The following is a 113,166-nucleotide window of genomic DNA, read 5'->3' on the forward strand; positions in this document are numbered from 1 at the left end:
ATCACGGTGAACACCGACCAGGACGGCGGGGGCACGCCGCGCGCCCTCACCGACGCCGACGTCGCCGCGCTCGACGACCGCACCGACGCCCCGGACGTCGCCTCGGCGACACCGGTCGCGGGCGGCCCGGTCGTCGTGCAGCGCGACGGCAGCGAGCGGTTCCGCGGCACGGCCACCGGCACCACCGCGGACTACCTCGACGTCACCGGCCGGGACCTCGTCGTCGGCCGGATGTTCGACGACGCCGAGGTCCGGTCCAAGGCCAAGGTCGCGGTGCTCGCCCCCGGGCCGGTGCAGGAGCTGTTCGGCGGGGACGCCGGGGCCGCGCTGGGCTCGGAGCTGCGGATCGGGCGGAGCTCGTTCCGGGTGATCGGCGTCGTGGAGGCCACCGGGGACGACCAGACGGTGATCATGCCGCTGGACACCGCCCGCGGGTTCGTCCTCGGCGGCGGCGAGGACATCGGCACCGTGCTGGTGCAGGCCACGTCCTCGGCCACCGTCCCGGCGGCGCTGGACCAGGTCACGGCGCTGCTCGACGACCGGCGCGACGTCCGCGACCCCACGGACCGCGACTACTCCGCCACCGCCCAGCAGAACCTCCTCGACCAGGTCAACCAGACGCTCGGCTTCCTCACGCTGTTCACCGTGGCCGTCGCCGCGATCTCGCTGATCGTCGGCGGGGTCGGCGTCGCGAACATCATGCTGGTCACGGTCACCGAACGGACCCGCGAGATCGGGATCCGCAAGGCCATCGGCGCGCCCCGGCGGGCCGTGCTGCAGCAGTTCCTGCTGGAGTCGACGATCCTCGCCGGGCTGGGCGGGCTCGCCGGCATCCTGCTCGGCGTCGGGCTGTCCACACTGGCCGCCGCCACCCTGCCGCAGGTGGTCCCCGACTTCCCGCCGCCCGTGGTGGACCCCGCCTCGGTCGTCGTCTCCTTCGTGATCAGCCTCCTCATCGGCCTCGTCGCCGGCGGGTACCCGGCCAACCGCGCCGCGCGGCTGCGCCCGATCGAGGCGCTCCGGTTCCAGTGACACCTCCACCCACGACCGACGACAGGGGGCCCCGCATGCCGGTTCCGGCATCCCGGCAGACGACTCGACGACGACCCGGCCGGCGCTGGGCGGCACTGCTGCCGCTGCTCGCCGTCGCGTCGTGCACCGCGGGCCAGACACCGCCGCCGGTGGTCGATGTCGACCGCGGCGAGGTCGTGTCGAGTGTCGCGGCGACCGGCTCACTGGTGTCGATCACGGAGCAGAACCTCGGGTTCGCCGAGGGCGGCCGGCTGTCCGAGGTCCTGGTCGAGGTGGGCCAGCGGGTCGAGCCCGGGCAGATCCTCGCCCGGCTCGACGACTTCGCCCTCTCCCAGGCCCTGGAGCAGAGCCGGGCCCAGCTCGCCCAGCAGCAGGCGGCGCTCGACAAGATCCGCAACAGCAACTCGGTGGAGGCCGCGGCCGCGAACCTCGACCAGGCACGGGCCGTCCTCGACGCGACCCGGGGTCAGGTGGACGCGACGAACCGGGCGGGCGAGGTCGCCGTCGAGCGGGCGCGGGTCCAGCTCGACTTCGACAGGAAGAGCCTCGAGCGCGCGGAGGAGCAGCTCCGGGAGGCCGAGGCGGCCTGCGGCAGCGGTGGCGGCTCGACCTCCACCTCGCCGTCGGCCTCGACCTCGCCGTCCGGGTCCCCGGAGGCAGGCTCCAGCGGCCTCGGCCGGCTCCTCGGCGGCGGCGCCGAAGGCGGTGCCGACTCCGCCGCCGACGGCGGTACCGGCAGCACCGGTACGACGCCTGGCGGGTCCACCGGCGGGCTGATGGCCGACCCGGCCTGCCAGAACGTCGCGACGGCCGAGAGCGCCGTCCAGCAGGCCAAGGGCGTGGTGATCACGTCGAAGACGAACCTGGCGACGGCCGAGCAGCAGGCCAGGACCGAGCAGGCCGCGGGCCGGGTCTCCATCGAGCAGGCCCGCACCAGCGTGGTCACCGCGGAGAACGACCTCGGCCTCGCGGGGACGGACCGGCCGGCCGACACCAGCGCCCAGGAGGCGATGGTCCGCGACGCCGAGGCCGCCGTCGCCCTGGCCCAGAACGACCTGGACGCCGCCGCACTCCGCGCCCCGACCGCCGGGGTGGTCTCCGAGGTCAACGGCGCCACCGGCGAGTTCCTCCCGGCCGCGTCCGGGACGACCGCCCTCGCCCCGGGCAGCTCGGCCCGGATCCCCGACGCCGCCGCGAGCGGCGCGTCGGGTGCGGGCGGCGGGGACGCCGCGGGCGCCGCCGGGGCCGGCGGCGGACCGTTCATCGTCCTCAACGACGTCGCGTCGTTCCAGCTCGTCGTGCCCTTCGAGGAGTCCGACGCCGCGCGCATCCAGCCCAACCAGGAGGTCGACGTGACCGTCGACGCGGTCCCCGGCCTGACCACGCCGGCCACCGTGCTGGCGATCGCGCCGACCGGTCGCGACGTCTCCGGCATCGTCAACTACTACGCCTCGATCGTCCTCCGGGAGGGCGACCCGCAGCTCCGCGACGGACAGACCGCCGAGGCCGCCGTCCGGGTCGAGGCGGCCGACGGGGTGCTGCGCGTCCCGTCGTCCACGGTCCGGACGGAGAACGGGCAGCGGATCGTCGACGTCCTCGGCGAGGACGGCGAGGCCGCCCCGGTGCCCTTCGTCCCGGGCATGGTCGGGGACGAGTTCACCGAGGTCCGCTCCGGGCTCGACGAGGGCCAGTCGGTGCTGCTGCCGCAGGGTCAGGTCGCCGCTGCGCCGGGTGGGCCGCCGCAGAACTGAGGTTCGCCGTGCACCCACGGCCCGGACGGCTCGTGCCTGCTCCGGGCCGTGGGTGACCCTCGTGGCTCGACAGGCTCCAGCCGGTCACCGGTCACGGACAGCGGCGACGGCCTCGATCTCGACGAGCTGGTCGTCGTAGCCCAGCACGGTCACCCCGAGCAGCGTGCTGGGCGCGTCGTGCTCGCCGAAGGCATCCCGCACGACCTCCCACGCCGCGACCAGGTCGGCCTGCCTGGTCGATGCGACCAGCACCCGGGTGCTGACGACGTCGCTCAGCGACGCCCCGCTCTCCTCCAGTGCCGTCGTCAGGTTCTCGACGGCCTGGGCCGCCTGACCCGCGTAGTCACCGACCGCGACGGTCGCACCGTCCGCGTCGAGCGGGCAGCTGCCCGCCAGGAAGATCAGTCGCGTGCCGGCGGGCACCGTCGCGGCGTAGGCGTACTCGGCGACGTCGGAGAGTCGCGAGGAACGGATCAGGGTCACGGCCGTGGTCATCACCGCCGACGTTAGCCGGACGCTCCTCCCGGCGGGATCAGATTTCCGGGGTCCGGAGCGGGTCGTCCTGCGGCGCGGGCTCCTGCACGAGCGTCATCGACACGAGCTCGGTGAACCCGACCCGCTTCGCGAAACGCACCGAGCGACGCTTGTACACCGTGAAGCCGAGCTTCGTGTACAGCCCGAGGGCGGCGACGTTCGTGTCCTTGATGTCCTCGAGCACGTACTCGCGGTATCCCGGCAGCGCGAGCAGGTGACGCAGCAGCGCGGTGCCGACTCCCCGCCCCTGATGCTCCGGTTCGGTGGCGACGAACCCGATCTCGGCGAGCCCCGGCCGTGCACCCTCCGAGGGAGGCATGAACCACCTCCGGATCACAACGTAACCGAGCAGCCCGCGGACCAGCCCGAGGTGACGCCTGATCTCCCGGAACCGCGGCGCGAACAGCGTCTGCTCCGCCTCGGTGAGCGACGCCAGGCCGGCGGGCTCCCCGTCCACGAGGGCGACGTGGAACCGTTCGAGCAGCAGCATGTGCTCGAACGCGTCGGCCAGTCTCCCGGGGTCGCGGGAGAAGGCGACGAAGTCGTCGGCGAAGCTCCGTACGTACACCTCGGTGATGCGGCGCCGGTACTCCTCGCCGAGGACGTCTCCGCGCTCGACCACGACACTGGACTCGATCATTCCCGGCTGCTCCGCTCGTCAGGCACTCTGCCGGTGAACACTAGCCAGCGGCCCGGCCCGCACCGGGACACCGGACGGACGCCGCACCATGTGTCCCGGATGTGCCCCCTGACGACGACGGCGGCGACGAGGCGCCGGAGACTCCCAGGTAACCTCCACGTACGCCCTCGTAGCTCAGGGGATAGAGCACCGCTCTCCTAAAGCGGGTGTCGCAGGTTCGAATCCTGCCGGGGGCACGCAGGTCAGAGGCACATCGACGATCCTCCGACCGAAACGCGTGGAGCCATAAGTGGTGCGGGTTGCCGCTGCGCTCGCACTACCGCTCCCGTCAGCCTCCGTCCCGGAGAGTCGCCACCGGTGACGCGTCACCGTCCCGCACAACGGCACCGACCAGGGCCGCCGACCCGGTGGGTCGACGGTCCCGTCGGAGGGGCGGATCGGATCAGGCGTCGACCGGGCTGCGCCGCGCGGTGAGGTGCTCGGTGAAGAACGGGACCGCCTCGGCGACGGCGCGGTCCACGTACTGCGGGACGTCGTAGAAGTCCATGTGGGTGCCGCCCTCGACGACCACCAGCTTCTTCGGGCTGCGGACCTTGCCGTGCAGCTTCGTCGTGTGCCACAACGACCCGGCCTCGCTGCCCGCGACCGAGAGCACCGGCTGGGTGAGCAGGTCCTCCACGAGGTGGAAGGCGTCGAACGCGAAGATCTTCGCGATGCTGCGGGTGAAGACCTTCTTGTTCTGCGCGTTGGGGTGCTGCGCGCGCGGGGTGCGGTAGTACTCGCTGGCCTCGACCATGTCCCGCGGGGTGGAGTCGTCGATCTGGTCCTGCTCGGGGACGTAGGGGATGTAGGCGAGCTCGCCGCCCTGCGCCTCGGCGGTACGCTGCTGCGCCGCAGCCTCCAGGGTCGGCACCGCGGCGGTGACCGGGTCGGCGCCGAACCAGCCCTGCCGGTAGCCGTCGCCGATGTTCAGCGCCGACACCGTGGTGACGGCCTTGATCCGGTGGTCGGTCATCGTCGCGGTGACCGCGTACGCTCCGCCGGCGCAGATGCCCAGTGCGCCGACCCGCTCGGCGTCGACGTGGTCCAGCGACTGCAGGTGGTCGACCGCCGCGCGGACGTCCTCCACCCGTGCCGACGGGTCCTCCAGGAAGTGCGGCTCACCGCCGGACTCGCCCTGGAACGAGGCGTCGAAGGCGAGCGCGACGAAGCCCTGCTCGGCGAGCTTGCCCGCGTACAGTCCGGCCGCCTGCTCCTTGACCCCGCCGCCGGGGTGCACCACGACGACCGCCGGGTGGGTGGTGGAGGTGTCGAGCCCGTCGGGCAGGTACAGGGCGCCCGCCATCATGATGTCGCCGTTCGGGAAGGTGGTCCGCTCCATGATCGGCTCCTCGAGGTCGGTCGGCCCCGGGACGGTCCCGGGGCGGCTGAGAACGACTGTGCCGCCGTCACCACGCGGGCGGCAGGGCCGGTCCATCGGGGGGACCGGCAGTACCTCCCACGTCCGCGCCGTCGCCCTACCCTCGACGTGGTGGACACGAAACGGGCGATCAAGGACTTCCTGACGACGCGGCGCGCCCGGATCAGCCCCCAGCACGTCGGGCTCCCGGCCGGTGGCCGGCGCCGCGTGCCAGGCCTCCGCCGCGAGGAGGTCGCGCTGCTGGCCGGGGTCAGCGCGGAGTACTACGTGCAGATCGAGCGCGGCCACGTCGCCGGGGTCTCCACCGAGGTCCTCGGTGCGGTGGCCCGGGCGCTGGAGCTCGACGACGTCGAGACCGCCCACCTGGGCGACCTGGTCCGGGCGGCGACGACCCGGCGTCCCCGCCGGCAGGCCCGTGCCCGCCCGCCGCAGGTCCCCGAGTACCTCGACGCGCTGATGTCGGCGCTGGTCGGTGCGCCCGCGATCGTCCAGAACGGACGGCTGGACGTGATCGGGACCAACGATCTCGGTCGCGCGCTCTACGCCCCGGTCCTCGACTCCGGGTCCCCGCCCAACACGGCCCGGTTCCTGTTCCTCGACGAACGAGCCGCGGAGATGTTCCCCCAGTGGGACCGCGCAGCCGACGACGCGGTCGCGCTGCTGCAGGTCGAGGCCGCCCGCAGCCCCGACTCGCCCGGCATCACCGAGCTGGTCGGTTCCCTCGCCACCCGCAGCGAGGAGTTCCGCGCCCGATGGGCCCGCCACGACGTGCGCGCCCACCACCGCGGGACCAAGCGCTTCCGGCACCCCGTCGTCGGCGAGCTGGACCTGAGGTTCGAGGGGCTGGCCGTCGCCGGGTCGCCCGGGCTCACCCTGATCGGCTACACCGCCGAGCCCGCCACGACCTCCGCGGAGAACCTGCGGCTGCTCGCGAGCTGGGTCGGTGCCGGAGAGCCTGGGCCCGACCCGGACCCGGCCCTGACCGGCCGGGTCGCCCCGGACTCCGGGACCGGGTGATCAGGTCGGTGCCGCCCGGGGTGGGCCGCCGGCCGGTAGCCCCTGCCCCTGATCGCTATGACGGCGCTATCGTGACGCTATGAGTCAGGAGATCCGGCAGTCGGAGTTGCGCAACGACAACGCGTCGGTCATGCGCCGGGTCGCCGAGGGCGAGTCTTTCGTGGTGACCGTGAACGGCCGTCCGGTAGCCGATGTGGTCCCGCACCAGCGGGGCACGGGCAAGCGCCGGTTCGTCCCGGTGTCCGAGCTCGTCGATGCGTTCGCGACGGAGCCGGCTCCCGACCCGGCGGCGTGGCAGACCGACGTGGACGCCGCTGACGAGCTCTTCGGCGACGACGACATCGCCGACCCGTTCGACGGCGACCGGCGTTGACGCGGAGCGAGCCGCGCCGAGCCCTCCTCGACACCTCCGTGGTGATCGACTTCCCCGCTGCTCGGGTTCTCGAGGTCGCCGACGAGGTCGCGGTCTCGGCAGTCACGATGGGCGAGCTGCACTACGGGGTGACCGCCACGGCCGATCCTCTGGTCCAGATGCGCCGACGCCGTCGCGTGCAGGCAGTTCTGGACAGGTTCGAGGTCCTGCCTTTCGACCTGGTCGCTGCCGAGTACTACGGAGCGTTGGCCACCCTGGTGCGCCAGGTCGGGCGGAATCCCCGACCACGACGGATGGACCTGCAGATCGCCGCCACCGCGGCGCGTCACGACGTCGCGCTGTTGACCCGCAACGCCGCTGATTTCGCCGGCCTCGGGTCGGCGCTGACCGTGATCGACCTGCTGGACGAGCAGTAGAGGGGATACCTGCCCGGGGAGCACTCCCCCGGCGGCCCCGTCATGTCCCGTCGGGGTCAGCGCCAGGGTCGTCCGTCACCAGCCCGCCCACCCGGAACCGACCTCCCCGAGGGAGCCGGTCTCCCGCGCGCGGATGATGCCGGCGACGGTCCGGGTGACCGGAGTATCGACGCCGTACCTGGCGCCCTGCACGACGACCTGCCCGACGATGGCGTCGACCTCACCCCGCCGCCCGAGGAGATGGTCGAGCAGCATCGACGGCTTGGCGTCCGGGATCGTCGAGCCGAGAGCGCGGACGTGCTCGATCGGGTCGCCGACGTCGAGCGCGATCCCGGCGGCGTCGGCGACCGCGACGGCCTCGCGGGCACAGGCCTCGGCCACGGCCCAGGCCGACGGGTCGTCCATGACCTGACCGATGGTGAGCCCGGTCGCACAGGTGGTGCCGGAGAACGCGACGTTCATGATGAACTTCTCCCAGACCATCCGGTCGGTGTCCTCGAAGAGCTTCACCGCGAACCCGGAGCTGGTCCACACCTCGGCGGAGGCTTCCAGCGCGTCCCTAGGGAGGTCGTCGAACGCGCCGAACCGGATCATCTCCATGCCGTTGTGGTGCGCGACGCCGGGCTCCGGGACCGACGCCCCGAACCCGCCGACCACGCCGATCGCCAGGCGATGCCCGCCGAGGACCGCCGCGACGCGCTCGGGCGAGCCGAGTCCGTTCTGGATCGACTGGACGACCGTGCTGCCGTCGACCAGCGGGCGGCACGACTCGGCCGCGGCGTCGACGTCGAACGCCTTCGTCGCGATGACGACGAGCTCGCAGACCCCGATCCCGTCGGTGGTCGTGCCCATGGACGCGAGCCGGACGGTGTGGTCACCGCTGGCTCCGGTGACCCGCAGCCCACCGGCGACGACGGCCTCGACGTGGTCCTCCCAGAGGCAGACGCCGTGGACCTCGTGCCCGGCACGCTGCATCAGACCGGCGTAGACCGATCCCATGGCGCCACATCCGACGACGGCGACCTTGGCCATGTGTTTCCTTCCGGTGGGATCGTGCGCGGCGGGTGTCGATCTCACCACGCGTCCGGCTCGAACTCGGCCGTCATGTCCCGCCACCCGACGGGCTCGGCGCAGTGGGCGCAGGTCGGTCTCGGCTCCGCGGCGGGTACTGCTTCAGACCGGCACCGGCCCGTGCGGGTGCCGGTCGTCGACGACGATCGGGTGCGAGTGCACCCAGCCCCGCCCGGTCCACCGCGCCAGGGCGACGTGGGCGTGGTCGGCGCCGTCGTGGCGGTGGCGGATCAGGTCGGCGCCGGTCCTCGGCCACAGCGTCACCGCCGCGACGGTCCCGGCGACCGCCGCCACTGCGAGCACGACCCAGGTACCGGTGAAACCGGCGACGACGGTGAGCCAGCCGGCCAACGGGTAGGTGACCAGCCAGCAGGCGTGGGAGAGGGAGAACTGCGCGCTGAACAACGCGGGCCGCTGCGCCGGACCGGACGACACCCGCAGCAGGCGACCGGTGTTGACCATGATCAGTCCCGGTCCGACGCCGACGAGCGCCCAGGCCACCACCGCCGCGGGCCACGACGGGTGCAGCCCGACCAGCACCGTCGCGGCCGCGGCGGCGAGCGAGACCACCGCGCCGGAGAGCATGACCGTGCGGGTCGACGCGCGCCGCGCCGCCCAGGGCGAGAGGACGGCCGCGAGCGCGGTCCCCGCCCCGCACACCGCCAGGAGCAGGCCCACCTCGGGATCGGACCCGCCCAGGAGATCGCGGACGACGTTGACCGTGGTGACCAGAGAGACGACGCCGACCGTGGCGACCACCGCGTTCAGCGCGAGCAGCCCGCGCAGCTGCGGAACCGCCCGGAACAGCCGTACCCCGAGGAGCACCCGGGTGCCGAAGCCGCCCTCCGCGCGCGCGGTGACCGCCGGCACGGCCGTCCCGGCGACGAGCGCGGCCGAGACCAGGAACCCGGCCGCCGTCCCGACGAACAGCGACGAGTAGCTGAGCACCGCCAGCGCCGCCGCGGCCAGGAGCGGGCTCCCGACCGTCTCCAGGCTGCTCGCCAGCTGCGACGCCGACAGGGCCCGCGTGTAGTCCTTCTCACCGGTGACGACATCCGGAAGGACCGACTGGAAGACGGGCGTGAAGGTCGCCGAGGCCGTCTGCAGGGCCCCGATCAGGACGAACACCTGCCAGACCTCGGTGACCCACGGCAGGAGCAGGACGACGCCGGCGCGCACGAGGTCCGCGCCGACCATCAGCCGTCGCCGGGGAACCCGGTCGGCGACCGCACCGACCACGGGGCCGACGACCACGTAGGCGACCATCTTGACCGCCAGTGCCGCCCCCAGCACCAGCGCAGCCCGGTCGGCGGCCAGGTCGTAGGCGAGCAGGCCCAGCGCGACCGTGGCGAGGCCGGTGCCGGTGAGGGCGACGACCTGCGCCACGAACAGGTTCCGGAACCGGGTGTCCGCGAACAGCGATCGCATCACGTCCCTTTCGGCTCGATTCCGCGAACCGTACGGACAGAACGGGATCGCCCCAACGGATCACCTGCCAGGAATCTGCACCAAGGAATTGTTCTCTTGTGGCACCCGGTTCCGAGTAGACCCGGCTCGACACGGAAACCCCAGGTGGGGCCGATCGGCGAGATCAGGACCGGTCAGCGCCCCGACGCAGCCGAAGCCCGGAATCCCCGGAACGAATGACCGGGATCACGGCGACGATCCCGGCGAGAGCGCGGCGATCCCGGCGAGCACGAGGTCGATCCCGGCGAGGAACTGCTCCCGGTCGTCGTGCTCCCGCATCCGGTCCGCCACGGCACGGACGAACGGGTACTCGACGGGATCGAGCTCCTCCCACGCCCGTGCGGCGACGCCGAGCATTGCGCTGCGGTCCGCGTCCGGCCCGGCCACACGGGCGTTCGCGGCATTCTGCGCCGCGGCGCCGAGGATGTGGTGCACGAGCGCGGTGGTCGCCGTGAACCACGCGTCCTCGGGCACCTCCAGCGCGCGGACCCGCTGCCCGACGCTCTCCAGGATCCGCGTCGTCACCGGCCCCCACGGTGCACGGGAGAGCTGCGACGACAGCTGCGCGCCGAGCCACGGGTGGTCGTCGATCGCGTCGAACAGGCCGAGCGCGACGGCGCGGACCCCGTCCCGTGGCGTGACGTCCCGGCCCGGGTCGACGGCCAGCGCGCCGGCGACGACATCGTCGGTCGCCGCGGCGAGCAGCTCGTCCTTGTTCGCCACGTGCCAGTAGATCGCGCCGGGGCCGGTGGCCAGGCGCTCGGTGAGCGCCCGGAACGTGAGCCCGTTCTCGCCGGACGCGTCGAGCACCTCGACGGCGGTCCCGACGATGCGCTCGCGGGAGAGCGCATCCCTGCGACGCGTCCGAGGTGTCATGCCGCCATCTTGACAGGTCTGGAACGTTGTTCCAAACTCTCCCTTGGAACAACATTCCAATCGTCGGAAGGAGCCGTCGTGAACTCCCCTGTCACGATCATCGGTGCCGGGCTCGGCGGCCTCACCCTGGCCCGCGTCCTGCACGTCCACGGGATCCCCGTCACGGTCCACGAGGCGGAGGCCTCCCCCACGGCCCGCACACAGGGCGGGATGCTCGACATCCACGACGAGACCGGCCGGCCCGCGCTCGAGGCGGCGGGTCTGGGCGAGCAGTTCCGCGCCCTCGTCCTGGCGGGCGGGGAGGCGACGCGGGTCGTCGCCCCGGACGGGACCGTCCTGTTCGACGAGCCCGACGACGGCTCCGGAGGGCGGCCCGAGGTGCAGCGCGGCGAGCTGCGCCGGATGCTGCTCGACTCCCTCCCGGACGGCACCGTCCGGTGGGGACACAAGGTCACCGGCGTCCGGGCGCTCGGCGGGGGCCGGCACGAGGTGACCTTCGCCGACGGCGACACCGCCGTCACGACGCTGCTCATCGGAGCGGACGGGGCGTGGTCCCGGGTCCGCGCGCTGCTGTCCGGCGCACGGCCCGAGTACGTCGGCACGTCGTTCGTCGAGACCTACCTCCACGACGGCGACACCCGCCACCCGGCCACCGCCCGGGCCGTCGGCAGCGGGGCACTGTTCGCGCTGACCCCGGGCGCGGGCATCGTCGCCCACCGCGAGCGCGGCGGGACCCTGCACTCCTACGTGGCGCTGACCAGGCCGCAGGAGTGGTTCGCCCCGATCGGCACCGGCAACACCGCCACCGCGACCGCGCTCGTCGCCGCGGAGTTCGACGGCTGGGCGCCCGAGCTCACCGCGCTGATCACCGACAGCGACACCGCTCCCGTCGTACGACCGATCACGACCCTGCCCGCGTCGGGGTACCGGTGGGACCGGGTGCCGGGGGTGACCCTGCTCGGCGACGCCGCCCACCTCATGGCGCCGTCCGGCGACGGCGCCAACCTGGCCATGCTCGACGGCGCCGAGCTGGGCCGGGCGATCGCCGCCCACCCCGGCGACGTCGAGGCCGCGCTCACCGCGTACGAGCAGGCCCTGTTCCCCGCAGCGCCGAGGCCGCGGCGGAGGGGGCCGTCGTCTTCGACGCCTGCTACGGCGCCGACGCACCGCACAGCCTCCTCGACTTCTTCGCCGAGGTGGGTCCGGACCGATGAGAGCCGCCCCTCCCCAACCTTGACGATTCCGGCCCGCGGAGGGACGGCGGACGATCGGCCGCTTCCACGGCCACGTCCAGGGGAGGACGCGATGTCAGGAACGACGGAGACGACGACCACCGGGTCCGACGCCCCGGAGGCGGCCGAGGCGGTGGCCGAACGCGTCCTCGCCGCGACGCTCGGCGCGTTCGACGTGCTCGCGTGCTACCTCGGCGACCGGCTGGGCTGGTACCGGGTCCTCGCCGAGGCGGGCCCGCTCTCCCCCGGCGAGCTCGCCGACCGGAGCGGGACCGACCCGCGCTACGCCCGCGAATGGCTGGAGCAGCAGGCCGCGTCGGGGTTTCTGACCGTCGTCGGAGACGGCGCAGACAGCACCGTCGTCGGAGACGGAGACGGCGCAGACAGCACCGAGCCGCGCCGGTTCGGGCTCGGACCGGGCGTCGCCGAGGTCATGACGGCCACCGACAGCGTCAACTTCCTGGCCCCGCTGACCCGGTTCGTCGGCGCGGCGGCCGTCCAGCTGCCGGCGCTCGGCGCGGCCTACCGCTCCGGCGGCGGGGTGAGCTGGGCGCAGTTCGGACCGGACGCGCGCACGGGGCAGGCCGACATGAACCGGCCCTGGTACGAGCACCGGCTCGCCGATGCGCTCGCCGGCGTCCCCGACCTGCACCGACACCTCGACCGGCCCGGCGCCGCGATCGCGGACCTCGGCTGCGGCGAGGGCTGGTCCACGATCGCGCTGGCCAGGGCCTACCCGGGTGCCACGGTCCACGGCGTCGACCCGGACCCGCCGTCGACGGCCGCCGCGGCAGGCCACGCCGTGGCGGCCGGGCAGACCGAGCGGGTCACGTTCCGCACCGGCGACGCGGCGACCGCCCTCCCGGAGGCCGCGTACGACGCGGTGTTCGCGTTCGAGTGCCTGCACGACCTGCCCCATCCGGTGGAGTTCCTGACCTCGGCCCGTCGCGCGCTGCGTCCCGGCGGCGTCGTGGTCGTGATGGACGAGGCGGCCGAGGACACCTTCCGCGCGCCGGCCGGGGACGTCGAACGCCTGCTCTACGGTTTCAGCACGATGCTGTGCCTGCCCGACGCGATGTCGCACGAGCCGTCCGCGGCGACCGGCACCGTCATCCGCGAGTCGACGGTGCGGGACTACGCCGCCCGGGCCGGGCTCACCGACGTCGAGGTCCTGCCGATCGAGGACTTCGGGTTCTGGCGCTTCTACCGGATGCGCCCCCGCTGACGGGGGCCTCGCTAGGGTCCAGCCATGGACGTCCGGCAGGTGCGGTACTTCCTCGCCGTCGTCGAGACCGGGACCGTGCACGCGGCCGCCGCCCGGCTGCACGTCGCGCAGCCGTCGGTGTCGCAGGCGCTGCGCCGGCTGGAGCGGGAGCTCGGCAGCGACCTGTTCCTCCGGACCGGACGCCGGCTGGTCCTCACCGCGGCCGGCCGCGCGCTCGTCGAGCCCGCCCGCGACCTCGTCCGGGCACTCGACGTCGCCCGGGCGACGGTCGCGTCGGTCGAGGGCCTGCACGGGGGACGGCTCGCCGTCACGTCGATGCCGTCCCAGGCGGTGCACCCGCTCCCGACGATGATCGCCGGGTTCCGCCGGGCCCATCCCGGTGTGTCGGTCGGCGTCGCCACCGCGCCCGGACCGGACGAGGTGTGCGACGCGGTCCGCACCGGAGCGGCCGAGGTCGGGCTCCTCGCGACGGCGAACGGCCCGGTGCTCGAACCGGACCTCCGGGTCGAGCCGCTGTTCGTGCAGGGCTACGTCGTCGTCGCCCGTGACGCGGCCGACCTCCCGGCCGGCGACGGTCCGGTCGAGCTGGACGCCCTGCGCGGCCTGGACCTCGTCGTCGGTCAGCACGGCACAGGGATGCGCCGGGTGGCGGAGGCGATCCTGTCCTCGACCGACTGCCGGATCGCGGTCCAGGTGGAGCAGCGCGAGGCGTTGCTGCCGCTCGTGCTCGCCGGGATGGGGGTCGCGGTCGTCGCGGACTCGTGGCGCGGGCTCGCGGAGGAGGCCGGCCTCGTCGTCCGCCCGGCCGCCACGGGCGAGAGCCTGCACGGGGCGCTGGTGCTGCCGCGGACGTCGGCGAGCCCGGCCGCGGCCGCGTTCACCCGGCTCGCGACCCGGTGAGAGGTACGCCCGGCTACGGCCGCGAGCCTCTCGACACCCCCCGCGACGTGCGGTACAAGTACTTTCTCGGCATCGCCCTGGACCTCGGTGATCCGCACGTCGTGTGTGATCGAGGGTCGGGGAGGGCTCGGCGATGCACTACGGAGAAGCGCTCGGGACGCGGAGCGTCAGCTTCGTCGGGTCGTTCATCGACGGTCCCGGTGACTGGTTGATCGTCCTCCGGGGCGCGATCGACGAGGCGGTCCTCGACCGGATCGACACGCACATCGCGGACTTCCTCGCCGGCACGAGACAGGTCCTCACGATCGACGCCTCGTCGGTCGCCCGGTACGACGACCGGTTGCCGGCCCTCCTGGGCCGCACCCAGCACCGGCTCGGCACCCGGCGGCGGCTGCTGCGGGTCCGCGGCCTGCACCCGGTCCGCCAGGTCACCCGGGTCCCCGACGGCGACGCGGTCCCGGACCGGAGCCCGGCGTCTGCCGGCGGTGCCGTCGTCACGCCGCTGCAGCGGGGCCACCGGCGTCGTCGCGGCGTCGCTGCCGCCGACGGGTGAGTGCGGTGTCCCGGACCCGCACGGCCCGCCCGGCGGGCGACGAGTCGCACGTGAACGCGCGGCTGGCGGCCGAGTTCGCCGCCGACCTGGACCACCGCACCGTCGTCGCCGTGGTCCGGACCTGCCGGCGGCGGCTGGCCGGTGTACCGCCCGGATCGCTGCCCGAGCTGCTGGAGCGGCTGGCCCGCGAGGAGCTCCACGACGTCGTGGGGGCGGACCGGCACCCCGCCCGGTGACGTCGGTGTCAGTCCTGCGGGTCCGGGCCGAAGTCGTCGGGGGTGGCGGTGTCGAGGAACCGCCGGAGCTCCTCCTCGATCTCCGCGTCCGCGCCGGCGCGCCCGGCACCCTCGATGGTGACGGTCTCGGCCGCGACCCCCGCCGCCACGAGGACGTCCTCGTCGACCTGGATGCCGGCACCCGCCCACAGGGCGAGCACGACGGCGTCGCTGGTCCGGGAGTCGACGGTCGTGCCGTCGTCGAGCATCAGCTCGGCGTGGAAGATCCCCTCGGCGAGCGTGTGCACGCGTACCTGCACCAGCTGCCGTCCGAAGGTCGTCAGCAGCTCACCGATCAGCCGATGGGTGTCGGGACGGACACCGTGCACCCGTTCCAGCGCCACGACCAGCGCGGTCGCCTCCGGCCCGCCCACCGACACCGGGACGACGCGACCCGCCCCGCCGATCTCCTCCAGCAGCAGGACCGGGGTGTCCGGCCCGACGTCGATGCCCACCGCACGAACCCGTACCTGCGCCATGACCGCTCCCGTCCTCGGCGTCGGCACACCTACCCGGACCGGTCGTCCCCGCACACCGACCGCTCCGTGGGAGGAGGAGCTGTGAACGTACTCGCCGATCCCGGTCCGGACGAGGCCCCGACCCCCATACCGACGAGACGACCGCCTGCCGGTGGGCCGTCCGGACGCCTACCCGTCGGCGTCGGCCGCACCCGGGTCGAGACCGAGATGACGCAGGTACCGCCGCGCCGAGCGGACGACGGCGTCGTGCGCGTCGCCCTGGACGACGTGTCCCCACCAGGCGCCGTAGAGCGCGCCGTAGCGGAGCCGGCCGAGCTCGGCGACGGCCCGGCGGACCGTGTCCGGATGCTCCGGGATCAGGTTCGGGTAGCTGTACATGAAACCGACCCAGCGCCGGTCCGGGACGACGGTCACGATGTCGCCGGCGCAGACCGCACCGCGCCCGTCGGTGCCGTCGGCCCAGTGCAGTACCGATCCCCCGGCGAAGTGCACGCCCAGGTGCACCAGGGTGCGGCCGGGCAGGATCTCGCGTCCGGCGCCGTCCCACGCCTCGACGTCGACACCGCGCGGGACCCAGTCGAGGTCGGCGGCGTGCACGTACACGGGCACGTCCCCGAACTCGCTGCTCCAGGCAGCGACCGTCGAGTAGTAGTGCGGGTGCGAGACGGCGATCGCGTCGATGCCGCCCAGCTCGTGCACCCGTTGCACCGTCGCGTCGTCGAGCAGGGCGGTGCAGTCCCACAGGACGTTGCCGCCGGGCCCGGGCACCAGCAGTGCCCGCTGCCCGATCCCGACGGACGGCGTCGTGCCGACCCCCCACAGGCCCGGGACCTCCTCGCGGACCTCGCCGCGGACGCCCTCGGCGTGCAGGCCGGCGGGCGTCGTCCAGTGCTGGCCGGACCAGTCGACGTACTCGCGCTCGTCCTCGCAGACGGGGCACGGGCCGGACCCGGCCCCGAGCGGGTACTGGACGCCGCACCGGCGGCAGAGCGGTCCGTCCTGCAGGTGCATCGGGCCTCCGATCGTCGCCACCCGTCCGGCTCCCCGGGGTCCGCCGTGGGGAAACGTCCTGTCCGATCAGCGCCGCGCGACCAGCACCCAGTCCTCGTCCGACGGCGGCGCGAACTCCCCGCCGGATCGCGGCGCGTCCCGGTACTCCCCGGTCCTCGGGTCGAACCACTGCGCCCGGGCCGTCCCGTCGAGGGCCCCGGGCCGGAGCGCGACCGACCGGCCCGACGGGGTGTAGACCAGCAGGTAGGACCCGTCGGCGGCGCGGTTGGCCACGATCCGGTCGGCCCCCGATCCGGTGTCCGACGCGAGCACCGACGGCGCCGGCTCGCCCTGCGTGAACGGCAACGACGTCATCAGGTCGCGCAGGTGCACCATCTGCCGCCCGGCCGGGAGCTCGAGTGCGTCGGTCCAGCTCCCGCGCGCACCGAGCTCGCCGCTGCCGCCGTCGCTGAACTGCCAGACCGCGTGCGCGCCGTAGGTGTGGCCTGCGGCGCCGCCGAGCACGGCCCAGTACGCGTCGCGGCGCACGTCCTGAGCGGTCGAGAAGCCCTGGTCCGGCTCCCAGCAGTACGGGTGGTCCTCGTAGATCGGCTCGCCGTCGACGAACGGCCGGGCAGGGGTGGCGGCGTAGGTGGACTCGACCAGCTCCCGCCGGACGTCGTAGCGCAGGCAGTGCCCGCCCTGGATCATGTGGAAGTCCAGCCAGGGGGCACCGGCGAACCACTGGGCGGAGCTCTGGTCGCCCTGCGGGTGGTACGTCGTCAGCTGGGTCCCACCGCCGGCGTCGAGGCCCTCCGCGAGCGCGGCCCAGAGCTCCTCCTCGCCGTCGGCGGGATGGTCCCCGCCGAGGGTCCAGGTCACGTTGTCCCGGTCCCCGTAGCGCTCGCCGAGGAACCGGCCGTAGGCACCGGCGTTGCCCTCGTCGACCACCGAGCCGGTCTGGTCGTCGCCCCACACCGGGTGGATCGCGAGGTACAGGCCGCGCTCGGCGGCGGCGTCGATCACGGCGTCGACGCGGTCCCAGAACTCGTCGTGCTCACCGACGCTGCTCACGTCGCCGTTCACCGGCCTCGTCGCCCCGGCCTGCGGGAAGATCGCCACGGTCTGGATCACCGTGTAGCCCTGGGCGGCGCGGGTGTCGAGGTAGCGGAGGGTCTCCTCCCGGTCCGCCTTCCCGAGCAGCGCCCACGCGGTGTCGCCCAGCCAGAAGAACGGCCGGCCGCCCGCGGAGAACCACCGGCCGTCGGTCTCCAGCCGCGGCGTCCCGGCGTCCGCGGCCGGGACGGGCGGTGGCCCGGCCGGCCCCTCGGACCGGTCCGGGCCGCGTGACGGCAGCGACGAGGTGACCCCGGCGGCGGCGAGCACACCGACCGACAGCGCGACACCGAGCGCCACCGAAGTCCGCCGGGTGCGGCTCGGTGTCGGGCGTGGCATGGGGCCTCCGGACCGCAGCGGGACCCGCAGGTCCGTCGATGATCGACCGCGAACCTACCGGCGGAGGGGGCGGTTCCACCGGAACGACCCGTCGACGGCCGAGTGATGTCTCCGTGCAACGCCGACCCCGTAGGCTGCGCCATCGTGATGACCCGATGAGCGGCCTGTTCGCCCTGCTCGACGACGTGGCGGCACTGGTGCGGCTGACCGCGTCGTCCCTCGACGACGTCGCCGGAGCGGCCGGGCGGGCCGGGGCGAAGGCGGCCGGCGTGGTCGTCGACGACGCCGCCGTGACCCCGCGCTACGTCCAGGGCCTCGAGCCGGAGCGGGAGCTGTCGATCATCCGGCGGATCGCCACCGGCTCGCTGCGCAACAAGCTGCTGGTCATCCTGCCGGTGGCGCTGCTGCTGAGCCAGTTCGCGCCGTGGCTGCTCACCCCGATCCTCATGCTCGGCGGCACCTACCTCTGCTACGAGGGCGCCGAGAAGATCTGGGAGAAGCTCGCCGGGCACAGCCCGGCCGCCGAGACCCAGGACGAGCAGGCCGCCGCCGATCCCGACGCGCACGAGAAGAAGGTCGTCTCCGGTGCGGTGCGGACCGACTTCATCCTCTCCGCCGAGATCATGGTCATCGCGCTGAACGAGGTGGCGTCCGAGGGATTCGTCGCCCGCGCCGTGATCCTGGCCGTGGTGGCCGTCGCGATCACCGCGCTCGTCTACGGCGTGGTGGCGCTGATCGTGAAGATGGACGACGCCGGGCTGGCACTGGCCGCGCGCGGCTCCGGGGCGGTGGCCGCGTTCGGCCGCGGGCTGGTGCGGGCGATGCCGGTCGTGCTCACGGTGCTGTCGGTCGTCGGCGTCGCCGCGATGCTCTGGGTCGGCGGGCACATCCTGCTGGTGGGCACCGACGAGCTCGGCTTCCACCCGCTGTACGGATTCGTCCACCATCTGGAGCTGATGGTGCACGACGCGACCGGCGCGCTCGGCGGGTTCCTCGGCTGGCTCACGAACACCGTCGGCTCGGCGATCCTCGGGATCGTCGTGGGCGCGATCGTCGTCGCGGTGCTGCACCTGGTCCCCTGGCCCCGGCGGGCGTCGGCCGCGCACTGACCGGCGTCCCTCGGCCGCGCACCCCGTTGCCGTGCCGCGCACCCCGTTGCGGTGCCGCGCACCCCGCGCAGCGGGTGCGCCACGCCGTGACGGGGTGCGTCGCCGATCAGATGTCGCCGACCTCGGCGGGCAGCTCGTCGGTCGGGCGGTCCAGCCAGAACCGGTGCGTCCCCGCGGAGTCGACGGTGACGCCGAACCGTTCGGTGCCCGGCGTGCCGAGCTGCCGCCAGATCCGGGCGACCGCCTCGATCCGGTCCCACGGACGTCGCGGGCCGCCCTGGGTGACCGCGCTCCCGTCGAGCCGGGCCCACGAACCGGCGCCGTCGGAGATCGGTTGCCCCGGTACCGGCGGGACCTCCAGCTCGGGGCAGGCGATCCCGATCAGCGTCCGCAGCCCCGGGGCGTCGAGATCGCGGGGATCGACGACGCTCTCCCGGGGGCCGGTGCGTTCCCCGGCCCGGGTGTCGGGGGTCGCGCGGGCCGGGTCGAGCAGCGGGTGATCGACGGTCGGGCGCATCCACATGAACAGCCCGGGGCGGCCGACGAGGTGCCCGGCGACGTGGTCGTGGTCGAGCGCGTCGAGCGCCACCAGGCTGCTGCTGGACTCGCTGCGCAGGTCGGCGACGATCCGGCCACCGGCGGCGAGCTGGGACACCCACGCGCCCGGCACCCTGGAGACTCCGCAGGTGGCGATGATCCGGTCGTAGGGCGCCCCGTCCGGCGCCCCGTCGCCACCGTCCCCGGTGACGACGGTCGGGTGCAGACCGATCGCGGCGAGACGCTCACGGGCGATCGAGGCGAGATCGGGCTGCAGCTCGACGGTGGTGACCCGGGCCGCGCCGACGACGGACGACAGCAGGGCCGCGTTCCAGCCGGTGCCGGTGCCGATCTCCAGCACCCGGTCCCCCTCGGTGACGTCGAGCAGCTCGAGCATGCGGACCATCAACGACGGCGGCGTGGACGACGACGACGGGATCGGGTGCCCGTCCAGCACCGTCGGTGACGACCGGAGCTCGGTGACCAGGGACCGGTCCGCGTGGACCGCGTCGGCCCACCGCTCGGGGTCGGTGGTGGGGTCCACGCGCTCCCAACCGCTCCCGTCGGTGGTCTGCTCGAAGAACTCGGGTACGAACACGTGGCGGGGCACGGTGCGCAGCGCCTCCGCCCACCGCGGGTCGGTCGACGCCCCGTCGTCGGCGAGCGTCTCGGCGAGCCGTTCCGCACGAATCCTCCAGTCGGGTGTCACCGCGCGTCCTCCCCCGCTCCTCGGGCCGGCCCGTCTCGAGGTCGGCGCTCCGGCGCCACGCATCCTGGCGGTCCCGTCGTCCGCGCCGCGCACCGACACCCTCGTCCCCTCTCCACGCACCCCGTCACCGGCCCGCGCACCCGCTGCGACGGGTGCGCCGGTCGGCGACGGGGTGCGTCACGCGGCGACGGGGTGCGCCGCGGTGACGGGTGCGGGGCGGTGACGGGTGCGGCGGGCGGTGACGGGGTGCGGCGGGGCGGGCGGGGCGGGATCACCGGCCGATCGGACGCACCTCGGCGGTCTGCGCCGCGGCCGCCTTCCGCAGCCCGGCCTTGTACGGGTCCGGCGACAGGAAGGCCGCGACGATCGTGATCAGCACCATCGCCGACATGTAGATCGCGATGGCGTCGAAACCACCGGTGGCGTCGAGCAGCGCCGTCGCGATCACCGGGGCGAGTCCCCCGGCGAACACGCTCGCACCCTGGGCCCCGATCGACGCGCCGCTGTAGCGCACCTCCGGCTCGAACAGCTCCGAGAAGTAGGCGGGCTGCGGCGCGTAGACGGCCGAGTTGCCGACGTTGACCGCCACCACGGTGGCCAGCACGATCAGCGGCAGCGACCGGGTGTCGAGGGCCCAGAAGTACGGCCAGCTCATCCCGAGCAGCACGAACGAACCCCACAGCACGGTGCGCCGCCGCCCCCAGCGGTCGCACGCCCAACCGTAGAACGGGATGCTGACCAGCCCGATCGCCGACGAGACGATCACCGCGACGAGCAGGTCGCCGCGCGCCATCCCGAGCACCACCGTGCCGTAGGTCAGCACGAACGTGGTGTGGATGTAGAAGGTGCTGTTCTCGGCGAACCGCAGGCCGGCCGCGCGGAGCACGTTGACCGGCTGCCGGCGCAGCACCGCGAGCACCGGCTGCCGCTCGATCTTCCCGGCCGCCCGGGCCTGCTCGAACACCGGCGACTCGGCGACCTTGAGCCGGATCGCGATCCCGAGGGCGACGAGCACGATCGACGCGAGGAACGGGACCCGCCAGCCCCACGCGAGGAACGCCTCCTCCGACATCGTCGCGGACATGACCAGCAGCGCCAGGTTCGCCGTGAGCATGCCGGCGGGCACACCCGTCTGCGGGAAGCTGCCGAAGAACCCGCGCCGGTGCGGTGGCGCGTACTCGACGGCCATCACCGCGGCCGCGCCCCACTCGCCGCCGAGCCCGATGCCCTGCACGATCCGCAGCAGGACGAGCAGGATCGGCGCGGCGACGCCGATCGTCGCGTAGGTCGGCATCAGCCCGACGAGGAACGTGCCCCCGCCCATCAGCACGACCGACAGCACCAGCATCGACTTGCGGCCGATCCGGTCGCCGAAGTGCGCGAAGATCACCCCGCCGAAGGGCCGCGCGACGAAGCCGACGCCGAAGGTGGACAGCGCGAGCAGGGTGCCGGTGAGTGGGTTGGCGGTCGGGAAGAAGAGCTTGCCAAACACGAGCGCGGCGGCCGCGCCGTAGACGAAGAAGTCGAACCACTCGATCGACGTGCCGATCAGGGTCGCCAGGGCGACCCGGCGGGTCTCCCGGGGCGTCGGCGTCGTCGTCGGGGACGGATGCGTCATCGAACCCTCCCGCACTGCGGAGATCACCATCGGATGTGATCTGCACCATACGTTGCAGTGAGTAACGACACCAGGCCACATGACGACGTCGTATCCAACCAAAATTGTTAACAATCACGGCGCACATCTTGTGCTGGAAAGTGGTCGAGACGTAGCGTCCTGCGCGCCGGACGTCCGAGCGACGTCGGACTTCGCAGGAGGAGGCCAGAGTTGCCCACCGACAGCACGCCGCCCGCAACGGCGGACCCCGCCGTGACCCCCGGCTGGCTGGCACCGCACCCGGCGCCGGCGGCGCCGACGATCGACCTGCCCGCGGGCACGGTCGACGCCCACTGCCACGTCTTCGGCCCCGCCGCGACCTTCCCCTACGCGCCCGAGCGCAGGTACACCCCGTGCGACGCCGGCCGGGACCGCCTGGAGGCACTGCACACCCGTCTGGGGATCGCCCGCCGCGTCGTCGTGCAGGCCACCTGCCACGGAGCCGACAACAGCGCGATGGTCGACGCCGTGCGCTCCGCGGACGGGCGGGCCCGCGGGGTCGCCACCGTCCGCCCCGACGTCACCGACGCCGAGCTCCGGGATCTCCACGACGCCGGCGTCCGCGGCGTCCGGTTCAACTTCGTCCGGCGGCTGGTCGACGCGGCCCCCACCGACGAGCTGTCCCGGATCGCAGCGCGCATCGCCCCGCTGGGCTGGCACGTCGTCGTCTACTTCGAGGCGGCCGACCTCCCGGACCTGGAGGACTTCTTCGCGACCCTCCCCGTCCCGCTGGTCATCGACCACATGGGACGCCCGGACGTCACCCGCGACCCGGACGGGCCCGAGTTCGCCCGCTTCCTGCGCTTCGCCGACCGGAACCGCTGCTGGGTGAAGGTCAGCTGCCCGGAGCGCCTGACCGTCACCGGCCCGCGGGCGCTCGACGGGGAGCGGCACGCCTACACCGACGTCGTCCCGTTCGCGCGGACGGTCGTCGAGGAGTTCGGCGACCGGGCGCTCTGGGGGACGGACTGGCCGCACCCGAACCTCACCGACCACATGCCCGACGACGGGCTCCTCGTCGACCACGTCGCGCACGTCGCCGGCACCGCGGACCTGCGCCGCCGGCTCCTCGTCGACAACCCCATGGCCCTCTACTGGCCGGAGGAGTGCGCATGAGCACCGGAACCACCCCGCACACCAACGCCACGAACCGGCTGGACCGCCTGCCGATCGGCCGGTTCCACAAGGTCACCCTGGTCGCCGTCGCGTTCGCGTACTTCTTCGAGTTCGCCGACATCAACACCTTCGCGACGACCGCGCCCCAGCTGGTCCGGCTGTGGGGGGTGACGGTCGACCAGGTCGCCTACGTGACCTCCCTGTCGTTCGTCGGGATGTTCGTCGGGTCGATCGTGGCCGGGAGACTGGCGGACCGCTGGGGGCGCCGCGCGACCCTCATCGGCACCACGATCTGGTTCTCGATCTTCTCGATGGCCTCCGCCTTCACCTGGGACATCGTGTCCATGGGCGTCTGCCGGGTGCTGACCTCCGCGGGCCTGGCCGCGATGACCGTCGTCGCGGTCATCTACGTCAACGAGCTCTACCCGGCCGCCGTCCGGGGCCGCTACCAGGCCTACGCCATCGTGATCGGCATCTGTGGCACGCCGGTCACCAACCTGATCGCGAGCGCCGTCGTGCCGCTGTCGGACTGGTCCTGGCGGCTCGTCTACGTGTGGGGCGCGCTGGGCATCGCCTTCCTGTTCTTCTCCCGCCGGATCGTGGAGTCCCCGCGCTGGTACGAGAGCCGGGGCCGGTACGACGAGGCGGAGGCCGCGCTGGGCCGGATCGAGCGGGAGATCGAGCGCGAGCACGGTCCGCTCACGACACCCGCGGAGGCCGCCCCGGACGCGACCGCGCCGGCGCGGAAGGCGCCGCTGCGGGTGCTGCTGCAGCGCCGCTACCTGATGCCGACGGTCGTGCTCACCGTGCTCTGGGTGACCCAGACGATCGGCTTCTTCGGGTACTCGAGCTGGGCACCGACGCTGCTCGCCTCGGAGGGCTTCAGCGTCGAGAAGTCGATCTTCTACGTCGCGCTCACCACCGTGGGCGCCCCGCTCGGGTCGCTGCTCGCCGCCCTGGTCACCGACCGGTTCGAGCGCAAGTGGCTGCTCGTCGTGTTCGGACTCGCGATCGCGGTGAGCGGGCTGCTCTACGGGCTGACCTTCGATCCGCTGTTCATCGTCGCCTTCGGGTTCCTGGTCAACATGCTCGAGCGCGGCTACACCGCGCTCGCCTACGCCTACTCCCCCGAGCTGTTCGACATCCGGGGCCGGTCGCTCGGCACCGGTGTGGCGTACGGCGTCGGGCGCCTGTCGAACGCCGTCGGCCCGCTGGTGATCGCCGCGCTCTACACCGGGTCCGGCTACCAGAGCGTCTTCTTCTTCATCGCGGGGTCGTGGACCGTCGGGGCGCTCGTCCTCGCCGTGTTCGGCCCGCGCACCCGGCCGTCCGCCCGGCGCCGCACCGCCGCGACGACCGGCGGGGCATGATCCACGACCGCACCGGCGGTCACCGACTCCAGCAGACATCGGAAGGAACCGACGTGAGCACGACTCCACGCACCGGGGTGGTCGTCACCGGCCCGCCGCGGGCCGACGCCGCCGAGGTCGCGGTACTGACCGGCTACGGCGTCGCCACCGTCCACGAGGCGCTGGGCCGCACCGGCTACCTCGGCCCGGACCTGCGGGCCAGGCAGGACGGCGTCCGCACCGGCGGGACCGCCGTGACCGTGCTGTGCCGGCCCGGGGACAACCTGATGATCCACGCGGCGGTGGAGCAGTGCCGCACCGGCGACGTCCTCGTGGTCACGACCACCTCGCCGTGCGTCGACGGGTTGTTCGGCGAGCTGTTCGCGACCGCGCTGGCCCACCGCGGTGTCCGCGGGCTGGTCACGACGACCGGTGTGCGGGACGTGGCGGAGCTGCGCGCGATGGGCTTCCCGGTGTGGTCCGCGGCGGTCAGCGCGCAGGGCTCGGTGAAGGCGAGCCCGGGGGCGGTGAACGTGCCGGTCGTCCTCGGCGGCGAGGTGGTCCGCCCCGGCGACGCCGTCCTCGCCGACGACGACGGCGCCGTCGTCGTCGCCCGCGAGCGGGTCGGCGAGACCGTCACGGCCGGACGGGCCCGGCTCGACAAGGAGGAGGCGGCGCGCCGGGCCTTCGCCGGGGGCGAGCTGAGCCTGGACCGGTACGGCCTGCGCGACGAGCTGGCCCGGCTCGGCGTCCGCTACGTCGACGGCTCCACGCCGGAGGGGCCGGCGTGATCGACGGCGTGCCCGCCGCCCTGATGCGGGGCGGCACCTCGAAGGGGCTGTTCCTCCTCGCCTCGGACCTGCCCGCCGATCGGGCCGCCCGGGACGAGCTGCTCCTGCGCCTGATGGGCAGCCCGGACCCCGCCCAGATCGACGGCGTCGGCGGCGCGACCCCCGTGACCAGCAAGGTCGCCGTGGTCGGTCCGTCCGACGATCCCGGCCACGACGTCGACTACCTGTTCCTGCAGGTCGGCGTGGACGTCGCGACCGTGTCCGACCGGCAGAACTGCGGGAACCTGCTCGCGGCCGTCGGACAGTTCGCGGTCGGGCGCGGGCTCGTCCCGGCGGGCCCGGAGCGCACGGAGGTCCGGATCCGGATGGTCAACTCCGGCTCGACGGCGGTGTCCCGGTTCGCGACGCCGGGTGGCCGGGTCGAGTGGTCCGGCGGGACCGCGATCGCCGGGGTGCCCGGGACCGCCGCGCCCGTCCTGCTGGACTTCCTCGACACCGAGGGCTCGACGACCGGCGCACTGCTGCCCACCGGCCGGGTCGTGGACCGGATCGACGGCGTCGACGTGACCTGTGTGGACAACGGGATGCCGGTCGTCGTCGCGCGGGCGGACGCGTTCGGCCTGAGCGGCTACGAGACGCCGTCCGAACTGGCCGCCGATCCGGGGCTCGCGTCCCGGGTGGACGCGGTGCGGACCCGGGCCGGCGAGCTGATGGGGCTGGGCGACGTCCGTGCGGCGCCGGTGCCCAAGACGACCCTGGTGGCGCCGGCCCGGCACGGCGGCGCGATCAGCACCCGCACGTTCATCCCGGTCCGCCCGCACCCGGCGATCGGCGTGCTGGGCGCCGTGAGCGTCGTGACCGCGGCGCTGATCGACGGCGGTGTCGGGCACGACCTGCTCGCCCGCGGCGACGGCGGCCCGCTCGCCGTCGAGCACCCGACCGGCTCGCTGGAGATCGACGTCGCGATGGCCGCGGGCGACCCGCCCCGGGTGACCCGCTCGACGGTGGTCCGCACGGCACGCGCGCTGTTCGACGGCGTCGCGATGCCCCGGGCGTGACCGGCTCCGCGGGCCCCACGACTATCGTGAGCCCCGGGTGTTGCCGATCCTGGCGTGGAGGTTGTCGACAATGAGCTCAGCGGAGCGCCGGGACGCCACGGCCCCGGCCGGGACGGTCGCCGACGCGCTCCGTGACGCGATCGCCGGCGGCGACTTCGCCCCCAACCAGCGGCTGGTCGAGGCCGACCTGTCCGAGCAGTTCGGGGCGAGCCGGGCGGCCGTGCGGGCCGCGCTGCTGGAGCTCACCAGCGAGGGCCTGGTCGAGCGCGTGCAGAACCGCGGGGCACGGGTCCGTGCGGTCTCGCTGGACGAGGCGGTCGAGATCACCGAGGTCCGGATGGTGCTGGAGGGGCTGCTCGCCGCCAAGGCCGCGACCCGACTGTCCGACGACGACCGGTCCCGGCTGCGGGGCATCGGCTCCGCGATGCAGGAGGCCGTCTCCTCCGGGGACCTGCTCGGCTACTCCGCGCTCAACAGCGAGCTGCACGGCGTCGTCCGCGAGGCGGCTGAGCAGCACACCGCGGGGACGATCCTGGAGCGGCTGCGCGGGCAGAACGTCCGTCACCAGTTCCGGCTCGCCATGCAGCCCGGGCGCCCGTCGGTGTCCCTCCCCCAGCACCTCGCGATCATCGAGGCGCTGTGTGCGGGCGACCCCGAGGCGGCCGAGCGGGCGATGCGGGTGCACCTGCAGAGCGTCGTCGAGGCGTTGCCCCAGGTCGAGCCCGCTCCGCGGGCCGGGCGCCGCGGCTGACGCCCGGCCGGCGGCTCACCCGGCGAGCGCGGCCGCCAGCCGCGGGTAGACGCGCAGCGCGTTGCCGGACAGGACGGCCGTCCGCTGCTCGTCGGTCAGCGCGGCCGCGTCGACGTAGCGCCGGGTGTCGTCGAAATGGTGCCCGGTGCGCGGGTCGATCCCGCGGACGGCGCCCACCATCTCCGACCCGAACAGCACGTTGCGGGTGTCGACGACGTCGAGCAGGAGGTCGATCCCCGGCTGGTGGTAGACGCAGGTGTCGAAGAAGACGTTGCCCATGAGGTGCTCCTCCAGCGGCGGCCTGCCGAGCATGTCGGCGAGCCCGCGGTACCGGCCCCAGTGGTAGGGCACCGCTCCGCCGCCGTGCGGGATGACCAGGCGCAGCTGCGGGAATCGGGCGAACAGGTCGCCCTGTAGAAGCTGCATGAACGCCGTCGTGTCGGCGTTCAGGTAGTGCGCCCCGGTCGCGTGGAAGACCGGCGTGCAGCTCGCCGACACGTGCACCATCGCGGGCACGTCGAGCTCGCACATCGTCTCGTAGAGCCCGAACCAGTACGGGTCGGTCAGCGGCGGCGCGGTCCAGCGGCCGCCGCTCGGGTCCGGGTTGAGGTTGAGCCCGACGAACCCGAGCTCCTCGACGCAGCGGCGCAGCTCGGTGACGGCCGCGTCGAGCGGCTCCCCCGCCGTCTGCGGCAGCTGGCACACCCCGGCGAACCGGTCCGGGTACAGGGCGACGACCCGGGCGATCAGGTCGTTGCAGGCCCGTGCCCAGGCGGTCCCGACCGCGAGGTCACCCTCGTGGTGCGCCATGGCCGACGCCCGCGGGGAGAAGATCGTGAGGTCGGCGCCGCGCTCGTCCATCAGCCGGAGCTGGTTCTCCTCGATGCCGTCCCGGATCTCGTCGTCGCCGATCCGCGGGTACGGGGCCGCCGGACGGCCGTCGAGGAACGCCCGGAGCTGGTCCTCCCGCCAGGACGTGTGCGCTCCCGGCGCGGTCGTGAAGTGGCCGTGACAGTCGATGATCATGCAGTCCTCCGGGTCCGGAGCTGCGCTCCGACGGCAGTGCGCCGTCGATGCTAACGAAATTGTCAACAATAATGAAGACAGAACTGAGGCGGCCTCACGGCCGGGGCGACCCGGCCGCGGGCAGCCGCTCCGCGAGCCCCGCGACGAGATGGTCGAGCGCCGCGACCACCCGCCGGGGCGGCGACGCATCGTGCACCGCGACGAGGTCGGCAGGCGGCGTCGGGATCCCGGGCAGTACCTGCACCAGCTCCCCCGCCTCCAGCAGCGGCGCCACCTGCCACAGCGACCGCATCACCAGCCCCCGCCCGGCCAGGCACCACGCCGTCGCGACCTCGCCGTCGTTGCAGGTCGTCGACCCCGTCACCCGGACGCCCGCGACGTCGGCCCCGGTCCCGAAGCGCCAGTGGGCGTAGGCGGTGTCGTTCTCGCGGATCACGATGCAGTCGTGCTCGGCGAGCTCGCCGAGCGTGCGCGGCTCGCCGCGCCGGGCCACGTAGGACGGGGCGGCGCAGACGACCCGCCGGTTGCGCAGCAGCGGCCGCGCGTGCATCCGCGAGTCCGGCAGCGGCCCGGCGCGCACGGCGAAGTCGTACCCGGTGCCGCCCACGTGCACCGGCAGGTGCGAGAGCTCCAGGTCGATCCGCAGGTCCGGGTGGGCCGCCCCGAACGACCCCAGCAGCGGCGCGAGGTGCGACCGCCCGAACCCCATCGTCGCGTGTACCGCGATCCGGCCGTGCAGTCGCGCGGACCGGCGGCCGATGTCGTCCTCCAGGTCGTCGATCCGCCCGAGGACGTCGACCGCGCCCTCGGCGTAGCGGCGCCCCTCGTCGGTCAGCGTCAGCCGCCGGGTACTGCGGTTGACCAGCCGCGCTCCCAGCCGTCGTTCCAGCCGCGCGAGCCGCTTGCTCACCGCCGACACCGACACGCCCCAGACCCGTGCGGCCTCGGTGAGCGTGCCCGCCGCGGCGATGCCGGTGAAGAAGCGGAGGTCGTCGAGCTCGGGGAGGTCCACGCGGTTCCTTTCGTCTCCCGAAAGACTGTCACGGGCAGACGGGCCTTCAACCGGCGGAGTTCGCGGGAGAGGCTAGGAGGAACCAGCCCCGGCCGTAGGAGGAGTTCCATGCCCGCCACGCACCGCATCGCCGTCATCCCCGGTGACGGGATCGGCAAGGAGGTCGTCCCGGAGGGCGTCCGCGTGCTCGAGGCCGCCGCGGAGCGGTTCGGGTTCGGGCTGGACCTGACCGGCTTCGACTTCGCGAGCGCCGACTACTGGCTCGAGCACGGCACGATGCTCCCCGCCGACTGGTTCGAGCAGCTGAGCGGCTTCGACGCGCTGTTCTTCGGCGCCGTCGGCTGGCCCGAGGTGCTCCCGGACCACGAGTCGCTGTGGGGCAGCCTGCTGCAGTTCCGGCGCCGCTTCGACCAGTACGTCAACCTGCGCCCGGCCCGCCTGCTGCCCGGTGTCGCCGCGCCGCTGGCCGGACGCTCGCCCGGCGACATCGACATGCTGATCGTCCGCGAGAACACCGAGGGCGAGTACTCCAGCGTGGGCGGCCGGATGTTCGAGGGCACCGACCGGGAGACGGTGATCCAGGAGACCGTGATGACCCGCACCGGCGTCGATCGGGTGCTGCGCTACGCGTTCGAACTGGCCCGCAGCCGCCCGGACCGGCACCTCACCTCGGCGACCAAGAGCAACGGCATCGCGATCACCATGCCGTACTGGGACGAGCGGGTCGCCGCGATGGCCACGCAGTACCCGGACGTCGACGTGGACAAGTACCACATCGACATCCTCACGGCGCAGTTCGTGATGAACCCGGACCGGTTCGACGTCGTCGTCGCCAGCAACCTGTTCGGCGACATCCTCTCCGACCTCGGCCCGGCCTGCACCGGCACGATCGGCGTCGCCCCCAGCGCGAACATCAACCCGGACCGCACGTTCCCCAGCCTCTTCGAGCCGGTGCACGGCTCCGCACCGGACATCGCCGGCAAGGGGATCGCCAACCCGGTCGGCCAGATCTGGTGCGCCTCGATGATGCTGGAGCACCTCGGTGAGCAGGCCGCCGCGGACGCGGTCCTGGCCGCGATCGAGGACGTGATCGGCCGCGGCGGCGCGACGACGACGCCCGACCTCGGCGGCACCGCCACGACCGCCGAGCTGGGCGCGGCGATCACCGAGGCCGTCCGCGGATGAGACTGCCGGAGCCGTTCCGGACCACCGACGTCGACGCCGGCGGGGTCCGGATCCGGGCGGCCGTCGGCGGCGACGGCCCGCCCCTCCTGCTGCTGCACGGCTACCCCCAGACGCACCTGATCTGGCACGACGTCGCGCCGCGGCTGGCCGGGCGGTTCACCGTCGTGGCGACCGACCTGCGCGGGTACGGCGACAGCGACAGGCCCGCGCCGGGTCCCGGCGACGCGGCGTACGCGAAACGCGCGATGGCGGGCGACCAGCTCGCCGTCATGGCCGCGCTGGGGTTCGACCGGTTCGGGGTCGCCGGGCACGACCGCGGCGGCCGGGTCGCGCACCGGCTCGCGCTCGACGCACCGGAGGCGGTGTCGGCCCTGGCGGTACTCGACATCGTGCCGACCCGGCACGCGCTGCGGCACGCCGACGCCGACTTCGGGCACGGCTACTGGCACTGGTTCTTCCTGACCGCGCCGGCCGGGATCCCGGAACGGCTGATCGGCAACGACCCCGAGTTCTGGATCACCGCCCGGATGCGGTCCCGGCACCACGGCGGAACCCCGTTCGACCCGGCCGCCGTCGCCGAGTACGTGCGGTGCTTCGCCGACCCGGCGGCGATCGCGGCGTCGTGTGCGGACTACCGGGCGGCCGCCGGGATCGACCTCACCCACGACGACGCCGACGCCGGCCGGCTCGTGCAGGCGCCGCTGCTCGCACTGTGGGGTGCGCACTCGTTCGTCGGGCGGACCTACGACGTGCCGGGCGTCTGGCGGGAGTACGCGCGGGACGTCGCCGGGATCCCGGTCGACGCCGACCACTACCTGCCCGAGGAGCGGCCGGAGATCGTCGCGGAGCACCTCGCGGCGTTCTTCGGCTGAGCGGTCGGGCGGGACCGGCGCGGGCTGCGCCTCGGGTCAGGTCGAGCCGGCCCGGTGGGCGCTCGGGGAACGGCCGAAGCGGGCGCGGAACGCCCGGCTGAACGCCGCCGGGTCCGGCATCCCCCACCGCGCGCCGACCGCCCCGACGCCGAGATGGGCCAGCTCGCGGCGGCGCAGGTCCTCCCAGGCCCCCTGCAACCGCTCCTCGCGGATCACGCCGACCACCGAGGTGTCCTCCTCCGCGAAGAGCTTGTGCAGGTAGCTGACCGAGATCGCGCAGGCCGCTGCCACCGAGGCCGGGCACAGGTCCCGGTCGGCGAGGTTCCCCCGGATATGGCCACGGGCGCGTGCCACGTGCAGGTTCTCCGGTGCGGCGGCCGGGACGTGGCTCCGGACCAGGGCGACGAACAGGTCCCCGATCGTGCGGGCGACCGCGTCCTGGCCGGCCACGGGCAGGTCGTCGGCGACGGCGCGGTCCAGCGACGACAGCAGCGGCGGCAGCATCGCGCCGACCCCGCGGCGGCCGTCGAAGGTGACGGCGGTGGCCGCGGACATCTCCGCGGCGGAGAGCGGCAGCCGGCTCTTCGGGTGCAGGCACACCGAGTACTCGAAGCTGTCGGAGGTCACGAAGCTGAACGGGCGGCTGCTGTCGTAGATCACGAACTCGCCCGGGCCGATCACGGTCTCCCGCCCGTCCTGCACGACGAGCGTCCGGCCACGGCGGGCCAGCGCGATCTGCAGGTAGTCCTCGTCGGCGGCGCGGACCTGCCGCTCGGTGCGCACGAACCGGTGCGGCACCGACGAGATACGACGGACGTGGGTGTCGGCGACGGTCGCGGCCGTCACCCGGCCCGCGACGAGGCCGCGCCCGGCCGGCCGCACGTCGAGTGCGACGAACTGGTCGCAGACGGTGGACCGCCAGAAGTCCAGGCGGTCGCACTCGGCCACGGTGGTGGTGTCGATCGTGACCAGGGCCATACCGCAGCGTGACACGCGCAGGTCACGCGCGCATTGCCCGGATGTTCGCGGTCGATCACCGGTGCCGGTCGGCGGCCCGGGCCCGCACGCCGGCGTCGGAGCAGAAGCCCGCGCCGGAACGCTTGAGGCACAACAACCCGAGCAGCCGGCCGTCGTCGTCGACGACGGCGAGGCGGCGCCGCCGCGCCGCGCGCATCGCGTCCCGGGCGTCGCCGAGCGGTGTCCCGGGAGCGGCCGTGCGGCCCCGGGTCGTCCCGAGCCACCGCACCGGTGCCGCGGGCGGCCGGCCGATGAGGTCGCCGCGCTCGACCACGGCGAGCAGGGTCCCGCGGTCGACGACGAGCAGGGCGTGCACGTGGTCGTTCCGGAACGCCTCCCGGGCCTGGTGCACCGTGGTCGTGCGGGAGCAGGTCCGCGGGAACCGGAGCATCGCCCCGGCGACGTCCACCGGCACGGCACCGGCACGGCCCGTGGCGGGTGCGGTGGTCATCCGGGTCCTCTCAGGCGGCGTCGCTGGAGTGACCGGGGACGACCGGCAGGCCGGGCCGGACCAGCGGGACGAGGTTGTTGACGGCCAGCGCCGCCTCCCCGAACCCGACCGAGATCAGCCGCACCTTGCCGTCGAAGTCGGTGATGTCACCGGCGGCGAACACCCGGGGCAGGTTCGTCCGCATCGACCGGTCGACGGCGATGTTCCGCCGGTTCAGCCCGATCCCCCAGGACGACAGGGCCGTCAGGTCCGCCCTGAACCCGAGCGCGGCGACGATCTCGTCGGTGGGCAGGGTCAGCACACCGTCCGGGCCCCGCAGGTCGACCTCGGCGACGCGGTCGCCGCCGCGCACGTCGAGCACCTCGTACGGGGTCAGGATCCGCACCCCGGACGCCCGCAGGTCGGTCACGCTGCGCTCGTGCGCGCGGAACGCGTCGCGGCGGTGCACGAGCGTGACCGAGGACGCGACGGGTTCCAGGCACAGGGCCCAGTCGACGGCCGAGTCACCGCCCCCGACCACGAGGACGTCCTTCCCGGCGAGCTCGGCCGGACGCGGCACGGCGTAGCGCAGGCCGCGTCCGGCGTACTCGTCGCCCGCGGGGAGCGGGCGCGGGGTGAACCGCCCCATCCCGCCGGTGATCAGCAGCGCCCCGGCCCGGATCCGGGCGCCCCGGTCGGTGGTGACGGCGACGCCGTCCGGGAGCTGTTCGAGCTGCGTGGCGTCGTGCCCGAGCAGGTAGGTCGGCCCGCCGGGCGCGGCCTGCTCGACGAGCGAGTCGACCAGGTCCTGGGCCCGCACCCGGGGGAAGCCGGCGACGTCGAACACCGGCTTCTCCGGGTAGAGCACCGACATCTGCCCGCCCAGCTGGTCGAGCGCGTCGACCACGACGACGGACAGGCCGCGGAACCCGGCGTAGTAGGTGGCGTACAGCCCGGCCGGTCCCGCTCCGACGACGACGAGATCGGCCTGCAGGTCCCGGCTCACCGGGGCCTCCGCTCCGCGACCAGCGGGTGGTCCTCCCCGACCGGGTCGGCGTCCTCGCCGCCGCCGGTCAGGCCGTGCGAGCGCACGAAGACCGCGTTGGCCTCGACGAACGCCGCCTGCTCGGCGGGGACCTTGTACTCCCAGTGGATCGCCTCGCTGGGGCAGGCCGGCATGCACTTGCCGCAGTCGACGCACTCGTCGGGATGGATGTACATCATCCGGTCGCCCGGGTAGATGCAGTCGACCGGGCACTCCTCCATGCAGGCGCGGTCCTGGACGTCGATGCAGGCCTCGGTGACGACGTACGCCACGGTGGTCTCCTCTCCGGAGGGGGTGCGGCGGGGCCGGACTCAGGCGATCTCGACCTCGACGAGCGTGTCCGAGAACGTGGGCGCGTTGCCCAGGTCGCCGAACACGGTGGGGTTGACGGCGGCGAGCGTGGAGCCGGCCTTGGAGTTCTTCCGCCAGCCGCCCATCGGGCTGACCACGACCCCGCGGGGCACGGTGTCCTGCAACGACGCGACGACGGTGAACTCCCCGCGGTCGTTGAACACCCGCACCGGGGCGCCGTCGGTGATCCCGCGGGAGGCGGCGTCGTCGGGGTGCACGACCAGGCTGTGCTCGTCGGCCACCCGGCGGTGGAACTCGTGGCTGCCGAAACTCGAGTTCAGGAACGCGTGCGACTTCGGGGTCAGCAGGTTCAGCGGGTAGCGGGCGGCGAGCTCCGGGTCGGCGGCGGCGGACTCGCGCGGCGGGATGTAGTGCGGCAGCGGGTCGACCGGCTGGCCGGGCTGGTGGTCGTTGCTGCCCTGCCGGAACAGCGGGACGACGAAGTTGCCGCCCGCGGCGGCAGCGGACACGAACTCGGCCTTGCCCGACGGCGTCGGGAAGCCGCCCTCGGCGTGCGGGGCGTAGGCGTCGGGCGGGGCCACGGAGAGCCGCTGCCAGCCGCGCTCCTGCAGCGACCCGACGGTGATCCCCTCCATGTGCGGGTGGGACCAGTCGAACGCCTCGGCGATCATCTCGGCATCGGTGCGCCGGAACACCGGATCGTCGAAACCCATCGCCGCGGCGAGCCGCCGGAACAGCTCGGTGTTGGGGACCGCCTCGCCGATCGGGTCGATCGAGCGGTGGTTGTAGGTCACGTAGAGGTGGCCCCAGGAGAACATGATGTCGTCCTGCTCGAGCTGCGTCGTGGCGGGCAGGACGATGTCGGCGTACTCCGCGGTGTCGGTCATGAACTGCTCGGACACGACCGTGAAGAGGTCCTCGCTGCGGAGCCCCTCGATCAGCCGGTCCTGGTCCGGGGTGGTGACGACCGGGTTCGAGTTGTAGACCATCAGCCCCCGGATCGGCGGGCCGGCGGGGAGGTCACCGGCGAGCGCGGCACCGAGCCGGTACTGGTTCACCACCCGGGTGCCCGGGGTGAGCATCTCCGGGTGCATGAAGGCGCCCCAGTTCACCGGGAACGCCCACAGCGGCAGTTGCAGGATGCCGCCGCCGGGCCTGCGCCACGCCCCGACCAGGCCGGGCAGGCAGGACAGCGCGCGCACGGTCTGCCCGCCGCCGGCGTGGCGCTCGACGGCGACCCCGATCCGGATCACCGACGGCTGTGCGGTCGCGTACTCGCGGGCCAGGACCCGGATCGTCTCGGCCGGGACGCCGGTCTCGGTCTCGGCCCACTCCGGCGTGTAGCGCTCGACGCGCTCGGCGAACTCGGGGAAGCCGACCGTGTAGCGGTCGACGTAGTCCTGGTCGGTCAGCCCCTCGGCGATGATCACGTGCGCCATGGCGAGGGCGAGCGCACCGTCGGTACCGGGCCGGATCGCGATGTGCTGGTCGGCGGCGGCCGCGGTGCGGGAGCGGATCGGGTCGACGACCACGACCTTCGCGCCGTTCCTGCGCGCCTTCGCGATGTAGGGCCAGAGGTGCAGGTTGGTGCTCATGATGTTGCAGGCCCACACCAGGACGAACTTCGAGTGCACGAGGCTCTCGGGATCGACACCGGCGGTGTCGCCGATCGTCATCGCGTAGGCGGTGCAGGAGCCGGAGTCGCAGTAGGTGCGCTCGGCGACGGTGGCGCCGAGCTTCGCGAAGAACGGGTCGCCGACGTTGAGCCCGTTCAGGATGCCCTGGGTGCCCAGGTAGCTGACCGGCATGATCGCCTCGGGGCCGTGCTCGTCGGCGATCGCCCGGAACCGCGTGGCGATCTCGGCGACGGCGTCGTCCCAGGTGATCCGCTCGAAGCGGCCGCTGCCCTTCGGTCCGGTGCGGCGCATCGGGAACAGCACCCGGCCGGGGTCGTACACCCGGTCCAGGTAGTTGTTCACCTTCACGCAGAGCCCGCCGTTGGTGTACGGGTGCCCGGGGTCCCCCGCGACGTCGACGGCGCGGCCGTCGCCGTCGACCGTCACCAGCATCGCGCAGGTGTCCGGACAGTCCTGGGGACAGGCTGCCCGGACCACCGTCGTCGCGGTCGGGTCGAACGTCGCGGTCATGGCAGTACCTCCGGCCTCGTGGTGGATGGCGCGTCGTCCACGAGACTGGCTGCCGGACCGGGTCCGGGTCTTGGCGTTGCGGGCAGAGCCCTTGTCGGCGGGTGCAGTACCCCCCGGTACCGCTCAGGCGTAGGTGTGGAACCCCCGGCCGGCCTTCTTGCCCAGCAGACCCGCCTCGACCATCCGGGCCAGGAGCGGCGGCGGCGCGTACAGCGGCTCCTTGAACTCGGCGTACATCGACTCCGCGACGGCCTTCACCGTGTCCAGCCCGATCAGGTCGGACAGCGCCAGCGGGCCCTGCGGGTGCGCACACCCGCGGACCAGACCCTCGTCGATGTCCTCCGCGGTGGCGAACCCGGACTCCATCATCCGGATCGCCGAGAGCAGGAACGGCACCAGCAGGGCGTTGACCACGAACCCGGCCCGGTCCTGGCAGTCGATCGCCTTCTTGCCCAGCCCCTCCTCGACGAAGGAACGGGCGCCGGCGAGCGTGCCGTCCGACGTCATCAGGCTCGGCACCAGCTCGACCAGAGACAGCACCGGCACCGGGTTGAAGAAGTGGATCCCGACGACCTGGTCCGGGCGCGACGTCGCGACCGCCAGCTTCATGATCGGGATGGAGGACGTGTTGGACGCCAGGATCGCGCCCGGGTCGGTGACGACCCGGTCCAGCTCCCGGAAGACGCCCGTCTTGATCTCCTCGTCCTCGGCGATCGCCTCGACGACGAGCTCGCGGTCGGCCAGCGCGTCCAGCCCCTCGACGACCTCCAGCCGCTCCAGCACGGCGTCGGCGGACTCGATCCGGCCGCGCTTCTCCGCCCGCCGCAGCGACGACTCCAGCCGCTCGACACCGGCCTGCACCGCGGCCGGCGACGTCTCGACGACGCGGACGTCGTACCCGGCCCGCGCGGCGACCTCCGCGATGCCGGACCCCATCTGACCGCAGCCGACGACCCCTACCCGTTCCACTGTCACTCCTCGTGTCGACACCGCGTCCGTCCCGACCCCATCACGGCCGGGCGCCTCAGCCGAGGGCGACCCCGGCGAGCCGATCCCGCACCTGCTCGGAGAACGTCCCGCGGAACGCGGCGAACGTGACGACGCCGCTGTCCCGGAAGTCCTGCCGGGTGGGCTCGTCGAGCCCGGTCAGCACGAGCGCGGCGGACGCGACCGTGCCGTCGTCGTTGCGGGTGGCGAGCGCGGTGCTGCAGACGCCGGGCAGGTCGCCGTCGGTGATCCCGACGGCCGCGACGCCCGCTGGCAGCCGCGCGGTCCGGGCACCCTCCAGGTGCCGGCGGGCGACCGCTCCGGCACCGGGCACGCCGAGGTCGTCGGCGGCGCACGCCCGGTGCAGAGACGCCAGGCCCCGGGCGGTGCCGCCCGGTGACCCCGCCCAGAACTCGCGGTCACCGGGGACCGCGGAGGCGTCGGCCCGGGCCGCCGCCGCCACGGCGGAGCGCTGCTCCGGCGACGACGCGTACGCCCGGCCGGCGGCGAGCGCGTCGGCCCGCCGGGTCGCCGGGTCCGGCACCCGGCCACGGGTCGCCAGCAGCGTCTCGCCGGCGTGGCAGGGCAGGTCGTGGCCGGGCAGGCCGCCGGCCGCGGCGGCCTCGGTCAGTGGGTCGTCACCGAGCGTCTCGCGCAGCAGGTCGGCGGCGGCGGGGTCACCGTGCGCGGTCAGGGCGCGGACCACGTCGTCCCAGTCCACGCTGCTCTGCGGTCCGGCGCCGAGCGCGGTGAGCGCGTTGCGGTGCGCGTCGCGGTCGGTGCCGGGTACGTACCAGCGGTCCCACTCCGCCACCGGGACCGGCGCGTCGGCCGGGAACCCGGCGGCGACGGCGCGGGCGTAGGCGGCGAGGGGCACGACCGCGCCCGCGGCCGCGATCGGGCGCACCGTCGTGGCGCGGTGCTCGACGACGGTCCCGCGGCCGTCGTCCAGGTACAGCGACCAGCTCTCCGGTGCGGACCGGAGCCGCTCGAACAGCGGGCCCGCCGGGTCGTCCGGATCGACCGGCTCCGGCTGCACGGGACGGCCGGTGATCCGGTTGTCGGCCTCCGCCGAGCAGGCGGTCGTCCCGAGCAGGACGGCGGCGGCACCCAGCAGGGCGCGGCGGCTGATCGGCATGGTGGCTCCCCCGTGCACCCGGACGGCAGCTGTCCGGAACGTCCGATGAACGTAGCGCGTGCGCATCGGTGCGCGGGTGCCGCACCGGGCGTCCCGGACTAGGTTCGGCTCACGTGAGCACCGACCTCGCCGACCTCTACCGCGACCTGCACCGCCATCCCGAGCTGTCGTTCGCCGAGACCCGTACCGCAGGCATAGCCGCCGACCGGCTGCGCGCCGCCGGGTTCGAGGTCACCGAGGGCGTGGGCCGGACCGGGGTGGTCGGCGTCCTGCGCAACGGCGACGGGCCGACCGCCCTGCTGCGGGCCGACATGGACGCGCTCCCGGTCGCCGAGGACACCGGCCTGGACTACGCGAGCACCGCGCGGGGCACCGGCCGCGACGGGGAGGAGACCGCCGTCGCGCACGCCTGCGGGCACGACGTGCACGTCACCTGCCTGGCCGGGGCCGCCGCCGAGCTCGCGTCCACACGCGACACCTGGTCGGGGACGCTGCTGGTGGTGTTCCAGCCGGCCGAGGAGTTCGGCGCCGGGGCCGACGCGATGCTCGACGACGGCCTCTTCGAGCGGTTCGGGACACCGGACGTCGTGCTCGGCCAGCACGTCGCCCCGCTGCCCGCGGGCGTCCTCGCGATCACCCCGGGCCCGGCGTTCGCGGGGAGCGACACCGTGCGCGTGACCCTGCACGGCTCGGGCGGCCACGGTTCCCGCCCGGAGACGACCGTCGACCCGGTCCTGCTGGCCGCGTCGACGGTGCAGCGTCTGCACGCCGTGGTCTCGCGGGAGGTCCCGGCGACCGAGACGGCGGTGCTCACCGTCGGCATGCTGCGGGCCGGGACGAAGGAGAACGTCATCGGAGACTCGGCGGAGCTCGGGCTGACCGTGCGGTCCTACACCCCGGCCGTCCGGACGCGGGTGCTCGGCGCGATCGAGCGGATCGCGCGCGGCGAGTCCGCCACGTCCGGGTCGCCGCGGGACCCGGAGATCCGGGTCCTCGAGTCGTTCCCGCCGGTGGTCAACGACGCCGACGCCGTCGAGCGCACCCGGCACGCGCTGACGACCGCGACCGCGCTCCCGGTCGTCGACCCGGGACCGGTCACCGGCAGCGAGGACGTCGGCCGGTTCGCGGTCGCGGCGGGCGTACCGTGCGCGTACTGGCTGCTCGGCGGGGCGGACCCCACGGAGTTCGCGCACTGTACGAGCGTCGACGACATCCGGGAGCGGGTCGCGGAGCTGCCGTCGAACCACTCCCCGCGCTACGCCCCGGTGATCGAGCCGACGCTGTCCACCGGCGTCGCCGCCCTGACCGCCGCCGCCCGCGCCTGGCTCCCGGCGTCCGCCTAGAGGATCCCGGCGCTCACGGGTTCCGGGGACGCTCGCGCGATCGGGCGAGCCCGGCCGCAACCGGTGAGCGTCCGCCGAGACCGTCAGAGGGCCGGTGCGCGGACCGCGTTCACCGCCGTCCGGGCGGCCGCCCCGATGGCCGCGTCCGCCCGGGGGACGGCCGCGTCGCTGCGGGCGGCGTGGGTGAACACCGCGACGGCGACCGGGTGCTCGCCCGGGTAGGTCACCACCCCGACCTCGTTGCGGACGGCGCCGACCGTGCCGGTCTTCCCCGCGACCGCGGCGGTCGCCGGGAACCCCGCCCGCAGCCGGTGCGGCCAGATCTGGGCCGAGAGGACCTGCCGGGCGAACGCGGTCCCCGCGTCCGACGCCAGCTCGCCGCGCCACAGTCGCGCCAGCAGCGCCGTCGCGTCGGCCGCGGTGGTCGAGGACCCGAAGACCGGGCTGAGCGCCCGCACCTGTGCCGGGACGTCGTTGTCGGCGAGGACGGCGAAGGCGGCCGCGACGTCGTCGGTCCCGGTGTCGGCGACGAGCCCGGCGAGGACGTCCGCGGTGCCGCCCCGGATCCGGGTGCCGGTCAGGCCCAGCTCGGCGGGCAGGGCGGCGACCCGGTCCCGCCCGACCGCGGCGTGCACGACGTCGGCGGCCGCGTTGTCCGACACGGTGATCATCGAGGTCACCAGGTCGCGCCTGCTCATCGTCACCGGGTCGGCGAGCGCCGAGATCCCCGTCGCCCCCGGCGTCCGCCCCGGCGGGACGACGACCGGTTCCCGCGGGTCGAGCCGGCCCTCGTCGACCGCGCGGCAGTACCCGACGAGCACGAGCAGCTTGTAGACAGAGGCCATCACCACCGGGACGTCCGCGCCGACCGCCACCTCACCCGGGCCGGAGCCGTCGGACGTGACCGGACGGGCGTGCAGCCAGCCCCGCACGCCTGCGTCCCGGAACACCGCGCGGACCTCGGCGGCCGCGGTCACGGGCCCGCCGCCCGGGCCACCTCACGCAGCACGGCGGCGAGCGCGTCGACGACGCCGTCCGGGGTGTCGTCGCGGTGCACCACCCGCACCCGGAACGGCACGGGCTCCCCGGCCGCGGGCCGGCGGGCCACCCCGGCGGCGGCCAGCGCCCGGTCCGGGGTGAGCGCGAACGCGGTGCCGGTCGCGACCAGCGCGAGCGCCTCGGCCTGGCCCGCCGCGTCCGCCGCCCGGACCGGACGCCCGCGGGTCTCCAGCGTGTCGAGCAGCAGGTCGTGCGCCGCCGGGGCGTGCACCCGCGGGGCGGTCGCCAGGTCGAGGGCACGCAGCGTGCGCAGCACGACCGGCCCCGCACCGGCCGCGGCGGGATGGCCGGCCGGCACCAGGACGTCGGTGGGCAGGGCGACGACGGGACCGGCCCGCGCCGACTCCAGCACCGCCGGGTGCGCGACGACGGCGACGTCGAGCGTCCCGACCGACACCGCGTCCACCAGCGTCACGGTCGGCCCGGCGGTCAGCACCGCCCGGCGCCCCGCAGCGGCACCGGCCCGCGCGGCGAGCTCCGCCGACGCCCGTGCGCCCAGGTCACCGACGACACCGATCCGCAGCACCTGCGCCGCCTCGGCGTGCCGGTCGGCGGCGCGGCCGAACGCGTCGGCGTCCTCCAGCAGGGCACGGGCCCGGGGCAGCAGGTCCCGCCCGGCGGTGGTCAGGGCGACCCCGCCGGGCCCGCGGTCGAACAGGACGACGCCGAGCCTGCCCTCCAGCCGTCGCACGCCCTGGGACAGCGGCGGCTGCGCCATGTCCAGGCGTGCGGCGGCACGCCCGAAGTGCCGCTCCTCGGCGACCGTCACGAAGAAGGCCAGGTGCCGCAGCAGGTCCACCGGAGATCGTCACCTCGCCTCATACCCATCCGATATGGCACACGCCGTACGAGCATATTCGCGATATGGCGTGCGCTCTGCTGGTCTGGTGCCATGACGCTCTCCCGCCGCTCCCTGCTGCTCGCCGGCGCCGCCGGTCTCGGTGGCGCGCTCCTCGGCTGTTCCGCGCCCACCGCACCGGTGGCCCCCGCCGCGCCGGCACCGCGCCCGATCCCCGCGATGGACGGGGTGGAGCGCGAGTTCGGCCGCCGGATCGGGGTACACGTACTCGACTCCGGCACCGGCGCCACCGCAGGCCACCGCGACGGCGAGCGGTTCCTGATGTGCTCGGTGGTCAAGGCGCTGATGGCGGGGTTCGTGCTGCACCGGTCGGTGGCCGACCCGGCCCTGCTGGACCGCCCGGTCCGCTGGGGCCGCGCCGACCTGCTGGAGTACGCGCCGGTCACGTCCCGGCACGTGGACTCGGGACTGTCGGTGGCGCAGCTGTGCGAGGCCGCCGTGACGGTCTCCGACAACACCGCGCACAACCTGCTCCTGCGCGAGGTCGGTTCCCCCGCCGACCTGACGGCGTGGCTCCGCTCCACCGGCGACGGCGTCACCCGCGCCGACCGGTACGAGACGGCGCTCAACGACGTCGACGGCGACCGCGACACCAGCACCCCGGCCGCACTGGCGGCGACCCTGCGCGCACTGACCACCGGTGACGTGCTGCCGTCCGCCCAGCGGGACCGCCTGGTGGGCTGGCTGCGCGCGAACACCACCGGCGACGAGCAGATCCGGGCCGGTGTGCCGGACGGCTGGCAGGTCGGGGACAAGACCGGCAGCGGGCCGCTCGGGGAGAAGAACGACGCGGGGGTGCTGTTCCCGCCGCAGGGCGCCCCGGTGCTGCTGACAGTGTTCACGGTCCCGGCCGACCCCGCCGCACCGGACGACGACCGCGGCGCGGCGGCCGTGGCCTCGGCGACCCGGGCGGCGCTGGCGGCGCTGCGCGGGTGACGACCGCTCAGATCGCGGAGAGCACCGCCCGCAGGATGGCGACCTGACCGATCGGGCTGGGGTGCAGGCCGTCGTCCTCCCAGAAGTCCGGGCGCGCCGGGAGCCGGCTCAGGTCGACGGCGTCGGGGTCGACGTCGCGCACCATCGCGACGAGCTCAGGCAGGTCGGCGGCGTCCCACCACTCCCCCGTCAGCTCCCGGGTGAGCCCGACGCGGGCCGGATCCACCGGCGGCGGCACGACGAACCGCACCCGCGAGCCGGCCTCGGTCTCGAGCAGCAGGCGCAGCGCCCGCAGGTTCCGGGCGGTCTCGGTCGCCGAGACCATCCGGATGCCGGTGGTCGCCCCCTCCCGGCGGACGTCGTTCGTACCCAGCATGACCAGCACCCGCGTCGGGACCCGGGACACCAGCACCGGGCCGAGCGCGAGCGCCTCGGAGCTCGTGCGCCCGGACAGCGCCAGGACCTCGACGGAGGCCTCCGGCTCGGCCATCGGCACCAGCTCGGCCAGCAGCCGGGCCCAGCTCAGCCGGTCGGCCGAGATCGAGTCACCGACGACCACGACCCGCTCCCCGGGGCGCAGCGCCATCCGGTGCAGTCCGGCGGCGACCGGGCGTTCGCCGATCAGCGCACCGGCGGCGGCCCGGACCCGGCCGGCCAGGGCGTCGCGCACCCCGGACACGGCGGACGGGTCGAGGCCCGCCGTGGAGGCGAGGACGCGGTCGATCTCCTCCTCCTGCACCCCGAACGCCGCGAACGCAGGCCACGCCGTGAGATCGGCGTACCGGATCAACCGGGTCATCAGGTCGCTCTCCACGGATCCCTCCAGGTCGCGTGCGGACGGGCACGAGCATGCCCGTCCACCGCTCCGGTGGATCACCCGGCCCGGCGCTGACCCACATCACTCGAACAGATGCCAGTTTCTGTGACCCGCGTCACATGAACACGAGGTTTCCGGGCATGTTTCCACAGCTCGGACGGCGAACTGAGGCGGACCGCACCGCGGGTCAGGCGAGCCTGCGTTGGCTGGTGCGCCGCAGCCGACACCGCCACGCTGCGCCCCATGACCACCGCTCAGGACATGCCCCAGGTGCAGCAGTGTTCCGCGACCAGCTGCTCCTACAACTCCGACTCGCACTGCGGCGCGGGAGCGATCACGATCTCCGGTGACCACGCCCACTGCGGCACCTTCGTCGAGATCTCGTTCCGCGGCGGCAACGGCAACGGCCTCGTCGGCGCGTGCCACCGCTCGGACTGCCGCTACAACGAGAAGCTCGAGTGCACCGCCTCGTCGGTGAACATCGGTCAGGGTGCCGACGCCGCCGACTGCCTGACCTACGAGGCCAGGTAGGTCAGCTCCTCCGCACGCACCTCGCCACGCTCGTCGACGCGCAGCGCGCCGTCGGCGACGGCGAGGGCCGCCACGGGGTCGATGTCGTCGACGAGGACGGCCACCCCGCCGGCGGCGACCTCCCGCAGCGCGGCCAGGACCGCGCTGCGGTCGTGCGCACCGAGGCCGTCGGTCAGGCGGTCGGCGAGGACCATCGCGGTGACCCCGGTCCGGACCGCCTCGACCGCGGCCAGCCGGTCCGCGACCGGCTCCGCCACGCGTGCGCCCAGGCGCCGGACGACGGCGTCGTGACCGTCGGCGGACCGCCCGGACGCGTCGTCGAGCCGGTTCATCATCCGTCGGCGCTGCACGGACGGCCCGAGCAGCACCGTGATGCTGCCGGCCGGCAGGCGCAGTGACATGAGCCCTCCCTGACCGCTGTTCAGGTCAGGCTAACCGTAGATAACGGTGAGGTGAAGGGATCAGCCGATGGTCCTGCCCACTCCGGCCCAGTAGGGCGCGCGCAGCTCGCGCTTGAGAATCTTCCCGCTCGGGTTCCGCGGGAGGGCCTCCACGACGTCCACCGAGCGCGGGCGCTTGTAGCCGGCGATCAGCGGTCGCATCCAGTCGAGCAGCGCGTCCGGGTCGATCGTGGCCCCGTCACGCGGCACGACGACCGCCTTCACGGCCTCGCCCCAGCGCTCGTCCGGCACCCCGATGACGGCGACGTCGGCGATGTCCGGGTGCTCGGACAGGACGTTCTCGACCTCGATCGGATAGACGTTCTCGGCGCCGGTCACGATCATGTCCTTGATCCGGTCGGTCAGGAACAGGAAGCCGTCGGCATCCAGGTAGCCGGCGTCACCGGTGCGGAGCCGGCCGTCGTCGCCCAGCGCGGTCGCGGTCTCCTCGGGCCGCCGCCAGTAGCCGGACGTGACCTGGTCGGACCGGATCCGCACCTCCCCGACCCGGCCGGCCTCGAGCTGCTCACCGGTCGCCGGGTCGACGACGGTCAGCTCCACCCACGGGTAGGCCCGCCCGGCCGAGCGCATCAGGTGCGCCCGCGGCCCGTCCGGGTCGTGGTCGCCGGGATCGAGCTGGGTGATGGCCCCGGTCGTCTCGGTGGCGCCGTAGACCTGGAACAGCGGGGCGCGGAACGTCTCGACGACCTTCCGCAGCGCTCCGGCCGTGATCGGTGAGGCGCCGTAGGCGACCGAGCGCAGCGCCGACCAGTCGCGGTCCGCGGCGCCGGGCACCGCGACCAGCATCTGGAGCACCGCCGGGACGAGGAAAGCGTTGGTGACCCGCTCGCCGGACATCGTGTCGAGCAGCGCGTCCGGGACGATGTCGGCGACCAGCACCAGCCGGGACCCCGCGGCCAGGCAGACCAGCGCGTAGCCGACCCCGCCGATGTGGAACAGCGGCATCGCGACCAGGGCGGTCGAGGTGGTGTCGATCGACCAGTGCTCGGCCGCGAGCAGCAGCGCGGAGAACTGCCGGTGGGCCAGCAGCACGCCCTTCGGCAGCCCGGTGGTGCCCGAGGTGTAGAGCTGCAGGACCGGGTCGTCGACGGTCGTCCCCTCCGGCACCGACGGCGGCAGCGGCGCGTCCGGCGCGTCCCGCCAGTCCGCATAGTCCTCCCCGACGACGAGCACCCGGCGGCCACCGAGGTCCGCGCGCAGTCCCGCGAACTCGGGGCCGAGGACGACGAGCCCCGCGTCGGCGTCGGCGACGAGCGCGTGCAGGTCGGACTCGGTGAGGCGGGTGTTCAGCGGCACCGAGACCGCCCCGATCCGGGGCGCGCCGAGCAGGAGCTCCAGGAACTCGGGCCGGTTCTTCCCGATCCAGACGACCCGGTCCCCCACGCCGAGCCCGAGGTCGCGCAACGCCGCACCGGCCAGCCCGGCCCGCCGGTCGAGCTCGCCGTAGGTCGTCTCGGCACCGTCGACCGTCACGGCTGGCAGATGTGCGCGGCCGGGGTCGGCGAGGATGTCGGTGAGCCGGAAGTCGGTGGCAACACTCGTCTGACCAGGCACGTCGGTCTCCCTCGATCGTCGTCGGCACGGGGTTCGAACAACCGTATATGATAGTGGAGTGCTCCTGCCGGATCTCGCGCCCGACACCTCACCGGGACGCGCGCCGCAACTGCCCGACCGGATCGCGCTCGTGCTCCGGGACCGCATCCTGTCCGGCGAGCTGCGCCCGGGCACCTTCCTGCGGATGGACCGGATCGCCGCCGAGCTGGGCGTCAGCCACACCCCGGTGCGCGAGGCCCTGCAGTCGCTGCGGGCCGAGGACATGGTGCTCGCGGTCCCGCGCCGTGGCTTCGTCGTGGCCGAGCTGACCCGCGGCGACGTCGCCGACCTGTTCGAGGTCCAGGCCGACCTGACCGGGACGCTGGCCGCCCGGGCCGCGGGCCGGCTCGACCCGGCCGATCTCGACGGCCTGCGGACGCTGGCCGGCCGGGTCTCCGAGCTGTGCGGGCGGATGCCGGACGACGCCGGCCCGGAGGACCTCGAGCCGCTGGTCTCCGCCGAGCACCGGCTGCACGCCGAGATCAACCGGCTGGCGTCGTCGCGCAAGCTCGCCTGGCTGGTGGGGCGCTCGTCGCACTACCTCCCGGCGCACTTCTACACCGGCTCGCCCGCCTGGCGGACCGGTGCACTGCGGGCCCACAGCGAGCTGCTCGACGCCCTCGGCGCCGCCGACCCGGAAGCCGCCCGATCGGCCATGCGCCGGCACGTGCTCGACGGCCGGGACCTGCTGCTGGCCCATCTGGACACCATCGGAATGTGGACGACCGACTGAGGAGGGGGCACCGATGCCCGTCACCCTGACCGAGGACCAGGCCGACCTGGCCACCGCGATCGGCGAGTTCTGCCGTCGCGAGATCGGCTCGAAGGAACGCCGCGACGAGCTCACCGACCACGGGAGGCACCCGCACTCCGAGGAGGTCTACCGGAAGATGGCCGACCTCGGCTGGCTCGGCATCGCCGCCCCCGAGGAGTACGGCGGCGCCGGGCAGGGCATGCGCGAGCTGCTGGTCTTCCTGGAGGAGACCGCCTACGGCCAGGCCCCGATCTCCGGGTTCGGCACGACGATCATCACCGCCGCCGCGATCGAGAAGTTCGGCACCGAGGCCCAGAAGCAGGAGCTGCTCGGCGGCATGTGCCGCGGCGACGTGCTGTCGATCTCCATGTCCGAGCCCGAGGCCGGCTCCGACGTCGGCGGCCTGAAGTGCAGGGCCACGAAGACGGAGAACGGCTGGCGCATCGACGGCCAGAAGACCTGGTGCTCCAACGCGCACATCGCCTCGCACATCCTGCTCGTCGCACGCACCTCGACCGAGGGCGGCAAGCACGACGGCCTGACGATGTTCGTCGTGCCGGCCGGTGCCGCGGGCCTGAGCGTCCACGGCATCGACACGATGGGCGGCAAGGAGGTCAACGACCTCTACTTCGACGGGTGCGAGCTGCCCGCCGACGCCGTCGTCGGCGCCGAGGGCCAGGGCTGGAAGCAGCTGATGGCCGGGCTGAACCTGGAGCGGATGATCCTCGCCGGGCTGATGCTGGGGCTGGCCCGCCGGGCGTTCGACGACACCGTCGCCTACGTGAAGGAGCGGAAGCAGTTCGGCCGGCCGGTCGGCAGCTTCCAGGCCCTGCGGCACCGGATCGCCGACAACGCCACCGAGCTGGCGGCGACGAAGCTGCTGGTGCACGACACCGCGCGGACGATCGACGAGGCCGAGCCGGGCGCGTTGTTCCCGCGGGAGGCGTCGATGGCCAAGCTGAAGGCCACCGAACTCGCCAAGCACCTCTCCCTGGAGGGCATGCAGATGCTCGGCGGCTACGGCTACGCGACCGAGTACGGCATGGAACGGCTGCTGCGCCAGAGCGTGGTGTCCACCGTGTACGGCGGCACCAGCGAGATCCAGCGCGACATCATCGGCAAGACCTACGGGCTCTGACGGGCACCGGTCCCGGGCGGGCCGTCGCGCCCGCCCGCCCGGGGCCGGCGGTCAGGCCGAGAGCGGCTGGCGCCGCGCGGTGTCACCGGGACCGGGCTGCTGCGGCGGCGGGAAGCCACTCACCGTCCCGGACGTCTGCGCGGCCTCCCGGGCCGCGCGCCGGACGTGCGCGGGGACCGTGCTCGCCCGTCGCGGGGGCAGCATCGGCGGCACCGCACCGCCGGCCCGGCGCACCTCGCGGGAGCGGCGCAGGTAGGCCCAGCCGCCACGGGCCAGCCGGGCACCGCGCTGCGCGGCACCGGCCTCGGGCACGGCGTCGCCCGCGTCGGCCTCGCGGGCGGAGATGTGGCGCAGCCGGGCGACGGCGGCGGGCAGCCGGCGCAGGGCCGCGGAGCGGCCCTGCGGGGACAGCGCGACCTTGGCCAGGAAGCTGCCCAGGCCGACCGCGTAGCCCTCCATCTGCTTGCGCAGGGCCTCCTGGTCGGGGCGGTGGTGGTGCCACAGGTAGGCGCCGGGCAGGTAGCCCAGGACGTGCCCGGCCAGGATCATGCGGACCAGGAACTCGCCGTCCTCGCCGCCGTGGGTAGGGGTGCCCGGGCCCATGGCCTCGTCGAAGCCGCCGACCGAGCGGGCGGCGGTGGCGCGCACGGCGAGGTTGGCGCCGATGCCGAGCAGGCCGGGGGCGAACGGGAAGATCGGGGAGTCCGGCGGGGGTGCGGCCAGCGAGAAGCGGCGGGCGGTGAAGCCCTTGTTCCAGGCCAGGGCGGTGTCGGCGGCGCGTTCCTCGGGGCTGCCCAGGCGGGCGGCGAGGACGGGGCCCGACACGCAGGCCAGGTCGGGGTCGGCGGCGAAGGCGCCGGCGATGCGGGAGGCCCAGGCGGGGTCGACCTCGGTGTCGTCGTCGGTGAAGGCGACCAGGTCGGTGCGGGCCTCGGCGAGGCCGCGGTTGCGGCCGACCGAGGCGCCGCGGCGGGGTTCGCGGACGTAGCGGACCCGGGGTGAGCCGGTGGCGGTGACGGCCTGCTGGGTGCGTTCGTCGTCGGGGTCGTTGTCGACGACGACCACCGAGAGGGCGGGGTGGTCGGAGGCGAGCACGGCGCGCAGGCAGCGGGCCAGGGACTCGGGGCGGTTGCGGGTCGCGACGACCACGGTGACCGGGTCCGACCCGACCGGTGCCCGGTCGACCGCACCGGCGGGCGGCAGGGCCGCGATGGCCATCGCCAGCTCGGCCGCGGTGGCCCGCCCGTTCCGCAACGGCACGGTCACCTGGTCCTGCGGGGTCCCGTCCACGGTGATCAGCAGCCGGGCGGCACCGAAGCGCGGGTCGACCACGAGGTCGGCAGCGGGGGCGAGCCGATCCAGCTCGCCCACCCAGGTCGGTCCGTCCGGGTTCGTCGCCATAAACACCATGGTGCTCACCGCGGCTGTGACGACGCTGAGACGTACCCCGGGAGGAGGTCGGCTGTGGCGGAGCACACCCGGCCGGCGGTCACCGGCCGGCCACCGCCCGCGACCGCGCCACGACGACGTCGGGCACCCGCTCGTTGATCCACCCGATCAGCCCGGTGAGGTGGCCGGTGACGTCGCGGCCCAGCGCGGTGAGCCGGTAGCCGACCTGGGGCGGCGAGGTGGGGGCCACCTCGCGGTGCACGAAGCCGTCGGCCTCCAGGGTGCGCAGGGTCTGGGCCAGCATCTTCTCGCTGACCCCGCCGATCGTGCGGCGCAGCGCGGAGAACCGGAGGTCCTCCCGGGACAGCGCGACGAGCACGAGCACCGCCCACTTGGACGTCACGTGGTCGAGCACCGTGCGCGCCGGGCAGTCGCTGTCGAACGCGTCACCCGGCCCGAACCACTCGACGGCCCCGACCTGCGTGCTCACATCCGCCTCCCGTGCTTACCCGAAGGTGCGTACTTACTTTTCGAAAGTACAGCACGCATCGTGGGTGCGACACGGAACGCGAACGAGGAGGAACGAACATGATCGTGGTGACCGGAGCGAGCGGGCGGCTGGGCCGCGCGGCGGTACGGGCCCTGCTGGAGACCGTGCCCGCCGAGGGCATCGCCGTGCTGGTGCGCGACCCCGCCTCGGTGACGGACCTGGCCGCGGCCGGCGTCGTCGTGCGCCGGGGCGACTACGAGGACCCGGCCTCCCTGAAGGAGGCCTTCACCGGCGCCGACCGGCTGCTGTTCGTGTCCGGTTCCGACGTGACACCCGGCGTGCGTGCACGCCAGCACGGCAACGTGGTGCGCGCGGCGGCCGAGGCGGGCGCCGGGCAGGTCGTCTACACCAGCGCGATCGCGGCGGACGCCGAGGGCGGCGCCCCCGGGTTCCTCGCCGACCACACGACGACCGAGGCCCTGCTGCGCGACTCCGGCCTGCCGGTGACGCTGCTGCGCAACACCTTCTACACCGATCTGTTCGTGAACCGGGACGCCGTCGCGCACGCCGTCGCGACCGGCGCCACGGTCGCCGCGGACGACGGCCGGGCGCTCAACACCGCCACGATCGAGGACCTGGCCCGGGCCGCCGCCGCGGTGCTGACCTCCGACGGCCACACCGGCCGGGCGTACGAGCTGCGCGGTCCGCTGTGGACCTTCGACGAGCTCGCCGCGGTGATCGGCGAGGAGTCGGGGACGCCGGTCGTCCACCGGGGACCGACGCCGGAGGAGGCCGGTGACCACGCGCTCCTCGGGTCGCTGGTGTCGTCGGGCCTGTTCGCCGAGCCGTCGGACGACCTGGACGGGCTGCTGGGTCGCCCGGCCACCGGCATCCGCGAGGTCGTGCGGGCGGCGCTCGACCGGTCCTGACCACCGGTCCGGGAACAAGGACGGCCGCACCCCGGTTGTGGTTGATGTATCAACTTCCACGACGCCGAAGGAGGCCGAGCGATGAACTTCCTGCCCTGGACCCTGGACGAGGTCACGGCTCCGGCCGACCGGTGGGAGCGCGCGAGCTACCTGTTCGACTCCGGCGACCACGTCGGGGCCGCCCGGATCCTCGCGGACCTGGCCACCGAGGAGCCCGGCGCCGATGCGGTCCGGCTGCTGCTGGCCCGGGCGTACTACCACTCGGCCCAGCTCGGACGCGCCGAGTCGGAGCTGCGTGAGCTGGTGGAGCGCGTCCCGTCCGACGGGTACGCCCACCTGCTGCTGGGGCGCACCCTGCAGCGGCGGTCCCGGCACGACGACGCCGCGCCGCACCTGCGGCTGGCCGGCGCGCTCGGGGTCACCGCGGACTGACCCCGCCAGGGCGGCACCGGGACGACCCGGTGCCGCCCGGCCGGTCAGTCGTCGTCGAGGTCGTAGATCCGGACCCAGTCGACCTCGTAGGTCGCCGGCTGCATGTCGCCGCCGAAGAAGTTGTCGAGCTGGATCGTCAGGTGCCCGCTGGGCATGTCCTGGATGGCGCGCCGGCCGGCCTGCGCCCCGCCGGAGAAGCTGAACCACTCCTCGCCGTCGATGAAGCCCTTGATGTGGTCCGGGGTCCACTCGACCGCGACGTTGTGCCACTCCGAGAGCGGCTCCCCGCAGTCGGTCTCGCGGACGAACTCCTGCTGGATCGCACCGCGGCCGTGCGGGTAGTGGATGAACGCCTCGGCGCACTGCTCGCCGGGGGCACCGTTCTCCAGGAAGTCGTACTCGCCGTCCTGGGGCCACCGGTCCGACTGCGGCCAGATGATCAGCAGCGGGTGGTACTGCCTGCCGTTGTCCGGGCCGTTCGCCTCGGAGCGGACGCGGGCCTCCCAGCGGCCGTACTGCTGGTTGAACTTCGAGGAGATCCACGCCGAGTCGCCGTTGCGCAGCCCGGTCTGGACGAGCTTCTCCCCGTCGACGGTGGAGCGGCTGAGGCAGCGGCCGCCGTTGCCGTCGTGCCCCGGCCAGCACTCGCCGGGGTGGTTCCACCGCTCAGGGTCGGGCCGCCCGGTGTAGTCGAACTCGTCGGACGCCGGCAGCGGGGTCCCCCAGCCGAACCGCTCGGCGGCGGTCGGTGCGCCGGGTTTCGGGACGCTCTGGTCGGCGGGCCGCGCGGACGGGTCGGGTCCGTCGGCGGGGTCCTCGGCCGGGGTCCCGGCCGGGTCCTCCGCGGGCCCCGCCGCCGGGTCCGTGGGGTCAGCGGCCGGATCCCCGGGGTCCTCCCCCGGACCCGCGGGACCCGCGCCCGGACCGGAGGGCTCCTCGGCCGGAGCGGCCGGACCGGCCGGGTCCTTCGCAGGATCAGCGGGGTCCGCGGGCTCGTCCGCCGGACCGCCGGGCCGCTCCGCCGGACCCGCGGGGCGTTCGGGCGGGGCGCCCGCCGGTTCCTCCGCCGGGCCTGCCGGGCCCGCCGGATCGGCCGGGTCCGCCGCGGGGGCCGGATCCGCCGGGTCCACCGGTTCGGCCGCGCGGGCCGGACCCTGCCCCGGGCCACCGGCCGGGTCGCCCACGGGCTCCGGCTCCTCCGGGCCCGGCGCCGCCCGGGGGGCGGGATCCGCGTCCGCCGGGGGGCCGCTGTCCGGGCCCGGTGGCGGGTCGGCCTCCGCCGTACCCGACGACGAGCGCAGTGCCGATCCCGACGCGGGGACCGGCCCGAGACCGCCCGGCTCCGGGTCCGGCGTGTCCGCGCCCGCCGCGGGCGGAGCGCCCGGGACGGGGGCCCCGGACACGGGGGGTGTTGCAGGCGGCGCGCCACTCACCCCGTCGGCGAGGGCGAGCCCACCGCCGGACACGGCGAGAACACTCGCCGTGACGACCGTTGTCGCGCCGATCACCGTGCGTCGCGCCAGTCCGCGTCTCATGGCTCCGATCCGCTCCCGTCCGTGTCCGGCTTGTCCGATATGGCGGACGTTAGAGGCGTTCCGTGCACGACACCCACGCGTTCCACCCGTCGGTGGGGTGAGCCCACCCGGTCGTGGGTCCCCCGGCCCGGGCAGCGCGGTGACGATGCGGCAGCGGGCGCGGGACGGGCGGGCACCCGGTGACCGGGGGGACGCGGGAGAGGCACGAGGTGCCCCGCGTCCGGGTGGCGACGACGGCCGGGCTCAGCCGCGGCGGCCCGGCAGGGTCTCCGGCGCCCGCCACCACACCACGGCCGCCACCAGGGACAACGCGCCCGTCAGCGCGAAGGCGGGCCCGTACCCGAGTCCCTCCGCGAGGGCCCCGGCGACCAGCGGCCCGGCGATCGCGCCGAGATCGGCCGCCATCTGGAACCCCGCGAGCACCGGACCTCCGCTCGCCCGTTCCCCGATGACGTCCGCGACCGACGCGTTCAGCGGCGGGTTCACCAGACCGCTGCCCAGACCCGCGACGAGGGACAGGACCAGGAACAGCCACGGCGCCGACACGTAGCCGAGCACCGCGGTCGCGAGCCCGGACACCACGAGCCCGGCGATCAGCGGCGGCCGGCGGCCCGCTCGGTCGGCGACCCGACCGGCGAGCAGCAGGGTCGCCGCGTTCCCGACGGCGAAGACCGACAGCGCGACCCCGCCGAACGCGTCCTCCCGGCCGAGCGTCTCGACCACCATCAACGGCACGAGCGCCACCCGGACACCGAAGACCGCCCAGCCGTTCGCGAAGTTCCCGATCAGCGACGCCCGGTACGCGCGGTGCCGCAGCGCCCCGGAGAACCGGGCGGCCGGGACCGGTCCGCCGTCGGCGGCCCCGTCGCCGTCGTCCGTACCGGCCCGCGCGGGACGGCGCAGCATCCGCCCGCACACCGCGAGGACCAGCACGAGCAGTCCGGCGTAGACCAGGAACGGGGCGCGGACGTCGATCGCGGCGAGCGTCCCGCCCAGCAGCGGGCCGCCGATGTTGCCGAGCAGGAACCCGGTCGCCCACACGCCGGTGGCCCGTCCGCGCAGGTGCGGGGGCGCGATCCGGACCAGCAGCGACACCGCCGAGATCGTGAACATCGTCGACCCGATCCCGGCGACGAGCCGGAGCGCGATCAGTTGCCAGTACGCCGTGGCGAAGGCCAGTCCCGCCGTCGTCACGGCGACCACGGCCAGACCCCACACGAACACCGGCAGCTCACCGAGGCGGCCCACGACCGAGCCGGCCAGCGGGGCGAAGACCAGCCGGGAGAACGCGAACACGCTGATCACCGCGGAGGCCGCCGTGATCCCGACGTCGAACGAGCGGACGAACGCGGGCAGCACCGGCGCGACCAGCCCGAACCCGACGGCGATCATGAAGGCGGCGCCGGCCAGGACGTGGATCTCGCGCGGCAGCGACTCCTGCGGGGCGGGTACGGCGGGGACCCGGTCGTCCTGCTCGACCACGGTCCCTCCTCCACTCTCCCGGCCGGGAGACGGTACGCCCGTGCCAGAGCCCGGTGCGCACCCGGCCGCCGGGCATCCGGGAGGGTGAGCGGGTGGATCGCGAGGACACCGCCTGGCTGGACCGGCTCGACGGGCCGGAGGGCACCGCGCTGCTCGACCGCCTCGCCGCGGCCGACCGCTCCGGCGACGCCGCGCTGCGGCTCGGCACCGCCCTGCGCCGCGAGTACGACGCGACGCTGGTCGCCGACGCGATGGCCGTCGCCGGGCTGCGGGACAAGGCGGCGGCGAAGTTCGCCCGTGCCCCGCGGATGTGGTTCACCCGCGACGGGCTGGAACAGGCGTCGTCGGAGTCGATCGCCCGGCACCGCGCGGCCCGCTACGCCGGCCGGGACCGGCTCACCGACCTGTGCTGCGGCATCGGCGGCGACCTGGTCGCCCTCGCCGCGGCCGGGCACGAGGTGACCGGCGTCGATCTCGACCCGGTGCACCTGTGGATGGCCGGGCGCAACGCCGCCGCCCACGACCGGAGCGTGCGGACCGTCCGCGGCGACGTCCGCGACGCCGACCTGACCGGCGCCGACGGGGTCTTCGTCGACCCGGCCCGGCGCGGTGCGGGGCGGCGGATGCGCACCGGGGACTCCGAGCCGCCGCTGGACTGGTGCCTCGCCCTGGCCGGACGGGTGGACGCCGTCGGGATCAAGGCCGCTCCCGGGATCGACCACGACACCGTCCCGGACGGCTGGGAGATCGAGTTCCTCGCGCTGGGCCGCGAGCTCAAGGAGGCGGCGGTCTGGTCGCCCGCGCTGGCCGGGGCGCGCACCCGGGCCACCGTGGTCGACGGCGACGGCGTGCACTCCGTCGCCGGTGAGCCCGACCCCGAGGACGGGGACACCGGCGTCGCCGTCACCGGCCCGGGCGGCTGGCTGCTCGACCCGAACCCGGCGGTCACCCGCGCCGGCCTGGTGTCCGGGCTCGCCCGGAGCACCGGGACCAGCCGGATCGACCCCCGGATCGCGTTCCTCACCGGCGACGACGAGCCGGGACCGACACCGTTCGCGCGGCGCCTGCGCGTCATCGACTCCCGGCCCTGGGACCAGAAGCGGCTCCCGCGGGTGCTGCGCGACCTCGACGTCGGCGCGGTCGACGTGCGGCGCCGCGGCCTCGCCGGGGACGTCGACGCGCTCGCCCGCACGCTGCGCGGGCGCGGCTCGCGGCGGGCGACGGTCGTCATGACCCGGGTCGAGGACCGGCCGTGGGGCCTGGTCTGCGTCGACCCGGCGTAGCTACCCGCGGCCGGGGAAGTGGATGAACTCGAGCGCGACGCCGTCCGGGCCCTGGAACTCCAGCGTCGCGTAGCGGGTGGGGTCGGTCCGGTCGACGACGCCGCCGTGCGGCACCGAGAGGGTGTCCAGCCAGGCCGCCCAGTCGTCCAGCGTCGCGCGGTCGGCGACGCCGAAGGCCAGATGGTCGAGCGCACCGCGGACCGGGCCGCCGTCGCCGTCCGCCGGGGCGTGCAGCTCGATCATGACGCCGGTCGCGGGGTCGAGCAGCAGCGCCGCCTTCTCCGGGTCGCCGCCGCCGGCGTCGTGGTGCGGGAAGGTCATCGGCAACCGTTGGAGCCCGAGCACGCGCTGGTACCAGGTGGCGCTGGACTCCACGTCGGAGACGACCGCCGACACGTGGTGGAAGCCGGTGACCGTCGGCCGCTCGATGCCCGAAGCCATCTCCCACCCTTTCCCGTCCCGTCGCCGATGCGGCGCCCAGTCAACACCCGCGGCCCGTCCGGCGTCCGGCCGCCGGGCCGCCATCATGATCGACGGTGGGCAGCCGCGCCGTCACCGTCCCCTCCGTGCCCGGTGCCGTAGCGGCGCCGAGCGTGCGGAGGAGGCCCCGTGCGCCGTGGTTGGACGCGGTCGTCCGGGCGACGAGCGGTGCGCCGGACGCGGCCACGGACTGCTCCGAGCGGAGCAGGCGCAGTGCGGCGGTACCGGTCCCCCGGCCGCGGTCGCCGCGCGCGAGCCAGATCCCGACCTCGTCGCCGTCCGCTCCCGGCTCGACGCGGACCGCCCCGGCGGCCCGGCCACCGGACCGGACCACCCAGGTGCGCTCGACCGGATCCGCGGCCAGCGCCCGCCCGCGGTGGAAGGCCAGGAAGCCCGTCCGCAGCCGCTCGTCCCAGCCGGCCCCGTCCGGTGCCGGCATCACCTCCGCGGGCGCCGCCCCGGCCACGGCCGCCTCCAGCAGCTCGGCCAGCCCCGCCTCGTCGAGCGGGACGAGCGCGACGTCCGGGTCCGTGCCGGAATCCGTGCCGGGGTCCATGGCCGACAGCCTGGCCGGGAACGCCTCCCGCCGCGAGCGCGTTGCCGGGCGGGTCGCCGCGTGCCACCGTCGTCGTCGTGATCGCGTCCGCCGAGGTGCCCGAGTCGATGCGGTGCAGCGTGCTGCGCGCCGCCGGTGACCTGGAGGTGCGGCAGCGGGCGGTGCCCCACCCCGGGCCGCGCGAGGTGCTGGTCCGGGTGGGCGCGGTCGGCACCTGCGGGTCCGACGTGCACTACTTCCGGCACGGCCGGATCGGCGAGTTCGTGGTGCGCGAGCCGCTGGTGCTCGGGCACGAGCCGTCGGGACGGGTCGTCGCCGTCGGTCCCGGGGTCGACGCCGCCCGGATCGGCGAGCGGGTGTCGCTGGAGCCCGGCGTCCCCTGCCGGCGCTGCCGGTACTGCCACACCGGTGCCTACAACCTGTGCCCGGACATCGTCTTCTTCGCGACGCCGCCGGTGGACGGCGCGTTCGCCGAGTACGTCACGATCGCCGACGACTTCGCCCACCCGGTGCCCGACCACGTGTCGGACGACGCGGCCGCGCTGCTCGAACCGCTCTCCGTGGCGATCTGGGCCAACCGGAAGGCCGGGACCGGCCTCGGGTCGCGGCTGCTCGTCGCGGGGGCCGGGCCGATCGGGCTGCTGGTCGCCCAGGTGGCCGCCGTGCAGGGCGCGGCCGAGATCCTGGTCAGCGACCCGGACCCGGTGCGCCGCGAGCTCGCCCGCGCGTTCGGTGCGACGGCGACGCTCGACCCGGCCGCCGACGCCGTGTCCACGTCGGACGCCGTCGACGCCTTCGTGGACTGCTCCGGCGTCGCGCCCGCGGTGGCCGCCGGGCTGCGCGCCGTGCGGCCCGGCGGGACGGTGGTGCTGGTCGGCATGGGTGCCGACGAGATGACGCTGCCGGTCTCCGCGCTGCAGTCCCGGGAGATCGTCCTGACCGGCACCTTCCGCTACGCCAACACCTGGCCCACCGCGGTGCGCCTCGCCGCGTCCGGGTCGGTCGACCTGGACCGGCTGGTGACCGGGCACGTCGACCTCGACCACGTCGGGGAGGCGCTCGACCCCGGGCCGTCCCAGGTGAAGATCATGGTCCGTCCGTGACCCCTGCCGTACTGGCTGCCCGGCCGGGCTGGGAACGGCGGGCCGCCGCCCTGGTGCGCTCCGCCCCGGCGGGACCGGCCGGGAACCGGCTGGTCACCGTCGACGGGTTCTCCGGCGCCGGGAAGACCACCCGCTCCGGCGAGCTGGCCCGCGAGCTGGGGGCGCCGCTGCTGGAGATCGAGGACCTCTGCCCCGGCTGGGCCGGCCTGCCCCGTGCGCCGGAGCTGGCCCGGCACGGGATCGGCGAGCCGCTCGCGGCCGGGCGGACGCTGCGCTGGACGTCGTGGGACTGGGAGCGCGACCGGCCCGGGCCGGAGCGGGAGCAGCCGCCGGCGGCCGTCGTCGTGCTGGAGGGGTGCGGGGCGGGCGCCGCGCCGCTGGCACCGGTCACGTCGCTGGTGGTGTGGGTGGACGTGCCCGCGGACGTCCGGGAGGAACGGCTGCGGGCACGTCCGGACTGGCCGCTGTACCGGCCCCACCGGGACGGGTGGCGGCGTGCCGAGGAGGAGCTGGCGGCGGACGGCCGCACCCGGGAGCGGGCCGGCCTGTTGCTGGTCGACCCTTGACGACACACGTCCGCGGCCCGGCACCACCCCCCAGGAGGCGCCGGACCACGGAGCGCGGAGCGCCCGAGTTCGCACGGATCGCGGATCGGCCGGGTTTCCGCCCGGCCGTGGTCTCAGGGCCGCGCGCGGCGGACGACCAGGTACCCACCCGCCGTCGCGACGGCCGCGAGGATCAACGGCCAGCCGGCCATCAGCACCACGGTGGGGGTGTCGACGAAGAACCGGCCGAAGGCGACCCAGGCGTCCTGCCAGGTCACCGTGACGACCACCGCCCCCAGCGCGAGCACGATGCCGACCATGACCGCCCACACCCCGACCTGGCCCCAGCGGCGGAAGACCGCGCCGATCGCGACGAACACGAGCGCGATCGTCAGCAGCGGCACCCAGTAGGTCACGACCTGCAGGAGGACGTTCTGCTCGGGCATGAACGTCATCGAGAAGAAGTCCATCCCGATGCCCCAGCCCGCGGTGGCCCGCTCCAGCTCCAGCAGCACGGTCAGCGCGACGGCGTGCACCAGCGTCTCCGCGGCCAGCAGCAGGCAGATGCCCGCGTAGAAGTGCTTGCGGGTGAGACCCAGGCTCAGCGCGAACGGCATCACCTGGGTCATCGCGGTGAGGTAGAAGCCCCCCACGATGAAGAACAGGGCGGAGACCGCGCCCGTCGTGCCCGCGCCGGCGTCGTCGACGTTGGCCCGGATCGTCCACCAGATCGCGAAGTTCACCGCGAAGATGGCGGCCAGGATCAGCCACGGTCCCCCGACCCGCTCCCGGACGTCGACCATGTTCATCCGCAGGGCCGCGCCGATCCGGCTCGTGCCGGTGACGGGCCGCTCGGGCGCGGTGGTGACGGCGGCGGTCATGACAGGACCTCCCGGTCGGTGCGGGCCCCGTCGACGCGGGGCCCGGCGTTCAGCTGCGTGGTGCGGACGACGAGCTGCTGCAGCGAGACCGGCTCGAACTGCAGGTCCGGCTCGGCCCGCTCCGGGCGGGCCCCGGAGAGCGTGACCCGCAGGAACCCGCCGAGCTGCTCGCGGTGGAGCTCCACGTGCCCGCGGGCGAAGCGCTCCACCGGCTCGACCGGCCCGGTGACGGTGACGGCGCGCCCCCGCAGGTCCTCAGCGTCGGAGTCGATCAGCACGCGGCCCTGGTCGATCAGCACGACGTGCTCGATCAGGTCGGACACCTCGTCGATCAGGTGGGTGGACAGCACCACCGTGCGGGGGTGCTCGGCGTAGTCGGCGAGCAGGCGGTCGTAGAACAGCTGCCGGGCGACGGCGTCGAGACCGAGGTAGGGCTCGTCGAAGAAGGTCAGCGGGGCCCGCGAGGCGAGCCCGACCACCACACCGACCGCGGACTGCTGGCCGCGGGAGAGCTTCTTGCAGGCCCGGTTCGCCGGCAGCCCGAACTCGGCGACGAGCTGGTCGGCGAAGGCCTGGTCCCAGTGCGGGTAGACGGACGCCGCGGCGCGCAGGGCGTGCCGGACCTTGTAGGCGTCCGGGTACTTCAGCGACTCGCGGATGAAGCAGGTGCGGGCGAGGACCGGGGCGTTCTCGTAGGGCCGCTCGCCGAAGATCTCCGCGGTGCCGGACGTCGCGAAGTTCTGCGCGGTGAGGATCTGCATCGCGGTGGTCTTGCCGGCGCCGTTGCGGCCGAGCAGGCCGTGGATGCGGTTCTCCTCGAGCGTGAAGCTCACGTCGTCCAGTGCGGTCACGTCGCCGTAGCGCTTGGACACGCCGTGCATCGCGATCACGCTCATCGCTCGTCCCCCCAGACGTCGATCATCTTCTTCAGCTGCTCCGGGTCGAGCCCGATCTTGCGTGCCTCGGTGACCAGCGGAGCGATGTACCGGCGGGCGAAGTCCTCCCGCCTGCTCTCCAGCAAACGGGTCCGCGCCCCTTCGGCCACGAACATCCCGATCCCCCGTCTCTTGTAGAGGACACCCTCACTGACCAGCTGGTTCAGCCCCTTCGCCGCGGTCGCCGGGTTGATCCGGTGGAACGCGGCGAGCTCGTTGCTGGACGGGACCTGGGTCTCCTCGGGGTAGGTCCCGTCCACCACCGCGGAGGTGATCTCCCCGGCGATCTGCACGAACAGCGGGCGGCCGTCGTCGTTCACGGCGACCTCCCGGTGTTGTAGTGCGGTGGTTCATTACTCATGTAATGAACCATAGAGCCGAAGAACCTCTCCGTCCAGCCGGCCTTCTATTTCCGTCGTGTCTTATATAAGCTGCGACCGTGCACGCGTTCGACGTCCTGGGCGACCCCGTCCGACGCCGGATCCTCGAGCTGCTGGCCCGCGGCGAACACACCGCGGGCGGCGTCACCGAGGTCATCCGGGCCGAGTTCGGGATCTCCCAGCCTGCCGTGTCGCAGCAGCTGAAGGTGTTGCGGGAGAACGGATTCGCCACCGTCCGGGCGGAGGGGACGCGGCGCATCTACGCCGTCGACCAGTCCGGGGTGGACGACGCCGGGCAGTGGCTCGACGGGCTGCGTGCCTTCTGGTCGCAGCGCCTCGACGCACTGGACACCGAACTCGCGCGCAGCCGTCGTCACCGCCGGAAAGGGACCTCCGCATGACCGCGACACCCGGAACCGTGACCCGCGATCCCGACGGACGGGCACGGCTCACCTTCCGCCGCACGTTCCCCGAGCCCGTGGACGACGTCTGGTCGGCGATCACCGATCCCGGGCGGTGCGCCCGCTGGTTCGGCACCTGGACCGGCGACGCCCGGCCCGGCGGGACCGTCCGGCTCAGCCTGACCAGCGACGAGGACGGTGGTGGCCCGCCGTCCGACGCCAGGATCGTCGTCTGCGAGCCGCCGCACGAGCTGGCCGTGGAGATCGCCGAGGAGTCGGGGCCGCCGTGGGAGCTGGCCGTCTCCCTCACCCCGGACCCGCCGTCGGGGACCGTGCTCGTGTTCGAGCACGTGCTGCCGGACGGGTTCTCCCCCGCCGACGCCGGGCCGGGCTGGCACTGGTACCTCGACCGGCTCGCCGCGACCCTCTCGGACTCGGCGATGCCCGACTGGGAGCAGACCCTGGCCGCGACCGGCCCGCACTACCCCCGCTGAGCCCGCCACCCGGGACGTCGGGATGCACGGTACGGCCCCGCCGAGGGCCGTACCGTGCAGCTCGATCGCGCGGCCTGCGGGCGGGCCCCGGCGCGGCCTGTCGGCTTCAGGTGCTGCGGGGTCAGGCCGGCGCGGGGGCGGGACGCGCACGCGTCCGCGTGGCCGCCGCCAGGAGCAGGCAGCCCGCCGCCAACAGGACGCCGTGGGCGATCCGCACCCCCGGTGCAGCGAAGAACTGCGGCAGGTACAGCACCAGAGCGGCCGCGAACACGCCCGCCGCGGCCACCGGGACGGTGCCGCCGCTGCGCCGTGCCGCGACCAGCACCGCGACGCCCGCCGCGGCCAGCGCGAGCAGGCCGGCGGCGAACGTCGTCACCGCCCAGGGGTCCATCCGGATCGCCTCGCCGACCGCCACCGCGTCCGGGCCGGTGAGCCGGCCCAGCGCGAACGCCTCGGCGCCGTAGTAGGGCAGCACCAGCGCCGCCCCGGTCCCGGCCGCCACGACGGCGACCCGGGCCGCCCGCTCCCCCGTCGTGCCGTGCAGCCGCTGCCGCACCGCGACCAGCCCCGGGACGAGCAGCACGAAGCCGAGCACCCCGAGCAGGTGCGACGGCACCCACCACGGCTGCGCCCAGACCTGCGGGCCGTCCACGTACGGGCGCAACGCCGGGTACGCCGCGAACGCCACCCCCGCCACGCCGAGTGCCACCGCGCCACCGTTCCGCACCATCCCGCATCCCCTCTCCCGAACGACGAGAGCAATGCTCTCCTCTCGGAGCGCCAATCGCAAGAGCGGTGCTCTTGAATGTGACCGGTGGTCTACGGTGGTGCGGATGAACGCCTCCCGCACGGCCCGCGAACGGGCCCGCACCGAGCTCGTCGCCGAGATCACCGCGGCCGCGCGGCGGCAGCTGGCCGAGACCGGGGCCGCCGCGCTGTCGATGCGCGCGGTGTCCCGGGAGATCGGGATGGTGTCGTCCGCGCTGCACCGGTACTTCCCGACCCGCGACGACCTGCTCACCGCGCTGATCGTGCAGAGCTACGAGGCCCTCGCCGGCGCCGTCGGCCCGGCCGCGCGCGCCGAGCCGGACCCCGCGGGCCGCTGGCGGGCGATCGCCCGCGCGGTGCGCACCTGGGCACTGGCGCACCCGCACGAGTACGCGCTGATCTACGGCTCCCCCGTCCCCGGCTACCGGGCGCCCGCCGAGACCGTCCCGTCGGCCGCCCGGGTGATCGCCCCGTTCGCGGAGCTGCTCGCCGACGCGCACGCCGCCGGCACGCTGCGGGTGCCCGCGGACACCGCGTCCGCTCCGGCGGGCGACGCCGCGCGGCTGCGGGACGCGCTCGGGACCCCGGACCTGCCCGACGCCGCGCTCCTGGCCGGCGTCACCGCGTGGACCGGCGTGTTCGGGCACGTCTCGTTCGAGCTGTTCGGCCAGTTCGAGAACGTCCTCGAGGACCGCGACGCCGTCTTCGAGGGCACCGTCGAGCGCCTCGGCCGCCTCGCCGGGCTGGTCCCCTGACCGCGGGCGCCCTCAGGAGCCGGGCCGAATCCGCTCCACCAGCGCCGACCACGAGTCCCGCCAGGACGCGAACCGCCCCTGCTCGACCCGCACCACCAGGGTGAGCGCCGCGACCGCGACGAGGACGGCCAGCAGCAGGTCGCCGAACGGGCCCAGCCCGCCGCGCCCGTTGCCCAGCGACGCCGCGGCCGTCCCGACCGGCGGCAGCCAGGAGCTCGTCCCGGTGACCACCAGGACCGTCAGGGCGGCGACGAGCGCCACGCCCTGGCTGCGGAACAGCGGCCGCGCGAACACCGACCCGACGGCGGCGCCGGTGATCCCGCAGGCCAGGTGCGCCAGCAGGCCGTCGAGCAGGCCACCCGTCGTCGCCGTGCCCCAGGCGGCGACCACCCCCCACACGACGGCGACGAGACCGAGCGCGGCCACCCCGGCCGTCGCCGCCAGCAGCACCCCGGCGGCGACCGGCAGAGGCCCGCCCGCGGCGGACAGCGTCACGGTGCGGGCGGTGTCGTCCTCCGTCTCGGCGACCGCGTGCGCCAGCCAGGCACCCACCGGGTACAGCAGCAGGGCGCTCGCCGCCCACGGCTCCGGGAGCGGCCCGGGTGCCCCGCCGAAGAGGATCGCGAGGAAGCCGACGTAGAGCACGGCGGGCGCGATGAACCGCTCGGACCGCGCGACGTCCTCACCCAGCAGCATGGCCACGGCCACGGCGGAACGGGCCCTCCTCACCACGCGGGCCCCCGTGCGCCGCGGCGCGGGCGCGCGGCGCGGTGGGCCTCGGCGTAGGGGGTCCGGTCGGGCTGCGGCGCCGCCCCGGGGCCGTCGCCCACCGGGCCGGACGCACCCCTCGGCGTCCGGCCGGAGGGCGCGCCGTCCCGGGGCCGCTCGGTACGGACCGGGCGCACGGACCGGACGGCACATCCGGCGGAGAGGGCGGCGGCGAGCCAGGCGTCGGCCTCCGGGGCGGGCACCCGCACGGTGAAGCGGCCCGGGGCGGCGCCCTCGACCCGCGCCGGCGGCAGGACCTGCTCGATCAACGGGCGAGGATCGCCGGCGCACGCCAGGTCGATCCGCATCATCGCGCCGGGTGGCGGCGCCGCCGGCAACGGCACCGACTCGGGATCGGCGTCGGTCGCGATCCGGCCCTCCCGGAGCCGGTGCACCCGTGCCCCGGGCAGCTCGAGGGCGGTTCCGGTGTGGTCGGTGACCAGGGTCGCCCCGGTGCGGCCGGCGAGCAGCCGGGTGAGGGCGTCGGCGGCGTCGTCGTCGAGGCCGGACCAGGGCTCGTCCAGGACGAGCGCGCCCGGGTCGCACACCAGTGCCTGGACGAGGCCGATCTTCTGGGTGTTGCCCTTGGAGAGCTCGGCCATCGGCTCGTCGTCGTCACCGTCGTAGCCGAGCTCGGTGAGCAGCTCGTCGGCCCGGTCGAGGAGGTCGTCGGGCTCGAGCCCGCGGACCCGGGCGAGGTGGTCGAGCCAGCGCCGCGGCGGGATCTTCATCGTGGCGGGGAACCGGTCGGGCAGGTACCCGACGACGGCGGGCCGGTCCTCGACCGCACCCGCGGTGGGCACCACGGCGCCTGCGGCGATCCGCAGCAGGGTCGACTTCCCCGCGCCGTTCCCACCGCGCAGCACGGTGGCGACGGCCGGGTCGACGTCCAGGTCGACACCCCGCAGCGCGACCGTCCCGGACGCATGGGTGTGGTGGATGCCGACGAGGCGCACGACCACCTCCACCTGTCCGACGGCTCCGAGTTCGCCGATCAGGTTCGCACAGCACGACGGACGGGCTCCCAGCCGGTAGCACAGCGCTGCACGCCGTGGTGGGACCGGCACGCAGGGCGTCCGGATTCACCCGCCCGTCGCAGCGGGCCGTGTACTCAGCGCGGCGCTGCGTCGGCCTCCTCCACCCCGCCGCGGGCGCGACGCTGCCGGACCTTCCGCCAGACCAGCCACACCAGGACGAGCGCGCCGGCCACCGCGACGACCTTGCTGATCGGCGACATGTAGCCCTCGACGACCTCCCAGCGCTCCCCGAGCGCGAACCCGAGGTAGACGAACAGGGCGTTCCACACGGCGCTGCCGAGCGTGGAGAGCGCCGTGAACCGGGACAGCGGCATCCCGGCGATGCCGGCCGGGATCGAGATCAGGCTCCGGACGATCGGGATGCACCGTCCCCCGAGCACGAACCAGCTGCCGTAGCGCTCGAAGAGGACGAGTCCCTTCTCCAGGTCCTTCTGGCTGGAGAGGACGAACCAGCGCTTCCCGGCGAGGGCGTGCACCCGCTCGAAGCCCAGCCACGACCCCAGGGCGTAGAGGACGAGCGCACCGGCGACGGCGCCGATCGTCGCGGCCGCCCAGACCCCGATCGGGTCCATCGCGCCGGTCGACGCACGGAACCCGCCGAGCGGGAGGATGACCTCCGACGGGATCGGCGGGATCACGTTCTCCAGGAAGATCAGCAAGCCGATCCCGGCCGCGCCGAGCCGGTCCACGATGTCGAACACCCATTGCGTCACGCCCACCATGGTGCATGTCCGGCGAACCGGACATCGTCCGGGATCACCCGGAGTGACTCCCGGACCCGCGTCAGCCGGGCAGCCGGAACTGGATCCGCTCGATCGAGGTGCACAGCGGGGCGACCATCTCGCGTCGGATCCGGTTGTGCTCGTCGTCGGCGTCGTAGATCCGGTACGACTCCTCGTCGGGCAGGTCGAGGGTCAGCACGAAGTGTGCGTTGCCCTCGCGGAGCCCCAGGTCGAGACCGGCCATGAGGTCCAGGTCGAGGCCCTCGACCTCGAGGTCGCGCAGCGCCTGCAAGCCCTTCTCGATCTCCGCGGGACCGACCCCGTCCTTCAGCCGTCCCACGACCACGTTGCGGATCATCCGCCGACCCTACGACGGCCGGGACGACCCCCGCGACGACACCGAGGCCCCGCCGGCCAGGGTGCCGGCGGAGCCTCGGTGGGCGGAACGGGATCAGGCGGCCGCGGTGGCCGACTCCCCCTTCGCGGCACGGTCACGCAGGCTCTGCGGGACGTCGAACCGGTCGCCGTAGGACGCCTTGAGCTCGTCCGCGCGCGCGACGAAGCCGGCCGGGCCACCGGGGTAGCCCTCGATGTACTGGAGCACGCCACCGGTCCAGGCCGGGAAGCCGATGCCGAAGATCGAGCCGATGTTGGCGTCGGCCACGGTCTCCAGCACGCCCTCGTCGACGCAACGCACGGTCTCGATCGACTCGATGAACAGCATGCGCTCCGACAGCTCGTGCAGGTCGACGTCGTGGTTCGTCGCGCCGAACTGCTCGCGCAGGCCCGGCCAGAGCCCGGCGCGCTTGCCGTCGGAGTACTCGTAGAACCCGGCGCCCGAGCTCTTGCCCTTGCGGTCGTACTCGTCGAGCATCCGGTCGATCACCGCGTCGGACGGGTGCGGGGTCCAGGTGCCACCGGCGGCCTCGACGCCCTTCTTCGTCTCCTCGCGGATCTTGCGCGGCAGCGTCAGGGTCAGCTCGTCCATCAGCTGCAGCACCGGTGCCGGGTACCCGGCCTGCGACGACGCCTGCTCGATCGTCTGCGGGTCGATGCCCTCGGCGATCATCGCGACGCCCTCGTTGATGAAGGTGCCGATCACGCGGCTGGTGAAGAACCCGCGGGAGTCGTTGACGACGATCGGCGTCTTCTTGATCCCGAGCGTGAGGTCGAACGCCTTGGCCAGGGCCTCGTCGTTGGTCCGCTCGCCCTTGATGATCTCGACCAGCGGCATCTTGTCCACCGGCGAGAAGAAGTGCAGGCCGATGAAGTCGTCCGGCCGGTCGACGCCCTTCGCGAGCTCGGTGATCGGCAGGGTCGAGGTGTTCGAGCACAGCAGCGCGTCCGGCTGGATGTGCTTGGCCGCCTCGCGGAACACCTCCTGCTTGAGCTCGACCGACTCGAACACGGCCTCGATGACGACGTCGCAGCCGGCGAGATCGGCGTAGTCGTCGGTCGGGGTGATCCGGCCGAGCAGGGCGTCGCCCTTCTCCTGGGTGGTCTTCCCGCGGGAGACGCCCTTCTCGACCAGGCTCTGCGAGTACGCCTTGCCCTTGTCGGCGGCGTCCTTCGAGACGTCCTTGAGGACGACGTCCCAGCCGACGAGCGAGCAGACGTAGGCGATGCCCGCACCCATCATCCCGGCGCCGAGCACGGCGACCTTGGTGGGCTGCCACTTCTCGGGGCCGTCCGGGCGGGACTTGCCGCCGTTGATCGCGTTCAGGTCGAAGAAGAACGCCTTGGTCATGTTCTTCGAGACCTGGCCGGTGACGAGCTCGGCGAAGTACCGGCCCTCGATCCGCAGCGCGGTGTCGAAGTCGACCTGGGAGCCCTCGACGGCCGCGGCCAGGATGTTGCGCGGGGCCGGCATCGGGGCGCCCTTGAGCTGCTTGCGCAGGTTCGCCGGGAAGGCGGGCAGGATCGAGGCCAGCGACGGGTTCGACGGGGTGCCGCCGGGGATCTTGTACTTCGGCTTGTCCCAGGGCTGCGCGGCCTCCGGGTTCGCCGCGATCCACGCCTTGGCCTTCGCCAGCACCTCGTCGGGCGTGGCGGCCAGCTCGTCGACGATCCCCAGCTCGAGGGCCTTGGCCGGCTTGTGCCGCTGGCCCTGCGCGAGGACGTTCATGAAGCCGTTGGCGATGCCGAGCATCCGGGTGATGCGGGTGACGCCGCCGCCCCCGGGGAGCAGGCCCAGCGAGACCTCCGGCAGGCCGTAGACGACGCCCTTGACGTCGATCCCGACCCGGTGGTGGCACGCCAGCCCGATCTCCAGGCCACCGCCGAGCGCGGTGCCCGCCATCGCGGCGACGACGGGCTTGCCGAGGGTCTCCAGCTTGCGCAGCTGGGCCTTGACCTCGGTGACGTTCTCGAACACCTGGGCGCCGTCGTCCGGGCCGGCGGACGAGAGCTGCTCCAGGTCGCCACCGGCGAAGAAGGTCTTCTTCGCCGAGGTGACGATCACGCCGGTGATGTCGTCCTTCGCGGCGACGAGCTCGTCGACGACCTCGCCCATGGCCGCCTTGTAGCGGTCGTTCATGGTGTTGGCGCTGCGGCCGGGGTCGTCGAGGGTGACGATCGCGATCCCGTCCGCGTCCTTCTCCCAGCGGACGGCCTTCTGCTCACTCACTGTGATTCGTTCCTTCCGAAGTCCGCTGCCGGTCTCACACACGCTCGACGATGGTCGCGATGCCCATGCCGCCGCCCACGCACAGCGTGGCGAGGCCACGGCGCAGGTCGCGGCGCTCGAGCTCGTCGACCAGGGTGCCGAGGATCATCGCGCCGGTGGCGCCGAGCGGGTGGCCCATCGCGATGGCGCCGCCGTTGACGTTGGTCTGCTCGGCCGAGATGCCCATGTCACGCATGTAGCGCAGGGCGACCGCGGCGAACGCCTCGTTGATCTCGAAGAGGTCGATGTCGTCGACGGTGAGGCCGGCCTTGGCGAGCGCCTTCTTCGACGCCGGTGCCGGGCCCGTCAGCATGATCGTCGGGTCGGCGCCGGACAGCGCGGTGGCGACGATCCGGGCCCGCGGGGTCAGGCCGTTGGCCTTCCCGGCCGCCTCGGTGCCGATCAGCGTCAGCGCGGCGCCGTCGACGATGCCCGACGAGTTCCCGGCGTGGTGCACGTGGTCGATCTGCTCGACCCAGTGGTACTGCTGCAGCGCGACGGCGTCGAACCCGCCGTCGCGGCCCATCATCTCGAACGACGGCTTCAGCCCGCCCAGGCTCTCCAGCGTGGCGCCGGCCCGCACGTGCTCGTCGCGGTCGAGGATCGTCAGACCGTTGCGGTCCTTCACCGGGACCACCGAGTTGGCGAAGTACCCATTCGCCCACGCCTTGGCGGCGCGGGTCTGGGACTCGACGGCGAAGGTGTCGACGTCCTCGCGGGAGAAGCCCTCGAGGGTGGCGATCAGGTCGGCGCCGATGCCCTGCGGCACGAAGCCGGTCTCGTAGGCGGTGTCCGGGTCCATCGCCCAGGCGCCGCCGTCGGAACCCATCGGCACGCGGCTCATGGCCTCGACGCCACCGGCGACGACCATCTCCTCCATGCCCGAACGCACCTTCTGGGTGGCGGTGTTGACCGCCTCCAGGCCGGAGGCGCAGAACCTGTTGAGCTGCACACCGGCGACGGTGTCGGGCAGACCGGCGGCGATGGCGGCGGTCTTGGCGATGTCACCACCCTGGTCGCCGACCGGGGAGACGACGCCGAGCACCAGGTCGTCGATGACGGCCGGGTCGAGCTCGGGGTTGCGGGCGCGCAGCTCGTCGATCAGACCGACCACCAGGGAGATCGGCTTGACCTCGTGCAGCGAGCCGGAGGCCTTGCCCCGGCCGCGCGGTGTGCGGATCGCGTCGTAGATGTAGGCCTCGGGGATCTCGCTCATCCGAACCTCTCGTGGGTGGTCGGGCGCTGGGGTCCAGCGCGAGGCGCGACGGGCGCCGTCGCCTCCTACTTACCGGTAGCTTTTGTTACAGCAGCACTGTCACATGGTCAAGGCGCACGCCCGAGTATGTGACAGCATCGATGTCACATCAAGACTGTCACGTTCGCGTCCGGGCCCGTAACCTGCTCGCCATGTCCGCCGCGCCGACCGAGTCCGAGGACCTCCTGACCGTCGACCAGCTCGCCGAGCGGACCGGGGTCTCGGTGCGGACCATCCGGTTCTACGCGGGCAAGGGCCTCATCCCCGCACCACGGCTGCGCGGCCGCACGGGCCTGTACGACGCCGGGCACCGCGCCCGCCTCGAACTGATCAGCGAGCTGACCGGGCTGGGCTTCACCCTCGCCGCGATCGAACGGCAGCTGGAACGGCTCCCGCACGACGCCGGCCCCGAGGAGCTCGCGCTGCAACGGGCGCTGCTCACCCCGTGGATCCCGGAGAGCGGCGAGGACCTGACCCGCGCCGAGCTGGACCGCCGGGCGGGCCACCGGCTCTCCGACGCCGACGTCGACACCCTCGCCCACCTCGGCGCCCTCGTCCGGCGCGACGACGGCACCGTCCGCGTGCACGGCGCCATCGCACTGGCCACCGGACTGGACGCGCTCGCCTCCGGGCTGCCGCCCGAGCTGTGGCAGCGCGCCCAGGCGGCGATCGAGAAGCACACCGCGGCCCTGGCCGAGGACCTGATGAGCCTGTTCCAGGACGAGGTGCTCCAGCCCTACCGGGACCGCGGCCGCCCCGCCGACGAGCGCACCCGGCTCGCCGCGGCGCTGTCCCGGCTCAAGCCCGTCACCGTGCAGGGCGTCGTCGCGACGTTCGGCCGGGCCGTGAACCGGACGATCCGGGAGCGGGTGGGCGGGACGCCGCAGAACGGGTGATCACCCGTGGGCCGCCGTAACATCGCGCCATGGCGTCGTTCGAGTTCCCGGTCCGGGTGCGCTACCACGAGGTGGACGCGCAGGGTGTCGTCTTCAACGCCTGGTACCTCGCCTGGTTCGACGAGGCGATGACCGAGTTCCTCGAGTTCCGCGGCCTCACCTACCGCGCGATGCTCGACGCCGGGTTCGACGTCCAGCTCGTCCACACCGAGATCGACTGGCGGGCCGGGGTGGGCTGGGGCGAGGACGTCGCCGTCGCCGTCTCCACGGCCCGGCTCGGCCGCACGAGCTTCGCCCTCGACTTCCAGGTCCGCAGCACCGGCGAGGACGGCGAGGTCGTCGTCACCTGCGACTGCCGCACCGTCTACGTGGTCATCGCCGTCGACGGCTCCGGCAAGCAGGAGATCCCGCCGCTGATCCGGCACGCGCTCGGCGAGCCGGAGCCGATGCTGCCCTTCGCCTGATCAGACCGCGGGCCGGATGCGGCCCCGCACCTCGCCGAGGGAGAAGCGGCTCCCGTCGGCCGCGGGTGCGGTCGCGGTGACGACGACCTCGTCGCCGTCGGACAGCCAGCTGCGCGGGGTGCCACCCGGGAGCATCACCGGGTCCCGGCCGTTCCAGGACAGCTCCAGCAGCGAGCCGAACTGCTCCCGGCGGGGACCGGAGACGGTGCCCGAGCCGAGCAGGTCGCCCGCACGGAGACCGGCCCCGTTCGACGTCAGGTGGGCCACCATCTGCTCCGGCGACCAGTAGAGGTCGGCCGCGGGCGGGGACGAGACCCGGTGCCCGTCGAGGTGCACCTCCAGGCCGATGTCGAGACCGCGGGCGGGCTCGCGCGGGGACAGGTACGGCAGCGGGGCCGGGTCGTGCGGCGGGAACGGGACGCGGGCCGCCGCCAGCTCCGCCATCGGCGTCACCCACGCCGAGATCGACGTCGCGAACGACTTGCCCAGGTGCGGGCCGAGCGGCCGGGTCTCGAACCCCTGGACGTCCCGGGCCGACCAGTCGTTGAGCAGCACGACGCCGAAGACGTGGTCCGCCGCGTCGTCCACGGACACCGGGCCGGGAACCGGTCCACCCAGGACGAACCCGAGCTCCGCCTCCAGATCGAGCCGTCGCGTCGGGCCGAAGTCGTCCGCGCCGCGCTGCCCGGACGGGCGCACCACCGGGCTGCCGCTGACCCGCACCGTCCCCGCGCGACCGTGGTAGCCGACCGGGAGGTGGCGCCAGTTCGGGGTGAGCGGCTCGGCGTCCGGCCGGAAGATCAGCCCGGCGTTCCGCGCGTGCTGCTCGCAGGCGTAGAAGTCGACGTAGTCGGCGACGGTGAAGGGCAGGACAGGGACGAGCCCGTCGACCGGCAGCCGGTGCGCCGCGGCCCGCTCGTGGTCGTCGCGCCAACCCCGCAGCCACTCGACGACCTCGCGCCAGGCCGGGGCGCCGGCGTCGAGCAGGCGGTCGAGGTTCGGCGCGGTCAGCAGCTCCGGGTGGGGGCCGCGCTGCGCGGTGGCGAGCGAGCCGACGTCGAGCAGACCGCCGTCGGGAAGCGGGCACACGATCCGTGAGCCGCCGGGGCGACCGGCCCCCGCGACGGCGCCGAGCGCGAGTCCGGGCGGCGGGCTGGACGGGAGCTGCGGCGCGATCGTCACGGCGCCCGACCGTACCCGGACACACCGCGATCCGGACCCCCGCGCTGCACCCACCCGACCGCCCCTCGCACAGACCCTCTGCCTCCCGCACAGGCCGGCTGCCTCCCGCACAGGCCGGCTGCCTCCGCGCGAGTCGGCGCGCCCGCACGGGCCCACTGCCTCCCGCACAGGTTGCCTGCCTCCCGCACAGGTTGGCGGCATCCGCACAGGTTGGCGGCGCCCGCACAGGTTGGCTGCCTCCCGCACGGGTCCGGTCCCGTGCGGGAGCCCGTGAGCCTGTGCGGTTCAGCGGAGCCTGTGCGGCTCGCGGTGGGACGGGACGGGCAGGGAGCGTTTCGGTGGCGGGAACCCCGGACCCTGGTGGTGCGTTCGTCCTCCGTGCCCGGTTCGGTCGGACCGGGCGTGACTCCCCGATTCCAGGAGGACACCCCCAGATGGGTCTGCTCGACAAGCTCAAGGAGCGCCTCACCGGCGGCCAGGCCGAGCCCCGGCAGCACGCCGGGTTCGGCGGAACGCCGCAGCAGCCGCAGGACCCGGACCAGCAGGCGATCGAGCGCTACCGCTACATGCTCCGGACCGCCCCGCCGGAGCAGGTGGAGCAGGCGCACGCCGAGGCGTTCGCGAAGCTCACCCCGGAGCAGCGGCAGAAGGTCCTCACCGACGTCGGCGAGAACGTGCCGGAGTCCGAGCGGGCCACCTCGACCGAGCCGCAGGCGCTGGCCCGGATGGCGACACGCGCCGAGATGCGCGAGCCCGGCACGATGGAGCGCTCCCTCGGCGGTGGCCGCGGACCGGGCATGGGCGGCATGATCGCCGGCTCGCTGCTGGCCGGCGTCGCGGGTGCGTTCATCGGGACCGCGATCGCCGACGCGATGTTCGACGACTCCGGCGACGCCGGCGGTGAGGACCTGGCCGCGGCCGACGAGCCCCCGGCCGAGGACCCCGGGTTCGACCCCGGGTTCGACGGCGGGTTCGACGGCGGCGACATCGACTTCTGAGGCGGCGCGGGACCGGCCCGCCCACCCGGCGTGGGCGGGCCGGGGCCCCGGTCGCCGACACCGCTGCGTCACCGCCGGGGCGGGCCGTGATCCCGCAGCCGGGGGTAACCCGCGAGTAACACGTGTTTCGCCCGGATCCGGCGAGACAGTGACCCACGACGCATGCCAGAGTCGCGATCCGAGCATCCGTCCTACCGGACGTCGTCGATGACGAGTGGAGTACAACGAATGGCACAGCAGGTACGCGGGGTCGTTGCCCGCGCCAAGGGCGAGCCGGTGACGGTCGAGACGATCAACGTTCCCGATCCCGGTCCGGGCGAGGCCGTCGTGAAGATCCAGGCATGCGGGGTCTGCCACACCGACCTGCACTACAAGCTCGGCGGGATCAACGACGAGTTCCCGTTCCTGCTCGGTCACGAGGCCGCCGGCATCGTCGAGTCCGTCGGCGAGGGCGTCTCCGACCTCGAGCCCGGGGACTACGTCGTCCTGAACTGGCGTGCGGTGTGCGGGGTCTGTCGCGCGTGCAAGAAGGGCAAGCCCCACCTCTGCTTCGACACGCACAACGCGAGCCAGAAGATGACCCTCACCGACGGCACCGAGCTCTCCCCCGCGCTCGGGATCGGTGCGTTCATCGAGAAGACCCTCGTCCACTCCGGACAGTGCACCAAGGTCGACCCGACCGCCCCGCCCGAGGTCGCCGGCCTGCTGGGCTGCGGCGTCATGGCCGGGCTCGGCGCCGCGGTCAACACCGGGCAGATCGGTCGCGGCGACTCCATCGCGGTGATCGGCTGCGGCGGTGTCGGTGACGCCGCCATCGCCGGCGCGAAGCTCGCCGGCGCGACGACCATCATCGCCGTCGACACCGACCCGAAGAAGCTGCAGTGGGCCGCCGACTTCGGCGCCACCCACACCGTCAACGCCAAGGAGCAGGACGCGGTCGAGGCCATCCAGGCCGCCACCGGCGGCTTCGGCGCCGACGTCGTCGTCGAGGCGGTGGGGCGCCCGGAGACCTACAAGCAGGCGTTCTACGCCCGCGACCTCGCCGGCACCGTCGTCCTGGTCGGGGTGCCCACCCCGGACCTGCAGGCGCCGGAGATCCCGCTGATCGACTACTTCGGACGCGGTGGCGCACTCAAGTCCAGCTGGTACGGCGACTGTCTGCCCAGCCGTGACTTCCCGATGTACGTCGACCTGTTCCTGCAGGGCCGGTTCCCGCTGGACAAGTTCGTCACCGAGAAGATCGGCCTCGACGACATCGAGTCCGCCTTCGAGAAGATGCACCACGGTGAGGTCCTGCGTTCGGTGGTGATCCTCTGATGGCCCCCGTCGACCACGTCGTCACGTCCGGCACCTTCAACCTCGACGGCGGCAGCTTCGACGTCGACAACAACGTCTGGATCGTCGGCGACGACCGCGAGGTCTTCGTCATCGACGCCGCCCACGACGCCGTCGCGATCGCCGCCGCGGTCGGCGACCGCCGGGTCAAGGCCATCGTGTGCACCCACGCGCACGACGACCACGTCAACCAGGCTCCCGCGCTCGCCGACCGGTTCTCCGCGCCGATCCTGCTCAACCCGGCCGAGATGGTCCTCTGGGACATGACCTGGCCCGACCGCAAGCCCGACGGCACGCTCGCCGACGGCCAGGTCCTCTCGGCCGGTGGGATCGACCTGCGCGTGCTGCAGACCCCCGGCCACTCGCCGGGTTCGTCCTGCCTCTACGCGCCCGAGCTGGGGATCGTGTTCACCGGCGACACCCTCTTCCAGGGCGGGCCCGGCGCCACCGGACGGTCGTACTCGTCGTTCGACACGATCATCGAGTCGATCCGCACCACGCTGCTGACCCTGCCCGGCGACACGCAGGTCCGCACCGGCCACGGTGACTCGACGAAGATCGGCGACGAGGCACCGCACCTCGAGGAGTGGATCCGCAACGGGTCCTGACCCGCACGGCGCACACCCGGGCCCGGCACCGACCTCGGTGCCGGGCCCGCGCCGTGCCACGGCCCGCTCGTACCGAGCCGGCCCACAGCAACCCACCTCGCGCGGACCCGCCCGCACCCGCCCAGGCCGGCTGCGCCGATGCCGCACAGCCTCCACGGCAGCCGCACAGGTACGCGGGCCCCCGCACAAGACCGATCCTGCGCGGGAGGCCGTCAACCTGTGCGGCAGCAGCGGCGCCGCTCTGCGCGCGCCCCGCGCCGCGCCGCGCCACCGAGCCGCGCCGCACCGCCGAACCGCACCGCACCGCCGCGCCGCGCCGCGCCGCGCCGCGCCCAGCCGCGCCGCCGAGCCGAAGGCGCCCCCACCACCGGCCGGCCCCGCCGACGAGAACCCGTGGAACCGCACGGGTTCTGCAACGACCGCGCAGGTTTTCGGGCTGCCGCACGGGATCGGCCCTGTGCGGGAGGCCTCCGACCAGTGCGGCTGATTGGTCGGGCGGCCGGTGAGGTGGGGTCAGGGGGCCCGGTGGCGGTGGCGCACGAGGGGGGTGGCGATCAGCAGGGCCGCGGCTGCGGCGCCGAAGGCGGCGGCGAAGCCGAAGGGTTCGGCGATCGCGCCGAGGCCGGAGGCGCCGAGGCCGGTCCCGGCGTCGTAGGCGATGTTCCAGGCGGCGCTCGCGGCTCCGTAGTGCAGCGGGCCCGCGGCGGCGAAGAGGGTGACCATCGCGTCGTTCTGCACCAGGCCGAACCCCGCACCGACCGCGGCCGCGCCCACCACCAGGAACGCCGCACCGACCGGAGCGGCCAGCACGCCGGTCATCCCGGCCGCGGCGACGAGCGTCCCGATCGGCAGCAACGCCCCCGGTCGTCCGCTGCGGTCGGTGCGCGCACCGGCGACACCCCGCCCGACCAGCGCGCCGAGCGCGGTGGCGAACAGCGCGGCCGGCACCGCGAGGCCCGACCCGGGAGCGGCGAGCGGGGCGAACGTGATCACGCCGCCCTGGGCGGTCGAGCACACCAGCATCGCCAGGACCGGTGCGGCCGGGAGCCGGCGGCGGCCGTCACGGGGGTGGCCGGTGGCGCCGGCGAACGGCGACCGACGTGTGTATCCCGCGACGCCCGGCCCCGGCACCTCCGGAGCGTGTCCCGCGCCGCCCGGACCCGATCCGGTCCGACGGTCTCCCCCGGCGCCCGGCCCCGTCCGAGCGCGTCCCGCGACGGCCGGACCGCGCACGAACGCGATCACCAGCGCCCCGCCGACCGGGGCCAGCCCCGCGGCGACGAACACCCCCGTGAACCCGATCGCGTCGACGACGGCCACCCCGGCGGGCAGCAGCGCCAGCTGCGGGAGGCCGACCGCGTAGCCGTACCGGGCCGACGCCCGCCCGTGCGCCGACGGCTCGACCAGCTCGGCGACCAGGGCGCTGCCCGCCACCGTCGCCATCCCGAACCCGACACCGCGCACGGCCGAGACCGCCAGCACCGGCGCGAGGTCCGCGGTGAGTGCGAGCAGCGGCGTGGGCAGCCCGAGCAGCAGCGATCCCACCACGAGCACCGGGCGGTGCCCGACCCTCCGCAGCATCGCGGGCACGAGGAGCTGGGTGCCGACGGTGACCGCCATCAGCACCCCGGTCGTCAGCCCGGCGCCGAACTCGCCCGACCCGCCGCGCGCCACCCACAGCGGCACCACCGGCAGCAGCAGCGCGTAGCCGCCGAAACCGAGCGCAGTGGCACCGAGGAGCAGCAGGAACGGCGGGGAGGACAACGAGCGGGGCACGCCCCACCCTGTCAGTCCCCGGTCAGGTCCTGGGCAGCGCCTGCTCCACCATCGGGACGATGCCGTCGAGCGCGGCGGGCAGGCTCAGCACGGTCTGCCAGCCGAAGGCGTTCTCCACCGCGCCCTCGAGGAAGATGCTGCGCTGCTCGCGGGTCACCGGCAGCCGGGAGACCAGCTGGTCGTTCTCGACCGTGGCCTTCCCGCCGGGGGTGAAGGACAGCTGGTCCCAGACGAGCAGGTCGTGGTCCAGCTCGGTCGCCTGCTCGAAGCTCAGGTCGGCGTAGAAGTTGGTCCCGGCGATCTCGTCGAAGCGCGGCGGGGTGACGAACCCGAGGTTGCCGAAGAACCGCGACCGCGGGTCCTGCGAGGCGAAGATGCTGAAGTTGTCGGCGCCGCGGGTCGCGACCGCCGCCTGCTTGCCCGCCCACTGCGGGTTCGCGTCGCGGACCTGCGCGAACCGCGCGTCGAGGTCGGCGACCAGCTGGTCGGCCTGCGCCTCCCGGCCGAGCGCGCGCCCGGTGAACCGGGTCGCGTCCTGCCAGGGGACGCCGTAGTCGTTGAAGCCGGCCGGCGGGCCCACGGTCGGTGCGATCGCGCTGATCGTGGCGTAGTTCTGCTGGTCCAGGTCGGAGTAGATGCCGATGATCAGATCCGGCTGCAGCGCCGCGATCTTCTCCGGCTCCAGGGTCGGCATGTTCAGGATCTGGGGCTGCGAGCCGGTCTGCTGCGCCGCGGCCGTCGCCCACGGCTGCACGGCGGTGTTCTCGTCGCCGTACCAGTAGCGGACGCCGACGACCGGCACCCCGAGCGCCAGGATCGCGTCGTGGTCGGAGTAGCCGATGCTCACGACCCGCTGCGGGGCGCGCTCGATCGTCGTCGAGCCGAACTTGTGCTCGATCGTCATCGGGAAGCCCTCGCCGTCGGCCGCGCCGCCGCTGCCCCCACCGGACTCACCACCACCGCACCCGGACAGCAGCACACCGCCCGCCGCCGCCAGCGAACCCAGCAGCACCTGCCGCCGTGAGAACTCCATGACCAGCACCTCCGTGATCGTTCCGGCGGAATGTTAGCCAGCCTTGCCTCACCTGCATACAGGCGAGCCTGACTCCGTCCGCGGTGGGCGATCGGCGGACGACCGTTCACCGGCACGTAGGACGTCCTCGCGCGTCCGTATGGCGCAGCCCTTCCGGGTGCCACTGCCGCGTTGCTACGAACGTGCAGGACAACCGAGGAGGTGCGCATGGAGTTCGGACCCTGGTCGCTGGTGGTCGACGCCGGCCTGATCGGCGGGCTGCTGCTCGTCGGCACGCTCGTCCGGCGGTGGGTGGTCCCGGCCCAGCGGCTGATGCTCCCGGCGAGCGTCGTCGCGGGATTCCTGGGGCTGCTGCTCGGTCCGCAGGTGCTCGGGGTCCTGCCGTTCTCCGACCAGCTCGGGACCTACGCCTCGGTGCTCATCGCCGTCGTCTTCGCCTGTCTCGGCCTGGGCGACGACCCGCACTCGCGCGGCTTCGGCCGGTCGACCGCGGCGTTCTCCGCCTTCTCGTTCGCGATGTACGCGCTCCAGGTCGGGCTGGGCATGGTGCTGGCCTACGTGCTGTTCGTGCCGGTGTTCGGCACCCCGGACGGGTTCGGCCTGCTGCTGTTCGCCGGCTGGGCGGGCGGCTTCGGGTCGGCCGCCGCTGTCGGCTCGGTGTTCGCCGACGCCGGGTGGGAGGGCGCGGCGTCGCTCGCCTTCACGTCGGCGACCGTCGGGATGCTCGCCGGCGTGGTCGGCGGGATCGCGATCGCGAACTGGGGTGCCCGGCGCGGGCACACCGACCGGATCGGCCGGTTCGACCAGCTTCCCGCGGCGCTGCGCACCGGCCTGGTGCCGGCACCGGACCGGGAGCCGACCGGGATCGGGACGACCTCGCCGTCGTCGATCGAGCCGCTCGGCCTGCAGGTCTGCCTGATCGCGGCGGTGACGGTCCTCGGCTACGGCGTGGCCGAGGGGATCGGGCTGCTGGTCCCGTCGTTCGCGGCGCCGGTGTTCGTCCTCGCCTTCCTCGCCGGGCTGCTGGTCAAGACGGTCGCCCGCCGGACGCCGGCCTGGCAGTACTGCGACCAGCGCAGCCTGAAGAGCATCTCCGGTCTCGCCACGGACCTGCTCATCGTCTGCGGCATCGCCTCGATCACGCCCAGCCTGGTCGCCGACTACTGGCTGCCGCTGACCCTGCTGTTCGTCGCCGCGCTCGCACTCAACCTGGCGATGTTCCGCTGGGTCGCCCCGAAGGTCATGCACGGCGCCTGGTTCGAGAAGTCGCTGTTCACCTGGGGCTGGGCCACCGGCGCCGTCGCGACGTCGGTCGCGCTGCTGCGGATGGTCGACCCCGATCTCGACAGCCGCACCCTGGAGGAGTTCGGACTCGCGTACCTGCCCGTCGCACCGCTGGAGACGGCGAGCATCGCGGTGACGCCGCTGCTGGTGCTCGCGGGTCTCGGGTGGGCGGTCGCGGGCGGCTGGACCGCGGCAGGACTCGTCGCCCTCGCCCTGCCGTTCCTGCTCGGCTGGACCCGCGCCCGGTCCGGCACACCCGACCGCCCCGGAGAGAGGACCTCATGAACGACCATCCCCTGCCCGACGCCGACGTCGCCGTCATCGGCCTCGGAGCGATGGGCTCGATGGCCGCCTGGCAGCTGGCCGAGTCCGGCGCGGACGTGCTCGGCTTCGAGCAGTACGGCCTCGCGCACGACCGCGGGGCCGCGGGCGGCGAGTCCCGCCTGTTCCGCGCGGCCTACCACGAGGGCCCGGAGTACGTCCCGCTGCTGCGCCGGGCCCGGGACATGTGGATCGAGCTCACGGAGAGCTCCGGGCGCCCGCTGTTCACCCCGACCGGATGCCTGTCGGTCGGCCTGCCGGACATCGACCCGATGCGCAACGTGCGGGCCTCGGTCGACGAGCACGGCCTGGAGCACGAGATCCTCGGCCCGGACGAGCTCACCGCCCGGTTCCCGCAGCACGCGCCGGCCGACGGTGAGATCGGGATCCTCGACGCCGCGGGCGGGATGCTGCGCCCCGAGCTGGCCGTGGTCACGGCGCTCGAGCGGGCCCGCGCGTCCGGCGCCCGGCTCCTGGAGCGGACGGCGGTGCTGGCGGTCGAGCCCGACGACGCCGGCGTCACCGTCGTGACCGCCGAGCGGACCTGGCGGGTGCGCCGCGCCGTCGTCACCACGGGGCCGTGGGTGCGCGAGCTCGTCCCCTGTGCAGCGGTGACCCCGAAGCCGGTCGTGCTCACCTGGTTCGCACCGGTCCGGGTGCAGGACTACCTGCCCGAGGTGTTCCCGGCCTTCATCCGCGACACCGGCGGCCATCACCTGTTCGGTTGCCCGGTGATGGACGGCGTCTCGGTCAAGGCCGGCGTCGCCGACGTCTGGGACCCGCTGGCCGACCCGCGCGCGCTCACCCGGGACCTGCCCGAGCCCGCGCTGGCACCCGTCACCGAGGCGGTGCGGCAGCTGCTGCCCGGTCTGCACCCGGATCCGATCCGGCACGGCGTCTACATGGACGGCTACACGGCCGACCGGACGGCACTGGTCGGCCCGGCACCGGGTGCCCCGAACCTCACCGTGCTGGCCGGGTTCTCGGGCCACGGGTTCAAGATGGCGCCGGTGTTCGGGCGGGTCGCCGCGGACCTGGTCCTCGAGGGCGGGACGGCGTTCGACGTCGCCCGGATGGATCCGGGCCGGTTCAGCCCCGCAGGCGCAGCAGCTCGTCCCGCAGCGCCCGGCCCGCAGGCGCGCTGACCGGTCCGACCAGCACCGACAGCGGGGTGACGGCGAGCGGGTCGCTCAGCGGGCGCGCGACGACCCCGGCCATCCGCAGCCGGGTCGTCGCGCGCGGCACGATCGCCACCGCGAGCCCCGAGGCGACGACGCCGAGCACCGACTGGTCGTTGACGGCCTCCTGGGTGACCCGCGGCGAGAAACCGGCCCGCACACAGGCGGCGACGATGGTGTCGTGCGCGACGGGCGCGTGGTCGCGCGGGAAGCGGACGAACGACTCGCCCGCCAGGTCGGCGAGGTCGACCGGGCCGGCGTCGGCGAGCGGGTGCGAGACGGGCAGCAGGCAGGTCAGGGGCTCGTCCGCGAGCCGGACGACCTCGATGCCGTCCCCGGAGACGAGCATCCGGCACACCCCGACGTCGACGGCGCCCGCCCGCAGCGCCTCGACCTGCGCCCGCTGCCCCATCTCGTGCACCAGCGGGAGCACCTCGGGGTGGCCGGCGAGGAACCCCGGCAGGACATCCGGGAGCAGGCCCGACACCGCGGACGGGATGCAGCCGATCCGCAGCGGCGTCCGCGTCGACCCGCCCGCGACGACCGCGCCCAGCTCCCGGGTGCGGCCCACGATCAGCCGGGCCTCCGGGACCAGCGCGGCCCCGGCGGCGGTGAGCCGCAGCCGTCGTCTGCTCCGATCGAACAGGGCGACGCCGAGCCGGCGCTCCAGCTTGGTGACGGCCTGGCTCAGGGCGGCCTGCGCCATCTGCAGCTCGCGGGCCGCGTCGGTGACGCTGAGCCGGTCGGCGACGGCGAGGAAGTACTGCAGCTGACGGACCTCGACCATCGGCCCATTGTCGTCGCGATCGCGTCGCGGACGCTCTCAGCGGGAGCCCTGGCGCGGCGCCCCGCGCCGCACGGTGCGCGGCGCGTGCGGCAGGTCCAGGCCGTAGAGCCGGGCCGCGGTGCCACCGAGGACGGCCTCGCGGACGTCGTCGTCGAGCTCGGGGTAGCGGCCCCGCAGCGGCTCCGGGTAGCGGAACGTCATGAGGTCCCGGATCAGCCGGGCCGGCCGCACCAGGGGGTAGCCGCTGCCGAACATCAGCCGGTCCGGGCCGTAGGCGGCCAGCAGCTCCCCCAGCGCCTCCGCGGCGGGGACCGGGTCGCGGCGCAGCCCGACCAGCACCTCGGTGAGCAGGACGTGCACGTTCGGCAGCCGGGCCAGCCGGACCAGCGCCGCGGTCGGCGCGATCGTCGCCCCGAGCACGAACCGCACCCGGGGCAGGGCGGCGGCGAGCTCCCGCACCTCGGCGAGCTCGATCCCGCCGGCCGGGAGGGGGCCCGCGGTGCGTGCCCGCACCGGGAGCGCGGAGCCGGCACGGACGGGCTCGGCCCAGCTGGGCCACCGCGGCCGCGGGGTGGCGTCACCGGCGTCGACCACGCCGGCGTACGCCCAGCCCGGTGCCGCGGCCGGCGGCCGCGCCGTCGGTGCGACGCCGACGTGCACCACCCCGGCGCCCGCCTGTTCGGCGCGGATCAACGTCCGCCGCAGCCACGACGCCCGCAGCGACACCGCCGTCTCCGGGCGGCGCGAGGGCAGCACGGTCAGCGCCCGCATCCCGCCCCGGGTCACCTGGGCACCGATCCCACGGGCCCGAGCCCGGTCGGCCGGGTCGAGCTCCCCGGCGAGCACCAGCCGTCCGGGATGTTCCTCGGCCAGCTCGGCGTGCCACCCGGGTGCCGCGAAGCCGAGCACGAACAGGTCGTCGAACGTGGCCGGGACCAGGACGGCGCGGTCGACGGCCGACAGCACGTGTGCGGCCAGCGCGTCCGGCGTGACCAGGCCGAACGCGTCGGCCGAGAGCGGCGACGGCGAGGGGTCGACCATCCGGTGCCGGTGGTGCAGGTCGGCGACGAACTGTTCCCCGGCCGGACCGGCCTGGTTGTGGGGGCGGCCGTCCCAGCCGTGGACCTGGGCGTCCACCACGGACGGGACGTCCGTACCCGCGCACCACCGGTCCACCTCGACCATCCCTCCACTCTCGCGAACCGGCCCGGCACGCGCAGGGCGTGCCGGGCCTTCGATCCGGACCCGCGACCCGGGTCCGGATCGCCGTCGTCGTACGCCGGGGTCAGCCCACCGACGGTCCGAGGCCCATCGACTGCGGTGTGCTCGAGTCCGGGTCGGGCTGCGGGATGCCCTCGTCCAGCTGGCCGAACTCCGTCATGAGCGCCTTGTTCCACGGCGTCTGTTCCTCGGCCACCAGCGAGTTGGTGGTGAGGATCAGGCCGGCCACCGACGCCCCGTTCTGCAGGGCGGAGCGGACCACCCGGAGCGGGTCGATGATCCCCAGCTCGACCATGTTCCCGAAGCGGCCCTCCAGCGCGTCGAACCCGTCGTCGGAGGCCATCGCGGTGACCTGCTTGACGACGTCGTCGCCGTCGTAGCCGGCGTTGGACGCGATGAGGTGCACCGGCTCGGACAGCGCGTGCCGGACGATCTCGACGCCGAGCCGGTAGTCCCCGGTGACGTCGAGGGCGTCGAGCGCCGGCTCGGCGTGCAGCAGTGCCGCACCGCCGCCCGCGACGATGCCCTCGGCGACCGCGGCCCGGGTGGCCTGCAGCGAGTCGTCGACGCGGTGCCGGATCTCGCGGGTCTCGGCGTTCGTCGGAGCGCCCACCGAGATGATGGCGGCCTTGCCGGAGAGCCGGGCGATCCGGTCGGAGAAGAAGTCCTCGTCGGTGCCGATGGTGGCCCTGGCGAGCTCGGCACGGAGCTGGGCCAGCCGGTTCTCCAGCGCGCCCCGGTCGCCCTTCCCGCCGATGAAGGTGGTGCTCTCACTGGTCACCCGCACCTGCGAGGCGCGGCCGAGGTGCTCGATGTCGATCTGCTCCAGCGAGAACGACGAGCTCTTGGAGTGCACCTTGCCCCCGCACAGCGAGGCCATGTCCTCGAGCAGGTGGATGCGCTTCTCCCCGAACCCGGGCGCCTTGATCGCGACGGCCTGGAAGTGCCCGTTGACGTGGTTGTGCACCAGCATCTGGAGTGCGGTGCCCTCGACCGTCTCGGCGACGACGACCAGCGGCCGGCGCTCGTTGCGCATGATCCGGTCCAGCACCGGCATGATCTGCTGGACGTCCTTGATCTTCTCCGCGGAGAAGAGGATGTAGGGGTCGTCGACGATCGCCTCGAGGGTGCCGGGGTTGGTCACCATGTAGGGCGACACGTACCCGTTGTCGAACTCGAAGTCCTCGACGAACGAGACCGTGACGCCCGGGATCGGGGCGTCGTCGACGGTCACCACGCCGTCGTCGCCGACGGTGTGGAGCGCCCGCGCGACGACGTTGCCGATCGACCAGTCGTCGTTGGCGGAGATGGCGGCGACGCGGGCGTACTCCTCCTCGGAGCTCACCGGGTGCGAGACGGCCTGCAGCCGCTCCACCAGTGCCCCGACGGCGAGGTCGATGCCCCGCTTGACCAGGACGGGGTTGCCGCCGCGCTCGATCGCGCCCATGCCCTCGCGGACCATGGCCTGCGCGATGACGGTCGCGGTCGTCGTGCCGTCGCCGACGGTGTCGTTGGTCTTCACCGCCGCTTCCTTGAGCAGCTGGGCGCCCATGTTCTCGAACGGGTCGCGCAGGTGGATCTCGCGGGCGATGGTCACGCCGTCGTTCGTGACCTCGGGCGAGCCCGTGATCTTCTCCAGGATGACGTTGCGTCCCTTGGGACCGAGCGTGCTCTTGACGGCTTCGGCGAGCTGGTCGACGCCGGCCTGCAGCAGGTGCCGGCCCTCGGCACCGAAGCGGAGTTCCTTGGCCATGGTGGGAGTCCTCCCGGAGAAAAGTTGGTCCAGTGCGCGGGTGCGGATCAACGTGAGCGGCGCCGCACCGCCCGAGCCGGCTCGGGTGTGTGGTGGGGCCCGCACCGGGTCGCTGCGCCATCAGCCCCGGGCGGTACGGCGTCGTGGTGGACGAACGGCCGGGCGTCAGTACACGGGCTTCAGGTCGAAGTCGATGTACTCGGCGGCGTCCTCGGGATTGGCGAACATGATCGTCTTGTCGTCGAGGTGGACCATGCGCCCGTAGTGGGTCGACATGTTCTCCTCGAACTCGGCCGCGTCGAACCAGCCGTCCTCGTGGCCGGCCTCCTCGTCCATCTCGGCGTAGTCGACCTCGAACTTGCCCTTGCCGTCGACGCGGATCATCGAGGGCAGGTGCTGCACGGTCACGTTGTCCTGACGGTCCAGGACGGTCGCGATCACCGAGCCGATCTGGTTGTTCATCAGCGTGAAGCCGCACATGTTCGAGGCGGTGCTGTCCTGCTTGAACGGGCTGTCGGTGCTGGTCACTGCTTCAGCTCCTCGGGGACGTCGAGACCGAGATCGGCGCAGATCCCGGCGAAGCGGTTCTTCGCCCGGTCGAGGGAGTCCTCGAACGTCGGCGGCTTCGAGTCGGACTGGGACCACATCGGCTGCATCGTCCGTGCGGCCTCCAGCGCCTGCGGGACGTACGTCCGCAGCCATCCGCTCATGAGTCCGCGGTTGTGCTCGGCGAACTCGCGGTCCTGGTTCAGCGGTGCGAAGCAGGCGACCGTCCAGCGCAGGTCGCGCTGGGCGTAGTCGTACTCGCCGGCACCCATGACGGTCGGCGTGACGAAGTCGCCGTTGGTGGCCGCGGACTGCATCACGAGGTTCGACCGGAACAGCTCCCCGACCAGCGGCTCGAAGACGCAGTTGGTCGCGAAGATCGCCTCGCCCCAGTCGTCCTGCACCGCGGTGAGCGCCTCGGTCAGCTTGCGGGCGCCCTGCCACTCCGGCGCGTTGTCCCACGCGTCGAGGTGTGCGGAGCCGTCGAAACCGTCGATCTCCTCGGAGAGGGTCAGGTTGTAGAGCGCGAGGTCCTGGGCGAACCGGATCTTGCGGGTGGAGTTGGCGGCCAGCGCCGTGTTGTGCATGTTGGTCGGCGCGGACCGCTCGTTGGACGCGAAGACGTACAGGCCGAGTACGTGCTCGATGTGCATCCAGGCGCCGACGTTGCGCTCGACGAACCGGGCCCAGTTCGGGTTCCAGAGCTCGAACGCCTTCGCGTTGCGGGCGTTGTCGATGTTCTGGGTGAGCTGGCGGACGACGTTCGCGTTGTACCGGTAGAGGGACTGCTCCCATTCCTCGTTCGGATCCCGGAACTCGTGCCAGCCGTGGGCCGGCCAGTTCTTGACGTGCAGGCCGCCGGTCCCGATCCCGCGCTGCGGCTCGGGCTCGTCGACGCCCCAGGCCTTCAGCTTGGTCCAGTGCAGCGGGTAGCCGCCCTCACCGTTGGCGAACCCGTAGATCCAGCCCTGGGCGAGGTAGTGCCGCGGGTCCGGCTGGACCTCGACGGTGGTGTCCTCGTACAGGGTCTGCTTGCGCTTGGCGGGGTTGTAGTAGTTGTAGTGGCGCGCGCTCGAGCTCGAGTCCGGGAACTCCCGCGCCCCGGCCTCCGCGTCGGTGAAGACGGGCTTGGGAACGCTGCGCGTCTCCGGCTGTGTCGTCATCAGGATCCGTCGCCTTCCTGCTCACCGGTGGTGGTGAACCTGTCGTAGAAGATGTTCTGCTCGCTCACGCCCAGCTGGGTGAGCGTCGCGATCGCCGCGTCGACCATCGGCGGCGGTCCGCAGACGTAGGCATCGACTCCCTTCAGGTCGGCCTCGTGTTTCCGGACCACGTCGGTGATGAGTCCGGTCTCCCCGTCCCACTCCGCGCTGCCGGCGTCCTCCGGCTCGGACAGCGCTGGTACGAAACGGAAGTCGGTGAGCTGGGGCGACAGCGCGGCGAGCTCCTTCTCGAAGCACAGGTCACGCACCGTCCGCGCGCCGTAGTAGAAGGTGGCGCGCCGCTCGACCCCTCCCTCCGCCATCGCCCGCAGCAGCCCCAGCACCGGCGCCATGCCGGCCCCGCCGCCGACGAAGATCAGCGGGGAGTTGCGGTTCTGCCGCAGGGTGAACGTCCCGAACGGGGCCTCGACCTCGAGCGTGTCGCCCACCTGGAGCTGCGTGTCGAGGTACTCGGAGAACAGGCCGTCCGGGTAGATCTTGACGACGAACTCGAGCAGGCCGTCCCGGTTGGGGACGTTCGCCATCGAGAACGAGCGGGTCTCCTCCGTGCCGGGCACGACGAAGTCCATGTACTGGCCGGGGAAGAACTTGATCTCGGCGGGCTCCACCAGCTTCACCGTGAGGTGGCGCATGTCGTGGGTGACCGGCTCGATCGAGACGACCTCCACGGTGCCCTTCGTGAGCGGCAGGCCGGACCGGATGATCTCCTCGTCGTAGTTGAGGAGCTCGATCACCAGGTCCTCGTACGCGTGCGCCCGGCAGAGCAGGGTGGAGCCCTCCTCCTTCTCGTAGTCGGGGAGCGCGAACGTCGAGTAGCTGTCGTACTCGATGTCCTCGCCCTCGAGGACGAACGACTTGCAGGCGGAGCACTGCCCCTCCTTGCAGCCGTGCATGAGCTGGACGCCCTGCTCGGCGGCCGCCCGGAGGATGGTCTGGTCCTCGTCGACCTCGATCTCGATGCCGACCGGTTCGAACCGCACGACGTGTTTGTCACCCACGGTCTTCACATCACCTCTCTGGCGGTCCCGCGGAGCGGGACCGCCGCACGACCGACGTGGTAAAAGCGACGAATCGGACAGATAGGGACACACGGGTCCCCGGTGCCCGGGCAGGACGGGCGGGGTGACCCGGCCGGGAAGACGACCTCCCGGCCGGGCCGCGGGAAGAGGGCCCCGTCATGGCGTGACGGGAGCCCTCCCCCCTCGCCTGACCCGCGCTCAGGCGTCGGTGGGCGCGGGCCGGCCCGCGGGGCCCTGGCGGTTGTAGTCCGCCGCGAAGGCCTCGCGCTCCGAGTCGCTCATCTCGTTGAGGATCACGTTCGGGCTCGCCAGGTGCGGCATCCGCCGCATGTGGTCCAGGGTCCACATCTTCTTCGGATCCAGGTCCAGGTGCGGCTGGGCGGTCAGGGTCTTCCCGTCGTCGCGGACGAAGCCCATGTCCTGGACCACGTCGGCCCAGTTCCACCCGTGGTACAGCGTCTCCCACTCCCGGTGACCGACGAGCTTGCCCATGTTCGGGGTCTCGCGGCCCTGGTAGACCGGGCGGAACGCCTCCGCGTCGGTCCAGCGGCAGACCTCGTGGCAGTACGTGCGCCACTGGCCGTCCACCTTGTCGACGACCATGTCCTCACGCACCAGGCACGGGACCATGCAGGTCCAGCAGCGGTGCGGGTACACGTAGTCGACGTCCTCGGCGACGATCGCGTGGTGACCGTTCGGCTTGGCGAGGCGGTTGTAGTTCTCCCACCACTTGCCGTAGCGGTCGTACCAGCCCGGGTACTTGTACTCGAACCACTCGAAGTCCTCGTCGGTCATGCCGTCGATCCGCCAGTAGTTGGCGCACCAGCCGGTGGCGAAGAACTGCGCGACCTCGTGGACGTAGCCCTTGTTCCAGATCTGGTTCCAGGACTCCTCGACCAGGTCGTGCGGGATGACGAGGCCGTACTTCTCGAGCGGCAGGAGGTACGAGCGGTAGTAGTCGTCGTAGATCCAGCGGCGCCACATCTCCGCGTAGGACTCGCGGTCCTTGCGGCGGTCCTTCGTGCCGTACTCGATGAAGGTGCCGATCGCGGCGTCGACGACGCGGTGGTTGTTCCACCACGCGTAGCGCAGGTCCCGCTCGAGCAGCTGGCGGTTGTCCTCGTCCGACAGCGCCATCAGCAGCGTGGCGTAGCCGTTCGAGATGTGCCGGGACTCGTCGGACTGCACCGAGTGGAAGACCGTCGGCAACAGGTAGTCGCCGTTCGCCGCGGCTTCTGCCGGCATCGCCACGAACAGCGTGTTCGTGAACGCCGTCTCCGCGACGATGGTCAGGTAGATCGACGCCGCGGTGATCGCGTCACCGGTGATGAACCCCTCGGCGAACTGGCGGCCGATGGTGCCGCAGTAGTCCGACTGGAAGTTCCGCAGCGAGTTGTTGAAGCCCGCCGGGTCGATGTAGTTGTTCATGTACAGGCGCTTGAGGTTCTGCTGGATCGTGCTGTGCCGAACCTCGTCGATCATCTGGATCGCCTGGCCGTTGTGCAGCTCCGGGTTCGGAACCACGTGGAACAGCATCGGCATCGAGCGCGCCGCCGAGATCTCCGGCAACGGGATGATCGACAGGAAGAGCTTCTGCCACTCCAGCCAGCGCTCCTGCACCTGCCGGAACATGTTGCCGCGGATGGCGCCGTCCTGGGCACCGTAGACGCGGTGGTCCTTCTCCTCCTCCATCGGGAAGTACGAGCGCAGGACCTGCTTCAGCGGGTCCTTCTTCTGCGCCTTCTTGAAGGTGTAGTCGGTTCCGTACTTCATGTACGGCTCGTGGTACTGCGGCTCCCAGGAGAGCTCCTGGATCTTCTGGTGCGCCTTCGCCAAGCTCTGCCGACTCACGTCGTCTCCTCACAGTGGTGGGTGGTGGTCGGATTCGGTCCGTGCTGGTCGCGCGTCGTCCGGTGGGCCGCCGTCACACGTCCTCCGCGGGTCCCCGCCGAGCGGGGAGAGTGCGTGCCGTGCGGTCCACCTCGCCCGACCGCCGGACCTCGGGGCGAGCGCGGGTGCCCCGGGTGGAGATCGGTCGCGGGAGCGCCGGCCGGAGGTTCGCGAGTGGATCCCGCGGCTCATCGCCGGTCGTCCCGTGCTGCGAATCACACCGGGTCCGTACGGCGACAGAGGTCTCAATATGAGACGCTGCCGCGCCGCCACGTCTGGTGATCTTCCTCTCACGGCGCGTACCGTCGCCGTCACACGATCGTCCGGAGCAGGTCACCGCTGCTCAGGCACCGGACGACGGGTGTGGTTCCCGATCTCGACGCACGGCGAGGAGGCCACGCGTGACATCCCTGCCCGACGGCGTGCGGGGCGGTACCGGAACCGCCGGTCCACCGGGCCCACGGCGCCCCGCGGACGACCCGATGAACGATCTCCTGGCCGCGTCGGCGACGTCGACGACCGCGGCGGAGCGCATCGCGGCCGCGCGCGACGCCTTCCTGCACAGCGACGACGTCGGCGCCGACGTCGTCCGGCCGCCGATCCTCGCCTCGTGGATCCGGTCGCGGGACATGGCCGTGCCGTACGACGCCATCGACCTGCCGGAGCTCGACCGCGAGACGGACAGCCCCCTGACCAGGGCGGCCCGGCCGATCGTGACCGAGCTGTGCGACCAGTTCACCACCGAGCCGGTCAGCCTCATCCTCTGCGACTCCGACGGCGTCGTGCTCGACCGGCGGACCGGGGACTCCGCGCTGGGCCAGCACCTCGACCGGGTGTGGCTGGCGCCCGGTTTCTCCTACGCCGAACGGCACGTCGGCACGAACGGCATCGGGACGGCGCTCGAGGGGCGCCGTCCGACCGCGGTGTTCGGGCACGAGCACTTCGTGGAGCACCTGGAGGACCTGGCCTGCGCGGGTGCGCCGATCCGGCACCCGATCACCGGCAAGATCCTCGGTGTGGTCGACCTGACCTGCTGGCGGCGGGAGGCGAACGCCCTGATGATGGCCACCGCGTCCACCACCGCCCGGCGGATCGAGGAGGCGCTGCTCGCCGCCTCCGGACGGCACGAGCTGACCCTGCTGCACGACTACCTCGTCGCGGTGCAGCGCGCCGGGAACTCACCGGTGCTCGCCGTCGGCGACGACCTGGTGATGATGAACGACCGGGCCCGGGAGCTCATCGCCCCCGGCGACCAGGTGCCGCTGCTCGCCGACGCCACCGACGCCCTGCGCACCGGACGCTCCCGGCAGCTGGTGGTGGACCTCCCCAGCGGCGTGACCGCCCGGGTGCAGTGCCGGCCGAGCTGGGCCGAACCGGGATCGGCCGGCGGGGTGCTCCAGGTGACGCTGACCCACCGGGAGACCTCGTCACGGACGCCGGGGACACCGACCATCACCACCGCGCTGCCCACCGCCGTCGGGGCCGGGGCGCTGTGGACCAAGTGTGCGCAGGCCGTGGACCGGCACTTCCGCACCAACGAGTGGGTCGTGCTGCAGGGCGAGCCAGGCTCCGGCCGGACGACGCTCGCCCGGGCCACCCACCACCTGCACTCCCCCGCCGGGCACGTGCGCGTCCTCGACGCCGCCGACTGCTCCCCGCGCTGGCTCGCCGAGGTGTCCGACGAGCTGGCGGGCCGCAGCGGGACCCTGGTGCTCCGCGACATCGACAAGCTGCCGCCGGCCGCGGCGACGGCGCTGACCGACCTCCTGGAACCGCAGCGGGAGTCGACCTGCCACGAGCGCCCGTGGGTGGTGGCCACCCGCGGGCCGGGCGCGGACGGCGTCTCGGAGAGCCCCGAGCTGACCGCGCTGCTGCGGGCCTTCCCCCGCACGATCGAGGTGCCGCCGCTGCGTCACCACGTCGAGGACGTCGCCGAGCTGGTGCCGTACCTGCTGGCCCGGCTGACCCGCGGCAGCGACCTGAGCTGCTCGCCGGAGGCGCTGCGGGTCCTGATGCGCAACCGCTGGCCGGGCAACGTCGAGCAGCTCTACCAGGTGCTGCGCAAGGTCGTGGCGCGCCGGCGGACCGGGACGATCCGGATCGAGGACCTCCCGCCGGAGGCGCGGGCACTGACCCGCCGGGTGCTGACGCCGCTGGAGTCGATCGAGTGCGACGCCATCGTCGACGCGCTGCTCGATGCCGACGGGAACAAGGCCGAGGCGGCCCGGCGGCTCGGGATGAGCCGGGCGACGATCTACCGCAAGATCCGGGGCTACGGGATCGCCGTACCGGAGGGAGTCACCGCACCCGGGTGACCCCCTGCTCCGTCCCGGCTCCGTCCTGCACCTCGCACGGGAACCCGTCGCTCGCAGCAGAACCGATCCCGTGCGAGGAGCGCGGACCCGTGCGAACTGCGCCGGCGCGACACCGGCACCTCTGTTGATCTACGGTCCCTCCGCATGGAACCGGACACTTCACCCCCGTGGCCGGACTCCGCGTTCCCCGCGGACCCGTACCCGGGCACCCGGCCCGACGCGTCGTACGTCCACGACCAGGGGGGTTCGTTCCCGCTCACGGCGGACCCTGCGTGCCCGTCGGGGTGGCGGGTCGAGGACCGGTGCCTCGACGAGTGGCTGGCCGGCCGGGGCGCGCCGCCGTGCGCGGGGCGGGTGCCGGTCCTCGCCTACGGCTCGAACGCGAACCCGTCGAAGATCTCCTGGACGCGCGCCGAGCGCGGGCTGGCCGGGCCGGTCGTCGTCCTGCGGGTGCGGACGGAGGGCCTGGCCGCGGTCTGGTCGGCCGGGTACCGGGTGGTCGACGACCAGCGCCCGGCCACGCTCGCCGCGGTCCCGGGTGTCGTCGAGGAACACGCCGTCTGGCTGGCGGCTCCGGAGCAGTTCACCGCGCTCGACGTCGTCGAGGGGCGGTCGGCCGACCCGCCGCGGTACCGGCTCGCCCGGGTCGCGACCGGCGGCGTCGTCCTCGTCGACGGTGACGGTGACGGCACGCTGGACCGTCCGTACGCCTACGTCGCACCCGTCGCGCCCACCGGGGACGAGCGCACCGACCGGCGTCCGCTGCTGGTGGACGGGGCCCCGGTGCGGTGCTCGTCGCTCGGCCAGGACGCCGCCCGGACGCTGTCCGGCACCCCCGGCGACGACGGGCTGGACGCGGCGACCGTCGACGGCGTCCCGCACCCGGACGGCTGGCCGGCGCGGGTGTTCGTCTACGGGTCCCTGATGCCCGGGCAGCGCGCCTGGCCGCTGATCCGGGAGCACGCCGCGCCGGAGGTCCTGCCGCAGCCCGGGTTCCTGCCGTCGGGCTCGGTCTCCGACACCGGGCACGGGTACCCGGCGCTCACCCTGGACGGTGGCCCCGGTGTCCCGGGCTACGTCGTCGAGCTCGCCGACCCGGTCGCGGCGCTGCCGTCGCTCGACGCCTACGAGGGCCCGGAGTACCGGCGGGTCCGGGTCACCGCCGAGGGCGGCGCCGTGTGCTGGGCCTGGTCGTGGATCTCGTCCGCCGACGGGCTCACCGCGCTGCCGCTCGGCTGGGCCGCGCGGAGCTGACACGACGACGGGCCCGCCTCCGAACTGCGGAGACGGGCCCGGTGAGTCGTGCGGGACGGGTCAGGAGCTGCCCTTCCCCGCCAGCTTCGCCTGCTGCTCGGCGAGACCGGGGACGTCCCGGCCCTTGATCGACACGCCCTTCGTCTCGATGACGAAGTACAGGGCGATCATGCCGATCAGGCAGGCGCCCATCATGTAGTACGCCGGGAACAGCACGTCGCCGGTCGCCTCGACCACGCTCTCGTTGACCAGCGGCGCGGTACCGCCGAACGCGGCCGTCGCGACGTTGTAGGAGATGGCCATCCCGGCGAACCGGACGTGCGTCGGGAACATCGCCGGGAAGGTCGCCGAGATCGTCCCCAGCTGCAGCAGGTAGATCAGGCCGAGCACGGTGAACCCGACGATCGCCCAGGCCAGGCCCTGCGCCATCAGCATGTACATCGGGATGGCGAGGACGAAGATGCCGACCAGGGATATCCCCCAGCACGGTTTGCGCCCGATCCGGTCGGACAGGGCACCCGCGAACGGGATCAGCAGCATCATGATCGCCTGCCCGACGACGGCCAGGGTGTCGGCGCTCGCCGAGTCCATCCCGATCGTGGTCTGCAGGTAGGTCGGCATGTACGTCAGCAGCGTGTAGTTGATGACGTTCAGCGCGATGACCAGGCCGAACAGCGCGAGGATCGGCTGCCAGTAGCGGACGATGAGATCCTTCAGCGCCCCGGTCGCCGCCGACTCGGACTCGCCGGCCTCCTCGAGCTCCCGGAACACCGGGGTGTCCTCGAGCTTGGTCCGGATGTAGAGACCGATCATCGCCAGTGGGAGCGCGATCATGAACGGGATCCGCCAGCCGTAGTCGAGCATGGCCTGCTCGCCGATGGCGGTCTCGAGGCCGAACACGACCAGCACGGCCAGCGTGAAGCCGGCCAGCGTGCCGAACTCCAGGAAGCTGCCCCAGAAGCCGCGCTTCTTGTCCGGGGCGTACTCCGCCATGAAGGTGGCCGCGCCGCCGTACTCACCGCCGGTGGAGAAGCCCTGGACGATGCGCAGCAGGAACAGCAGCGCCGGGGCCGCCCAGCCGATCGTCTCGTACGACGGGATGACGCCGATCAGGAACGTCGCGATACCCATCAGGATGATCGTCATCGACAGGACGCGCTGCCTGCCGATCCGGTCGCCCAGCGGGCCCCACACGAAGCCGCCGAGCGGTCGCAGGATGAACGAGATCGCGAAGCCGAGCAGCGTTCCGAGATAGCCCAGTTCGCCCGGGAAGAACGCGTTCGTGAGCTCGACCGTCAGGTACGCGTAGATGCCGTAGTCGAACCATTCCGTCGCATTACCGATCGCCGACGCGGCGACCGCCCTGCGCAGGACCGATGGCTCGACCTCGTCCTCCGCCCCCTGCTGGCCTGGGTTGGCCGGGACCGATGTCATTTCGGTACACCCCCCATTCGCACAATGCTCCCGCAACCGGAGACGCATTTTCGTTACACGATCGACACAATCTCCGCGCTATTGCAGTCAACGGAGCGTACAGAGCGCAATGATCCGTTGCCACCCCACGCGAGCGTCGCTTCGCGGTGCGCGGCACGGGGTCCGTGTAGCGTCCTGCGGGTGCTGGCGATCGAGGGGCTCGCCAAGCGGTTCGGCACCGTGACGGCCCTGGACGGCGTGACGTTCGAGGTCCGGCCGGGCGAGCTGTTCGGCTTCGTCGGCGGCAACGGCGCCGGCAAGACGACGACGATGCGCATCGTCCTCGGCGTCCTGGAGCCCGACGCCGGAACCGTGTCGTGGCGGGGCTCACCGATGGACGCGGCCGTCCGCCGCCGGATCGGGTACATGCCCGAGGAGCGCGGGCTCTACCCGAAGATGCGGGTCGCCGAGCAGCTCGTCTACCTGGCCCGGCTGCACGGCATGTCCCGTGCGGCCGCCGTCGCGGCGGTCGAGCTGTGGACCGGGCGGGTCGGGCTGGCCGCACGGCGGGGCGAGGAGGTGCAGAAGCTGTCGCTCGGCAACCAGCAGCGGGTGCAGCTCTGCGCCGCGCTGGTGCACGCCCCGGACGCCCTCGTGCTCGACGAGCCGTTCTCCGGACTCGATCCCGCCGCCGTCGACACGATGAGCGAGGTCCTGCGCGAGCAGGCCGCCGCCGGGATCCCGGTCATCTTCTCGTCACACCAGCTAGAACTGGTGGAACGGCTCTGCGACCGGGTCGGCATCATCTCCGAGGGCCGGATGGCCGCCGTCGGCTCGGTCGGGCAGCTGCGCGAGGGCACCGCCCCGCGCTACGACGTCACCGGGCCGCCCGCGGGCTGGGCCGACGCGCTGCCCGGGGTCCGGGTGCTGGGCACCGACGGCGACCGCACGCGGGTCGAGCTGGAACCCGGCGCCGACGACCAGAAGCTGCTCGCCGAGGCGCTCGCCGCCGGTCCGGTCCGCGCCTTCGGGCCGTACCGGCCGCCGCTGACCGAGCTGTACCGCGACGCCGTCGCCGACCGGCCGTCCACGCCCGGCTCCGGGACGGCGTCGTGACCGGCACCGCGGGGATCGTCGCGCTCGTCGCCCGGCGGGAGATCAGCACCCAGGTCCGGTCCCGGACGTTCCTGATCGGGCTGCTGCTGATGATCGTCGTCTTCGGCGGGTACGGCGCGGTCTTCGCGTTCGTCGGGTCGCAGTCGTCGACGTCCTCGCTGGTGCTGGACCCGGCCTCGCGGGAGCTGCGCCCGGCCCTGCAGGCCACCGCGGACCGGACGGGCGCCGGCCTGACCCTCACCGAGGCCGGCAACCGGCAGACCGCCGAGTCGATGGTCCGCTCCGGCGAGGCGGACGCGCTCCTCACCGGTGGTCCCGGCGTGTACCAGCTCGTCGGGCTCGACGACGTCCCACCGGGGCTGCGCACGCTCGTCACCGACGTCGTCGAGCAGGAGACCGTGAACGGCGCCCTGCGCACGGCCGGGGTCGATCCGGAGCAGGTCACCGCCCTGTCCGGGGTCGGGGTCCGCACACTGGTGCCGCCCGACACCGAACGCGGCCAGCGCGTGGGGATCGCGTTCGCCGTGACGTTCCTGCTGTTCTTCTCCGTCACCGCCTACGGCGCCGCCGTCTCGCAGGGGGTCGTCGAGGAGAAGTCGAGCCGGGTGGTGGAGCTGCTGCTGTCGACGATCCGGCCGCGGCAGCTGCTGGCCGGCAAGATCCTCGGGCTCGGCCTGGTCGGGCTGCTCCAGCTGCTCGTCCTCGGCACGATCGGGACGACGGTCGCGCTCGCCACCGGCGTGCTGGCGGTACCGGCGCTGCTGCTCGGGACGCTCGCATCGGTCGTCGTCTGGTACCTGGTCGGGTTCTTCCTGTTCGCGACGCTCTACGCGGCCGCCGGTGCGCTGGTGTCCCGCCAGGAGGAGCTGCAGTCGGTCACCGCACCGCTCGCGGTCCCGCTGCTCGTGCCGTTCCTGCTGGCCGTCGCGATCCTGCCGACCGACCCGCGCAACCCGCTGACGACGGTGCTGTCGTTCGTGCCGTTCTTCTCCCAGACCCTGATGCCCGCCCGGGTCGCGCTCGGCGTCGCGGCGTGGTGGGAGGTGCTGGTCGCGCTGGCCCTGGCCCTCGCCGCACTGGCCGGGATGGTGCGGCTCGCCGCCCGCGTCTACCGCAACTCGATCCTGCGGACCGGTTCCCGGGTGAGCTGGCGGGAGGCGCTGACGCGCTCGTGAGTGGTTGTCGCGGTCCTGACCGACTCGACCACTCACGAGCGCTTCGCCGCCTTCACTGCTTCGTAGCGGGCCAGGGCCTCCTCGCGCTCCGCCTTGTGCTCGACCATCCGCTCGGGATAGCCGTCCGGGAGGCCGTCCTTCAGCTTCCAGGGCTGGTGCACGGCCTTGCCCGGCACGTCGGCGAGCTCCGGGACCCACCGGCGCACGTAGTCGCCGTCGGGATCGAACCGCTCCCCCTGGGTGATCGGGTTGAAGATCCGGAAATACGGCGCCGCGTCGGTGCCCGACCCGGCCGTCCACTGCCAGCCGTGCTGGTTGGAGGCGAGGTCGCCGTCGACCAGGAGCTGCATGAAGTGCCGCGCGCCCCACCACCACGGCAGGTGCAGGTCCTTGACCAGGAACGACGCGACGACCATCCGCACCCGGTTGTGCATCCACGCCTCGGCACGGAGCTGGCGCATCCCGGCGTCGACGATCGGGAAGCCGGTGCGCCCGTCCTTCCAGCGTTCGAGGTCGTCGTAGGCCGCCTCGTCGGTGCGCAGCGGGAGGTGGTCGAAGCCGGTGTCGTAGTTGCGCCGCGCGGAGTCCGGACGCCGGTACAGCACGTCGGCGTAGAACTCCCGCCAGGCGATCTCGGTGCGGTAGGCCTTGACCGAGTCGCCCCGGCGCGACCCGAGGTCGGCGAGCAGCGTGCGCGGGTGCACGCAGCCGTACTTGAGGTACGGCGACATCCCCGACGTGCCCTTCTTCGCCGGCATGTCGCGCTGCGACTCGTACTCCGCGACGCCCTCGTCGAGGAAGTCCGCCCACCGCGCCGCCGCCGCGGTCTCCCCCGCGTCGGGCAGCGCGGAGTCGCAGGGCTCGTCGGCGGGGACCTGCACCGCGCGTGGCCCGCCGCCCTTGCCGGACGGGTCCATCCAGGTGCAGGTCGACGCGGACGTCTCGGCGGGGGCTCGCCAGCCGTGCTCGGCCCAGGCCCGGCTGAACGGGGTGAACACCTTGAACGGGTCGCCGTCGCCCTTGGTCACCCGGCCCGGCGCGACGGCGTAGGGGGACCCGGTGCGGACGAGCTCGGCGCCGGCGTCGGTGAGGGCCTTCTCGACCTGCTCGTCGCGCTCCCGGCCGTACGGGCCGTAGTCGGCGGCGACGTGCACGGTGTCCGCACCGACGGCCGTCGCCACCCGCGGGACGACGTCGGCCGGGTCGCCCTTCACCACCAGCAGCCGTCCGCCGAGCGCGGAGTCGAGCTCCCGCAGGCAGCCGTACAGGAAGTTCCGGCGGGCCGCGCCCGACGGGTCGAGGAGCGCCGGGTCCAGCACGAACAGCGCCAGTGCCCGGTCGGCGGCGTCCGCGGCGGCCAGGAAGGTCGGCTGGTCGGCGACCCGGAGATCGCGGCGGAACCACACGACGGCAGTGCTGGAGGCCATGGGGCACGACGCTAGCCGCGGGGCCGCGCGCCCGCCCGGCGAACGACGACGGCCCCGCCGGGGTTCTCCGGCGGGGCCGTCGCAGGCGCGGTCAGGTGGGGTTCAGCGCTGCCCCACCGGCACGTAGAGCCGTTCCGCCGAGCCGGTGTACAGCTGGCGCGGGCGGCCGATCTTGTTCTGCGGGTCGTTCATCATCTCGCGCCAGTGCGCGATCCAGCCCGGGAGCCGGCCGAGTGCGAACAGCACGGTGAACATCTTCACCGGGAAGCCCATCGCCCGGTAGATGACACCGGTGTAGAAGTCGACGTTCGGGTAGAGCTTGCGCTCGACGAAGTAGTCGTCGGCCAGCGCCTTCTCCTCGAGCGTCATCGCGATGTCGAGCAGCGGGTCGTTGACGCCGAGCTTCTTCAGGATCGTCTCGGCCTGCTCCTTGACGATCTTCGCGCGGGGGTCGTAGTTCTTGTAGACCCGGTGCCCGAAGCCCATCAGCTTCGCGCCCTGCTCCTTGTTCTTCACCCGGTTCACGAAGTCGTCGACGTTGCCGCCCTCGACGTCCTTGATGCGGGTCAGCATCTCCAGCACGGCCTGGTTGGCGCCGCCGTGCAGCGGGCCGAACAGCGCGTTCACGCCTGCGGAGATCGAGGCGAACAGGTTGGCCTGGCTGGACCCGACGAGACGCACCGTCGACGTCGAGCAGTTCTGCTCGTGGTCGGCGTGCAGGATCAGCAGGGTGTCCAGGGCGCGCGCGACGTCGGGGTCGACCTCGTACGGCTCCGCCGGGAACCCGAAGGTCATCCGCAGGAAGTTCTCGACCAGGCCCAGCGAGTTGTCCGGGTAGAGGAACGGCTGGCCCACCGACTTCTTGTAGGCGTAGGCGGCAATCGTGAAGACCTTCGCCATGAGCCGGACGGTGGAGAGCTCGACGGCCTCCTCGTCGTGCGGGTCCAGGCTGTCCTGGTAGAAGGTCGACAGCGCGCTGACCGCGGACGACAGCACCGGCATCGGGTGCGCGTCACGCGGGAAGCCCTCGAAGAACCGCTTCAGGTCCTCGTGCAGCAGCGTGTGCCGGCTGATCCGGTTGGTGAAGCCGTCGAGCTGCTGCTGGGTGGGCAGCTCGCCGTAGATGAGCAGGTAGCTGACCTCGAGGAACGTGGAGTTCCCGGCCAGCTGGTCGATCGGATAACCGCGGTAGCGGAGAATGCCTGCGTCGCCGTCGATGTAGGTGATCGCGGACGAACAGGCGGCCGTGCTGGTGAAGCCGGGGTCGAAGGTGACCAGGCCGGTCTTGCCGAGCAACTTGCTGACGTCGACGGCCTGCGACCCCTCCGTCGGGGTGTGCACCGCCATCTCGAACTCGCCACCCGAATGCTTCAGGACGGCGGTGTCGGCTTTGGCGGCGGTCTCGTCGGACATGTGGAGGTTCCCTCTCACAGCGGGGATCAATCGGGTCTCGGGCACACGCTAGCCCGCCGTGCGGGATCCGCAGAACGCGGCGACGAGAGTCACCCCGGCGAGCTGTTCGTCACCGGTGCCCGGTATCGGAGGAACTCGGGGAACTTCGCGACACACACGAGTGTGCCCACGATCACGGCCACGCCGCCCAGGGTCGCGGTGAGGCCGGGACCGATCACGGCGGCCGACGGACCGTGCCAGAGATCGGCCAGCCGCGGCCCACCGGCGACGACCACGATGAACACGCCCTGCATGCGGCCGCGCATCTCGTCGGTGGCCACCGTCTGGAGCATCGACGACCGGTACACCGAGCTGACCAGGTCGCCGGCACCCGCGACGGCGAGCGCCAGCACGGCGAGGAACAGCGAGCCGGTGAGTCCGAACACGACGATCCCGCCGCCCCACACGCAGACCGCGACGACGACGGCGACGCCCTGCCGCTGCACCCGCTGCAGCCAGCCGGACAGCACCCCGCCGGCCACCATCCCGAGCGGGATCGCCGCGAACAGCAGGCCCTGCTGGATGCCGCCCTCCGCGGTCCCGCCGAACGTCGTCGCCGCCATCTCCGGGAACACCACCCGTGGCATGCCGAAGCCCATCGCGATCACGTCCACCAGGAACGACACCAGCAGGATCCGGTGCATGCCGACGTAGCGGAACCCGTCGGCGACGGCCCGCAGGCCCACCTTCTGCCGGCCGCCCCCGGTGCTCTGCGCGGAGCTGGGCAGCGGCGGGAGCCGCCAGGTCGCCCACAGCGTGGCGAGCAGCGCGACCGCGTCGAGCAGGTACAGCGTGGACAGGCCGATGACGGGGATCAGCACCCCGGCGAGCAGCGGCCCGAGCACGGCGCCGACCTGCACGACGGTCATGTTCAGCGCGTTCGCCGCCGGCAGCTGCTCGGCCGGGATCAGCCGGGGGATGACGGCGCTGCGCGTGGGCTGGTTCATCGCGAGCATCGCCGACTGGACGGCGAACAGCACCAGCACCAGCCAGACGTTCCCCAGGTCGGTCGCCGACGCGACCCACAGCGCCAGCGAGGTCAGCGCGATCCCCGAGCCGGTGAACAGCAGCATCACGCGGCGGTCGACGGCGTCGGCGATCGCGCCGCCCCACAGCCCGAACACCACGAGCGGGACCAGGCCGAACAGGCCGGTCAGGCCGACGTAGGCCGACGATCCGGTCAGCTCGTAGATCTGGATCGGGACGGCGACGACGGACAGCTGCGCGCCGATGACGGTGACGATCCCGGCCGTCCAGAGCCGCCGGTAGGCGGGCGTGCGCAGCGGCGTCGTGTCGGCGAACGTCGACCGCAGCACCCCGGTGACCCGGGACCGGACGGTCCGGGTCCGCGCCGTCGTGGCGCCGGTCGGGGGCTCGGGTGCGACGGGGCGGGTCGGGGACTCCCGGTCCGGGCCCGGCACCGGCTGGGTCGGCCCGTCACCGGGATCGTTGCGCCTGCTCACGATGTCAGGTGTACACGGGCGGGCGACCCGCCCGCCTCGGGGTTCCCCCTACGGGGCGAGCCTGCGGACCGACCAGGCGTCGTCGCGGCCGACGTCGAACCGCAGCCGGTCGTGCATCCGGTCCTCGCGGCCCTGCCAGAACTCGACCTGCCAGGGCACGATCCGCCAGCCGCCCCAGTGCGGGGGTCGCGGGATCCGCTCGACGTCGTCGAACCGGGCGGTCACCCCGGCCAGCGCCTGGTCGAGGACGTTGCGACCGGCGACGACCGTCGACTGGGCCGACGCCCACGCCCCCAGCTGGGACCCGCGCGGGCGGAGCGCCCAGTAGGCGTCGGACTGGCTGTCGGAGCACCGCTCCACCCGGCCGGCGAGCTGCACCTGTCGCTGCAGGTCGTACCAGGGGAAGGTCACCGAGGCGACCCGTGTGCGGTTCAGGTCGTGGCTCTTCGACGACGTGTAGTTCGTGTAGAAGACGATCCCGCCCGCGTCGAGGCCCTTGCACAGCACCGTGCGCGACGACGGCACGCCCTCGGGGTCGGCCGTCGCGAGCACCATGGCGTTCGGCTCGGCGAGGGCGGCCTCGCGTGCCTCCTCCAGCCAGACGGTGAGCTGCTCGTGCCAGGTCGGGGCGAGGTCCGCGACGTCGAACGGCCGACCCGCGTAGTCGGTCCGCATCCGCTCCAGCGCCGGCGCGTCGGTCATGGTTCCCCTTCCGAGCAGGTGTTCCCCCGGCCCCGACCGTAGGCGGGACCGGATCGCCCGTGCACCCGCCGAACGGCGGGCTCGTGCCCCGTCCGGCCCGCACCGTCCGTCGCCGTCCCCGGGCCTGCCCGGTTCGTGACCGATCACACCGGCCGGTCGCGTTGCCGGGAACCACGTACCGGGAGCAGGGTGACCGCGAATCCGAGCCGAAGGAGACCCGGTGACCGAGACCGCGACCAGCCCGACGCACGAGGTACCGCCGCCACCGCCCGGGTTCCGGTCCGGTCTGGAGGGCCACGTCGCGTTCCGGACCGAGATCGCCGAGCCGGACAAGGACGGCGGGGCCCTGCGCTACCGCGGCGTCGACCTCGAGGACCTCGCCGGGAAGGTGACCTTCGGCGACGTCTGGGCGCTGCTGGTCGACGGCCGGTTCGGCCAGGGGCTACCGCCCGCGGAGCCGTTCCCGATCCCGGTGCACACCGGTGACGTCCGGGTCGACGTGCAGGCCGCGCTCGCGATGCTCGCCCCCTACTGGGGCTACCGCCCGCTGCTCGACATCGACGAGGCCGAGGCCAGGGACAACCTGGCCCGCGCCTCGGTGATGGCGCTGTCCTACGTCGCCCAGTCCGCGCGCGGGATCGGCGTGGCCGCCGTCCCGCAGTCCCGGATCGACGAGTGCTCGACGATCACCGAGCGCTTCATGACCCGCTGGCGCGGCGAGCCGGACCCCCGGCACGTCGCCGCCGTCGACGCCTACTGGGTCTCGGCCGCCGAGCACGGCATGAACGCCTCGACCTTCACCGCCCGCGTCATCGCCTCCACCGGGGCCGACGCGGCCGCGTCGCTGTCCGGTGCGATCGGCGCCATGTCCGGCCCTCTGCACGGCGGTGCCCCCGCCCGGGTGCTGCCGATGATCGACGAGGTCGAGCGGACCGGCGACGCCGAGTCCCTGGTCACGGGCATGCTGGACCGCAAGGAGAAGCTCATGGGCTTCGGCCACCGGGTGTACCGGGCCGAGGACCCGCGCGCCCGGGTGCTGCGCCGGACCTGCCAGGAGCTGGGCGCACCCCGCTTCGAGGTGGCGGCGGAGCTGGAGCGGACCGCGCTGTCGGTGCTGCGCGAGCGCCGCCCGGACCGGCCGATCGAGACGAACGTCGAGTTCTGGGCCGCGGTCATCCTCGACTTCGCCGAGGTCCCGCCGCACATGATGCCCGCGATGTTCACCTCGGCCCGGACCGCGGGCTGGTCGGCGCACGTCCTGGAGCAGAAGCGGGAGGGCAAGCTGGTGCGCCCGTCCGCTCAGTACATCGGGCCCGGGCCGCGCAGCCCGGAGCAGGTCGACGGCTGGGACGCCGTCACCGGGAGCTGAGCCGCCGCCGGGCGGCGCGGGCCCTCAGGCCGCGCCGCCCGCCTCTTGCTGCAGGTCGAGGTCGTGGCGCTCGCGCCGGACCCGCTGGTCCTGGTGCAGCAGCGCGGTCGCCCCGATGCCGAACCCGTACGTCGCGGTGACGACCGCGACGATCGCCACGCCGCCGAGGACGAACGCGAGCGTCACCGCACCGGCCACCCCGATCAGCACGGCGACGATCCCCACCGGGATCGCCACGACGAACACGGCGAGCACGACGCTCAGCCCGACCAGGATCTGGACGCCGAAGCACCGCCACCACGAGCCGCGCACGAGCTCGACCGAGCGCCACAGCGCGTCCCGGGCCGGGCGACCCTCCACGACGGCGGCCGCCGGCGCGAGGGCCAGCAGCACCGACAGGTACAGCATCAGCAGGTACGAAGCGGCGACGAGCACACCGCCGAGCACGGCCCCGAAGCCGCCGGCACCCCACAGCGGGCCCGCGACCCCGGACGTCACGAGGGTCGGGACGAGCCCGACCACCGTGACGACCACCTCGACCCCGTAGATCGCGCCCAGCCGGGGCCGGGCCGCCGCCCAGGCATGACCGAGGCCGATCCGGGAGCGGCCGAGCACCGCCGGGTGCAGGGTCGCCAGCACGGTCGCAATCGCCGGCGGGGCGACGGCGAGCGTCACCAGCGCCGCCGGGATCGCCGCCAGCGAGCCCTCGGCGAAGGCGGTGCCCGGGTCGGTCGTCACCGGGCGGTCCAGGTCGAACCCGGCCGTCGCCGCCTGGGCCCCCAGGACCAGCAGCGACAGCAGCAGCGACGGCACCAGCACCGCCACGGGGTTCGCGCGGACGAACCGGATCCCGCCGCCGACGATCTCCCCCGCGTCCAGCGCGCGCAGCGGCACGATCCCCGGCCTCGGCGGTTCCGCGCCCCGTCCGCCCGGGTCGTTCTCGCTCATCGATGTCCCCCTCGCCTCGACCGAGACCCCCGGCGTACCGGACGGACCGGCCGCGGGGCCAGCGGGACACCCGATCGTGATCACCGCGCGATCAGGCGGCGGGGGTGGGCTCCGGTGTCCGCTGCCGCCGGATCGCCACCGAGAGACCGGCCGCGACCAGGCACAGCACCGCGCCGCCGTACCAGGCGGCGTCGTAGCTGCCGAGTGCGTCACGGACCACGCCGGCGACCAGAGCGGCGAAGGCGGCACCGAGCTGGTGCGAGGCGAAGATCCAGCCGAAGACGACGGCCGACCGCGCCCCGAACACCTCCCGGGCCAGCGCCATCGTCGGCGGGACCGTGGCGACCCAGTCCAGCCCGTAGAACACGACGAACGCGAGCATGCTGGCGTTCAGGTCGGTGCCGAACAGCGGCGGCAGCAGGAACAGCGAGACACCGCGCAGCGCGTAGTAGGCCCCGAGCAGCAGGCGCGGGTCGACCCGGTCGGTCAGCCAGCCGGAGAGGATGGTGCCGACCAGGTCGAAGATCCCGACCAGGGCGAGCAGCGACGCGGCCGTCGTCGCGGGCATGCCGTGGTCGTGCGCGGCCGGCACGAAGTGCGACTGGACCAGCCCCGCGGTCGTCGCACCGCAGATGAAGAACCCGCCGACGAGCAGCCAGAACGTGCGGTGACGGGCGGCATCGCGCAGCGCGCGCAGCGCCAGTGCGGCGGCCCCCGACCGTTGCGGTGCGACGACGTCGGCCTCGGTCCCGCCGTACGGCAGCACCCCGACGTCGGCGGGCCGGTCGCGCAGGAACAGCAGAACGACGGGGACGACGGCGAGCGCCGCGGCCGCGGTGACCAGCGCCGCCGGGCGCCACCCCACGGACTCGACGACCGTCGCCACCAGCGGCAGGAACACCAGCTGCCCGGTCGCGGTCGCCGCGGTGAGGATCCCGGAGACCAGCCCGCGCCGGGCCACGAACCAGCGGTTCACGACGGTCGCGACGAGTGCCATCGCCATCGAGCCGGTGCCCAGTCCCACGACGACGCCCCACAGCAGCACCAGCTGCCAGACCGCCGTCATGAACACGGTCGAACCGGCCCCGACCGCGACGAGCAGCAGGGCGCAGCTCACCACCCGCCGCACCCCGAACCGCTCCATCAGGGCGGCGGCGAACGGCGCCGTCACCCCGAACAGGGCGAGGTTGACCGCGAGGGCGAACGAGATCGCGCCGATCCCCCAGCCGAACTCGGCGTTCAGCGGCTCGACGAGCACGCCCGGCGTCGAGCGGAAACCCGCCGCGCCGAGCAGCGCCAGGAACGTCGCTCCGGCCGCCCACCAGGCCGGGTGCACCCGGCGTTCCCGTCCCGCGGCGCGCGGGGGTGCCTCCGTCATGCCCCGAGCCTGCCCCGGCGCGATGATCGACGACAGTGGCCGATCGGACGACATGTGCAAAAATTCGGCCATGTCCACCGCACCGCACCGGGTCGGCGTGCTCGCCGTCGAGGGCGTGATCGCGTTCGAGGTCGCGATCCCGGAACGGATCCTCGGCACGACGACCGCGTCCGACGGCACCCCGCTCTACGACGTCCGGGTCGCCTCCCTCGACGGCGGCCCGGTCCGCACGAGCTCCGGCTACCGCCTGCTGCCCGAGCACGACCGGGCGGTGCTCGACGACGCGCAGACCCTGGTGGTCCCGGCCGTCGCGCTCGGCGGGCCCGGACCGGCGGGCCGCCCGCCGCGGGAACCCGACCCGGCGGTGCTGGAGCTGATCCGCTCCGCCGCGGCCCGAGGACGGGTGGTCGCGATCTGCACCGGCGCGTTCGTGCTGGCCGCGGCCGGGGTGCTCGACGGCCGCCGCGCGACGACGCACTGGGCGCACGCCGACCGGTTCCGGTACCGGTACCCGCAGGTGGAGCTGGAACCCGACGTGCTGTTCGTCGACGAGGGGAACGTGCTCACCTCCGCCGGGGTCGCCGCGGGCATCGACCTGTGCCTGCACCTGGTGCGCCGCGACCACGGCGCGCAGGTCGCGTCCGCCACCGCGCGGCGCAACGTCGTCGCGCCGTGGCGGGAGGGCGGTCAGGCCCAGTTCGTCGAGCATCGGCCGGCCGAGGACGACGGCCCGGACACGGCGTCCGCGCGGGACTGGGCGTTGCGCCACCTCGACCGGCCGCTCGGCGTCGAGGAGCTGGCCGGGCGGTCGTCGATGAGCGTCCGCACCTTCACCCGGCGCTTCCGCGCGGAGACCGGGACGAGCCCGGGGCGCTGGCTCGCAGCCCGGCGCCTCGACCTCGTCCGACGCCTGCTGGAGACGACCGACCTGCCGGTCGAGCAGGTCGCCGCCCGCTCGGGATTCGGCACCACCGCGGCGCTGCGGCACCGGCTGCACACCGAGATCGGGATGGCGCCGCTGGCCTACCGGCGCACGCACCGCGCCCCGCAGCGCTGAGTCCGCGGCACCGGGATGTGGCAGGGGGCACCGTCGGGTCGGCAGGGCCGTACGGTGCTGCAACACTGGTCGGCGTGACCTCTCCAGCCGATCTGAAGATCCCCGCCGACCTCCTGCCGTCGGACGGCCGCTTCGGCTGCGGACCCTCCAAGGTGCGGACCGAACAGCTCTCGGCGCTCGCCGCGACCGGTGACTCGCTGCTCGGCACCTCGCACCGGCAGAAGCCGGTGAAGAACCTGGTGGGACGCGTGCGGGCCGGCCTGTCCGAGCTGTTCTCGCTGCCCGAGGGCTACGAGGTCGTCCTCGGCAACGGCGGCTCGACCGCGTTCTGGGACGCCGCCGCGTTCGGCCTCGTCCGCGAGCGCTCCCTGCACCTCACCTACGGCGAGTTCTCGCAGAAGTTCGCGGACACCACGAAGGGTGCCCCGTTCCTGGCCGACCCGGTGGTCGTCTCCGCCGAGCCGGGCAGCGCGCCCGCGCCGGTGAGCGACCCGTCGGTCGACGTGATCGCGTGGGCGCACAACGAGACCTCGACCGGCGTCGCGGTCCCGGTGAACCGCCCGGCCGACGCGACCGACGACCAGCTCGTCCTCATCGACGCGACCTCCGGCGCCGGCGGCCTGCCCGTCGACGTGTCGCAGTCCGACGTCTACTACTTCGCCCCGCAGAAGGGCTTCGCCTCCGACGGTGGGCTGTTCCTCGCGCTGATGAGCCCGCGCGCGCTCGCCCGGGTCGAGGAACTGGCGTCCTCGGACCGCTGGATCCCGCCGTTCCTGTCGCTGGCCACCGCCGTCGACAACTCGGCCAAGGACCAGACGTACAACACCCCGGCCGTCGCCACGCTGTTCCTGCTCGCCGACCAGATCGACTGGCTGAACGGCCTCGGCGGGCTCGACGGCGCCGTCGCACGCACCCGCGACTCGTCCGAGCGGCTGTACTCCTGGGCGGAGAAGAGCGACTTCGCGACGCCGTTCGTGACCGACCCCGCGCACCGCAGCCAGGTCGTCGGCACGATCGACTTCGACGACTCGGTCGACGCGGCCGCCGTCGCGACCGCGCTGCGGGCGAACGGCATCGTCGACACCGAGCCGTACCGGAAGCTGGGGCGCAACCAGCTGCGCGTCGGCATGTTCCCGGCGGTCGAGCCCGCGGACGTCTCCGCGCTCACCGCGGGCATCGACTGGGTCGTGGGGCAGCTCGCCTCCTGACCCCCCCGCTCGACGACGGCCGGGCACCGCCTCCTGCGGTGCCCGGCCGTCGCACGTCTGGGGTCCTCCACGATTCGTTGCGTGATCGATAGCGACTCGTTGTAGTCACACGAGTCACACGTGCCCCACTGTCCTCATGCACCACGGTCCGTGGGAGTCTGCGCACGGTGAGTGACGCCACTCCCGGGTCCCACGGCCAGGTGGACTCGGCGACCAGGCAGAACTCGCCCGGCGCGCCTCACCCGGAGCCGAGCCGTGGGGATCTACCGTCACCCGGACGGGGACGAGCAGCGGGAGGACTGATCGATGCGGGCGTTGCGGGTCGTGGGGGTGACCGGGGACGGCTCGGTCGTCCTCGAGGACCCGGGGCGCCGCGAGCGCTACACGGTTCCGGCCGACGAGCAGCTCCGCGCCGCCGCACGTGGCGACGTGACCCGGCTCGGCCAGATCGCGATCGAGTTGGAGAGCCAGTTGCGCCCACGGGAGATCCAGGCCCGCATCCGGGGCGGCGCGTCGGTGGACGAGGTCGCCGCGGCGGCAGGCGTCCCGACCCAGAAGATCGAGCGCTTCGCCTATCCGGTGTTGCTCGAACGCTCCCGCACCGCCGAACTCGCACAGGGCGCGCACCCGCAGCGGGCCGACGGCCCCGACTCACGCACCCTCGGCGAGACCGTCGCGCACACCTTCGGCCTCCGCGGGCAGGACTACGCGTCCGCCGGCTGGGACTCCTGGAAGGGCGAGGACGGCAAGTGGGTCGTCGTGCTCACCTGGCAGACCGGGCGCTCGGACAACGCCGCGCGCTGGGCCTTCCAGCCCGGGGCGCACGGCGGCACCGTCGTCGCGCTCGACGAGCACGCCTCCGACCTGATCGAGGGCCTGCCGGCGCGTCCGCTGCGCCCGCTCGGCGCCGTCGTGGACATGGCCCGTGACGAGGACGACCAGTCCTCCGCACCCGCCGCAGCCGAGCCCGCCCGGGCCGTCGCGGGCGGCCAGGCCCCGGCACCGCCGGAGGCGTGGGCCGGGCGCGGGATCGCACCCGAGCAGCGCCGGTCCAGCCCGCCGCGACCCCGGATCGAGCCCTCCACCCGGACGTCCACCCGCACCGACGAGGCGCGCCCGCCCGCCGCCGCGGCCCCGGTGATCCCGCGGACCGATCCCGACGACGACACCGCCGGTCCCGGGGACCCCGCCGGTCCCGGGGACTCCGCCGACCCCGCCGCCACCACCGTCGCCGACGCTTCCGACGTTGCCGAGCCCGTCACCTCCGCCGAGGCGGCCGCCGCCGCCGGTTCCGGCGGTTCCGACGCCGCCGGGGCCGTGGCCGCACCGGGATCGGCCGGCGGATCGCAGGCCGCTGCTGCGCCGAACACTCCCGCCGGCAACTCCACACCGGGCATCCCCGCCCCCGGCTCCGGCAGCCGGTCCGCCGGGGCACCGGCAGACCCGGACGGTGCAGCGACCCGGTCCACCTCGGCTCCGGCCACTTCGGCTCCGGCCACCTCGGCTCCGGCCGGCTCGACCCCGGCCGACCCGGATGCCGCCGACTCGTCCTCGGCCGCCTCCGCCCCGTCGGCCTCGGACACCAGGGGGGACCAGGTCCGTGGAATCGCTTCCCAGGGAAGCGATTCCAGCGACACCACCCCCCCGGACTCCGCCGCGACCGGCGCCGCGGCCCCGCGCTCCGGGACCACCGGCGCGACCGCCGCCGGTTCCGACAGCACCGGTTCCGACAGCACCGGTTCCGACAGCACCGGTTCCGACAGCACCGGGCCCGACAGCACCGGTTCGGACGACACCGGTTCCGACGACAGCGGTTCGGACGACACCGGTTCCGACGACACCGGTTCCGACGACGCCGGGACCGCCGCAGCGGCGGCCGCCGAGCAGGCCCCGCGGAACGGGACGCCCGCGTCCGACGAGGAGAGCGGCACCACCGGTACGGACCAGGGGTCGCGGCAGCGCGGCGGCGCCGCGGGACGGCGGACGAAGAAGGGCAAGCCGGTCATGCCGTCCTGGGACGAGGTCCTGCTGGGCGTCCGCGGCCAGCGCTGAGACGACCCGACCGGTTCAGCCGCCGCCCGTCACCGCGTGGAACGCCACGGCGGCCGCGGTGGCGACGTTCAGCGAGTCCACACCGGTCGCCATCGGGATCCGGACGCGCCGGTCCGCGGCGGTCAGCGCCTCGTCGGTCAGACCCGGCCCCTCCGCGCCCAGCAGCCACGCCACCCGGCCGCCCGCGAGTCCCGCCGTCGCCAGCGGCTCGGCGCCCGCGTCCGGTGTCAGCGCGGCGACGGTGAACCCGGCCTCGCGCAGGACGTCCAGCGAGGCCGGCCACTCGCCGTCCAACCGGGTGAAGGGCACCCGCAGGACGTGCCCCATCGACACCCGGACGCTGCGGCGGTACAGCGGATCGGAGCATCCGGGGCCGAGGAGGATCCCGTCCACCCCGAGCGCGGCGGCGTTGCGGAACAGCGATCCGAGGTTCTCGTGGTCGCCCACGCCCTCGCAGACCGCGACGGTCCGCGCGCCGGCCAGCAGCTCCGCCGGGTCGGGCGCGGGCGCCCGGTCGGCGACCGCCAGCACCCCCCGGTTGAGGTGGAAACCGACCGCCTGCGCCATCGTGTCGGCGTCGGTGGAGAACGCCGGGACGTCCGTCCCGTGCAGGTCATCGGCGAGCTCGGCCAGCCGTCGCGGGACCCCCAGCAGCGACCGCACGGGGTACGGCGAGTCCAGCAGCCGCCGCACGACGACGACACCCTCCGCGATCACCAGGCCGCGTCCACCGGGGCGGTCCGGCCGCCGATCGGCGGTCGTCAGATCGCGGTAGTCGTCGATGCGGGGGTCGTCCGGGTCGTCGACGGGGGTGAGGAGGGCCACGGCGGCCGATCGTCCCACGTCACTGACCGTTCGCCGCATCTGGTCGCCCTTTCAGCCGGTACCGCCCCGTCCGGGGATATGACACCGTGTACTGCCGGCTCCCTCGGTGCCGGGCCTGGTCCGGTCGGGTGAGGAGGCGCTCCCCGTTCGATGGAGGTCGGTTCGCGCATGGGTCAGGTGGTCGACCGGACGACGTTCACCCGGCGCGACCGCCAGCGGTACCGGATCAAGGTGCAACGGTGTCTCGACTCCCTCGAGGACCTGCTCCGCACCTACCCGTTCTCCGACACCGAACCGATGACCGGTGTGGAGATCGAGTTCAACCTCGTCGATCCGGCGCTGGCACCGTCGCTCAACGGTCACGACGTCCTGGAGACGATCAACTCCGGGGAGTGGCAGACCGAGCTGGGTCGCTGGAACCTCGAGCTGAACCTGCCGCCGCGGCCGCTCCCGGGCGACCAGTGGCGCCAGCTCGAGCACGAGCTGCTCGACCTGCTGGCCGGGGCCGGGGCCAAGGCCGGTGACCTGCGCACCCAGCTCGCGATGATCGGCATCCTGCCCACCCTGGACCCGAGCCACATGACCGGCGAGGCGATCTCGCCGGACGACCGCTACCAGGCGCTCAACGACCAGATGCTCAACGCCCGCGGCGAGCCGATCCGGATCGACATCACCGGCTGCGATCCGGACGAGCGGGTCAACGCGGACTTCGAGACGATCATCCCGGAGGCGGCCTGCACCTCGATGCAGCTGCACCTCCAGGTCGCGCCCTCGGAGTTCGGCCGGTACTGGAACGCGGCGCAGTGCCTGGCGGGCGTGCAGCTCGGCCTCGGCGCGAACTCGCCGTACCTGCTCGGGTCGCAGCTGTGGTCCGAGACCCGGATCCCGTTGTTCGAGCAGGCCTGCGACGTCCGGACGCCGGAGTTCCACAACCAGGGCGTCCGGCCGCGGGTGTGGTTCGGCGAGCGCTGGATCGACTCGGTGCTGGACCTGTTCTCCGAGAACGCCCGCTACTTCCCCGCGCTCATGCCGCTCACCACCGACATCGACCCGATGGCGCAGATGCGCGAGCAGGGCTTCCCCGAGCTGCCCGAGCTGACCCTGCACAACGGGACGATCTGGCGCTGGAACCGGCCGATCTACGACAGTACGGGTGCGACACCGCACGTCCGCCTGGAGAACCGGGTCCTGCCCGCCGGCCCGACGACGGTCGACATGGTGGCGAACGCCCTGTTCTTCTACGGGCTGCTGCGCACGCTCGTCGAGGCCGACCAGGAGCTGTGGCGTTCGGTGTCGTTCGAGGCCGCCCGGGAGAACTTCCAGACGGCGGCACGGCACGGCATGAACGCTCCCCTCTACTGGCCCGGTACCGGGTGGGTCCGGCCGGACGAGTTGACGCTGCGCAAGCTGCTCCCCCTGGCCCACGAGGGCCTGGCCCGCTGGGGAGTCAGCCAGGCCGTCTGCGACCGGTACCTGACCGTGCTGGAACGGCGCTGCGTGACCCGGCAGACGGGGTCGTCCTGGCAGATCGACACCGTCACCGCGCTGGAGGAACGCGGTGCCGACCGGATGACGGCACTGCACGGGATGTTGGAGCGCTACCTCGCCCACTCCGCGGCGAACCAGCCGGTGCACACCTGGGAGCTCCCCTCCTGATCCGTCCCCCGTAGGCGGCCGGCACGGCACTCCGTGCCCGGCCGCCTTCACCATCGCGAAGCGGTTCGGCCGAGCCCGTCCGGCGAGGACCCGGCGTTCCTACCGTCCCCTCCGCGTGACCCGCCCGGGCACGCGGTCCGGGGAGGGACATGTCCGCGCAGCAGCACCAGGTCCGGCCGGCCGGTGACCCCGGTCCGCGGCGATGACGGGGACGGTCGCGATGTCCCCGTTCCGCCTCTTCGGACGTCCGCAGGCCACCGTCGACGACGGTCCCGACCCCTGGCTGGACGACCCGGCCCCGTCCCCCGGCACCGGCGGGCCCGCGCCCTCCGACCGGGACCCGGCAGGTGGGCGGGCCCCTGGCGGGCCCGCGACCGCCGCCGCCCGTCCCGCGCTGTGGACACCACTGTGGACACCGCACCGTCCGCCGCTCCCCGAGCCTGCCGTCCCGGAGCCGGTCACCGATCCGTTCGGCTTCCCACCGGTCCCCGCCCGCACCGTCGCGGCACCGGCACCGGCACCGTCCGTCGACCCGGCCGAGGCGTCCGCACTGGCCGGTGCGTTCGCCGCCGACCTGCTGTCCTGGGACGAGGACGACCCGGCTCGCCGGGCCCGGGCCGTCGGCGCGCACCTCGCGTCCCCCGAGGGCGCCGGGCTCCTGGGCTGGAACGGCACCGGCCGGCAGCGCGCCGACCTGGTGCTGCCCGGCAGGGTCCGCACCGACGGCGACCGGGCACGCGTCGACGTCCGGGTGCGGGTCGTTCCCTCCCGCAGGGTCGACACCCGCGCGCCGGGCGTGCCCGAGCCCGAGCCCGACGCCCCTCTCGGCGAGCCCGCCGCGGCACCCGCGCCGGCGGCACGCGGCTGGCGCGGACTGGCCGCCCGCTGGGTGCGGATCGAGGTGACCGTCGTCCGCGACGGTGACCGGCTCGTCGTCGACGCCGGTCCGGTCCCGGAGCCGGACGGATGCGGTGCGGCGCGATGAGCGTGCGCGTGCCGTTGCTGCTGCTCGCCGTCGTCGCCGCCCTCCTCGCCGGGACGTCGACGGTCGCCGCCGCCGTCCCCCCGGCGCCCGGTCCGGACGCGGGCGCCGTGCCCGGGGCGGCCCGCCCGTACCTCGGCCTGGTCACCGAGCTGACCGCGCAGCGCTGCCCGGAGCTCCCGCCCGCCTGGGTCGTCGCCCAGGTGCAGGCCGAGTCGGGCTGGGACCCGGCCCTGCGCACCGGCGCCGCCGCGGGGCTGCTGCAGGTCTCGGAGCGGACGTGGGTGGCCGCCGGTGGTGCGCCCTGGCCGGACCCGGCGCTGACCGACCCGGCCGGGCACCTGCGCACGGTCGTGCCGTGGCTGTGCTCGACCCTGCGGGCCGCCGCGGGCCTGCTGGCGACGACGCCGAAGGACGTCCCGGTGCTCGACGCGATGCTCGTCTGCCACGTGGCGGGGTGTCGGCGGGTGGCGGAGTCGGCGTCCGGGGTGCCGCAGCCCGGCGAGGCGGGCTGCTCACCGGAGTGCTCCGCGGCGGTCCGCCGCTACGTCGACACGGTGCACGACCTCGCCGCCCGCTACTCCGGTGCCCCCGCCCCCGACGACCGGGCGGGCGTCCCGGCGCCGGACGCACCACCGGACGACCCCGCGGCGGCACCCGCGCCCGCGTGGACGGGCGGGACGACCGGCTGCGACCGGCCCGACCCGGTCCGCACCGGCGGCTGCCTGACCGGTGCCACCGCGCACGGGCTCGCGGCGGTCACCGCGGTGTTCGAGCCGGTGATCGACACCGTCGGCTGCTGGGACGAACACGCCCAGAACCCCCGCTCCGACCACCCGAAGGGACGCGCATGCGATCTGTTCACCGGCCCGGCCGGACGCGTCGCCGATGGCGCCGACCTGGACGAGGGCTGGCGGATCACCCGGTGGTTCGCCGGCAACGCCGCCCCGCTGAAGGTCCGGTACCTGATCTGGCAGGGCCGCTACTGGGACCCGTCGGTGCGCGACGACGGCACCGGCTGGGGCCGCCGCTACACCGGCGGCGGGGTCTACGACACGTCCGACCCGACCGGCGGGCACTACGACCACGTCCACGTCAGCTTCGCGGAGTGAGCCGATGACCGCCGACGA

108 protein-coding genes, 1 tRNA gene and 1 pseudogene (2 of these 110 cut by a window edge) are annotated in these 113,166 nt (G+C 73.8%); 51 read left to right on the top strand and 59 right to left on the bottom strand.

Annotated elements, in window-relative coordinates; all coding sequences use genetic code 11:
- Positions 1 to 1,032 carry the 3' portion of an ABC transporter permease gene (locus PP1_RS13390; RefSeq protein ID WP_010240981.1) on the top strand. The gene continues 177 nt to the left of window position 1, outside the view, so only the last 1,032 of its 1,209 coding nucleotides appear in the window; its start codon lies off the left edge, out of view; its stop codon occupies positions 1,030 to 1,032.
- 35 nt (positions 1,033 to 1,067) lie between these two features.
- Entirely contained in the window at positions 1,068 to 2,783 is a 1,716-nt protein-coding gene (locus PP1_RS13395) for a biotin/lipoyl-binding protein (RefSeq protein ID WP_075313949.1), read from the top strand.
- Between the two features lie 84 nt (positions 2,784 to 2,867).
- Here the strand turns inward: PP1_RS13395 and PP1_RS13400 are convergent, their stop codons facing one another.
- Together PP1_RS13400 and PP1_RS13405 are read right to left on the bottom strand one after the other, a co-directional pair.
- On the bottom strand, positions 2,868 to 3,278 hold the full coding sequence (locus PP1_RS13400) for a RidA family protein (RefSeq protein WP_010241888.1): 411 nt from the start codon (positions 3,276 to 3,278) through the stop codon (positions 2,868 to 2,870).
- A gap of 37 nt (positions 3,279 to 3,315) precedes the next feature.
- Positions 3,316 to 3,957, bottom strand: a complete 642-nt coding sequence (locus PP1_RS13405) for a GNAT family N-acetyltransferase (protein ID WP_010241887.1) — start codon at positions 3,955 to 3,957, stop codon at positions 3,316 to 3,318.
- A 163-nt stretch (positions 3,958 to 4,120) separates the two neighbouring features.
- Between PP1_RS13405 and PP1_RS13410 the strand changes: the two genes are divergently transcribed.
- Positions 4,121 to 4,193: transfer RNA gene (locus PP1_RS13410), tRNA-Arg, on the top strand.
- Positions 4,194 to 4,399: 206 nt separating this feature from the next.
- Here PP1_RS13410 and PP1_RS13415 read toward each other — a convergent pair.
- Entirely contained in the window at positions 4,400 to 5,338 is a 939-nt protein-coding gene (locus PP1_RS13415) for an alpha/beta hydrolase (RefSeq protein ID WP_033200590.1), read from the bottom strand.
- A 150-nt stretch (positions 5,339 to 5,488) separates the two neighbouring features.
- Between PP1_RS13415 and PP1_RS13420 the strand changes: the two genes are divergently transcribed.
- From PP1_RS13420 to PP1_RS13430, 3 genes are all read left to right on the top strand, one after another.
- Positions 5,489 to 6,394, top strand: coding sequence for a helix-turn-helix domain-containing protein (locus tag PP1_RS13420; protein WP_010241884.1), 906 nt, complete (start codon positions 5,489 to 5,491; stop codon positions 6,392 to 6,394).
- Positions 6,395 to 6,473: 79 nt separating this feature from the next.
- Entirely contained in the window at positions 6,474 to 6,767 is a 294-nt protein-coding gene (locus tag PP1_RS13425; RefSeq protein WP_010241883.1) for a type II toxin-antitoxin system Phd/YefM family antitoxin, read from the top strand.
- Positions 6,764 to 7,183, top strand: coding sequence for a type II toxin-antitoxin system VapC family toxin (locus tag PP1_RS13430; protein WP_075313948.1), 420 nt, complete (start codon positions 6,764 to 6,766; stop codon positions 7,181 to 7,183). Before PP1_RS13425 ends, PP1_RS13430 begins: the two co-directional genes overlap by 4 nt.
- A gap of 75 nt (positions 7,184 to 7,258) precedes the next feature.
- Here PP1_RS13430 and PP1_RS13435 read toward each other — a convergent pair whose 3' ends face one another.
- The 3 genes from PP1_RS13435 to PP1_RS13445 form a co-directional block, all read right to left on the bottom strand.
- On the bottom strand, positions 7,259 to 8,215 hold the full coding sequence (locus PP1_RS13435; protein WP_010241881.1) for a ketopantoate reductase family protein: 957 nt from the start codon (positions 8,213 to 8,215) through the stop codon (positions 7,259 to 7,261).
- Positions 8,216 to 8,356: 141 nt separating this feature from the next.
- The gene (locus tag PP1_RS13440; RefSeq protein ID WP_010241879.1) at positions 8,357 to 9,682 is read right to left on the bottom strand and encodes an MFS transporter; all 1,326 of its coding nucleotides are present in this window, start codon (positions 9,680 to 9,682) and stop codon (positions 8,357 to 8,359) included.
- 225 nt (positions 9,683 to 9,907) lie between these two features.
- On the bottom strand, positions 9,908 to 10,597 hold the full coding sequence (locus PP1_RS13445) for a TetR/AcrR family transcriptional regulator (protein WP_010241877.1): 690 nt from the start codon (positions 10,595 to 10,597) through the stop codon (positions 9,908 to 9,910).
- A gap of 78 nt (positions 10,598 to 10,675) precedes the next feature.
- On the opposite strand from PP1_RS13445, the pseudogene PP1_RS13450 reads away from it, so the two are divergent.
- The 5 genes and pseudogenes from PP1_RS13450 (at position 10,676) to PP1_RS13470 (ending at position 14,743) form a co-directional block, all read left to right on the top strand.
- Positions 10,676 to 11,811: pseudogene (locus PP1_RS13450) on the top strand (FAD-dependent oxidoreductase).
- 607 nt (positions 11,812 to 12,418) lie between these two features.
- Positions 12,419 to 13,054 carry a class I SAM-dependent methyltransferase gene (locus PP1_RS13455; protein ID WP_249266072.1) on the top strand — a complete coding sequence of 212 codons (636 nt, stop codon included), beginning with the start codon at positions 12,419 to 12,421 and terminating at the stop codon, positions 13,052 to 13,054.
- 24 nt (positions 13,055 to 13,078) lie between these two features.
- Entirely contained in the window at positions 13,079 to 13,954 is an 876-nt protein-coding gene (locus tag PP1_RS13460; protein WP_010241875.1) for a LysR family transcriptional regulator, read from the top strand.
- 133 nt (positions 13,955 to 14,087) lie between these two features.
- Positions 14,088 to 14,507, top strand: a complete 420-nt coding sequence (locus tag PP1_RS13465) for a hypothetical protein (RefSeq protein ID WP_010241873.1) — start codon at positions 14,088 to 14,090, stop codon at positions 14,505 to 14,507.
- Positions 14,508 to 14,512: 5 nt separating this feature from the next.
- A complete protein-coding gene (locus PP1_RS13470; RefSeq protein ID WP_029240010.1) occupies positions 14,513 to 14,743 on the top strand; it encodes a hypothetical protein in 231 nt (76 codons plus the stop codon).
- An 8-nt stretch (positions 14,744 to 14,751) separates the two neighbouring features.
- Here the strand turns inward: PP1_RS13470 and PP1_RS13475 are convergent, their stop codons facing one another.
- The 3 genes from PP1_RS13475 to PP1_RS13485 form a co-directional block, all read right to left on the bottom strand.
- Positions 14,752 to 15,261 (bottom strand): bifunctional nuclease family protein, encoded by a 510-nt coding sequence (locus PP1_RS13475; RefSeq protein WP_010241870.1) that lies wholly within the window; start codon positions 15,259 to 15,261, stop codon positions 14,752 to 14,754.
- A 168-nt stretch (positions 15,262 to 15,429) separates the two neighbouring features.
- The gene (locus PP1_RS13480; RefSeq protein ID WP_010241868.1) at positions 15,430 to 16,293 is read right to left on the bottom strand and encodes a hypothetical protein; all 864 of its coding nucleotides are present in this window, start codon (positions 16,291 to 16,293) and stop codon (positions 15,430 to 15,432) included.
- Between the two features lie 45 nt (positions 16,294 to 16,338).
- Complete coding sequence (locus PP1_RS13485) at positions 16,339 to 17,706, bottom strand: glycoside hydrolase family 140 protein (RefSeq protein WP_083680233.1); 1,368 nt, start codon at positions 17,704 to 17,706, stop codon at positions 16,339 to 16,341.
- Positions 17,707 to 17,861: 155 nt separating this feature from the next.
- Between PP1_RS13485 and PP1_RS13490 the strand changes: the two genes are divergently transcribed.
- Complete coding sequence (locus PP1_RS13490) at positions 17,862 to 18,815, top strand: DUF808 domain-containing protein (protein ID WP_010241866.1); 954 nt, start codon at positions 17,862 to 17,864, stop codon at positions 18,813 to 18,815.
- A gap of 106 nt (positions 18,816 to 18,921) precedes the next feature.
- Here PP1_RS13490 and PP1_RS13495 read toward each other — a convergent pair whose 3' ends face one another.
- Positions 18,922 to 20,061 carry a methyltransferase domain-containing protein gene (locus tag PP1_RS13495; protein WP_010241865.1) on the bottom strand — a complete coding sequence of 380 codons (1,140 nt, stop codon included), beginning with the start codon at positions 20,059 to 20,061 and terminating at the stop codon, positions 18,922 to 18,924.
- 271 nt (positions 20,062 to 20,332) lie between these two features.
- Positions 20,333 to 21,679 (bottom strand): MFS transporter, encoded by a 1,347-nt coding sequence (locus PP1_RS13500; protein WP_033200585.1) that lies wholly within the window; start codon positions 21,677 to 21,679, stop codon positions 20,333 to 20,335.
- Positions 21,680 to 21,889: 210 nt separating this feature from the next.
- Between PP1_RS13500 and PP1_RS13505 the strand changes: the two genes are divergently transcribed.
- From PP1_RS13505 to PP1_RS13525, 5 genes are all read left to right on the top strand, one after another.
- Positions 21,890 to 22,834 carry an amidohydrolase family protein gene (locus tag PP1_RS13505; RefSeq protein ID WP_249265928.1) on the top strand — a complete coding sequence of 315 codons (945 nt, stop codon included), beginning with the start codon at positions 21,890 to 21,892 and terminating at the stop codon, positions 22,832 to 22,834.
- Positions 22,831 to 24,204, top strand: a complete 1,374-nt coding sequence (locus tag PP1_RS13510; RefSeq protein ID WP_033200583.1) for an MFS transporter — start codon at positions 22,831 to 22,833, stop codon at positions 24,202 to 24,204. Before PP1_RS13505 ends, PP1_RS13510 begins: the two co-directional genes overlap by 4 nt.
- 53 nt (positions 24,205 to 24,257) lie before the next feature.
- Positions 24,258 to 24,974 carry a 4-carboxy-4-hydroxy-2-oxoadipate aldolase/oxaloacetate decarboxylase gene (locus tag PP1_RS13515; RefSeq protein ID WP_029240008.1) on the top strand — a complete coding sequence of 239 codons (717 nt, stop codon included), beginning with the start codon at positions 24,258 to 24,260 and terminating at the stop codon, positions 24,972 to 24,974.
- Complete coding sequence (locus PP1_RS13520) at positions 24,971 to 26,032, top strand: 4-oxalomesaconate tautomerase (RefSeq protein ID WP_010241860.1); 1,062 nt, start codon at positions 24,971 to 24,973, stop codon at positions 26,030 to 26,032. Before PP1_RS13515 ends, PP1_RS13520 begins: the two co-directional genes overlap by 4 nt.
- Positions 26,033 to 26,102: 70 nt before the next feature.
- Complete coding sequence (locus tag PP1_RS13525; protein WP_010241858.1) at positions 26,103 to 26,783, top strand: GntR family transcriptional regulator; 681 nt, start codon at positions 26,103 to 26,105, stop codon at positions 26,781 to 26,783.
- Between the two features lie 15 nt (positions 26,784 to 26,798).
- On the opposite strand, the gene PP1_RS13530 is transcribed toward PP1_RS13525, so the two are convergent.
- Together PP1_RS13530 and PP1_RS13535 are read right to left on the bottom strand one after the other, a co-directional pair.
- On the bottom strand, positions 26,799 to 27,809 hold the full coding sequence (locus tag PP1_RS13530) for an amidohydrolase family protein (protein ID WP_010241857.1): 1,011 nt from the start codon (positions 27,807 to 27,809) through the stop codon (positions 26,799 to 26,801).
- 94 nt (positions 27,810 to 27,903) lie between these two features.
- Positions 27,904 to 28,821: a LysR family transcriptional regulator gene (locus PP1_RS13535; protein WP_010241854.1), complete on the bottom strand. Its 918-nt coding sequence runs from the start codon at positions 28,819 to 28,821 to the stop codon at positions 27,904 to 27,906.
- 108 nt (positions 28,822 to 28,929) lie between these two features.
- Between PP1_RS13535 and PP1_RS13540 the strand changes: the two genes are divergently transcribed.
- Positions 28,930 to 30,006, top strand: coding sequence for a tartrate dehydrogenase (locus PP1_RS13540; RefSeq protein ID WP_075313947.1), 1,077 nt, complete (start codon positions 28,930 to 28,932; stop codon positions 30,004 to 30,006).
- Positions 30,003 to 30,878, top strand: a complete 876-nt coding sequence (locus tag PP1_RS13545) for an alpha/beta fold hydrolase (RefSeq protein WP_010241851.1) — start codon at positions 30,003 to 30,005, stop codon at positions 30,876 to 30,878. Before PP1_RS13540 ends, PP1_RS13545 begins: the two co-directional genes overlap by 4 nt.
- A gap of 36 nt (positions 30,879 to 30,914) precedes the next feature.
- On the opposite strand, the gene PP1_RS13550 is transcribed toward PP1_RS13545, so the two are convergent.
- The 7 genes from PP1_RS13550 to PP1_RS13580 form a co-directional block, all read right to left on the bottom strand.
- A complete protein-coding gene (locus PP1_RS13550; RefSeq protein ID WP_010241849.1) occupies positions 30,915 to 31,856 on the bottom strand; it encodes a helix-turn-helix domain-containing protein in 942 nt (313 codons plus the stop codon).
- A gap of 55 nt (positions 31,857 to 31,911) precedes the next feature.
- The gene (locus PP1_RS13555; protein ID WP_060574062.1) at positions 31,912 to 32,346 is read right to left on the bottom strand and encodes a CBS domain-containing protein; all 435 of its coding nucleotides are present in this window, start codon (positions 32,344 to 32,346) and stop codon (positions 31,912 to 31,914) included.
- Positions 32,347 to 32,356: 10 nt separating this feature from the next.
- Positions 32,357 to 33,331, bottom strand: a complete 975-nt coding sequence (locus PP1_RS13560; RefSeq protein WP_010225208.1) for an NAD(P)/FAD-dependent oxidoreductase — start codon at positions 33,329 to 33,331, stop codon at positions 32,357 to 32,359.
- Positions 33,328 to 33,642: a ferredoxin gene (fdxA, locus tag PP1_RS13565; protein WP_010225209.1), complete on the bottom strand. Its 315-nt coding sequence runs from the start codon at positions 33,640 to 33,642 to the stop codon at positions 33,328 to 33,330. Before fdxA ends, PP1_RS13560 begins: the two co-directional genes overlap by 4 nt.
- 39 nt (positions 33,643 to 33,681) lie before the next feature.
- Complete coding sequence (locus PP1_RS13570) at positions 33,682 to 35,829, bottom strand: molybdopterin-containing oxidoreductase family protein (protein ID WP_010225210.1); 2,148 nt, start codon at positions 35,827 to 35,829, stop codon at positions 33,682 to 33,684.
- Positions 35,830 to 35,952: 123 nt separating this feature from the next.
- Positions 35,953 to 36,798: a 3-hydroxybutyryl-CoA dehydrogenase gene (locus tag PP1_RS13575; protein ID WP_029239232.1), complete on the bottom strand. Its 846-nt coding sequence runs from the start codon at positions 36,796 to 36,798 to the stop codon at positions 35,953 to 35,955.
- A 55-nt stretch (positions 36,799 to 36,853) separates the two neighbouring features.
- Positions 36,854 to 37,954: a hypothetical protein gene (locus PP1_RS13580; protein ID WP_060574065.1), complete on the bottom strand. Its 1,101-nt coding sequence runs from the start codon at positions 37,952 to 37,954 to the stop codon at positions 36,854 to 36,856.
- Between the two features lie 113 nt (positions 37,955 to 38,067).
- On the opposite strand from PP1_RS13580, the gene PP1_RS13585 reads away from it, so the two are divergent.
- A complete protein-coding gene (locus PP1_RS13585; protein ID WP_010237581.1) occupies positions 38,068 to 39,297 on the top strand; it encodes an amidohydrolase in 1,230 nt (409 codons plus the stop codon).
- An 83-nt stretch (positions 39,298 to 39,380) separates the two neighbouring features.
- Here the strand turns inward: PP1_RS13585 and PP1_RS13590 are convergent, their stop codons facing one another.
- Together PP1_RS13590 and PP1_RS13595 are read right to left on the bottom strand one after the other, a co-directional pair.
- Positions 39,381 to 40,274: a serine hydrolase gene (locus tag PP1_RS13590; RefSeq protein WP_010237584.1), complete on the bottom strand. Its 894-nt coding sequence runs from the start codon at positions 40,272 to 40,274 to the stop codon at positions 39,381 to 39,383.
- The gene (locus PP1_RS13595) at positions 40,271 to 41,155 is read right to left on the bottom strand and encodes a LysR family transcriptional regulator (RefSeq protein WP_060574068.1); all 885 of its coding nucleotides are present in this window, start codon (positions 41,153 to 41,155) and stop codon (positions 40,271 to 40,273) included. Before PP1_RS13595 ends, PP1_RS13590 begins: the two co-directional genes overlap by 4 nt.
- Positions 41,156 to 41,248: 93 nt before the next feature.
- Here PP1_RS13595 and bla point away from each other — a divergent pair, with 93 nt between their 5' ends.
- Positions 41,249 to 42,151 (top strand): class A beta-lactamase, encoded by a 903-nt coding sequence (gene bla, locus PP1_RS13600; protein ID WP_010226345.1) that lies wholly within the window; start codon positions 41,249 to 41,251, stop codon positions 42,149 to 42,151.
- Positions 42,152 to 42,158: 7 nt separating this feature from the next.
- On the opposite strand, the gene PP1_RS13605 is transcribed toward bla, so the two are convergent.
- The gene (locus PP1_RS13605; protein ID WP_010226347.1) at positions 42,159 to 42,965 is read right to left on the bottom strand and encodes an SGNH/GDSL hydrolase family protein; all 807 of its coding nucleotides are present in this window, start codon (positions 42,963 to 42,965) and stop codon (positions 42,159 to 42,161) included.
- A gap of 246 nt (positions 42,966 to 43,211) precedes the next feature.
- Between PP1_RS13605 and PP1_RS13610 the strand changes: the two genes are divergently transcribed.
- Entirely contained in the window at positions 43,212 to 43,499 is a 288-nt protein-coding gene (locus tag PP1_RS13610; protein ID WP_029239296.1) for a DUF1540 domain-containing protein, read from the top strand.
- On the opposite strand, the gene PP1_RS13615 is transcribed toward PP1_RS13610, so the two are convergent.
- Both PP1_RS13615 and PP1_RS13620 read right to left on the bottom strand, forming a co-directional pair.
- Positions 43,484 to 43,900 (bottom strand): hypothetical protein, encoded by a 417-nt coding sequence (locus PP1_RS13615; protein ID WP_010226351.1) that lies wholly within the window; start codon positions 43,898 to 43,900, stop codon positions 43,484 to 43,486. The genes PP1_RS13610 and PP1_RS13615 overlap by 16 nt on opposite strands.
- Before the next feature lie 60 nt (positions 43,901 to 43,960).
- On the bottom strand, positions 43,961 to 45,514 hold the full coding sequence (locus PP1_RS13620; RefSeq protein WP_010226353.1) for an AMP-binding protein: 1,554 nt from the start codon (positions 45,512 to 45,514) through the stop codon (positions 43,961 to 43,963).
- Between the two features lie 58 nt (positions 45,515 to 45,572).
- On the opposite strand from PP1_RS13620, the gene PP1_RS13625 reads away from it, so the two are divergent.
- Positions 45,573 to 46,286: a GntR family transcriptional regulator gene (locus PP1_RS13625; protein WP_010226355.1), complete on the top strand. Its 714-nt coding sequence runs from the start codon at positions 45,573 to 45,575 to the stop codon at positions 46,284 to 46,286.
- A 13-nt stretch (positions 46,287 to 46,299) separates the two neighbouring features.
- On the top strand, positions 46,300 to 47,445 hold the full coding sequence (locus PP1_RS13630) for an acyl-CoA dehydrogenase family protein (RefSeq protein ID WP_010226357.1): 1,146 nt from the start codon (positions 46,300 to 46,302) through the stop codon (positions 47,443 to 47,445).
- Positions 47,446 to 47,496: 51 nt separating this feature from the next.
- On the opposite strand, the gene PP1_RS13635 is transcribed toward PP1_RS13630, so the two are convergent.
- The gene (locus PP1_RS13635) at positions 47,497 to 48,846 is read right to left on the bottom strand and encodes a glycosyltransferase family 2 protein (protein ID WP_075313946.1); all 1,350 of its coding nucleotides are present in this window, start codon (positions 48,844 to 48,846) and stop codon (positions 47,497 to 47,499) included.
- Positions 48,847 to 48,934: 88 nt separating this feature from the next.
- Positions 48,935 to 49,324, bottom strand: a complete 390-nt coding sequence (locus PP1_RS13640) for a winged helix-turn-helix transcriptional regulator (protein WP_010243996.1) — start codon at positions 49,322 to 49,324, stop codon at positions 48,935 to 48,937.
- Positions 49,325 to 49,422: 98 nt separating this feature from the next.
- Between PP1_RS13640 and PP1_RS13645 the strand changes: the two genes are divergently transcribed.
- Both PP1_RS13645 and PP1_RS13650 read left to right on the top strand, forming a co-directional pair.
- Positions 49,423 to 50,253: an NAD(P)H-binding protein gene (locus tag PP1_RS13645; RefSeq protein ID WP_010243999.1), complete on the top strand. Its 831-nt coding sequence runs from the start codon at positions 49,423 to 49,425 to the stop codon at positions 50,251 to 50,253.
- A gap of 81 nt (positions 50,254 to 50,334) precedes the next feature.
- Positions 50,335 to 50,685 (top strand): tetratricopeptide repeat protein, encoded by a 351-nt coding sequence (locus tag PP1_RS13650; protein WP_010244001.1) that lies wholly within the window; start codon positions 50,335 to 50,337, stop codon positions 50,683 to 50,685.
- A gap of 44 nt (positions 50,686 to 50,729) precedes the next feature.
- Here the strand turns inward: PP1_RS13650 and PP1_RS13655 are convergent, their stop codons facing one another.
- Positions 50,730 to 51,869 (bottom strand): family 16 glycosylhydrolase, encoded by a 1,140-nt coding sequence (locus PP1_RS13655; RefSeq protein ID WP_139323755.1) that lies wholly within the window; start codon positions 51,867 to 51,869, stop codon positions 50,730 to 50,732.
- A gap of 594 nt (positions 51,870 to 52,463) precedes the next feature.
- Positions 52,464 to 53,702 (bottom strand): MFS transporter, encoded by a 1,239-nt coding sequence (locus PP1_RS13660; protein ID WP_010240418.1) that lies wholly within the window; start codon positions 53,700 to 53,702, stop codon positions 52,464 to 52,466.
- 92 nt (positions 53,703 to 53,794) lie between these two features.
- On the opposite strand from PP1_RS13660, the gene PP1_RS13665 reads away from it, so the two are divergent.
- Positions 53,795 to 54,985, top strand: a complete 1,191-nt coding sequence (locus PP1_RS13665) for a class I SAM-dependent methyltransferase (RefSeq protein ID WP_075299300.1) — start codon at positions 53,795 to 53,797, stop codon at positions 54,983 to 54,985.
- Here the strand turns inward: PP1_RS13665 and PP1_RS13670 are convergent, their stop codons facing one another.
- Both PP1_RS13670 and PP1_RS13675 read right to left on the bottom strand, forming a co-directional pair.
- Positions 54,986 to 55,426, bottom strand: coding sequence for a VOC family protein (locus PP1_RS13670; RefSeq protein WP_010240416.1), 441 nt, complete (start codon positions 55,424 to 55,426; stop codon positions 54,986 to 54,988).
- Between the two features lie 40 nt (positions 55,427 to 55,466).
- The gene (locus PP1_RS13675; protein ID WP_010240415.1) at positions 55,467 to 56,021 is read right to left on the bottom strand and encodes a GNAT family N-acetyltransferase; all 555 of its coding nucleotides are present in this window, start codon (positions 56,019 to 56,021) and stop codon (positions 55,467 to 55,469) included.
- 77 nt (positions 56,022 to 56,098) lie between these two features.
- Here PP1_RS13675 and PP1_RS13680 point away from each other — a divergent pair, with 77 nt between their 5' ends.
- Both PP1_RS13680 and PP1_RS13685 read left to right on the top strand, forming a co-directional pair.
- Positions 56,099 to 57,124: an NAD(P)-dependent alcohol dehydrogenase gene (locus PP1_RS13680; protein ID WP_029239903.1), complete on the top strand. Its 1,026-nt coding sequence runs from the start codon at positions 56,099 to 56,101 to the stop codon at positions 57,122 to 57,124.
- Positions 57,121 to 57,690, top strand: a complete 570-nt coding sequence (locus tag PP1_RS13685; protein ID WP_010240411.1) for a hypothetical protein — start codon at positions 57,121 to 57,123, stop codon at positions 57,688 to 57,690. The genes PP1_RS13680 and PP1_RS13685 overlap by 4 nt, the downstream gene beginning before the upstream one ends.
- A 113-nt stretch (positions 57,691 to 57,803) precedes the next feature.
- Here the strand turns inward: PP1_RS13685 and PP1_RS13690 are convergent, their stop codons facing one another.
- The 3 genes from PP1_RS13690 to PP1_RS13700 are packed head-to-tail and all read right to left on the bottom strand — an operon-like array spanning position 57,804 to position 59,805.
- Complete coding sequence (locus PP1_RS13690) at positions 57,804 to 58,550, bottom strand: hypothetical protein (RefSeq protein WP_010240408.1); 747 nt, start codon at positions 58,548 to 58,550, stop codon at positions 57,804 to 57,806.
- Complete coding sequence (locus PP1_RS13695; protein WP_010240405.1) at positions 58,547 to 59,446, bottom strand: ABC transporter ATP-binding protein; 900 nt, start codon at positions 59,444 to 59,446, stop codon at positions 58,547 to 58,549. Before PP1_RS13695 ends, PP1_RS13690 begins: the two co-directional genes overlap by 4 nt.
- Complete coding sequence (locus tag PP1_RS13700; RefSeq protein ID WP_010240402.1) at positions 59,443 to 59,805, bottom strand: GntR family transcriptional regulator; 363 nt, start codon at positions 59,803 to 59,805, stop codon at positions 59,443 to 59,445. Before PP1_RS13700 ends, PP1_RS13695 begins: the two co-directional genes overlap by 4 nt.
- 119 nt (positions 59,806 to 59,924) lie before the next feature.
- Between PP1_RS13700 and PP1_RS13705 the strand changes: the two genes are divergently transcribed.
- Positions 59,925 to 60,266, top strand: a complete 342-nt coding sequence (locus tag PP1_RS13705; protein ID WP_010240399.1) for an ArsR/SmtB family transcription factor — start codon at positions 59,925 to 59,927, stop codon at positions 60,264 to 60,266.
- Positions 60,263 to 60,760, top strand: a complete 498-nt coding sequence (locus tag PP1_RS13710) for an SRPBCC family protein (RefSeq protein ID WP_010240397.1) — start codon at positions 60,263 to 60,265, stop codon at positions 60,758 to 60,760. The genes PP1_RS13705 and PP1_RS13710 overlap by 4 nt, the downstream gene beginning before the upstream one ends.
- 121 nt (positions 60,761 to 60,881) lie before the next feature.
- Here the strand turns inward: PP1_RS13710 and PP1_RS13715 are convergent, their stop codons facing one another.
- Positions 60,882 to 61,490 carry a hypothetical protein gene (locus PP1_RS13715; protein WP_075313944.1) on the bottom strand — a complete coding sequence of 203 codons (609 nt, stop codon included), beginning with the start codon at positions 61,488 to 61,490 and terminating at the stop codon, positions 60,882 to 60,884.
- A gap of 103 nt (positions 61,491 to 61,593) precedes the next feature.
- Between PP1_RS13715 and PP1_RS13720 the strand changes: the two genes are divergently transcribed.
- Complete coding sequence (locus PP1_RS13720) at positions 61,594 to 62,283, top strand: TetR/AcrR family transcriptional regulator (protein ID WP_075314938.1); 690 nt, start codon at positions 61,594 to 61,596, stop codon at positions 62,281 to 62,283.
- Between the two features lie 12 nt (positions 62,284 to 62,295).
- Here the strand turns inward: PP1_RS13720 and PP1_RS13725 are convergent, their stop codons facing one another.
- The 6 genes from PP1_RS13725 to PP1_RS13750 all read right to left on the bottom strand — a co-directional run bounded on the left by PP1_RS13725 (position 62,296) and on the right by PP1_RS13750 (position 68,691).
- Positions 62,296 to 62,991, bottom strand: coding sequence for a hypothetical protein (locus PP1_RS13725; RefSeq protein ID WP_060574086.1), 696 nt, complete (start codon positions 62,989 to 62,991; stop codon positions 62,296 to 62,298).
- A gap of 17 nt (positions 62,992 to 63,008) precedes the next feature.
- Positions 63,009 to 64,007, bottom strand: coding sequence for an ATP-binding cassette domain-containing protein (locus PP1_RS13730; protein WP_139316975.1), 999 nt, complete (start codon positions 64,005 to 64,007; stop codon positions 63,009 to 63,011).
- A gap of 155 nt (positions 64,008 to 64,162) precedes the next feature.
- Positions 64,163 to 64,801 (bottom strand): DedA family protein, encoded by a 639-nt coding sequence (locus PP1_RS13735; protein ID WP_212592092.1) that lies wholly within the window; start codon positions 64,799 to 64,801, stop codon positions 64,163 to 64,165.
- A gap of 70 nt (positions 64,802 to 64,871) precedes the next feature.
- Positions 64,872 to 65,168, bottom strand: a complete 297-nt coding sequence (locus tag PP1_RS13740) for a Dabb family protein (protein ID WP_010232566.1) — start codon at positions 65,166 to 65,168, stop codon at positions 64,872 to 64,874.
- A 93-nt stretch (positions 65,169 to 65,261) separates the two neighbouring features.
- Positions 65,262 to 67,436, bottom strand: coding sequence for a 3-hydroxyacyl-CoA dehydrogenase NAD-binding domain-containing protein (locus tag PP1_RS13745; RefSeq protein ID WP_010232568.1), 2,175 nt, complete (start codon positions 67,434 to 67,436; stop codon positions 65,262 to 65,264).
- A 34-nt stretch (positions 67,437 to 67,470) separates the two neighbouring features.
- The gene (locus PP1_RS13750; protein WP_010232569.1) at positions 67,471 to 68,691 is read right to left on the bottom strand and encodes an acetyl-CoA C-acetyltransferase; all 1,221 of its coding nucleotides are present in this window, start codon (positions 68,689 to 68,691) and stop codon (positions 67,471 to 67,473) included.
- 191 nt (positions 68,692 to 68,882) lie between these two features.
- Here PP1_RS13750 and PP1_RS13755 point away from each other — a divergent pair, with 191 nt between their 5' ends.
- Both PP1_RS13755 and PP1_RS13760 read left to right on the top strand, forming a co-directional pair.
- Positions 68,883 to 69,626, top strand: coding sequence for a MerR family transcriptional regulator (locus PP1_RS13755; RefSeq protein WP_010232570.1), 744 nt, complete (start codon positions 68,883 to 68,885; stop codon positions 69,624 to 69,626).
- A 29-nt stretch (positions 69,627 to 69,655) separates the two neighbouring features.
- Positions 69,656 to 70,090 (top strand): acyl-CoA thioesterase, encoded by a 435-nt coding sequence (locus PP1_RS13760; protein ID WP_010232571.1) that lies wholly within the window; start codon positions 69,656 to 69,658, stop codon positions 70,088 to 70,090.
- On the opposite strand, the gene PP1_RS13765 is transcribed toward PP1_RS13760, so the two are convergent.
- Complete coding sequence (locus PP1_RS13765) at positions 70,091 to 71,272, bottom strand: fumarylacetoacetate hydrolase family protein (protein ID WP_010232572.1); 1,182 nt, start codon at positions 71,270 to 71,272, stop codon at positions 70,091 to 70,093.
- A gap of 434 nt (positions 71,273 to 71,706) precedes the next feature.
- Here PP1_RS13765 and PP1_RS13770 point away from each other — a divergent pair, with 434 nt between their 5' ends.
- The 3 genes from PP1_RS13770 to PP1_RS13780 all read left to right on the top strand — a co-directional run bounded on the left by PP1_RS13770 (position 71,707) and on the right by PP1_RS13780 (position 74,213).
- The gene (locus PP1_RS13770; protein ID WP_010232573.1) at positions 71,707 to 72,270 is read left to right on the top strand and encodes a hypothetical protein; all 564 of its coding nucleotides are present in this window, start codon (positions 71,707 to 71,709) and stop codon (positions 72,268 to 72,270) included.
- 228 nt (positions 72,271 to 72,498) lie between these two features.
- Positions 72,499 to 73,587 (top strand): S-(hydroxymethyl)mycothiol dehydrogenase, encoded by a 1,089-nt coding sequence (locus tag PP1_RS13775; RefSeq protein WP_010232574.1) that lies wholly within the window; start codon positions 72,499 to 72,501, stop codon positions 73,585 to 73,587.
- Entirely contained in the window at positions 73,587 to 74,213 is a 627-nt protein-coding gene (locus tag PP1_RS13780; protein ID WP_010232576.1) for an MBL fold metallo-hydrolase, read from the top strand. The genes PP1_RS13775 and PP1_RS13780 overlap by 1 nt, the downstream gene beginning before the upstream one ends.
- A 513-nt stretch (positions 74,214 to 74,726) precedes the next feature.
- Here PP1_RS13780 and PP1_RS13785 read toward each other — a convergent pair.
- Positions 74,727 to 75,989: an MFS transporter gene (locus PP1_RS13785; protein ID WP_010231756.1), complete on the bottom strand. Its 1,263-nt coding sequence runs from the start codon at positions 75,987 to 75,989 to the stop codon at positions 74,727 to 74,729.
- Positions 75,990 to 76,011: 22 nt separating this feature from the next.
- A complete protein-coding gene (locus PP1_RS13790) occupies positions 76,012 to 77,022 on the bottom strand; it encodes an iron-siderophore ABC transporter substrate-binding protein (protein ID WP_033199743.1) in 1,011 nt (336 codons plus the stop codon).
- A gap of 207 nt (positions 77,023 to 77,229) precedes the next feature.
- On the opposite strand from PP1_RS13790, the gene PP1_RS13795 reads away from it, so the two are divergent.
- A complete protein-coding gene (locus PP1_RS13795) occupies positions 77,230 to 78,591 on the top strand; it encodes a sodium/glutamate symporter (protein ID WP_010231761.1) in 1,362 nt (453 codons plus the stop codon).
- Positions 78,588 to 79,772 (top strand): N-methyl-L-tryptophan oxidase, encoded by a 1,185-nt coding sequence (gene solA, locus PP1_RS13800; protein ID WP_010231764.1) that lies wholly within the window; start codon positions 78,588 to 78,590, stop codon positions 79,770 to 79,772. Before PP1_RS13795 ends, solA begins: the two co-directional genes overlap by 4 nt.
- On the opposite strand, the gene PP1_RS13805 is transcribed toward solA, so the two are convergent.
- The 7 genes from PP1_RS13805 to PP1_RS13835 form a co-directional block, all read right to left on the bottom strand.
- Complete coding sequence (locus tag PP1_RS13805) at positions 79,717 to 80,592, bottom strand: LysR family transcriptional regulator (RefSeq protein WP_010231766.1); 876 nt, start codon at positions 80,590 to 80,592, stop codon at positions 79,717 to 79,719. The two genes, solA and PP1_RS13805, sit on opposite strands and share 56 nt — an antisense overlap.
- 36 nt (positions 80,593 to 80,628) lie before the next feature.
- On the bottom strand, positions 80,629 to 81,777 hold the full coding sequence (locus PP1_RS13810) for an amidohydrolase family protein (RefSeq protein ID WP_075313942.1): 1,149 nt from the start codon (positions 81,775 to 81,777) through the stop codon (positions 80,629 to 80,631).
- A 100-nt stretch (positions 81,778 to 81,877) separates the two neighbouring features.
- Positions 81,878 to 83,566, bottom strand: coding sequence for a chaperonin GroEL (groL, locus tag PP1_RS13815; protein ID WP_010242490.1), 1,689 nt, complete (start codon positions 83,564 to 83,566; stop codon positions 81,878 to 81,880).
- Between the two features lie 165 nt (positions 83,567 to 83,731).
- Positions 83,732 to 84,094, bottom strand: coding sequence for a propane 2-monooxygenase effector subunit MimD (gene mimD, locus PP1_RS13820; RefSeq protein WP_010242492.1), 363 nt, complete (start codon positions 84,092 to 84,094; stop codon positions 83,732 to 83,734).
- Entirely contained in the window at positions 84,091 to 85,275 is a 1,185-nt protein-coding gene (locus PP1_RS13825; RefSeq protein ID WP_010242494.1) for a toluene hydroxylase, read from the bottom strand. The genes mimD and PP1_RS13825 overlap by 4 nt, the downstream gene beginning before the upstream one ends.
- On the bottom strand, positions 85,275 to 86,333 hold the full coding sequence (locus tag PP1_RS13830; protein ID WP_029240048.1) for an FAD-binding oxidoreductase: 1,059 nt from the start codon (positions 86,331 to 86,333) through the stop codon (positions 85,275 to 85,277). The genes PP1_RS13825 and PP1_RS13830 overlap by 1 nt, the downstream gene beginning before the upstream one ends.
- 219 nt (positions 86,334 to 86,552) lie before the next feature.
- Positions 86,553 to 88,190 carry a methane monooxygenase gene (locus PP1_RS13835; protein ID WP_010242498.1) on the bottom strand — a complete coding sequence of 546 codons (1,638 nt, stop codon included), beginning with the start codon at positions 88,188 to 88,190 and terminating at the stop codon, positions 86,553 to 86,555.
- Between the two features lie 536 nt (positions 88,191 to 88,726).
- On the opposite strand from PP1_RS13835, the gene PP1_RS13840 reads away from it, so the two are divergent.
- Both PP1_RS13840 and PP1_RS13845 read left to right on the top strand, forming a co-directional pair.
- Complete coding sequence (locus PP1_RS13840; RefSeq protein ID WP_010242500.1) at positions 88,727 to 90,559, top strand: sigma-54-dependent Fis family transcriptional regulator; 1,833 nt, start codon at positions 88,727 to 88,729, stop codon at positions 90,557 to 90,559.
- Between the two features lie 144 nt (positions 90,560 to 90,703).
- Positions 90,704 to 91,813, top strand: coding sequence for a gamma-glutamylcyclotransferase family protein (locus tag PP1_RS13845; protein ID WP_010242502.1), 1,110 nt, complete (start codon positions 90,704 to 90,706; stop codon positions 91,811 to 91,813).
- Positions 91,814 to 91,873: 60 nt separating this feature from the next.
- Here the strand turns inward: PP1_RS13845 and PP1_RS13850 are convergent, their stop codons facing one another.
- Positions 91,874 to 93,247 (bottom strand): MFS transporter, encoded by a 1,374-nt coding sequence (locus tag PP1_RS13850; RefSeq protein ID WP_010242504.1) that lies wholly within the window; start codon positions 93,245 to 93,247, stop codon positions 91,874 to 91,876.
- A 180-nt stretch (positions 93,248 to 93,427) separates the two neighbouring features.
- Between PP1_RS13850 and PP1_RS13855 the strand changes: the two genes are divergently transcribed.
- On the top strand, positions 93,428 to 94,342 hold the full coding sequence (locus PP1_RS13855; RefSeq protein ID WP_010242506.1) for an ABC transporter ATP-binding protein: 915 nt from the start codon (positions 93,428 to 93,430) through the stop codon (positions 94,340 to 94,342).
- Positions 94,339 to 95,517 carry an ABC transporter permease gene (locus PP1_RS13860; protein ID WP_010242508.1) on the top strand — a complete coding sequence of 393 codons (1,179 nt, stop codon included), beginning with the start codon at positions 94,339 to 94,341 and terminating at the stop codon, positions 95,515 to 95,517. Before PP1_RS13855 ends, PP1_RS13860 begins: the two co-directional genes overlap by 4 nt.
- A 32-nt stretch (positions 95,518 to 95,549) precedes the next feature.
- On the opposite strand, the gene PP1_RS13865 is transcribed toward PP1_RS13860, so the two are convergent.
- From PP1_RS13865 to pdxH, 4 genes are all read right to left on the bottom strand, one after another.
- Positions 95,550 to 96,944 (bottom strand): cryptochrome/photolyase family protein, encoded by a 1,395-nt coding sequence (locus PP1_RS13865; RefSeq protein WP_010242510.1) that lies wholly within the window; start codon positions 96,942 to 96,944, stop codon positions 95,550 to 95,552.
- 102 nt (positions 96,945 to 97,046) lie between these two features.
- Positions 97,047 to 98,357, bottom strand: a complete 1,311-nt coding sequence (locus PP1_RS13870; protein ID WP_010242512.1) for a citrate synthase — start codon at positions 98,355 to 98,357, stop codon at positions 97,047 to 97,049.
- An 89-nt stretch (positions 98,358 to 98,446) separates the two neighbouring features.
- Complete coding sequence (locus PP1_RS13875; RefSeq protein ID WP_010242514.1) at positions 98,447 to 99,817, bottom strand: MFS transporter; 1,371 nt, start codon at positions 99,815 to 99,817, stop codon at positions 98,447 to 98,449.
- A 90-nt stretch (positions 99,818 to 99,907) separates the two neighbouring features.
- Complete coding sequence (pdxH, locus tag PP1_RS13880; protein WP_010242516.1) at positions 99,908 to 100,561, bottom strand: pyridoxamine 5'-phosphate oxidase; 654 nt, start codon at positions 100,559 to 100,561, stop codon at positions 99,908 to 99,910.
- 220 nt (positions 100,562 to 100,781) lie between these two features.
- Here pdxH and PP1_RS13885 point away from each other — a divergent pair, with 220 nt between their 5' ends.
- Complete coding sequence (locus tag PP1_RS13885; protein ID WP_010242518.1) at positions 100,782 to 101,930, top strand: citrate synthase 2; 1,149 nt, start codon at positions 100,782 to 100,784, stop codon at positions 101,928 to 101,930.
- Between the two features lie 24 nt (positions 101,931 to 101,954).
- On the opposite strand, the gene PP1_RS13890 is transcribed toward PP1_RS13885, so the two are convergent.
- On the bottom strand, positions 101,955 to 102,878 hold the full coding sequence (locus tag PP1_RS13890; protein ID WP_010242520.1) for a hypothetical protein: 924 nt from the start codon (positions 102,876 to 102,878) through the stop codon (positions 101,955 to 101,957).
- Between the two features lie 91 nt (positions 102,879 to 102,969).
- A complete protein-coding gene (locus PP1_RS13895; RefSeq protein ID WP_033200638.1) occupies positions 102,970 to 104,256 on the bottom strand; it encodes an MFS transporter in 1,287 nt (428 codons plus the stop codon).
- 70 nt (positions 104,257 to 104,326) lie between these two features.
- On the opposite strand from PP1_RS13895, the gene PP1_RS13900 reads away from it, so the two are divergent.
- The 3 genes from PP1_RS13900 to sepH all read left to right on the top strand — a co-directional run bounded on the left by PP1_RS13900 (position 104,327) and on the right by sepH (position 108,573).
- The gene (locus tag PP1_RS13900) at positions 104,327 to 105,313 is read left to right on the top strand and encodes a GlxA family transcriptional regulator (RefSeq protein ID WP_010242524.1); all 987 of its coding nucleotides are present in this window, start codon (positions 104,327 to 104,329) and stop codon (positions 105,311 to 105,313) included.
- A 74-nt stretch (positions 105,314 to 105,387) separates the two neighbouring features.
- Positions 105,388 to 106,521, top strand: a complete 1,134-nt coding sequence (gene serC, locus PP1_RS13905; protein WP_010242526.1) for a phosphoserine transaminase — start codon at positions 105,388 to 105,390, stop codon at positions 106,519 to 106,521.
- Between the two features lie 306 nt (positions 106,522 to 106,827).
- Positions 106,828 to 108,573, top strand: a complete 1,746-nt coding sequence (gene sepH / locus PP1_RS13910; RefSeq protein WP_083697010.1) for a septation protein SepH — start codon at positions 106,828 to 106,830, stop codon at positions 108,571 to 108,573.
- 15 nt (positions 108,574 to 108,588) lie between these two features.
- Here the strand turns inward: sepH and PP1_RS13915 are convergent, their stop codons facing one another.
- Entirely contained in the window at positions 108,589 to 109,398 is an 810-nt protein-coding gene (locus PP1_RS13915) for a TrmH family RNA methyltransferase (protein ID WP_010234071.1), read from the bottom strand.
- Positions 109,399 to 109,566: 168 nt separating this feature from the next.
- Here PP1_RS13915 and PP1_RS13920 point away from each other — a divergent pair, with 168 nt between their 5' ends.
- The 4 genes from PP1_RS13920 to PP1_RS13935 form a co-directional block, all read left to right on the top strand.
- Positions 109,567 to 111,054: a glutamate--cysteine ligase gene (locus PP1_RS13920; protein ID WP_029239708.1), complete on the top strand. Its 1,488-nt coding sequence runs from the start codon at positions 109,567 to 109,569 to the stop codon at positions 111,052 to 111,054.
- A 220-nt stretch (positions 111,055 to 111,274) separates the two neighbouring features.
- Positions 111,275 to 112,039, top strand: coding sequence for a hypothetical protein (locus tag PP1_RS13925; RefSeq protein WP_139323753.1), 765 nt, complete (start codon positions 111,275 to 111,277; stop codon positions 112,037 to 112,039).
- Complete coding sequence (locus PP1_RS13930; RefSeq protein WP_139323752.1) at positions 112,036 to 113,148, top strand: lytic transglycosylase domain-containing protein; 1,113 nt, start codon at positions 112,036 to 112,038, stop codon at positions 113,146 to 113,148. The genes PP1_RS13925 and PP1_RS13930 overlap by 4 nt, the downstream gene beginning before the upstream one ends.
- A gap of 4 nt (positions 113,149 to 113,152) precedes the next feature.
- Positions 113,153 to 113,166, top strand: the 5' portion of a protein-coding gene (locus PP1_RS13935; protein ID WP_010228383.1) for a glycoside hydrolase family 16 protein. Its footprint extends 1,036 nt past the window's final position; only the first 14 of its 1,050 coding nucleotides appear in the window; its start codon is at positions 113,153 to 113,155; its stop codon lies off the right edge, out of view.

The sequence above is a fragment of the Pseudonocardia sp. P1 genome, from assembly GCF_000178675.2.
GTDB lineage: Bacteria > Actinomycetota > Actinomycetes > Mycobacteriales > Pseudonocardiaceae > Pseudonocardia.

Coding starts and splice junctions, on each gene's coding strand:
- PP1_RS13395 (WP_075313949.1), top strand. CDS start 1,068: ATGCCGGTTCCGGCATCCCGGCAGACGACTCGACGACGACCCGGCCGG.
- PP1_RS13400 (WP_010241888.1), bottom strand. CDS start 3,278: ATGACCACGGCCGTGACCCTGATCCGTTCCTCGCGACTCTCCGACGTC.
- PP1_RS13405 (WP_010241887.1), bottom strand. CDS start 3,957: ATGATCGAGTCCAGTGTCGTGGTCGAGCGCGGAGACGTCCTCGGCGAG.
- PP1_RS13415 (WP_033200590.1), bottom strand. CDS start 5,338: ATGGAGCGGACCACCTTCCCGAACGGCGACATCATGATGGCGGGCGCC.
- PP1_RS13425 (WP_010241883.1), top strand. CDS start 6,474: ATGAGTCAGGAGATCCGGCAGTCGGAGTTGCGCAACGACAACGCGTCG.
- PP1_RS13435 (WP_010241881.1), bottom strand. CDS start 8,215: ATGGCCAAGGTCGCCGTCGTCGGATGTGGCGCCATGGGATCGGTCTAC.
- PP1_RS13440 (WP_010241879.1), bottom strand. CDS start 9,682: ATGCGATCGCTGTTCGCGGACACCCGGTTCCGGAACCTGTTCGTGGCG.
- PP1_RS13445 (WP_010241877.1), bottom strand. CDS start 10,597: ATGACACCTCGGACGCGTCGCAGGGATGCGCTCTCCCGCGAGCGCATC.
- PP1_RS13455 (WP_249266072.1), top strand. CDS start 12,419: ATGAACCGGCCCTGGTACGAGCACCGGCTCGCCGATGCGCTCGCCGGC.
- PP1_RS13460 (WP_010241875.1), top strand. CDS start 13,079: ATGGACGTCCGGCAGGTGCGGTACTTCCTCGCCGTCGTCGAGACCGGG.
- PP1_RS13465 (WP_010241873.1), top strand. CDS start 14,088: ATGCACTACGGAGAAGCGCTCGGGACGCGGAGCGTCAGCTTCGTCGGG.
- PP1_RS13475 (WP_010241870.1), bottom strand. CDS start 15,261: ATGGCGCAGGTACGGGTTCGTGCGGTGGGCATCGACGTCGGGCCGGAC.
- PP1_RS13485 (WP_083680233.1), bottom strand. CDS start 17,706: ATGCCACGCCCGACACCGAGCCGCACCCGGCGGACTTCGGTGGCGCTC.
- PP1_RS13490 (WP_010241866.1), top strand. CDS start 17,862: ATGAGCGGCCTGTTCGCCCTGCTCGACGACGTGGCGGCACTGGTGCGG.
- PP1_RS13500 (WP_033200585.1), bottom strand. CDS start 21,679: ATGACGCATCCGTCCCCGACGACGACGCCGACGCCCCGGGAGACCCGC.
- PP1_RS13510 (WP_033200583.1), top strand. CDS start 22,831: ATGAGCACCGGAACCACCCCGCACACCAACGCCACGAACCGGCTGGAC.
- PP1_RS13525 (WP_010241858.1), top strand. CDS start 26,103: ATGAGCTCAGCGGAGCGCCGGGACGCCACGGCCCCGGCCGGGACGGTC.
- PP1_RS13530 (WP_010241857.1), bottom strand. CDS start 27,809: ATGATCATCGACTGTCACGGCCACTTCACGACCGCGCCGGGAGCGCAC.
- PP1_RS13540 (WP_075313947.1), top strand. CDS start 28,930: ATGCCCGCCACGCACCGCATCGCCGTCATCCCCGGTGACGGGATCGGC.
- PP1_RS13545 (WP_010241851.1), top strand. CDS start 30,003: ATGAGACTGCCGGAGCCGTTCCGGACCACCGACGTCGACGCCGGCGGG.
- PP1_RS13550 (WP_010241849.1), bottom strand. CDS start 31,856: ATGGCCCTGGTCACGATCGACACCACCACCGTGGCCGAGTGCGACCGC.
- PP1_RS13555 (WP_060574062.1), bottom strand. CDS start 32,346: ATGACCACCGCACCCGCCACGGGCCGTGCCGGTGCCGTGCCGGTGGAC.
- PP1_RS13570 (WP_010225210.1), bottom strand. CDS start 35,829: ATGACCGCGACGTTCGACCCGACCGCGACGACGGTGGTCCGGGCAGCC.
- PP1_RS13580 (WP_060574065.1), bottom strand. CDS start 37,954: ATGCCGATCAGCCGCCGCGCCCTGCTGGGTGCCGCCGCCGTCCTGCTC.
- bla (WP_010226345.1), top strand. CDS start 41,249: ATGACGCTCTCCCGCCGCTCCCTGCTGCTCGCCGGCGCCGCCGGTCTC.
- PP1_RS13610 (WP_029239296.1), top strand. CDS start 43,212: ATGACCACCGCTCAGGACATGCCCCAGGTGCAGCAGTGTTCCGCGACC.
- PP1_RS13615 (WP_010226351.1), bottom strand. CDS start 43,900: ATGTCACTGCGCCTGCCGGCCGGCAGCATCACGGTGCTGCTCGGGCCG.
- PP1_RS13630 (WP_010226357.1), top strand. CDS start 46,300: ATGCCCGTCACCCTGACCGAGGACCAGGCCGACCTGGCCACCGCGATC.
- PP1_RS13635 (WP_075313946.1), bottom strand. CDS start 48,846: ATGGCGACGAACCCGGACGGACCGACCTGGGTGGGCGAGCTGGATCGG.
- PP1_RS13645 (WP_010243999.1), top strand. CDS start 49,423: ATGATCGTGGTGACCGGAGCGAGCGGGCGGCTGGGCCGCGCGGCGGTA.
- PP1_RS13650 (WP_010244001.1), top strand. CDS start 50,335: ATGAACTTCCTGCCCTGGACCCTGGACGAGGTCACGGCTCCGGCCGAC.
- PP1_RS13670 (WP_010240416.1), bottom strand. CDS start 55,426: ATGGCTTCGGGCATCGAGCGGCCGACGGTCACCGGCTTCCACCACGTG.
- PP1_RS13675 (WP_010240415.1), bottom strand. CDS start 56,021: ATGGACCCCGGCACGGATTCCGGCACGGACCCGGACGTCGCGCTCGTC.
- PP1_RS13690 (WP_010240408.1), bottom strand. CDS start 58,550: ATGACCGCCGCCGTCACCACCGCGCCCGAGCGGCCCGTCACCGGCACG.
- PP1_RS13695 (WP_010240405.1), bottom strand. CDS start 59,446: ATGAGCGTGATCGCGATGCACGGCGTGTCCAAGCGCTACGGCGACGTG.
- PP1_RS13710 (WP_010240397.1), top strand. CDS start 60,263: ATGACCGCGACACCCGGAACCGTGACCCGCGATCCCGACGGACGGGCA.
- PP1_RS13715 (WP_075313944.1), bottom strand. CDS start 61,490: ATGGTGCGGAACGGTGGCGCGGTGGCACTCGGCGTGGCGGGGGTGGCG.
- PP1_RS13720 (WP_075314938.1), top strand. CDS start 61,594: ATGAACGCCTCCCGCACGGCCCGCGAACGGGCCCGCACCGAGCTCGTC.
- PP1_RS13740 (WP_010232566.1), bottom strand. CDS start 65,168: ATGATCCGCAACGTGGTCGTGGGACGGCTGAAGGACGGGGTCGGTCCC.
- PP1_RS13750 (WP_010232569.1), bottom strand. CDS start 68,691: ATGAGCGAGATCCCCGAGGCCTACATCTACGACGCGATCCGCACACCG.
- PP1_RS13755 (WP_010232570.1), top strand. CDS start 68,883: ATGTCCGCCGCGCCGACCGAGTCCGAGGACCTCCTGACCGTCGACCAG.
- PP1_RS13760 (WP_010232571.1), top strand. CDS start 69,656: ATGGCGTCGTTCGAGTTCCCGGTCCGGGTGCGCTACCACGAGGTGGAC.
- PP1_RS13770 (WP_010232573.1), top strand. CDS start 71,707: ATGGGTCTGCTCGACAAGCTCAAGGAGCGCCTCACCGGCGGCCAGGCC.
- PP1_RS13775 (WP_010232574.1), top strand. CDS start 72,499: ATGGCACAGCAGGTACGCGGGGTCGTTGCCCGCGCCAAGGGCGAGCCG.
- PP1_RS13780 (WP_010232576.1), top strand. CDS start 73,587: ATGGCCCCCGTCGACCACGTCGTCACGTCCGGCACCTTCAACCTCGAC.
- PP1_RS13790 (WP_033199743.1), bottom strand. CDS start 77,022: ATGGAGTTCTCACGGCGGCAGGTGCTGCTGGGTTCGCTGGCGGCGGCG.
- PP1_RS13795 (WP_010231761.1), top strand. CDS start 77,230: ATGGAGTTCGGACCCTGGTCGCTGGTGGTCGACGCCGGCCTGATCGGC.
- solA (WP_010231764.1), top strand. CDS start 78,588: ATGAACGACCATCCCCTGCCCGACGCCGACGTCGCCGTCATCGGCCTC.
- PP1_RS13805 (WP_010231766.1), bottom strand. CDS start 80,592: ATGGTCGAGGTCCGTCAGCTGCAGTACTTCCTCGCCGTCGCCGACCGG.
- PP1_RS13810 (WP_075313942.1), bottom strand. CDS start 81,777: ATGGTCGAGGTGGACCGGTGGTGCGCGGGTACGGACGTCCCGTCCGTG.
- groL (WP_010242490.1), bottom strand. CDS start 83,566: ATGGCCAAGGAACTCCGCTTCGGTGCCGAGGGCCGGCACCTGCTGCAG.
- PP1_RS13825 (WP_010242494.1), bottom strand. CDS start 85,275: ATGACGACACAGCCGGAGACGCGCAGCGTTCCCAAGCCCGTCTTCACC.
- PP1_RS13840 (WP_010242500.1), top strand. CDS start 88,727: ATGAACGATCTCCTGGCCGCGTCGGCGACGTCGACGACCGCGGCGGAG.
- PP1_RS13845 (WP_010242502.1), top strand. CDS start 90,704: ATGGAACCGGACACTTCACCCCCGTGGCCGGACTCCGCGTTCCCCGCG.
- PP1_RS13850 (WP_010242504.1), bottom strand. CDS start 93,247: ATGACATCGGTCCCGGCCAACCCAGGCCAGCAGGGGGCGGAGGACGAG.
- PP1_RS13865 (WP_010242510.1), bottom strand. CDS start 96,944: ATGGCCTCCAGCACTGCCGTCGTGTGGTTCCGCCGCGATCTCCGGGTC.
- PP1_RS13870 (WP_010242512.1), bottom strand. CDS start 98,357: ATGTCCGACGAGACCGCCGCCAAAGCCGACACCGCCGTCCTGAAGCAT.
- pdxH (WP_010242516.1), bottom strand. CDS start 100,561: ATGACCGACGCGCCGGCGCTGGAGCGGATGCGGACCGACTACGCGGGT.
- PP1_RS13890 (WP_010242520.1), bottom strand. CDS start 102,878: ATGAGCGAGAACGACCCGGGCGGACGGGGCGCGGAACCGCCGAGGCCG.
- PP1_RS13895 (WP_033200638.1), bottom strand. CDS start 104,256: ATGACGGAGGCACCCCCGCGCGCCGCGGGACGGGAACGCCGGGTGCAC.
- PP1_RS13900 (WP_010242524.1), top strand. CDS start 104,327: ATGTCCACCGCACCGCACCGGGTCGGCGTGCTCGCCGTCGAGGGCGTG.
- sepH (WP_083697010.1), top strand. CDS start 106,828: ATGCGGGCGTTGCGGGTCGTGGGGGTGACCGGGGACGGCTCGGTCGTC.
- PP1_RS13920 (WP_029239708.1), top strand. CDS start 109,567: ATGGGTCAGGTGGTCGACCGGACGACGTTCACCCGGCGCGACCGCCAG.
- PP1_RS13925 (WP_139323753.1), top strand. CDS start 111,275: ATGTCCCCGTTCCGCCTCTTCGGACGTCCGCAGGCCACCGTCGACGAC.
- PP1_RS13930 (WP_139323752.1), top strand. CDS start 112,036: ATGAGCGTGCGCGTGCCGTTGCTGCTGCTCGCCGTCGTCGCCGCCCTC.